85 protein-coding genes (1 of these 85 running past the window's edge) are annotated in these 115,343 nt (G+C 72.4%); 40 read left to right on the forward strand and 45 right to left on the reverse strand.

Features of this window, described 5'->3' with window-relative positions; translation table 11 throughout:
- On the reverse strand, positions 1-1,933 hold a 1,933-nt coding region (locus G6O68_RS15285), incomplete at its 3' end, for a hypothetical protein (RefSeq protein ID WP_165249291.1).
- A gap of 238 nt (positions 1,934-2,171) precedes the next feature.
- Here G6O68_RS15285 and G6O68_RS15290 point away from each other — a divergent pair.
- Positions 2,172-3,158, forward strand: a complete 987-nt coding sequence (locus tag G6O68_RS15290; protein WP_165249293.1) for a GNAT family N-acetyltransferase — start codon at positions 2,172-2,174, stop codon at positions 3,156-3,158.
- Here G6O68_RS15290 and phoU read toward each other — a convergent pair.
- The 3 genes from phoU to guaB form a co-directional block, all read right to left on the reverse strand.
- Entirely contained in the window at positions 3,127-3,846 is a 720-nt protein-coding gene (phoU, locus tag G6O68_RS15295; RefSeq protein WP_165249295.1) for a phosphate signaling complex protein PhoU, read from the reverse strand. The two genes, G6O68_RS15290 and phoU, sit on opposite strands and share 32 nt — an antisense overlap.
- A 336-nt stretch (positions 3,847-4,182) precedes the next feature.
- Positions 4,183-6,504: a hypothetical protein gene (locus tag G6O68_RS15300; protein ID WP_165249297.1), complete on the reverse strand. Its 2,322-nt coding sequence runs from the start codon at positions 6,502-6,504 to the stop codon at positions 4,183-4,185.
- A 371-nt stretch (positions 6,505-6,875) separates the two neighbouring features.
- Positions 6,876-8,384 (reverse strand): IMP dehydrogenase, encoded by a 1,509-nt coding sequence (guaB, locus tag G6O68_RS15305; RefSeq protein WP_165249299.1) that lies wholly within the window; start codon positions 8,382-8,384, stop codon positions 6,876-6,878.
- A gap of 339 nt (positions 8,385-8,723) precedes the next feature.
- On the opposite strand from guaB, the gene G6O68_RS15310 reads away from it, so the two are divergent.
- Complete coding sequence (locus tag G6O68_RS15310) at positions 8,724-10,034, forward strand: DUF3466 family protein (protein ID WP_165249301.1); 1,311 nt, start codon at positions 8,724-8,726, stop codon at positions 10,032-10,034.
- Between the two features lie 117 nt (positions 10,035-10,151).
- The gene (locus tag G6O68_RS15315; RefSeq protein WP_165249303.1) at positions 10,152-11,219 is read left to right on the forward strand and encodes a hypothetical protein; all 1,068 of its coding nucleotides are present in this window, start codon (positions 10,152-10,154) and stop codon (positions 11,217-11,219) included.
- 46 nt (positions 11,220-11,265) lie between these two features.
- On the opposite strand, the gene G6O68_RS15320 is transcribed toward G6O68_RS15315, so the two are convergent.
- The 7 genes from G6O68_RS15320 to G6O68_RS15350 all read right to left on the reverse strand — a co-directional run bounded on the left by G6O68_RS15320 (position 11,266) and on the right by G6O68_RS15350 (position 23,705).
- Complete coding sequence (locus tag G6O68_RS15320; RefSeq protein ID WP_165249305.1) at positions 11,266-11,568, reverse strand: hypothetical protein; 303 nt, start codon at positions 11,566-11,568, stop codon at positions 11,266-11,268.
- 96 nt (positions 11,569-11,664) lie between these two features.
- Positions 11,665-13,551, reverse strand: a complete 1,887-nt coding sequence (locus G6O68_RS15325) for a heavy metal translocating P-type ATPase (RefSeq protein WP_165249307.1) — start codon at positions 13,549-13,551, stop codon at positions 11,665-11,667.
- 223 nt (positions 13,552-13,774) lie between these two features.
- On the reverse strand, positions 13,775-15,253 hold the full coding sequence (locus tag G6O68_RS15330; protein WP_165249309.1) for a serine hydrolase domain-containing protein: 1,479 nt from the start codon (positions 15,251-15,253) through the stop codon (positions 13,775-13,777).
- 86 nt (positions 15,254-15,339) lie between these two features.
- On the reverse strand, positions 15,340-17,016 hold the full coding sequence (locus tag G6O68_RS15335; RefSeq protein ID WP_165249311.1) for a GxGYxYP domain-containing protein: 1,677 nt from the start codon (positions 17,014-17,016) through the stop codon (positions 15,340-15,342).
- A 107-nt stretch (positions 17,017-17,123) separates the two neighbouring features.
- Positions 17,124-18,314, reverse strand: a complete 1,191-nt coding sequence (locus tag G6O68_RS15340) for a pyridoxal phosphate-dependent aminotransferase (protein WP_165249313.1) — start codon at positions 18,312-18,314, stop codon at positions 17,124-17,126.
- A gap of 304 nt (positions 18,315-18,618) precedes the next feature.
- Positions 18,619-21,087, reverse strand: coding sequence for a hypothetical protein (locus G6O68_RS15345; protein ID WP_165249315.1), 2,469 nt, complete (start codon positions 21,085-21,087; stop codon positions 18,619-18,621).
- A gap of 152 nt (positions 21,088-21,239) precedes the next feature.
- Positions 21,240-23,705, reverse strand: a complete 2,466-nt coding sequence (locus G6O68_RS15350; protein WP_165249317.1) for a hypothetical protein — start codon at positions 23,703-23,705, stop codon at positions 21,240-21,242.
- A gap of 147 nt (positions 23,706-23,852) precedes the next feature.
- Here G6O68_RS15350 and G6O68_RS15355 point away from each other — a divergent pair, with 147 nt between their 5' ends.
- The gene (locus G6O68_RS15355) at positions 23,853-25,622 is read left to right on the forward strand and encodes a cytochrome c peroxidase (RefSeq protein ID WP_165249319.1); all 1,770 of its coding nucleotides are present in this window, start codon (positions 23,853-23,855) and stop codon (positions 25,620-25,622) included.
- A 333-nt stretch (positions 25,623-25,955) separates the two neighbouring features.
- Here the strand turns inward: G6O68_RS15355 and G6O68_RS15360 are convergent, their stop codons facing one another.
- Together G6O68_RS15360 and G6O68_RS15365 are read right to left on the reverse strand one after the other, a co-directional pair.
- A complete protein-coding gene (locus G6O68_RS15360) occupies positions 25,956-27,497 on the reverse strand; it encodes an HlyD family efflux transporter periplasmic adaptor subunit (RefSeq protein ID WP_165249322.1) in 1,542 nt (513 codons plus the stop codon).
- A gap of 133 nt (positions 27,498-27,630) precedes the next feature.
- Positions 27,631-28,560 carry an alpha/beta hydrolase family protein gene (locus tag G6O68_RS15365; RefSeq protein ID WP_165249324.1) on the reverse strand — a complete coding sequence of 310 codons (930 nt, stop codon included), beginning with the start codon at positions 28,558-28,560 and terminating at the stop codon, positions 27,631-27,633.
- Between the two features lie 199 nt (positions 28,561-28,759).
- On the opposite strand from G6O68_RS15365, the gene G6O68_RS15370 reads away from it, so the two are divergent.
- The 3 genes from G6O68_RS15370 to G6O68_RS15380 all read left to right on the forward strand — a co-directional run bounded on the left by G6O68_RS15370 (position 28,760) and on the right by G6O68_RS15380 (position 33,207).
- The gene (locus G6O68_RS15370) at positions 28,760-31,147 is read left to right on the forward strand and encodes a glycoside hydrolase family 127 protein (protein WP_165249326.1); all 2,388 of its coding nucleotides are present in this window, start codon (positions 28,760-28,762) and stop codon (positions 31,145-31,147) included.
- A 387-nt stretch (positions 31,148-31,534) separates the two neighbouring features.
- A complete protein-coding gene (locus tag G6O68_RS15375; protein ID WP_165249328.1) occupies positions 31,535-32,650 on the forward strand; it encodes a DUF1559 domain-containing protein in 1,116 nt (371 codons plus the stop codon).
- Positions 32,651-32,727: 77 nt separating this feature from the next.
- Positions 32,728-33,207: a hypothetical protein gene (locus G6O68_RS15380; protein WP_165249330.1), complete on the forward strand. Its 480-nt coding sequence runs from the start codon at positions 32,728-32,730 to the stop codon at positions 33,205-33,207.
- 116 nt (positions 33,208-33,323) lie between these two features.
- Here G6O68_RS15380 and G6O68_RS15385 read toward each other — a convergent pair whose 3' ends face one another.
- Positions 33,324-34,109, reverse strand: a complete 786-nt coding sequence (locus tag G6O68_RS15385) for a CvpA family protein (RefSeq protein WP_165249332.1) — start codon at positions 34,107-34,109, stop codon at positions 33,324-33,326.
- Between the two features lie 156 nt (positions 34,110-34,265).
- Positions 34,266-35,285: a DUF1559 family PulG-like putative transporter gene (locus G6O68_RS15390; RefSeq protein WP_165249592.1), complete on the reverse strand. Its 1,020-nt coding sequence runs from the start codon at positions 35,283-35,285 to the stop codon at positions 34,266-34,268.
- Positions 35,286-35,810: 525 nt separating this feature from the next.
- Between G6O68_RS15390 and G6O68_RS15395 the strand changes: the two genes are divergently transcribed.
- The 3 genes from G6O68_RS15395 (at position 35,811) to G6O68_RS15405 (ending at position 37,524) form a co-directional block, all read left to right on the forward strand.
- Positions 35,811-36,683, forward strand: coding sequence for an alpha/beta hydrolase (locus G6O68_RS15395; protein WP_165249334.1), 873 nt, complete (start codon positions 35,811-35,813; stop codon positions 36,681-36,683).
- A gap of 104 nt (positions 36,684-36,787) precedes the next feature.
- Positions 36,788-37,027, forward strand: a complete 240-nt coding sequence (locus tag G6O68_RS15400; RefSeq protein ID WP_165249336.1) for a hypothetical protein — start codon at positions 36,788-36,790, stop codon at positions 37,025-37,027.
- On the forward strand, positions 37,024-37,524 hold the full coding sequence (locus G6O68_RS15405) for a DUF2243 domain-containing protein (protein WP_165249338.1): 501 nt from the start codon (positions 37,024-37,026) through the stop codon (positions 37,522-37,524). The genes G6O68_RS15400 and G6O68_RS15405 overlap by 4 nt, the downstream gene beginning before the upstream one ends.
- Positions 37,525-37,556: 32 nt before the next feature.
- On the opposite strand, the gene G6O68_RS15410 is transcribed toward G6O68_RS15405, so the two are convergent.
- Positions 37,557-38,546: an oxidoreductase gene (locus G6O68_RS15410; RefSeq protein WP_165249340.1), complete on the reverse strand. Its 990-nt coding sequence runs from the start codon at positions 38,544-38,546 to the stop codon at positions 37,557-37,559.
- A gap of 110 nt (positions 38,547-38,656) precedes the next feature.
- Between G6O68_RS15410 and G6O68_RS15415 the strand changes: the two genes are divergently transcribed.
- The 3 genes from G6O68_RS15415 to G6O68_RS15425 all read left to right on the forward strand — a co-directional run bounded on the left by G6O68_RS15415 (position 38,657) and on the right by G6O68_RS15425 (position 41,591).
- Complete coding sequence (locus tag G6O68_RS15415) at positions 38,657-39,271, forward strand: TetR/AcrR family transcriptional regulator (protein WP_165249342.1); 615 nt, start codon at positions 38,657-38,659, stop codon at positions 39,269-39,271.
- Between the two features lie 686 nt (positions 39,272-39,957).
- Positions 39,958-40,527: a hypothetical protein gene (locus G6O68_RS15420; protein ID WP_165249344.1), complete on the forward strand. Its 570-nt coding sequence runs from the start codon at positions 39,958-39,960 to the stop codon at positions 40,525-40,527.
- A gap of 98 nt (positions 40,528-40,625) precedes the next feature.
- Positions 40,626-41,591, forward strand: coding sequence for a DMT family transporter (locus tag G6O68_RS15425; protein ID WP_165249346.1), 966 nt, complete (start codon positions 40,626-40,628; stop codon positions 41,589-41,591).
- A gap of 42 nt (positions 41,592-41,633) precedes the next feature.
- On the opposite strand, the gene G6O68_RS15430 is transcribed toward G6O68_RS15425, so the two are convergent.
- Positions 41,634-43,115 carry a DUF1501 domain-containing protein gene (locus G6O68_RS15430; protein WP_165249348.1) on the reverse strand — a complete coding sequence of 494 codons (1,482 nt, stop codon included), beginning with the start codon at positions 43,113-43,115 and terminating at the stop codon, positions 41,634-41,636.
- A gap of 242 nt (positions 43,116-43,357) precedes the next feature.
- Positions 43,358-46,456, reverse strand: coding sequence for a DUF1553 domain-containing protein (locus G6O68_RS15435; RefSeq protein ID WP_165249350.1), 3,099 nt, complete (start codon positions 46,454-46,456; stop codon positions 43,358-43,360).
- A 352-nt stretch (positions 46,457-46,808) separates the two neighbouring features.
- Between G6O68_RS15435 and G6O68_RS15440 the strand changes: the two genes are divergently transcribed.
- From G6O68_RS15440 to G6O68_RS32835, 4 genes are all read left to right on the forward strand, one after another.
- The gene (locus G6O68_RS15440; RefSeq protein WP_165249352.1) at positions 46,809-47,921 is read left to right on the forward strand and encodes an alkaline phosphatase family protein; all 1,113 of its coding nucleotides are present in this window, start codon (positions 46,809-46,811) and stop codon (positions 47,919-47,921) included.
- A gap of 42 nt (positions 47,922-47,963) precedes the next feature.
- Positions 47,964-48,617 (forward strand): hypothetical protein, encoded by a 654-nt coding sequence (locus G6O68_RS15445; RefSeq protein ID WP_165249354.1) that lies wholly within the window; start codon positions 47,964-47,966, stop codon positions 48,615-48,617.
- Positions 48,618-48,778: 161 nt separating this feature from the next.
- Entirely contained in the window at positions 48,779-50,050 is a 1,272-nt protein-coding gene (locus G6O68_RS32830; RefSeq protein ID WP_165249356.1) for an RNA polymerase sigma factor, read from the forward strand.
- A gap of 329 nt (positions 50,051-50,379) precedes the next feature.
- Complete coding sequence (locus G6O68_RS32835; protein WP_261345599.1) at positions 50,380-51,087, forward strand: efflux RND transporter periplasmic adaptor subunit; 708 nt, start codon at positions 50,380-50,382, stop codon at positions 51,085-51,087.
- A gap of 215 nt (positions 51,088-51,302) precedes the next feature.
- On the opposite strand, the gene G6O68_RS15460 is transcribed toward G6O68_RS32835, so the two are convergent.
- A complete protein-coding gene (locus tag G6O68_RS15460; RefSeq protein ID WP_165249360.1) occupies positions 51,303-52,328 on the reverse strand; it encodes a DUF1559 domain-containing protein in 1,026 nt (341 codons plus the stop codon).
- Positions 52,329-52,519: 191 nt separating this feature from the next.
- A complete protein-coding gene (locus G6O68_RS15465; RefSeq protein WP_206108103.1) occupies positions 52,520-53,977 on the reverse strand; it encodes a hypothetical protein in 1,458 nt (485 codons plus the stop codon).
- 283 nt (positions 53,978-54,260) lie between these two features.
- Between G6O68_RS15465 and G6O68_RS15470 the strand changes: the two genes are divergently transcribed.
- Positions 54,261-55,610, forward strand: a complete 1,350-nt coding sequence (locus G6O68_RS15470; protein WP_165249362.1) for an alkaline phosphatase family protein — start codon at positions 54,261-54,263, stop codon at positions 55,608-55,610.
- Positions 55,611-55,662: 52 nt separating this feature from the next.
- Here G6O68_RS15470 and G6O68_RS15475 read toward each other — a convergent pair whose 3' ends face one another.
- Complete coding sequence (locus tag G6O68_RS15475) at positions 55,663-57,540, reverse strand: M61 family metallopeptidase (RefSeq protein WP_165249364.1); 1,878 nt, start codon at positions 57,538-57,540, stop codon at positions 55,663-55,665.
- 341 nt (positions 57,541-57,881) lie between these two features.
- Here G6O68_RS15475 and G6O68_RS15480 point away from each other — a divergent pair, with 341 nt between their 5' ends.
- Positions 57,882-58,289, forward strand: a complete 408-nt coding sequence (locus tag G6O68_RS15480) for a hypothetical protein (RefSeq protein WP_165249367.1) — start codon at positions 57,882-57,884, stop codon at positions 58,287-58,289.
- A 41-nt stretch (positions 58,290-58,330) separates the two neighbouring features.
- On the opposite strand, the gene G6O68_RS15485 is transcribed toward G6O68_RS15480, so the two are convergent.
- Both G6O68_RS15485 and G6O68_RS15490 read right to left on the reverse strand, forming a co-directional pair.
- Positions 58,331-59,209 (reverse strand): alpha/beta fold hydrolase, encoded by an 879-nt coding sequence (locus tag G6O68_RS15485; RefSeq protein WP_165249369.1) that lies wholly within the window; start codon positions 59,207-59,209, stop codon positions 58,331-58,333.
- Positions 59,210-59,231: 22 nt separating this feature from the next.
- A complete protein-coding gene (locus G6O68_RS15490; protein WP_165249371.1) occupies positions 59,232-60,881 on the reverse strand; it encodes a hypothetical protein in 1,650 nt (549 codons plus the stop codon).
- Between the two features lie 205 nt (positions 60,882-61,086).
- On the opposite strand from G6O68_RS15490, the gene G6O68_RS15495 reads away from it, so the two are divergent.
- Entirely contained in the window at positions 61,087-61,713 is a 627-nt protein-coding gene (locus G6O68_RS15495) for a DUF1572 family protein (RefSeq protein WP_206108104.1), read from the forward strand.
- A gap of 66 nt (positions 61,714-61,779) precedes the next feature.
- Positions 61,780-62,376 (forward strand): hypothetical protein, encoded by a 597-nt coding sequence (locus tag G6O68_RS15500; RefSeq protein WP_165249373.1) that lies wholly within the window; start codon positions 61,780-61,782, stop codon positions 62,374-62,376.
- A gap of 16 nt (positions 62,377-62,392) precedes the next feature.
- On the opposite strand, the gene G6O68_RS15505 is transcribed toward G6O68_RS15500, so the two are convergent.
- The 5 genes from G6O68_RS15505 to G6O68_RS15525 all read right to left on the reverse strand — a co-directional run bounded on the left by G6O68_RS15505 (position 62,393) and on the right by G6O68_RS15525 (position 65,350).
- The gene (locus tag G6O68_RS15505) at positions 62,393-62,809 is read right to left on the reverse strand and encodes a tetratricopeptide repeat protein (RefSeq protein ID WP_165249375.1); all 417 of its coding nucleotides are present in this window, start codon (positions 62,807-62,809) and stop codon (positions 62,393-62,395) included.
- 49 nt (positions 62,810-62,858) lie between these two features.
- Positions 62,859-63,542, reverse strand: coding sequence for a ribulose-phosphate 3-epimerase (gene rpe, locus G6O68_RS15510; RefSeq protein WP_165249377.1), 684 nt, complete (start codon positions 63,540-63,542; stop codon positions 62,859-62,861).
- Positions 63,543-63,607: 65 nt separating this feature from the next.
- Positions 63,608-64,507 (reverse strand): tetratricopeptide repeat protein, encoded by a 900-nt coding sequence (locus G6O68_RS33435; protein ID WP_165249379.1) that lies wholly within the window; start codon positions 64,505-64,507, stop codon positions 63,608-63,610.
- A gap of 247 nt (positions 64,508-64,754) precedes the next feature.
- On the reverse strand, positions 64,755-65,108 hold the full coding sequence (locus G6O68_RS15520; RefSeq protein ID WP_165249381.1) for a DUF5615 family PIN-like protein: 354 nt from the start codon (positions 65,106-65,108) through the stop codon (positions 64,755-64,757).
- On the reverse strand, positions 65,105-65,350 hold the full coding sequence (locus tag G6O68_RS15525; protein WP_206108105.1) for a DUF433 domain-containing protein: 246 nt from the start codon (positions 65,348-65,350) through the stop codon (positions 65,105-65,107). Before G6O68_RS15525 ends, G6O68_RS15520 begins: the two co-directional genes overlap by 4 nt.
- 240 nt (positions 65,351-65,590) lie before the next feature.
- Between G6O68_RS15525 and G6O68_RS15530 the strand changes: the two genes are divergently transcribed.
- Together G6O68_RS15530 and G6O68_RS15535 are read left to right on the forward strand one after the other, a co-directional pair.
- Positions 65,591-66,934 (forward strand): PP2C family protein-serine/threonine phosphatase, encoded by a 1,344-nt coding sequence (locus G6O68_RS15530; protein WP_165249383.1) that lies wholly within the window; start codon positions 65,591-65,593, stop codon positions 66,932-66,934.
- Positions 66,935-66,997: 63 nt separating this feature from the next.
- On the forward strand, positions 66,998-67,246 hold the full coding sequence (locus G6O68_RS15535) for a type II toxin-antitoxin system ParD family antitoxin (protein WP_165249385.1): 249 nt from the start codon (positions 66,998-67,000) through the stop codon (positions 67,244-67,246).
- 46 nt (positions 67,247-67,292) lie between these two features.
- Here the strand turns inward: G6O68_RS15535 and G6O68_RS15540 are convergent, their stop codons facing one another.
- The 3 genes from G6O68_RS15540 to G6O68_RS15550 form a co-directional block, all read right to left on the reverse strand.
- Complete coding sequence (locus G6O68_RS15540) at positions 67,293-67,562, reverse strand: hypothetical protein (RefSeq protein WP_165249387.1); 270 nt, start codon at positions 67,560-67,562, stop codon at positions 67,293-67,295.
- A 216-nt stretch (positions 67,563-67,778) separates the two neighbouring features.
- Positions 67,779-68,261: a hypothetical protein gene (locus tag G6O68_RS15545; protein WP_165249389.1), complete on the reverse strand. Its 483-nt coding sequence runs from the start codon at positions 68,259-68,261 to the stop codon at positions 67,779-67,781.
- Positions 68,262-68,298: 37 nt separating this feature from the next.
- Positions 68,299-69,891, reverse strand: a complete 1,593-nt coding sequence (locus G6O68_RS15550) for an MATE family efflux transporter (protein ID WP_240911285.1) — start codon at positions 69,889-69,891, stop codon at positions 68,299-68,301.
- Between the two features lie 215 nt (positions 69,892-70,106).
- Between G6O68_RS15550 and G6O68_RS15555 the strand changes: the two genes are divergently transcribed.
- Positions 70,107-70,793, forward strand: coding sequence for a DUF4919 domain-containing protein (locus tag G6O68_RS15555; RefSeq protein WP_165249391.1), 687 nt, complete (start codon positions 70,107-70,109; stop codon positions 70,791-70,793).
- Between the two features lie 24 nt (positions 70,794-70,817).
- Here the strand turns inward: G6O68_RS15555 and G6O68_RS15560 are convergent, their stop codons facing one another.
- The 3 genes from G6O68_RS15560 to G6O68_RS15570 form a co-directional block, all read right to left on the reverse strand.
- Positions 70,818-72,539 (reverse strand): S1C family serine protease, encoded by a 1,722-nt coding sequence (locus tag G6O68_RS15560; protein WP_165249393.1) that lies wholly within the window; start codon positions 72,537-72,539, stop codon positions 70,818-70,820.
- 120 nt (positions 72,540-72,659) lie between these two features.
- Positions 72,660-73,523 (reverse strand): zf-HC2 domain-containing protein, encoded by an 864-nt coding sequence (locus tag G6O68_RS15565; RefSeq protein WP_165249395.1) that lies wholly within the window; start codon positions 73,521-73,523, stop codon positions 72,660-72,662.
- Between the two features lie 9 nt (positions 73,524-73,532).
- On the reverse strand, positions 73,533-74,168 hold the full coding sequence (locus G6O68_RS15570) for an RNA polymerase sigma factor (protein ID WP_165249397.1): 636 nt from the start codon (positions 74,166-74,168) through the stop codon (positions 73,533-73,535).
- Positions 74,169-74,658: 490 nt separating this feature from the next.
- Here G6O68_RS15570 and G6O68_RS15575 point away from each other — a divergent pair, with 490 nt between their 5' ends.
- Positions 74,659-75,471: an alpha/beta hydrolase family protein gene (locus tag G6O68_RS15575; RefSeq protein WP_165249399.1), complete on the forward strand. Its 813-nt coding sequence runs from the start codon at positions 74,659-74,661 to the stop codon at positions 75,469-75,471.
- Positions 75,472-75,702: 231 nt separating this feature from the next.
- Here the strand turns inward: G6O68_RS15575 and G6O68_RS15580 are convergent, their stop codons facing one another.
- Positions 75,703-79,047, reverse strand: a complete 3,345-nt coding sequence (locus G6O68_RS15580; RefSeq protein ID WP_165249401.1) for a DUF5696 domain-containing protein — start codon at positions 79,045-79,047, stop codon at positions 75,703-75,705.
- Between the two features lie 609 nt (positions 79,048-79,656).
- Here G6O68_RS15580 and G6O68_RS15585 point away from each other — a divergent pair.
- The 4 genes from G6O68_RS15585 to G6O68_RS15600 all read left to right on the forward strand — a co-directional run bounded on the left by G6O68_RS15585 (position 79,657) and on the right by G6O68_RS15600 (position 82,838).
- Positions 79,657-79,863, forward strand: coding sequence for a hypothetical protein (locus G6O68_RS15585; RefSeq protein WP_165249403.1), 207 nt, complete (start codon positions 79,657-79,659; stop codon positions 79,861-79,863).
- Between the two features lie 134 nt (positions 79,864-79,997).
- Complete coding sequence (locus G6O68_RS15590; protein ID WP_165249405.1) at positions 79,998-81,137, forward strand: DUF1559 domain-containing protein; 1,140 nt, start codon at positions 79,998-80,000, stop codon at positions 81,135-81,137.
- A gap of 19 nt (positions 81,138-81,156) precedes the next feature.
- The gene (locus tag G6O68_RS15595; RefSeq protein ID WP_165249407.1) at positions 81,157-81,558 is read left to right on the forward strand and encodes a hypothetical protein; all 402 of its coding nucleotides are present in this window, start codon (positions 81,157-81,159) and stop codon (positions 81,556-81,558) included.
- Positions 81,559-81,740: 182 nt separating this feature from the next.
- Positions 81,741-82,838, forward strand: coding sequence for a hypothetical protein (locus G6O68_RS15600; RefSeq protein WP_165249409.1), 1,098 nt, complete (start codon positions 81,741-81,743; stop codon positions 82,836-82,838).
- Between the two features lie 22 nt (positions 82,839-82,860).
- Here G6O68_RS15600 and G6O68_RS15605 read toward each other — a convergent pair whose 3' ends face one another.
- The 4 genes from G6O68_RS15605 to G6O68_RS15620 form a co-directional block, all read right to left on the reverse strand.
- Positions 82,861-84,117 (reverse strand): alpha/beta fold hydrolase, encoded by a 1,257-nt coding sequence (locus G6O68_RS15605; RefSeq protein ID WP_165249411.1) that lies wholly within the window; start codon positions 84,115-84,117, stop codon positions 82,861-82,863.
- Positions 84,118-84,286: 169 nt separating this feature from the next.
- On the reverse strand, positions 84,287-85,684 hold the full coding sequence (locus tag G6O68_RS15610) for an inorganic phosphate transporter (protein WP_165249413.1): 1,398 nt from the start codon (positions 85,682-85,684) through the stop codon (positions 84,287-84,289).
- A 2-nt stretch (positions 85,685-85,686) separates the two neighbouring features.
- Complete coding sequence (locus tag G6O68_RS15615; protein ID WP_240911287.1) at positions 85,687-86,532, reverse strand: leucine-rich repeat domain-containing protein; 846 nt, start codon at positions 86,530-86,532, stop codon at positions 85,687-85,689.
- Between the two features lie 226 nt (positions 86,533-86,758).
- A complete protein-coding gene (locus G6O68_RS15620) occupies positions 86,759-88,099 on the reverse strand; it encodes a hypothetical protein (protein ID WP_165249415.1) in 1,341 nt (446 codons plus the stop codon).
- A 376-nt stretch (positions 88,100-88,475) separates the two neighbouring features.
- Here G6O68_RS15620 and G6O68_RS15625 point away from each other — a divergent pair, with 376 nt between their 5' ends.
- Both G6O68_RS15625 and G6O68_RS15630 read left to right on the forward strand, forming a co-directional pair.
- Entirely contained in the window at positions 88,476-91,616 is a 3,141-nt protein-coding gene (locus G6O68_RS15625; RefSeq protein WP_165249417.1) for a PVC-type heme-binding CxxCH protein, read from the forward strand.
- Between the two features lie 149 nt (positions 91,617-91,765).
- Positions 91,766-93,766, forward strand: a complete 2,001-nt coding sequence (locus G6O68_RS15630) for an FAD-dependent oxidoreductase (RefSeq protein WP_165249419.1) — start codon at positions 91,766-91,768, stop codon at positions 93,764-93,766.
- A gap of 16 nt (positions 93,767-93,782) precedes the next feature.
- Here G6O68_RS15630 and G6O68_RS15635 read toward each other — a convergent pair whose 3' ends face one another.
- Entirely contained in the window at positions 93,783-95,831 is a 2,049-nt protein-coding gene (locus tag G6O68_RS15635; RefSeq protein WP_165249421.1) for a hypothetical protein, read from the reverse strand.
- Between the two features lie 72 nt (positions 95,832-95,903).
- Positions 95,904-96,191 (reverse strand): ferredoxin family protein, encoded by a 288-nt coding sequence (locus tag G6O68_RS15640; RefSeq protein ID WP_165249423.1) that lies wholly within the window; start codon positions 96,189-96,191, stop codon positions 95,904-95,906.
- Positions 96,192-96,346: 155 nt separating this feature from the next.
- Between G6O68_RS15640 and G6O68_RS15645 the strand changes: the two genes are divergently transcribed.
- From G6O68_RS15645 to G6O68_RS15670, 6 genes are all read left to right on the forward strand, one after another.
- A complete protein-coding gene (locus G6O68_RS15645) occupies positions 96,347-96,946 on the forward strand; it encodes a sigma-70 family RNA polymerase sigma factor (protein ID WP_165249425.1) in 600 nt (199 codons plus the stop codon).
- Positions 96,939-98,198, forward strand: coding sequence for a serine/threonine-protein kinase (locus tag G6O68_RS15650; RefSeq protein ID WP_165249427.1), 1,260 nt, complete (start codon positions 96,939-96,941; stop codon positions 98,196-98,198). The genes G6O68_RS15645 and G6O68_RS15650 overlap by 8 nt, the downstream gene beginning before the upstream one ends.
- Positions 98,199-98,387: 189 nt before the next feature.
- Positions 98,388-99,833, forward strand: coding sequence for a hypothetical protein (locus G6O68_RS15655; protein ID WP_165249429.1), 1,446 nt, complete (start codon positions 98,388-98,390; stop codon positions 99,831-99,833).
- Between the two features lie 261 nt (positions 99,834-100,094).
- Positions 100,095-101,045, forward strand: coding sequence for a DUF1559 domain-containing protein (locus G6O68_RS15660; protein ID WP_165249431.1), 951 nt, complete (start codon positions 100,095-100,097; stop codon positions 101,043-101,045).
- Positions 101,032-101,499: a hypothetical protein gene (locus G6O68_RS15665; RefSeq protein WP_165249433.1), complete on the forward strand. Its 468-nt coding sequence runs from the start codon at positions 101,032-101,034 to the stop codon at positions 101,497-101,499. Before G6O68_RS15660 ends, G6O68_RS15665 begins: the two co-directional genes overlap by 14 nt.
- Before the next feature lie 18 nt (positions 101,500-101,517).
- Complete coding sequence (locus G6O68_RS15670) at positions 101,518-102,903, forward strand: arylsulfatase (RefSeq protein WP_165249435.1); 1,386 nt, start codon at positions 101,518-101,520, stop codon at positions 102,901-102,903.
- A 16-nt stretch (positions 102,904-102,919) separates the two neighbouring features.
- Here G6O68_RS15670 and G6O68_RS15675 read toward each other — a convergent pair whose 3' ends face one another.
- From G6O68_RS15675 to G6O68_RS15685, 3 genes are all read right to left on the reverse strand, one after another.
- Positions 102,920-104,413 (reverse strand): sulfatase, encoded by a 1,494-nt coding sequence (locus G6O68_RS15675; protein ID WP_165249437.1) that lies wholly within the window; start codon positions 104,411-104,413, stop codon positions 102,920-102,922.
- Positions 104,414-104,527: 114 nt separating this feature from the next.
- The gene (locus G6O68_RS15680; RefSeq protein WP_165249439.1) at positions 104,528-105,634 is read right to left on the reverse strand and encodes a hypothetical protein; all 1,107 of its coding nucleotides are present in this window, start codon (positions 105,632-105,634) and stop codon (positions 104,528-104,530) included.
- 407 nt (positions 105,635-106,041) lie between these two features.
- Positions 106,042-106,461, reverse strand: a complete 420-nt coding sequence (locus G6O68_RS15685; RefSeq protein WP_165249441.1) for a dual specificity protein phosphatase family protein — start codon at positions 106,459-106,461, stop codon at positions 106,042-106,044.
- Positions 106,462-106,649: 188 nt separating this feature from the next.
- Here G6O68_RS15685 and G6O68_RS15690 point away from each other — a divergent pair, with 188 nt between their 5' ends.
- Positions 106,650-107,060 carry a TIGR02594 family protein gene (locus G6O68_RS15690; RefSeq protein ID WP_206108106.1) on the forward strand — a complete coding sequence of 137 codons (411 nt, stop codon included), beginning with the start codon at positions 106,650-106,652 and terminating at the stop codon, positions 107,058-107,060.
- Positions 107,061-107,084: 24 nt separating this feature from the next.
- Here G6O68_RS15690 and G6O68_RS15695 read toward each other — a convergent pair whose 3' ends face one another.
- Positions 107,085-108,374, reverse strand: a complete 1,290-nt coding sequence (locus G6O68_RS15695; protein ID WP_165249445.1) for a glycosyltransferase family 4 protein — start codon at positions 108,372-108,374, stop codon at positions 107,085-107,087.
- Between the two features lie 374 nt (positions 108,375-108,748).
- Here G6O68_RS15695 and G6O68_RS15700 point away from each other — a divergent pair, with 374 nt between their 5' ends.
- Together G6O68_RS15700 and G6O68_RS15705 are read left to right on the forward strand one after the other, a co-directional pair.
- Entirely contained in the window at positions 108,749-109,780 is a 1,032-nt protein-coding gene (locus G6O68_RS15700; protein WP_165249447.1) for an FkbM family methyltransferase, read from the forward strand.
- A gap of 134 nt (positions 109,781-109,914) precedes the next feature.
- A protein-coding gene (locus G6O68_RS15705) for a GH36-type glycosyl hydrolase domain-containing protein (protein ID WP_206108107.1) crosses the window boundary here: on the forward strand, positions 109,915-115,343 show its 5' portion. Its footprint extends 3,214 nt past the window's final position; the window shows 5,429 of its 8,643 coding nt (coding positions 1-5,429); the start codon lies at positions 109,915-109,917; its stop codon lies beyond the right edge, outside the window.

The raw sequence follows: 115,343 nt of genomic DNA on the forward strand, positions 1-115,343 counted from the left end.
TACGGATACGGGATCGTCGAGCGGCTGCGATCGGGGCGGGGGGCTCCTCGGCCTCGCCGGGCCCGTCGCCCCCCGAGGCGCGGGGCGGGGCGTAGCGGTCGAGGATCCTCTGGACCTCGACGCCGGGGGGCGCGGCGATCACGTCGACCGGGTCGTTGCCGCTCGTGACGATCGTCAGCGAATCCAGGCCGGCGACGGGGGCCTCGCTCGCGTAGTCGACCCGGGAGGCGAGGTCGCCGGCCCCTCGCGTCATGATCACGACGTCCGCCTTGTTCGCGATGGTGGTCGCGACGAAGGTCGGCCGGTCCGCCCGCGAGCCGATGAGCAGCGTCCCTTCGCCGCCTTCGGTCGGCGGTCCGGCGGCGACGAGGAAGCCCGGGTCGGCCGCGCCCTGGTAGTCGAAGGTGTAGTACTGCTCGATCGGGACGAGGTCGACGATCGAGCCGGGGGAGAGGCCCTCGTACGCCACGGCGCCCCAGGGCCTGGGCGAGAACGCGACCCTGGCGCTGAAGGCGATCACGCCCGAGCCGGGGCCGGTGGCGACGTGGTCCTCGCGGGAGAACGGGAGGGGGGGAGGCGGGGCGGGGCCTTCCGTCCGGGGCCGGTCGACGAGGGTCAGTCGGCTGGCCGGGTCGCCGGGGCCGGTCCAGCCGCCGTCGTAAATGAGCTTGCCGTCGGCGCCCAGGGGCAGGGGGCCGTAGACGGCGAGGTCGATCTCCAGCGCGTTGCCGAGGCCCCTCGGGGCCTTGTAGACGATCTCCCCGCCGAAATCCTGGGCCAGGTCGATCCGCAGGCTTGCTCCCTCGCCCGTGACCCCGGCGAGCGTGCTGAGACGGGGGTGAAAGTAATAAGAGAACGGGTTGACCGGGCTGACGAAGAAGCGGGCGTCCCGGGCGACGGTCCCCGCGGAGTCGTCGATCACGATCCGGCCGCGCCAGTATTCGTCCCATCCCACGCCGCCGGCGAGGGGGCTGATCGTCACGTCGTGGCGGATCTCCGCCGTCGAGCCGTCGCGCGTGAGGTTGACGACGCCGTCGCCGTTCAGGTTGCCGATCGAGATCCGGCTGGGGGTCCGCTTGATGTTGTACGTCGTCGCCCCGCCGCCGGAGAGGACCAGGACGTCATCCCACCACGGGCGATTCCCGCCGGACTCCCAGGGGTGGTACGGGGGGCGTTCGTCCGGGGCGACGTCGGCGTCGACGTCGAAGACGACGCGCCAGCTGCTCGGGGCCGAGAGCTGGACGCTGCCGGAGTGGGTCGAGCGCACGTCGAACCGCGTCGTCCCCTCGCTCGCGGCCGGGCCCTCGACGACGAGGTCGTCGATCCGGGCGAACGTGACGCCGCCGAAGCCGCCGGTCGCGGCCACGGCGTCCGAGGTGATCGTGTATTCGGCGGCCTGGCTGGAGCCGGAGTCGTCCAGCACCAGCCTCGCCCGCCTGGAGGGGGACTGGCCGTCGAGCTCCGCCACCTCGAAGACGACCGGGCCGGTGACGTCCTTCAGGCCGTTCGTCCCGTAGCCGCCGCCGAGGATGACCTGGAAGGCGTCGCTCCGCACGTCGAACCGCGTCGGCACGGCCGAGCTGAAGACCAGGATCGTCATGTCCTGGGCCGCGTCGAACGCGAGGCCGGTGATCCCCCGGACGCGGAACGAGCCGGTCCCGTCGCCGACGGTCGCCAGCCCGGCGTCGTTGGCGACGAGGCGGAACTCGTCGTAGCTCCCCGACCCGGTCGTCAGGAGGTAATCGCCGTCCGAGACCGAGACCTCGATGCGGCTCATGCTCGCCGATCCCGGGATCGCCACGGTCAGCAGCCCGGCGGCGTCGATCGAGGCCGAAGCGTCCAGGACGATCCGGCCTTCCAGGAGTTCGAGCCGACTGACCCGGGCGCGGCACCTGCGCGGCCGGCCGGCCGCCCCTCGCCCCGCGTTGCCCATCGAAGCCCCCTCGATGCCGAATCAATTCGTTGCACGACGGATGTCATGATAGGACCGAGGCGACGTCCCGCCAAGGGGCCGGTGCGGAAGATCGACGCGCCCCTTCGGGCGATCGGCCGGGGTCGGGGAATCGCGGCGGCGGGGCCGGGCGCTTAGAATGGGGAGGGCTCCGGACCGGGCGTCGCGACGGTCGCGGCGGGGGGCGGCGGGCCGGCTCTTGCGGCGGCGATGAATGGGCGTGTCCAACCTCCAGGTCCTGAGATGCCCGGACGAGGAGCGCGGTCGGGCGCTGGAGGTGCTGTATCAGGGCCTGGAGGCCCCGGTCCGCGAGGCGCTGGTGGCGCAGGCGCTGGAGGACGACCTGGCGGGGCGGGTCGACCTGTCGGGGCTCTGGATCGCCCGCCGCGGGGGCTGGGCCGGGTCGCGTCGGCCGGTCGGCGTGCTGCTGACGCAGAAGCTGCCCGGCCGGGCGGCGGCGGTCTGGGCACCCCACGCGGCGACGGCCTGGGGCCGCGCCGAGGTCGCCGCCGGGCTCGTCCGGGGGGCGCTGGAGGGGCTTCGCGAGTCCGGCGTGGCGATCGCGCAGGCGGTGCTGGACGAGGGGGCCGACCCGAGGGAGGGGCAGGACCTGGCCCGGGGGGGGATGCCCCGGGTCACCACGCTGACCTACCTGCGTCGCGATGCGACGGCGCTGCTCCCTTCGCCGTCGTCGCCGCGACTGGAGTGGCGGGGGATGGACGAGGCGGGGGAGGGCGCCTTCGTGGACGCGCTGGCGGCCACCTACGCCGGGAGCCTGGACATGCCCGAGCTGGAGGGCTCCCGGTCGCTCGACGAGGTGCTGGCGGGCCACCGGGGGGCCGAGGGCCACGAGCCGTCGCGATGGCGGCTGGGCCGCTCGCCCGACGACCCCGACGCCCGCGCCGTGCTCCTGCTCGCCGCCGCGGCCGATCGCGACGCGTGGGAGGTGGTCTACCTGGGGCTGACGCCCGGGGCGCGGGGGCGGGGCTTCGGCGTGCAGGCGGTGGCGCACGCCCTGGAGCTGGCGCGGCCGCACGCCTCGGCGATCGAGCTGGCGGTGGACGAGCGCAACGAGCCGGCCGCCCGGCTGTATCGCCGGACCGGCTTCGTGCCGCTCGGCCGCCGGGCGGTGCACCTGGCGATCCTCGCGCGGGCGGGCGGGGGCGGGGGCGGCCTCAACGGCGGCTCGGGGCCTCGCCTTCCTTGAGGTAGACGACGACCTCGGCGATCCGGGCGGCGTGGTCGGCGATCCGCTCCAGGTTGCGGGCGGTGCTGACGAACCGGAGCCAGGCGTCGACCCGGCCGGGGTCGTCCACGATGTCGCGCTTCAGGCCGGCGACCACCGAGCGGTAGGAGCGATCGACGGCGAAGTCGGCCTCGATGACCGAGCGGGCGAGGGCGACGTCCGCGCGGGTGAGGGCGTCGAGGCCGCGGCGGACCTGGGCGAGGGCGGCGGTCGCCAGGTTCTCCAGCGGCTGGGGGATCGGGAACGCGCGGGGGTCGTCGGCGAGCTTGCCGACGCGCTTGGCGATGTGGCGGGCGAGGTCGTCCAGGCGCTCGAGGTCGGCGTTGATCTTGAGGACGGCGGCCACGCGGCGGAGGTCGGAGGCGACCGGCTGGTGCAGGGCCAGCACGCGGACGCACTCGCGCTCCAGCGTCACCTCCCACAGGTCGACGTCGGGCTTGCGCAGGCGGATCTCCTCCGCCAGGCCCACCTCGCCGTCGCAGAGCGCCTGGATGCTCCGCTCCAGGTCCTCCTCGACCACGGCGGCCAGCCGGAGCACGTCGGCCCAGAGCGACTCCAGGTCGCGCAGGAAGTGCCGGCCGACCGAGGTCCTGGGCTCGTCCCAGGTCCAGGGCGACGGCGATACGACCGCCTTCGACTCCTCGCGCATCCTCCCACGCCCCCCGCTGGATCCCCCGTCCGCGATCACCCCTTTTCGAAGGGTACGGGATCACGCCCATGGCGACAACGGGCGGGCTGCAATCTGAATGAAGAATTCATAATTGCGATCGAGGGGGCCGAAGGTCGTGGCGTCCGGGCTGCGTGCGGCGGACGGCCGAGTTCTCCGGATGGCCCTCGTGCTCGTCCTCCCCCTCATCCGGCCCTTCGGGCGGGAAGGGCTTGGAGATGTCGGGCGGGGCGTTCGAAACGGCGACGGGCCCCGGGAGTCGTGATTTCCCGGGGCCCGCCGTCCGGAGCGTCGATCGGCCTTGGCGGCCGGTCGGGCTCAGTACTTCATGCCCTTGAGGGGCGGGCCGGTGCCGTGGAGGGGGAGGTAGTACATGTCGGTCGGGATCTTGTCGCCGGGCCGCCAGTAGCCGAGGTCGTACTGGGCCTCCCACGGGGGATCGACGACCATGGCGTACGGCAGGGTCAGGATCTGGAAGGCGAACATGCCCATCGAGGCGAACGGCTGGGCGATCTGGTTCCGCTGGGTGCTCTGCTTGTGGTTGTCGACCGGGTAGGCGAAGAACCGCCCCTTGGGCCCGATGTAGTTCTCGACGCTGTGGCCGTAGCGCTCCAGCATCGGGTCCTGGAAGTAGAGCGGCAGGTGGCAGGTCGCCGCGGCCGACCAGTACTTGCGCTGGGGGCTCCAGGTCCGGGCGCCCAGCGGGACCCAGTCCTCGGGGACGGGGATCGCGGAGATGGCGCGGGCCTCGGCCGGGCTGGGGGCGCGGCTGATGTCGATCTGGGTCTGGGTCCGGACGTCGGAGACCAGGTCGTCGGACCCGGAGCCGGGCTCGGCCTCGCGCTCGACGGGCGCGGCCGGCTGACGCTGCATGGTGCGCGAGGCGATCCGGTCGCGGTCGGCCTCTTCCTGCCGGAGCCGGGCCGCCTCGATCTTCCGCTCCAGCTCGGGCGAGAGGATCGACCGGGGTGCCGCTCGGGTGGGCACGAAGCCCGAGCCCGACGACGCGACCGGCGCCGGCGAGAAGTCGGGGACGGCGACCGGGGCCGGGGCGGGCGCCGGGGCCGGCGTGGGGGTCGGCGTCTCGGCGACGTCGTCCGGCAAGGTCGGCAGGTCCTCGGCCGGCTCGGGGAGGCCCTCCTCGACCGGCGCGGGCGCGGCCTCCTGGGCCGGCTCGGCGGCGGGGACCGGCTCGGCGGCCGGGGCCTGGACCGGGGCCGGCTCGTCCAGCGGCTCGGGCTGGGCGGCCAGGGCGGCGGGGCGGCGGCCCGGGACCGGGGCGGGCCGGTCCTCGACGGCGGGGGCGGGGGCCGCCTCGCCGGGGAGCACGGGCAGCTCCTCCAGGTCCCGATCCTCGGCCGGGGCTGGCTGGGCGGCCGGCGTCTCGGGCTCCATCGGGAGATCGCCGCGGAGGTCGGCCGGCAGCGCCGGGAGGTCCAGGGCCGGGTCGTCGAGGCTCGTCGTCGGGGCCTCGTCGTAGGCCGGGGCCGGGGCCGAAGCCGGGGCCGGGGCGGCGAGGGGCTCGTCGACCAACTCGGGCATGGCCGGGGCGGCTTCGGCCGCCGGGGCCGGGGCGGCACCGAGGTCGGGCAGGGCCGGCACGGCTTCGGCCGCCGGGGCCGGGGCCGGGGCGGCACCCAGGTCGGGCAGGGGGGCGGTCACGTCGCGGGGCGCGGGGGCGGCCGGGACGGGCGCGGCGAGCGGCTCGTCGAGCGGGGCCTCCAGGTCCTCGGGACGCTCCAACTCGATCGGGGCCGGGGCCGGGGCCGGTTCAGCGGCCGGAGCCGGTTCGGCGGCCTTGGGGGCGGCGGAGCGAGTGAGGGCCGGGTCGACGGCCGGCGGCGCGTCGAGCGCCGGCAGGGGCGAGGTCAGGTCGGCCTGGGCCTCCAGGGCGGCGACGGCGGCGTCCGGCGCCGACTCGGGAGCCGGAGCCGGGGCCGGCGCGGGGGCCGGGGCCAGGTCGGCCGATTCCATGCGGGCGACCGGCGGGGCGGTCGGCAGGGGTTCGAGGGGCGCCGCCTGGGCGATCTCCAGCGGGGCGATCTCCCGAGCGGGGGCGGGCGAGGGCGTCGCCGCGGGGCCTTCGGGGATCGCCGGGAGCGTCGCGGGGGCGGAGGCGGTGCGAGAGGGGGCCCGGCCGGAGGGGGCGGGGACCTCGGCGCCGGCGAGCTGGATCGGCTCGGCCCGGTCGTCGCCCTCGCGGGGGGCGGGGGCCTTCCGGGCGGCCGGGGCCGCGGCGAGGGCGGGCTCGGCGGCGGCCGGGGCGAAGCCGCCGGAGCGGAGCGGACGTCGGCTGAGGGCGTAGGGCTTCTCGGAGCCGATCGACTCGCGAGTGCCGCGCTGGGCGCGCTCCAAGGCCTGCTTGAGCTTGACGCGCTCGGGCTCGTTCAGCTCGGCCTGGCGCTTCTCCGCCTCGCGGAGATACTTCAGCGCCCGGTCGTACTCCTGGTATTCGATGTAGTCCAGGCCGTTGCGCAGGAGGTGTCGGGCGCCCCGCGCGGCGGCCATGCCGAAGCCGGCGTCGGACTCCCCGATCGCGCCGGCGCCCGCGGGCGGCGGGGACTGCTGGGCCGAGACCGTCGAGGCCGAGAGGACGGCCCCGAGGATCGTCGTGGTCAATGCCGAGGTTGTGCGACGCAAGCCACGCCTCCTTGCTTTCCTGGAACGCGCGACGCCCCGGGGAGGGGGAGCGAACCCCCGACCCCGACCCGCCGGCTCGTCAACGGACCCCGGCCGACGGCGCGACTTCTGGAGTCCGCGCCGGCCCGGGTCGAAAACCGTCGATGCTGCTTCCCGAAGCCCCCCGGGCGGGGGGCCGGCTCGGCGGGCGGACGACCGTGTCCCTCCCTCCGACGCCCTTTTCTGCTGGATCCGTTCGACTTGAGCTTGGCTTCGATCCGATGCGATGCGGCCGCGAGGGCGACCACTCCCCAACAGACGGCCCGAGGGCCCGACTTCCCGACGCCGCCGGGGCATTCCGCCCCGGCCTCGATCCTGCCGGCGATCGCGGATCAGACCGAGGAGCGGCCGCCGTCGGACTCGCCGCTGTAGCTTGAGTAGTTCGGGGCTTCTTGGGTGATGGCGATGTCGTGCGGGTGGCCTTCCTGCACCGAGGCGGCGGTCACCTGGATGAACCGGGCCTGGGTGCGCAGGTCGTCGATGGTCTTCGTCCCGCAGTAGCCCATGCCGGCCCGGAGGCCCCCCACCAGCTGGAACACGTAGTCGGAGAGCGGGCCCTTGTAGGGGACCCGGCCCTCGACGCCTTCGGGGACGAGCTTCGGGGGGGAGGCGGTCTTGCCGGCGTCGGCCGGCCGGGTCGCCTCCTGGCGGTAGCGTTCGTGCGAGCCCCTGGCCATGGCGCCCAGCGAGCCCATGCCGCGGTAGCTCTTGAAGCTGCGGCCGCGGTAGATGATCGTCTCGCCGGGGCTCTCGGCCAGGCCGGCGAACAGGCCGCCGATCATGACGCAGTGGGCGCCGGCCGCGATCGCCTTGGTGATGTCGCCCGAGTAGCGGATCCCGCCGTCGGCGATGATCGGGGTCGAGCCGCCGACGGCCTTGGAGGCCGCGGCGATCGCCGTCATCTGGGGCACGCCCACGCCCGAGACCACCCGCGTCGTGCAGATCGAGCCCGGCCCGATCCCCACCTTGATCGCATCGGCCCCGGCGTCGGCCAGGGCCTTCGCCCCCTCGGCGGTGGCGACGTTCCCCGCCACGACCTGGATCTCGAACTCGCGCTTGATCCTCCGCACCGTCTCCACCACGTTCTTGCTGTGCCCGTGCGCCGAATCCACGATCAGGACGTCGACGTCCGCCTCCAAAAGCGAGGCGATCCGCTCGTAGTCGTGCACGCCGACCGCCGCCCCGGCCCGCAGGCGCCCCCGGGCGTCCTTGCAGGCGTTGGGATAGCGGTGCAGCTTGTCGATGTCCTTGATCGTGATGAGGCCCTTCAGTCGATATTCATCGTCAACCAGGAGAAGTTTCTCGACCTTATTCTTCGTCAGAATCCGATCGGCCTCTTCCAGGCTGGTGTCGGCCGGGGCGGTGACCAGGTTCTCCTTGGTCATGACCTCCTCGATCCGGAGCTCGTTCGACTCCAGGAACCGGAGGTCGCGGCGGGTGAGGATCCCCCGCAGCCGGCCGCCGACGGTGATCGGCACGCCCGAGATGTTGTGCCCGCCCATGATCTGGCGGGCCTCGCCCACCGTGGCGTCGGGGGGCAGCGTGATCGGGTCGACGATGATCCCGTTCTCGGACCGCTTGACCTTGTCGACCTCGCGGGTCTGCTCCTCGATCGACATGTTCTTGTGGATGACGCCGAGGCCCCCCTCCTGCGCCAGCGCGATCGCCAGCTCGGCCTCCGTCACCGTGTCCATGGGGGACGACAGGATCGGCAGGTTGAGCGCGATCCGGGCGGTCAGGTGGGTCCGGACGTCGACCTCGCGGGGGAGGTAGTCGGAGTATCCCGGCTCGAGCAGGACGTCGTCGAAAGTGATGCCTTGATAGGCGATGCGTTCGTGCATCGGGAAAAGCTCCGCTTCAAGCCCGACCCGCAGGCCGAACGGCGCCGCACGATGCGACGCGATCTACAACGATCGACGATTTCTAGACGGACGAGACGTGGATGTCGGTCGGGCCCGTGGTCGTCGATCGAGGTCGGGAGGATCTGGTGCCTTTCCTTCGACATTAAACCCGCCGCGACCGGAACCGACAAGGCCAACCGTCGCGGTCGCCCCGCCTCGCACGCCCGTTCCTCTTGACCGATCCTGAAACTTCGCTCATTTTCCCGGCCTGCCGAGCGCCTGCATCAATCCGCGAAATCCGCGGCGGGGGCGTCCGGATCGGGCAGGGAGGAGCCTCGGATGATCTTGCGACGGAATCGCGGCGGCCGGACCCGGATCGTCGCGGCCCTGGCGGCTTCGGCCTGGCTCGCGGCCCCGGCCTGGGGGTCTCCGACCTACAGCATCCGGCGGATGGAGAACGTCAACTTCTCCCGGCCGAACGACTCGGGGCAGGTCGTCTCGGACTACGGCTACGGCAGCCAGGAGTTCTTCCTCGCCGACGGCTTCGGTCCCCGGGCGGGCTCGCCGGGGCGGACGATCGCCGAGGGGACGCCGGACGCGCACCTCCTGGGGGGGCCCATCACCGACGACCGCGCCATCTTGCTCAACAACCGGGAGCAGGGGGCCACCATGGTGCTCGTCCCGGCGAGCACCATCCGCCCCGGCGCGACCGGGAGCGCCGGCCAGGCGGCCCTGCTCGATGGCGGGGCCGTCACGCTGCTGGGGACGCTGGGAGGGCTGCACAGCGCCCCCAGGGCCCTCAACGACTCGGGACAGGTCGTCGGCCGGTCGAATCTCGGGGACGGGTCCGTCCACGCCTTCCGCTCCAGCGGCGGGACCATGCAGGACCTGGGAGCCCTCCCCGGCGGGGGCTCCTCGTACGCGACGGCGATCAACAACGCCGGCGACGTCGTCGGCTACTCGGCCGTCGGGCCGTCTGCGAACCTGTCGGCCCCCTCCTACTGGAACGGGGCGCGATTCTGGGAGACCCTCGACCAGCCCGACGGCTCCGCCGTCAGCCGGGAGGCGACCACCCACGCCGTGCTCTTCCGCGACGGCCAGGTCGTCGACCTGGGGACGCTCGGCGGGGGGTCGAGCTACGCCAGCGGGATCAACGACGCCGGCCTGATCGTCGGGACCGCCGAGACGGCCTCGGGACAGAGCCGCGCGTTCGCCTACCAGGACGGCAAGATGACCGACCTGGGCGTCCTGACCGGGACGCCCCCGTCGATCATCGGCCGGGATGGGGAGAGCACGGCGCTCGACGTCGACGACCTGGGGCGGATCGTCGGCTCGGCGAACGGGCGGGCGTTCCTCTACCAGGACGGCAAGATGGCCGACCTGAACGACTTCGTCACGCTCCCGCCCCACACGACCCTGGTGGCGGCTTACTCGATCAACAACCTCGGCCAGATCATGGCCGGGTCGATCCGCTTCAACGAGGACGGTAGCCTGGGCCAGGATGGTTTCGACACCTACCTGCTGACCCCGACCGAGCTGGGCGCCCCGAACTACGCCATCGAGACCCCCGAGCCGACCGCCCTGGCCCTCCCCCTGCTCGCCGCCGCCTGGATGGGCGTGCGGGCCCTCCGCCGCCGCGACCGCCGCTGAAGGATGGCCCCGGCCCCCTTCGCGTCGTCGGTACGCCTTTGAAGTCCGCCCCGCGCCGTCCTAAGCTCTCATGGTGGGTCGCATCGATCGACTGTGGCAAGAACGGGGACGTGACGCATGAATCGTCGAACGGGGATGGCGGGGCTGGCGCTAGCGGCGGGTCTCCTGGCCGGGGCGCCGGCCGGGGCGCAGATGATGTATCCGGGCGGCTACGGCGGCTACGGCATGAGCCGGTGGGGGGCGGACCCTGGCGCGGGCTACATGGCGGGGCTGGGCGCCTACGCCCGCGACAAGGGGGTCTACCAGGTGGAGAAGGCCAAGGCCGACGCCATCAACCTCCAGACCATGATCAAGTGGAACCAGGCCCTCCGCGTCCGCCAGGCCCAGCTCCGCGCGGACAAGGCCAAGGAGGACGCGAGGCGCGACGCCGAGCGCGAGACGCGCGTGGAAGTCCGCGAGGCGCGCGACGGCACCACGCTCAACAACCTCCTGATGCAGATCCTCGACTCCGACCCCGGCGCGGCCCACGCCGGCCGGACGGCCACGCCGCTGAGCGAGGCGGCCATCCGCGAGATCCCGTTCGAATGGGACAGCGAGGCGATCAGCCTTTGCCTGGACCAGATGACCGGCGACGGCCCCGTCCCGTCGCCCCTGGCCGACGACCGCTACGCGGCGGACCGGGCCGCGGTCAAGGAGGCGGTCGACGCGGCCGTGGCCGAGGACCTGAAGGGCGCCGTCGCCCCCGCCACGCTCGACCGCGTCCGCGCCGCGACCTCGAAGCTCCGGGCCGACTTCGCCGCCCACGCCTCCGAGCTGGACCCGGGCTACCTGGACGCGAAGGACTACCTCACCACGCTCGACGGCCTCTCGCGGCTGCTGGGCGACCCCAGCATGAAGGCCCTGCTGGAGCGGCTCGAAGCCGGCCAGGAGCGGACCGTGGGGGACCTGATCGCCTTCATGAACTCGTTCAACCTGCGGTTCGGCCCGGCGACCACCGAGCGCCAGGTCGAGATCTACGAGCGGCTGATCCCGGCGCTCGCCGCGATCCGCGACGCCGCCGTCGCCGCCCGCACGACCCAGCCCGCCCCGGCCGACCCCGACGGCGCGGCCCTCCGCGCGGCGGCCTCGGCCGCGTTCAAGGGGATGGACTGGAAGGAGCTCGACGCCCACGCCAAGAGCCGCTGACCGGCCGTTGATCGACGCGGGGCGGGGCGGCCCGACGCCCCCCGCCTCACGGGATCGCGGCCCAGAAGAAGACGAGCACCGCCGCGATCACGATCAGCCACGCCAGGCCCCGCACGGTCGACAGGCTGGCGAAGCTCCCGGTCGCCGCGGCGAAGGCCGCGCCCAGGCCGAGGAAGGACCCCGCCAGGCCCGCCTTCGCGACGATCCGGACCGTGCCGAACGCGTCCGCGCCGAGCACGTACGCGCACCCCGCGCCCGCCAGCAGGCCGACGCCGAGCCCGAGCATGGGGATGGCCGCAGTCCGCGCCGCCCTCGCGTTGAGCCGCCGCCCGAATTCGAAAGGATCCATGCCGCCCCCCTCTTCCGGTCGATCGACCGACCCCGAGCCTATCACCGGCCCCGTCCTGGGACAAGTGTAGGCTGAGCCGAAGGCCCCGGGCCCGCGTCAGCGCGAGGCGTCGCGGGGCTTCGGGCCGTAGTCGGTGAGGGTGCGGGGGGGGACGGCGGCGCGCAGGGCGTTGAGGACGGCGACGACGTCGATGACCTCCTGCGTGATCGCCCCGGCGGTGGGGGGGAGATGGCCCGCCGCCGCGACGCCCATGCCGATCAGGCTCAGCGCCATGCCGCCGACGGCGCTCTGCAGGGCGATCGTCCGCATCCGGCGGCCGATGTGCAGCAGCTCGTCCACGCGCTCCAGCGAGCTTTCCAGGATCACTGCACCGGCGGCCTCGGCGGTGACGTCGCTGGCCTGGCCGAAGGCGATCCCCACGGTCGCGGCGGTCAGGGCCGGGGCGTCGTTGATTCCGTCGCCCAGGAACACGGTGTCGGCCTTCGCGGTCGCCTCGCGCACCAGGGCCAGCTTCTGCTCCGGGCTCTGGGAGGCGAACACCTCGTCGATGCCGACCTTCTCGGCCAGGTAGCGGACCTCGCTCTCGCGGTCGCCCGAGACCATCAGGATGCGGGTGAACCCGTGCCTGGGCCGCAGGTGCCGGATGAACGGCCGGCCCTCCTCGCGGGGCTCGTCGCGGAACCGCAAGGTCGCCGCGTAGCGGCCGTCGACCAGCGCGACGCACTCCAGCCCCCCCGCCGGCGGCGGCAGCGCCGCGGCCGACTCCGGCGACTGCGCCGCCAGCTTCTTCCTGCTGGTCACCTGGATGGACCGCCCGCCGACCTCGCCGCGCAGGCCCTCGCCGGGACGCTCGCCGACCTCCTCGGCCTCGTGCAAGGCCAGCCCGGCCTCGGCCGCCCCCTCGACGATCGCCGAGGCCAGCGGGTGCCGCGAGTAGCGCTCCAGGCTGGCGACCGCCGCGAGCGCCTCGTCGGCGGTGAAGCCCGGCGCGGGGAGGACCTCGATCAGCTTCGGCTTGCCGTAGGTGAGCGTCCCCGTCTTGTCGAAGATCGCCACCCGGCAGGTCCCGACCCGCTCCAGCACGGCCGGGTCCTTGATGATGATCCCCCGACGCGCCGCCAGCGACACCGCGCCGATGATCGCCGTCGGGATCGCGATCAGGAGGGGGCAGGGGGTGGCCACCACCAGCACGGCCAGGAACCGCACCGGGTCGCCGCTGAACGCCCAGGCCCCGATCGCGATGGCGACGGCCAGCGGCGTGTAGATCGCGCCGATCTGGTCGCCCAGCCTTCGCAGCCGGGGCCGGCGCTGCTCGGACTCGCGCATGACCTCCATGATCTTGGCGTACCGCGAGTCGACGGCGGACTTCTCCGCCCGGATCGTCAGCGCCCCCTCGCCGTTGATCGCGCCGGAGAGCACTTCCGACCCGGCGGCCTTGGGGAGCAGGTAGGGCTCGCCGGTCAGGTACGCCTCGTTCATCGTGCTCCGGCCTTCGAGGACCACGCCGTCGACGGGGCAGGTCTCGTGCGGGAAGACGACGAGGGCGTCGCCGACCGCCACCTCGGCCAGCGGCACGTCGACCAGGCCGCCGTCCGCCTTGCGGTGGGCCGTCGACGGCATCCGCTTCGCCAGCGCCTCCAGCGCGTACGAGGCCCGCCGCACCGCATACGACTCCAGCGCCTGCCCGCCCGAGAGCATCAGCACCACCAGCGTCCCGGCGAGGTATTCCCCCAGGATCACCGACGTGACGATCGAGATCCCCGCCAGCAGGTCCGAGCTGAACTCCAGCCGGACGAGCTTCGCCCCCAACTCCAAAACCAGCGGCGCCCCGCACGCGAGCGCGACCCACAACGGCACGTCCTGAGCCGCCCCGCCGAAGCCGAACCGGAGGATCAGGTGCACGGCGATCGCGACCACGGCGACCGCCGCGATCACGATCTCTTTCGATAAACCCGCGAAGGCATCAAAGCGCGTTTGATTCATGCCGTGAGCCGAGCTGGAATCCCCTTCCCCCCTGGTGGGGGAAGGTGGCCCGGAGGGCCGGATGAGGGGGACCATCAAGGCGGACGAGCAGGGAGGGCGACGGGATTCCGAAGGCGGATGACGCCGACGGCCTCCGTGCTCGCCCCCCCCCTCATCCGGCCTTCGGCCACCTTCTCCCACGGGGGGAGAAGGACGATTCGCGACGCCCGGGGGGCAATTCGGATTACTCCGCCTCGCCGACGAGCGCCGGGGCTTTGGTCGCGCCGAAGCCGACGTTCATCTCGGGGGCGACGGTGGCCTTGTCGCCGTCGAACTGGATGCGGTAGGTGAGTCGGAACGGGGTCTGGACGAGGACGACCTGGGCGGTCAGCACGTCGTCGGCCGTCCAGGCGGCGGAGGCGGCGACGGGCTGCTCGGGGAAGCCGCCGATCGCGGCGCGGGACTTGGCCCACGCGCCCCGGCCGCAGGGGATTCGGTGCTCGGCGCCGCCCGCGCGGAGGACCAGCGTCGTCGCGCCGTCGCCGGACTCGACCCGCAGGGATTCCAGCTTGCGCGGGTTGGGCTCGAACGCGAAGGTCCGGCCGACCGCCTTCACCGACGAGCCGGGCTCGGCGGCGCCCTCGGGGGTTCGCATCTTCAGGCCCTTGAGCGTTTGCGCGAGGGCCTCGCGGGCGGCCGGGTCGGCGGGGAGCGCGTCCTCGTGGAGCGCGGGCAGGAGCTTGTCCCAGGCGAGGTCGAGGACGGCCTGCATGTCCTTCACGGCGCTGGTGATCGCCAGCACGGCGTCCTGATCGGGCATGACGACGCAGTACTGGCCGAACGCGCCGTCGCCCCGATACGCGCCGTGGCGGGCCCGCCAGAACTGGTAGCCGTAGCCCTGCTCCCAGTCGCTCCGGGGATTGCTGCCGTTGGAGGTCTGGAGCGCCGTGGCGGCGTCCACCCAGGCCTCGGGGACGAGCTGCTTGCCGTTCCAGCGGCCCTTCTGGAGGTAGAGCTGCCCGAACTTGGCGATGTCCTCGGTGCGGACGCTGAGGCCGTAGCCCCCCAGCGAGACCCCTTGCGGGCTGGCGGCCCATTCCGGGTCCTCGATCCCCAGCGGCTCGAACAGGCGGGCCTGCAGGTAGTCGAGCACGGTCTGGCCGGTCGCCTTCTGGACGATGGCCGAGGCCATGTAGGTGCCCGACGTGTTGTACAGGAAGTGCGTCCCCGGCTTGTGCGGGACGGGGTGGGCGAGGAAGACCTTGGTCCAGACCTCCCCCTCGGGCCGCTTGGGCTCGTCCTGGTGGCCGGTCGACATCCGCAGCAGGTCGCTGACGCGCATCGCCTTGAGGTTGGCGGAGGGCTCGGCCGGGGCGTCCTCGGGGAAGAACTTCAGGACCGGGTCGTCGACGCTCAGCTTCCCCTCGGCGACGGCCAGGCCGACGGCGGTGGAGGTGAAGCTCTTGCTCAGCGAGTACAGCTCGTGGCGGGTCTCGGCGTCGTAGGGGGACCACCAGCCCTCGGCCACGACCTTGCCGTGGCGGACGAGCATCACGCTGTGGAACGAGTCGACCGCGTCGGCCGCGAGCACGAACTCCCGCAGGGCCTTCGACGACACCCCCTGCGCCTCGGGCTCGCCCCGCGAGAGGGGCTCGGCCGCCGTCGCCGCCGCCCCGAGACACGCCAGCAGGCCCGCCGTCCAGCCGATCCGATTCCGCAACATCGCCGCGCCCTCCCGCCCCGTCTCACCGCCCATCGACGCCGCGCCCATTGGACGCCGCGCCGGGGCGGGGATCAAGGGGCGGCCGCTCAGGGCCGGATTTCGCGGATCAAGCGGCGGGTCGGTTCCGGGGCCCGGCGTTCGCGGAGTCGCCAGAGGAGTTCCTCGGGGGCGACGGCTCGGACGGAGTCGGGCAGGCGTTCGGCGCACCAGGCGGCGGGGGCGTAGCCGCGGCGGGCGCCCCGGGCGCGGGCGTCGTCCTGGGGGGTGTTCTCGGCCTCCTCGTCGGGGCCGGGGGCGCGGAGGAACCAGGACCAGGCGTGCACGACGGCCCAGTCGAGGCGCGGGGCGTCGGTCGGAGGCGCGGCCTCGGCCGTCTCGCGGATCTCGCGGGCGACCTTGGCCGGGGTGCCGGCGCGGGGACGGTCGTTCGCCTCGGCCCAGATCGAATAGCGGGCGGTGACGACGGGGATCTCGACCCCGGCGCGGTCCTTGACCCAGAAGACCTCGCCGGCACCCCCCTCGTAGGGGGCGTACTGGAAGGCCAGGATTCCCAGCAGGCCGTCGACCTCGGCGGCGAAGACCTCGCAGGCCTTGCGGGCGTCGGCCGAGCGCGCGTCGGCGAAGTTGAAGCCGACGATCGGGGTCCCGTTCCGGGCCATCAGCTCGCCGGTGCGGCGGGCGTGGCGGGCCAGCAGAGCCCAGCGGTCGGGGCGGTCGCGGGCGAAGAGGTCGGGATAGTAATAGCCGCCCCCCCACTCCAGGAACGAGTCGGCCGCGCCCTGGGTGGCCGCGGCGTGGTCGACGGCCGCCGGGACGAGCTGCGTCAGGTGGGCGAAGCAGGTCGACCAGCCGAACGGGATCAGGCCGCGTTCGGGGCTGCGCCAGAACTCCGCGTTGCCGAAGAAGTCCCCCTCCAGCCACTGGACGTTGTCGCCGTCGGTGAGGACGAACGCGACGCCGCCCCGGCGGTCGTCCCAGTCGATCGAGCGCGGGTCGAACGGCCGCGTCTTGACCGGCGCGGCCCGGCGCGAGCCGGCCATGAGGACGGGCAGGTTCACGCACCAGTCGGTGGCGGTCTGGAAGTGGCCCTGGACGGTCGACGCCCGGGTCGTCTCGAACTCGTCGCCGCCGTTCCAGCCCAGTATCGGCGAGAGCGGCTCCAGCCACGCCAGGGCCTCGGCCGTGGTCGCGTCGTCCCCGTAGAGGGTGAACGCGCGGCGGGCGATCGCCAGGTCGCGGACGTTCGGCTTCTTCGGGTCCTGGCAGCAGAGCAGGCGGCGGTTGAACCGGTCGCGATAGGTGGCGAAGCACCAGGCCTGCGTCTTGCCGCGGGCGTCGGCCAGCAGGGCCAGCCCGCGCGCCCTGGCCTCGGGCTCCAGCTCCTCGTCGACGAGCACGCCGCCGAGCAGGCCGGCCAGGCTGGTCGCCACGTTCACCGAGAGGTCCGCGCCGGGGCGTCGGCCGTTGATCGGGCCCGGCGAATCGTCGCGGCGGTAGAGGATGTAACCCCGGACGATCCCCCGCGCCCGGAGGCGCTCCACCAGGTCCCACGGTTCGAAGACGCCCCGGAAGGCGACCGAGGGGAGCCGATTCAGGGTCCGCGCGTAGAGGGCTTCGACGTCGTCGTCGCCGGTCGCGACCCAGATCAGCTCGTCCCCCCGGCCCTCGTCCACGGCCGCCGCCGCCAGGCCGGCCGCCGACTGCATCAGCATCTGGTACGCCAGCCGGGGGGCGGGGAACCGCTCGTCCGAGGTCGTCCGCACCAGCGCCGCGGGGGGGGCCTGCTCGGGGAACCACCAGGGGGCGTCGTCGGCCCGGACGGGAGCGATCGCCGCCAGGAGGCCGACGGCCGCGACGAGCGCGAGCCGGGTCAGCGGAGGGCTTCCTTGAGGCCGCGGAGGACGTAGCGGTTCTCTGAGCGGGTGCGGGAGGCGATGCGGATGAACTTGCCGGGCTCGAGGCCCTTCTTGTCGTCGCAGGCGCGGGCGTAGATGCCGCGGCGGACGAGCAGGCGGCAGACCAGGTCCTCGGCGGTCATGTCGTCGCGGCGGAGTTCCAGCAGGGCGAAGTTGGCGTGGGTGGGGTAGGCGTGGACGCCCGGCAGGGTCGTCAGAGCCTTGAAGAAGCGATGCGAGTGGCGGACGTAGTGGACCCGCTTGCGCTCGTAGTCGACCTGGAACTCGGGGCGGGAGTACAGGTCGAAGAAGTATTCGGCCAGGCCCGAGGAGTTCCAGAGGTAGCCGTTGTCGAGCAGGGACCTGACCCGCTCCGGGGCCATCACGGCGTAGCCGGCGCGGATGCCGGCGACGCCGAAGTCCTTCGACATGGACTTCACGACCATCACGTTCGGGAACCGGTCCAGCTCGCGGGTCAGGCTGCGGAAGGCGAAGCCGTCCCCCTCGCAGGCGAAATGGATGAAGCTCTCGTCGACGAGGATGTTGGGCACCTCGCTCAGCTCTTCGAGCATCGCCGTGAGCTTGGCGTGGGGGATGTAGCCGCCGTCCGGGTTGTTGGGGTTGATGAGGACGATGGTGTCGGGCTTCTCCCGGCGCACGGTCTGGATGTACTCGCCGACGTCGAACCGGAAGTCGTCCTCCTTGCGCAGGACGTTGTAGACGACCTCGGTGTCGGGGCGGACGAACTCGTGGTAGGGGGAGAACGTGGGCAGGTTCACCAGGATCTTCCGGCCGGTGAAGCGGTGGAGGATGGCCTGGATGATCTCGATGGCGCCGTTGCCGATGAACAGGCGGTCGGCCGGGAGCCCCAGCACGTTCGCCAGCTTGCCGGCGATCACCCGGTTCTGCGACGGGTAGAACTCCAGCAGCTTGCGGAGCTTGCCCGGCCGGATCACCTCGCGATAGAGGTTGTCCAGGAACAGCTCGGTGGCGTAGGGGTTGGAGAGGAAGCAGGCGTCGACCCGCATCCGCAGCTCGGGGATCATCTTGAGGATGGTCGGCGCGCTGGGGGAGTGCGACCCGGCCTCCTGCTTGAGCCGCTTGAGCCGGTCGGCCAGGGCCGACTCGCGGGGGGAGAGCGGCCCCCGGCGGATGACGGGACGCATGTGGGCCTCGAGCCATCGGGCCGAGACGCCCAGATCGAACGGGCGGGGTTTCCCCGGTTGCAGCCGATTCGGCGTCTGACCGATCACGTCCACCTCGGTTTGGGTCGCTCGCGCGCGTCGCCCGCCGTCTCGCGGGGGTCGGGGCGTCGAGGGGGGATGCGATATCGACCGGGCCCCGCCGCGCGAATCCGCGGTCGCCGCCGCTCCGGCCTCCGAAGACCTACCGGACATCCTAGGATGTCCGGGCCTTCTCAGCAAGCACTTCGATCCTTCGGCGAGGGTTCACGATCGCGGGGGCCCCGACCTACGAACGGGCGTACGAGGTCCGGGCGACGATCCGCTCGGGGTTGAGCGTGTTGAGGCGCTGGTAGCCGGTGCGGGCGGTCCACCGCCAGAGCCCGGAGGCGCCGAAGTCGACGTAGTGCCAACCGTCGAGGGCGACGAGGATCGCGTCGGGATTGGCGGTGTTGATCCGGTTGATGCCGGCGGCCGCCGTCCACGACCAGAGCCCGTGCGGCCCGTAGTCGACGAACAGCTCGCCCGGCCCCCCGGGCGCGAAGCCCTCGGGGTCGGCGGTGTTGATCCGGCGGATGCCGGCGGCCGCCGTCCAGGCCCAGAGCCCGTGCGGCCCGAAGTCGATGAAGAGCGTGCCGTCGGCCGCGACCGCGAACTCCTCGGGGTCGGCCGGGTTGATCCGGTGGATCCCGCCGGCCGACGACCAGATCCAGAGCCCGTGCGGGCCGAAGTCGACGTAGAGCGTCCCCGGGCCCGCCGGCGCGAAGCCTTCGGGGTCGGCGGGGTTGATCCGGTTGATGCCGCCGGCGGCCGTCCAGGCCCAGAGGCCGTGCGGGCCGAAGTCGACGTACAGCGTGCCGTCCGCCCCCGCGGCGAACTGCTCCGGGTCGGCGGGGTTGATCCGGTTGATGCCGCCGGCCGAGGTCCACGACCAGAGCCCGTGCGGGCCGAAGTCGATGTACAGCGTGCCGTCGGGCGCGACCGCGAGGTTCTCGGGGTCGGCGGGGTTGATCCGGTTGAAGCCGGCGGCCTCGGTCCAGGCCCAGAGGCCGGCGGCGCCGTAGTCGACGTAGAGCGGCTCGACCGACCGCACCGACGTCGGCGGCGGCGGGGGCTGCGGCACGGTCACGGCGGCCTCGACGATCCTCAGCTCGTAGTCGGAGCCCGAGACCCGCCCCAGGTCGTCCGAGTACTCGCCGTCGCTCCCGCCGATCCCGATCTGGCCGTCGGGCTCGTCGAGCGGGATCGTCGCCGGGCCGAGGTCGTCGGCCACGCGCACATAATAGGCGCCGGCCGACGGCGCGGTGAAGGCGGCCTGCCCGTACTGGGAGCCGGACATGGCGGCCACGCGACGGCCCGCCGCGTCGTAGACGGCGACGATCGCGGGGCCGGCCAGGCCGCCGACGGACGGCAGCGAGGTCGAGACCGTGTAGACGTGCCCGGCGCGGGCGTCGATCCTGTAGTAGTCCTGGAGCGGGGCCAGGGTGGACCGCCTCGTGAAGACGCCCCCCGAAAACGCCACGGCCGGGCGGCCGGCGGCCTGGATGATGTTCCGGGCCTCGGCGTCCGCCGGGCTGGTCAGGGTCGCCCGCAGCCGGAACGCGGTGGACGGCACGATCGCCGTCGAGGGGCTGGTGAACGTGTAGTCGCGCTGGTCGTACGTCCCCACGCCGACCCAGAAGGTCCCCCCCACGGAGAAGGTCCGCCGGTAGTCCTCCTTGCTCCCGGAGCCCGCCGAGTCGTCGTCGGTGGCGATCAGGCGTCCCTGCGAGTCGAAGATCCTCAGGTAGCTGTCCACCCCGCGCTCGGAGGCGGTCGACCCGTCGCGGGTCACGATCCGCAGCGAGTCCCCCGCGAGGACGTCCAGGCGGAGCAGGTAGACCCCTCGCGAGGGGACCACCTTCATGTCGACGTAGCCGTCGCCCGACCCGCCGGTGAACAGGTCGTACCTGCGGTAGAAGCCCGAAGGGGCCGCCAGGACGCTCCAGCCCAGATCCTTGAGGATCGCCCATTCCAGCGCCCCGATCTCGCGGACGCCCCGGGGGATCTGGGCGTTCATGATCGACGTGACCCCGGTGAGGTGGCCGCTGCTCACCGCGACCGACGCCCCGCCGTTCGCCGCCCGCGCGTTCGGGCCCGTGAACAGGCCGTTCTGCACGAACCGGGCGAACGTCGGCTGGCCCCCCAGGAACCCCAGCGCGTGCAGGAACTCGTGGCGGGCGACGGCCAGGAAGTCGGTCCCCGACGACGAGCCCGGCGGCGCCGACCCGAAGTACCAGCCCGTGCTGCCGTCGTCGTCGAACTTCAGGTAGGCGACGTTCGGCGCGTAGTCGTTCGCCCCCTGGCCGCGCATCGCGTTGTTCGAGCCGGACGTCGACCAGAACCCGCCCCCCTGGCCGGCCGTGCTCCCCGAGAGCGAGTCCCCCCAGACGTAGATCTTGATCGTGTCCGCGGCCACGCTGGTGGTGCGGGTCACGCTCCCCGACGAGGTCGGCAGGGCGTAGCTCCGCGAGCTCACGGCCGCGAGCGCGTCCCCCAGCCGCGCGGCGATGGCGCGCAGGTCGGTCTCCAGGAGCGTCCGACGCGTCGAGGTGAAGAAGCCGTCGTCGAGCGAGTAGTCGAACTGCAGCGAGACGGCCAGCAGCCGCCGGTCCTCCAGCGACTCGATCGAAGGGAGGCGGCGGCGTCGCGCCGGCCGAGGACGGGTCGAGAACAGTCGTTCGAACGCCCGCCGGGTCCGCGTGCTCGTTCCATTCACGGTGTCGCACCTCCACGCGATGGTCGCATCGAGACGGCCTCGGCCCGAGGTCGCCCGGCGCCGGTCGTCGCGTGGATGTACGGGATCACGCTCCGGATGATTACAAAATTAAAAAAAGATATGTTTCGGCCCGTGGCGCGAAGCCCCCGGAGTCAGGCCCTGCCGAACGCCGAGAGGACCGCCAGACGCTGCGGGTCGGCCGGGTTGAGCCGCTGGAAGCCGCCGACGGCGGCGCGGCGCCAGACGCCGAACGGTCCGAAGTCGACGTAGAGCCAGCCGTCGGCCGAGGCGGCGAGGCCCTCGGGGTTGGCCGGGTTGATCAGCTCGAAGGCGCCCCCGCTCCAGGCCCAGAGCCCGCCGGGGCCGAAGTCGATGGAGAGCGTCCCGCCCGGCCCGGCGGCCAGGCCTTCCGGGTTCGCCGCGTTCATCCGGTGGAACCCGCCGGCCTCGGTCCAGAGCCAGAGGCCGCTGGGGCCGAAGTCGATGTAGAGCGTCCCGTAGGCCCCGGGGGCGAATCCCTCGGGGTTGGCCGCGTTGAGGATCCGCAGGCCCGCCGCGGCGGTCCAGCGCCAGAGGCCGTACGGCCCGTAGTCCACGTACAGCTCGCCCGAGGCCCCGGCCGCGAAGTTCTCGGGGTCGGCCGCGTTGATCTGGCGGAGCCCCTCGGCGGCGGTCCAGCGCCAGAGGCCGAACCGGCCGTAGTCGACGTAAAGCTCGCCGTCGGGGCCGGGCGCGATCGCCTGGGGGTCGGCCCCGTTGATCTGGCGCATGCCGGCGGCCTCGGACCAGCTCCAGAGCCCGTACGGGCCGAAGTCGACGAACAGCGAGCCGTCGGCCGCGACGGCGAAATCCTGCGGGTCGGCCGCGTTGATCTGGCGCACGCCCTCGGCCTCGGACCAGCGCCAGAGGCCGTACGGGCCGAAGTCGAGGAACAGCGGGTGGAGGTTCGGCGGCGGCACGGGGGCCGTCTCGACGATCGAGAGCGCGTAGTCGTGGCCCCGGCCCCGCGTCCCCTGGATCGAGTAGCCGACCCCTGGCAGGGCGACGCTGAACCCGGGTTCGGCGATCGACTCGTTCGGGTCGACGGCGGCGGGGCCGACGACGCGGGCCACGCGGAGGTAGTACGGGCCGGTCGCCGAGGCCGTGAAGCTCACCGCGTCGTACGCCGAGCCGCCGGACATCGCCGCCACGCGCCGGCCCGCCGCGTCGTACACCGAGACGACGGTCGCGCCGGCGAGCCCCCCGCCCGCCGGCAGGGCCGTCGCGATCGCGTAGCCCGCCCCGGCGACCGCGTCGATCCGGAAGTAGTCGGCCGCCTCGCCGGCCATCGTCGTGGCGACGGCGAACGTGCCCCCGGAGAAGGCGACGGGCGACGAGGCCCCGGCCAGGTTGTGCGGCTCGTCGCCGACGCGGCCGGTCAGCGTGGCCTCCAGGTGGAACGCCGTCGCCGGCTCGACGACCGTCGAGGGGGCCGTGAAGGTGTAGTTCCTCTGCTCGTAGGTGCTCGCCCCCACCCAGTACCGGCCGCCGGTCGCGAAGGTGTGGGTGAAGTCCTCCTTGCCGGCCTGGGCCGAGGAATCGTCGTCGTCGACGATCACGCCGCCGGCGGCGTCGAAGAGCTTCACGACGCTGTCCACGCCGATCTCGGCGGCCGTCGAGCCGTCGAGGGTGCGGATCCGCAGCGTGTCGCCGGCCAGCACGTCGAGCGCCATCAGGTGCACGCCCCGCGAGGGGTCGACCCGCACCCGCGCCTGGCCGTCCCCCTGGCCGCCGGTGAACAGGGCGAAGTCGCGCACGAAGCTCGCGGCCGGGGGCGGCGGGGGCGGCGTCACGGTCGAGACGCTCCAGCCGAAGTCCTGGAGGAACGCCCAGTCCAGGGCCGTCAGGTCCGATCGCTGGCCCGCCATCGTCACGGCGTTCATGATCGAGGGGACTGACGGCGCGATGTGCGAGCCGTTCATCGGCACCCCCGCGCCGCCGTTGGCCGCCCGGACGGCCGGGCCGTTGAACACGCCGTTCTGGACGAACCGGTCGAACGTGGGCTGGCTCCCCAGGAAGCCCAGGGAGTGCAGGAACTCGTGGCGGGCGACCGTGACGAAATCCACCTGGTCCCACGTCAGCCCGGCCGTCGTGGTTCCGAAGAACCAGTTCGTGCCGCCGTCGTCGTCGAACATCAGATAGGTGACGTCGGGCGCGAAGTCGTTCGCCCCCTGGCCGCGCATGGCGTTGTTCGGCGGGAGCGAATAGAACGCCCCCCCCTGGGCGGCGGTGCTCCCCGAGAGCGAGATCCCGTAGGCGTAGACCTTGAGCGTGTCGGCCGCCACCCCCGTCTGCACGGTCCGGTTGCCGGAGTTCGTCGGCAGGGTGTAGCCGGCCGACGGGACCGCCGCCAGCGAGTCGCCCAGCCGCGCGGCCATCGCGTTCAGCGTGGATTCCAGCAGGGTCCGCCGGCCGGCCGTGAAGAAGCCGCCGTCCAGCGAATAGTCGAACGCCAGCGAGACCGCCAGCAGCCGGCGCCCCTCCAGCGTCTCACAAGCCGGCGCGAGCCGACGACGGCGCGCCCGATCGCCCCCGCCGCGAGCGAAAACCCCCGCGCGTCCCCACCCGATCCTCGCCACGGCGTCCCCCCCGCGTGTCTCGCGCGCTGCGGTCCCTCGGTGCGGTCCCCAGACGATCCTAGCTCACCGACGCCCGCGCCGTCGCCCCGATCGGGTACAATTCGACCGGGCGAGGCGATCCGGGGGCCAGCCGGGAGGAGGTCGGTCGTGGTTTCGAGAGTCGGCGGAACGGTCCGGGCGGCGGTCGCGGCGATCCTCGCGGCCTGGCCCGGCGGGGCGTGGGCCGAGCCGCCGAGGCGGCCCGAGGCGATCCTGCTGGTGGACGGCGGCGCCCGGCTGCTGACGGCCAACCGGGGGACCGGCTCGGTCACGCTGGTGGACGCGGCCGCGCGTCGCGTCGAGGGCGAGTTCCCGATCGGCCGCGCCCTGGTCGACCTGCGGGCCACGGCCGACCCGGACGCCTGGCTCGCCGTCGACCGCGAGGCGGCCGAGGTCGTGCTGCTGGAACGTCGCGACGGCGTCATCCGACGCGCCGGGGCGATCGCCGTCGCGGCCGACCCGGTGCGCGCGGCGGCCTACGGCGACGGCCGCCGCGCCCTGGTCCTCTCGCGAGGTTCGCGCGTGGCGACGTTCGTCGCCTGGGACGCCCCGGCCGGGCCCCGCGTCGAGGCGACGGTCGACCTGCCGTTCAGCCCTCGCGAAGCGATCGAGCTGCCGCCCGCCGGCGACGGCCCGGGGCTGATGCTCGTCACCGACGCCTTCGGCGGCCGGCTCGCGATCCTGGATCGGGATGCGAGGATTTGCCGAAACGTCTGGACGTTGCCCGACCACAACCTGCGCGGCCTGGCGCTCGCCCCCGACGGCCGCTCCCTGGCGATCCTGGCCCAGAACGCCACGCCCTCCGCGCGGACCTCGCGCGACGACGTGGAGTGGGGGCTGCTCGTCCGGAGCTGGATCCGTCTCCTCCGGCTCGACGACCTGCGATCGACCGAGACGACCGACGCGACGCTGCTGGCGAACTCGCGCACGGTCCCCCTCGGCACGGTGGGCAAGGGCTCGGCCGACCCTTCGGCGATGGCGTTCGGCCCCCGGGGCGAGGTCGTCGTCGCGATGGCGGCGACGGGCGAGGTGGCGTCGGCCCTGGCGCTGGACGAGCCCTACGAGCGGCTCAAGGTCGGCCGGGGGGCGGCCGCGATGGCGACCTCGGCGGACGCCGCGACGGCCTACACGGCCGACTCCTTCGACGACGCGGTGACGATCCTCGACCTGGACGCCGGCAAGGTGGCCGGGACGATCGCGCTCTCGGCCGACGCCGGCCCCGACGGCCGCCGCAAGCCGGCGACGCTCCTCGAAGAAGGGGAGGCCCTCTTCCACGACGCCAGGCTCTCCGAGGACGGCTGGATGAGCTGTCAGACCTGTCACACCGACGGCCACACGGCGGGCGTGCTGGTCGACACCCGCGGCGACGACTCCTACGGCGCGGCCAAGCGCACGCCCACGCTCCGGGGCGTGGCCGAAACCGGCCCCTGGGGCTGGCTGGGCCGCTTCCGAAGCCTGGAGGATCAAATCCACCAGTCGATCGAGACCACCATGCGCGGGCCCGAGCCGAGGCCCCGCCAGGTGGAGGCCCTCGCCGAGTTCCTCCGCACGCTCGACCCGCCCGCGCCTGAGCCCCCGGCCGACGCGCCGGCCGTCGCCCGCGGCCGCACGATCTTCGAGGCCGAGCGCTGCGACGCCTGCCACGCGCCGCCGACCTACACCACCCCCCGGACGTACGACGTCGACCTGGCCGACGCGGTCGGCAACCGCAAGTTCAACCCGCCGTCCCTGCGCGGCGTCGGCCGCCGCCCCGCCTTGCTCCACGACGCCTCCATCCCGAGCCTCCCCGACCTCTTCCGCCGCGCCGGCCACCCCACCGGAACCCCCCTTTCCGACCGCGAGGCCGCCGACCTGACCGCCTTCCTCCGATCGCTCTGACGTCGCACGCACTCGTCCTTCCCTTCCCCACTGAGGGAAGGCGGCCGAAGGCCGGATTGGCGGGCTTTACGAATGAGCGACGGCCGGGAACGGCCTTCCCCCCTGGCGGGGGAAGGCAGACCCCGCAGGGGTCGGATGAGGGGGGGACGCTCGCGGGGAGTTGCGGATCGCGCAGCCCCGTTTGCACGGCCGAGGGCCACAGAAGACCTTGCTGGTGCTCCGCCGTTCTCCGCGCTGGCCCCCCCCTCATCCGGCCCTTCGGGCCACCTTCCCCCGCCAGGAGGGAAGGGCTTTGAGATATCAGAATGCTGTGTTGCGAAGGCCCCTCGTCGGTCACGGCCGGTCGTCGCGGACGCCGGAAGCCTCGGCGAATTCCCGCAGGAGCGCCCGCTCCGGGCCGTCGAGGCCGAGGCGGTCGAGGTTCGCGGGGTAGAACCGCCCGCGACGATCGGGGGGCGGGGCCGGCAGCCTGCGCAGGAGCGACGCGGCGAGCGCCGTGCGGCGGCCGCCGGCGGCGGGGGGCGGGGCGATCGCGAACATCCGACGCTGGTCTTCGGAGAGCCGGGATAACGGCTCGACGACGACCGCCTCGCCCGGTGCCAGGCCCGAGGCGATCTTGAGGTTCGTCCCGTCCGTGAGGCCCGGCTCGACCTCGCGCCAGGTCACGTCGCCCTCGGCCGGAACGACCCCCAACCGATAGGCGCCGTCGAACCAGACCATCGCCCTCGCCGGCACGACGGGCCCGGCTTCGGGGGACTCGACGGTCAGCTCGACGTCCACCTTCATCCCCGGGCCGATCGGGGTGGGCGGGAGCGGGTCGGTCAGCGCGATCTCGGCCGTGGCGCCATCCTCGGCGATCTTCGTGATCGCGGCCACGTTCCCGGCGAGCGGCGGCCCGGAGCCGGGGAGCGTCACCCGCGTGGGGAGGCCCCGCGTGATCAGCTCGGCCTGGTGTTCGGGGATCGCGACCGAGACTCCCATCCGGCCGTCGGCCCCCTGGACGTACGCCAGCACCCGGCCGGGGCCGACGACGCTGCCGACGCGCGGGGGATCGTCGGCCTCGACCACGATCCCGTCGGCCGGCGCGACCAGCGTGCAGGCGTCGACTTGACGCTGGAGGATCGCCAGCTTCTCGCGCGCCAGCTCATGATCCTGGGCGGCCGTCAGCTCGACGGTCTTCGCCTTCTCGACGGCGGCTCGAAGCTCCTTCCTCTTCTTAGGATGGGTGTACTTCTCCAGCACCGCCAGTTTCGACTTTGCTTGCTCCACGGCGAACCGGGCCTTCTGCAGCTCCAGATCCGCGAGGGTCAGGCGGTCCTCCAGCCTGGCGACGCCCAGCAGGGCGACGGGCGAACTCCCCGCCGCCGGCATCGCCCGTAGCCGGGCCAGAAGGAGTTCCTCCGCCGCGCGCGGGACGGCCTTCTCGGCGTCAGCCAGGGCGGCCTCCGCCAGCCGGATCGAACCGTTGGCGGACTCCCGATCCTGCGGGTAGATCCCGACCTCGTACTCCGTGACGGCGATCTCGGCGACCTCCCGCGCGAGCTGCGCGTCGAGCCACGCGGACTCGGCCTTCTGCACGACCCGCATCTGCTCGATCAGCGGCTCCGTCGCCGCCGAGGCGTCGAGACGGCACACCGGCTGCCCCCGGCCGACCTTCGTCCCCTCGGGCAGGATCGCCAGGACGGTCGCGGAGCCCTCCGACGGGGCCGTCAGCGCATGCCGATGCGAGGGCCGGAGCACGCCGTTCGCCCGGACCGTCACCCGCACTCGGCCGGCGCGGGCCTCGGCCGTCTCCGCCGGGGCCGGGTCGTCGGTCGCGGAGCGGACGGCGGACGAGGTGACGATGAGGACGACGAGATACAGAGAAGCGCGCATGGCGGGGCGACCTCCCCGCACGTCTCGCTATGGCCGCCCCGCACCGGAGGCCCGGCCCATCGCGATCGTCGCGCGGTCGCCGAAGCTTATGCGAATCCCAGGCGGGCGACCAGGGGCCGCCGGCGGGCTCGCGTCAGGGCTCGCGCCGGATTTCGAGGTCGGCGGGCGTCAGGTCGATGTTCGTCTTCGGGCCGGAGTCGGCGAGGATCTTCCGCGCGAGCTTCGCATTCACGGGCGCGAGGACGTTGAAGTGGTCGGCCCCCTTGACGGTGTGGAAGGTGGCGAGCGGGTTCTTGCACTCCTCCCGCAAGACCTGGAGGGCGATCTCGTTGCCTTCCTCGCCCTCGATCACGAAGGTCCGGCAGCGGATCGAGTCCAGCCATTTGAGGGGCGAACGCATGTCGAATTCGCGGTCGATCTCGCGATCGAACGGGGTGTACTCCTCCGGGTAGCCGGCGGCGTGGGTGGCCGGGCCGAAGGCGAAGACGGCGCGGAAGCGGTCGGTGGACTCGGCGACGAGCAGGGCGAGCGTCCCGCCGGTGCTGTGGCCCCCCAGGTAGATCCGCGCGGGGTCGACGTACGGCTGTTTCGCCAGGAAGTCGGCCGCGGCGAGCACGTCGTCGACCTCGCCGAGGAAGCCCTCGCGCGTCCCCGGCCCGTCGTTGCCCCCCCGGAGCGCGGGGAACATCATCACGATCCCGGCCTTCCGGTAGGCGGCGGCGGTCTGGTCGTCCTCCGGGTCGGCCGGGGACCAGACGTCGCCGATCGAGTTGCAGTCGCCGCCGGTGATCCAGACGATCGCCGGGTGCTTCGCGCCGTCCTTCGGGTCGGGCGTCAGGTAGGCGGCCAGCCCGCCGGGCTTCGCCGGGTACGTCACCTTCAGGAAGGTCCCCGGCGGCGGGCTGGGGGCCGGGTCGCGGTCGAGCCCCCGGTCGACCAGCTTGGACCGGAAGCCCTTTCGAGCTTCCGTGAGCGGCGTGGCCGCCTGGCCCCGCGCCGACGCGCCGCTCGTCAGCATGATTCCCGCGACGATCCAGCAGCAGCCCGCGACCCGTCGATCCATCGTGCAACCCCCCCCTCGTCGCGCGACGCCGGCCGACCGCCGGCGGGTTCGTACGCGACGCGCCGGCGATTATCGAGCCGATCGATGGGCGTCCGCAAGGCCCCGGCGGGCCGGTCGGCCCTGTCGGCGCGGGGCGTCGGGGGATATCGTCGGGGTAGGCCGAGGACGGCCGACGAATCCTTCCGAGAGGAACCCTCCCATGAGATCGCTGAACCCCCGGACGCTCTGCTGGTGCGTGTGGATCGGGCTCGCCGCCTCGGCCCTGGGGGCGGACGCGCCGCCGGAGAAGCGGAAGGCGGTGCCGTTCACCGACGTGGAGATCCGCGGCGGCTTCTGGGGGCCTCGCCGCGAGACCAACCGGACCGTCTCCATCCCGATGAGCCTCGCCCGGCTGGAGGAGTACGGCAACTTCGAAGACCTCGCCCTGGCCGCGAGGCGCGCGAAGGAGGGCTATCGCGGGCCGATCTTCATGGACTCGGACTTATACAAGGCCCTGGAAGCCGCCTCGTACTCGCTGGCGACCCACCCCGACCCGGCGCTCGACAAGAAGCTCGACGACGCGATCGCCCTGATCGCCGCCGCGCAGCTCCCGGACGGCTACCTCAACACCTGGTACATCGTCAACGACCTCGACCGCCGCTGGACCAACCTCCGCGACAACCACGAGCTGTACTGCGCCGGGCACCTGTTCGAGGCGGCCGTCGCCCACCACAAGGCGACGGGCAAGGCGACGTTGCTGGACGTCGCGCGGAAGCTGGCCGACCACATCGACGCCACGTTCGGCCCCGGCAAGCGGATGGGCTACCCGGGGCACCCCGAGATCGAGCTGGCGCTGGTGAAGCTCGGCGACGCGACCGGCGAGGCCCGCTACCACGACCTCGCCCGCTTCTTCGTCGCCAACCGCGGCTCCCGCTTCTTCGCCGTCGAGCACGGCCAGGACCCCGCGAAATACGACGGCGAGTACTGGCAGGACGACGCGCCGATCTGCGACCACACGCGCATCAAGGGCCACGCCGTCCGCGCCTGCTACCTGATGAGCGGCGCGACCGACGTCGCCGCCCGCACCGGCGACGCCGCGCTCCTGAAGATGCTCGGCCGGGTCTGGCGGAACACGACCGAGAAGAACATGTACATCACCGGCGGCATCGGCCCGAGCGCCGCCAACGAGGGGTTCACGGTCGACTACGACCTCCCCAACCGCACCGCGTACCAGGAGACCTGCGCGTCCATCGCCCTGGCGCAGTGGGCGCGCCGGCTGGGGCTCCTGCACGGCGATTCGCGATACGCCGACGTGTTCGAGCGGTCGCTCTACAACGGCGCGCTGGCGGGCGTCTCGCTCGACGGCCGGAAGTTCTTCTACGTGAACCCGCTGGAGAGCGGCGGCGGCCACCACCGCTCCGACTGGTTCGGCTGCGCCTGCTGCCCGCCCAACGTCACCCGCACGCTGGCCTCGCTGGGGGGCTACGCCTACGCGACCGACGCCGCGTCGCTCTGGGTCGACCTGTACATCCAGGGCTCGGTCAAGGCGGCGTTCGGCGGGCGTGACCTGAAGGTCGACGTCGAGACCGACTACCCCTGGGACGGCAAGGTCGCGTTCCGTCCCCAGGTCGACGAGCCGACGACGTTCGCCTTCCGCCTCCGCGTGCCGGGCTGGTGCCGGGGCGCGACCGTCGCCGTCAACGGCGAGCCCGTCTCGTCGCCGACGATCGAACGCGGGTACCTCGTGGTCGGCCGGACGTGGAAGGCCGGCGACGTGCTCACGCTCGACATGCCGATGCCCGTGGAGCGCGTCGCGGCGAACCCGAACGTCCAGGCCGACGCCGGCCTGCTCGCCCTCCAGCGCGGGCCGATCGTCTACTGCCTGGAAGGGGTCGACCACGAGTCCGACCTGGCGTCGCTGTACCTGCCGCGCGACGCCGCGATCGCGGCCGAGAAGGCCCCCGACCTCCTGGGCGGCGTGGTCGTCCTGAAGGGGACCGCGCGGACCGCGCCCGAGATGGACTGGGGCCGCTCGCTCTACCGGGCCGTCCCCGCCTCGGCCGACGCGCCGATGCGGGCGGTGCCGTACTACGCCTGGGACAACCGCCGGCCCAGCCCGATGAAGGTCTGGCTCCCGACCGAGCCGAAGGCGACCCTCGCCGGTCCGGGCGAGAAGGGGGCGCGGGTGTCGATGTCGTTCGTCAGCTCCAACTGTCAACCGGAGGCCGTCCGCGACGGGATCGAGCCCAAAAGCAGCGCCGAGCAGCCCGCGGCGAACTGCCACTGGTGGCCCCACAAGGGGACCGAGGAGTGGGTGCAATACACCTGGCCCGGCCCCCGGACGATCCGAGGCGTGCGAGCCTACTGGTTCGACGACACCGGCCGGGGCGAGTGCCGCGTCCCCGCCTCATGGCGGGTCGAGTACCGCGACGGCGACGCCTGGAGGCCCGTCGCCGCCGAGTCCCCCTACGGCGTCGCCCGCGACGCCTGGAACGCCGTGCCTTTCGCCCCCGTCGCCACCGACGCCCTCCGCCTGGTCGTCCAGCTCCAGCCCGGCTGGGCCGCCGGCGTCCACGAATGGAAGGTCGAGGAAGCCGAGGACGACTGACCCCGCCCTGTCGACGAATGAATTAAGACTTATCGGCCCGTGTGCATCCCTGGATTTTTTTCGCGAGCCGTCTGGATAATCGAGGGCCGGGAGACTATGCTCGACCTCACCTCTCACGTTGCATAGTTCCTTGCAGTCATTGCCGTCCCGCGATCCAATGCCGATCATGCGGGATCGCGGCGCGACGCCCGGCGCCGACAGGGCCGCTCGCGGCGTCGGCGAGCCCTCCGGAAGCCGTCGAATCCCGGCCGCGCGCCGACGCGCGGCCGTCCCCGGGGCCTCGTCGCGATCCCCATCCGGTCGGAGACGGCCCTCGCCCCCGCCCCTGCCTCGGTCCCGCCCTCGCTTCCTCATCCATCTTCCCGCAAGACCTGGAGAGCATCCGCCATGAAATCGAAAACGCGTCGCGGCTTCACGTTAATCGAGCTGCTGGTGGTGATCGCGATCATCGCGGTGTTGATCGCCCTGCTCCTGCCGGCAGTGCAGTCGGCGCGGGAGGCGGCCCGCCGGGCCCAGTGCACGAACAACCTGAAGCAGCTCGGCCTGGCGGTGCACAACTTCGAGAGCACCAACAGCGAGTTCCCGCCGGGCATCGGCCCCGCGCCACTGGCCGCGCCCAGCCTGGGCGGCGGCACGCGGGTGGGCGTGCAGGCCCTGATCCTCCCCTACCTGGAGCAGGCGAACCTCTACGGCACGTTCAACCTGCAGCTGGAGATCAACTCCACGGCCGAGAACGACACGGCCCGCTGCCAGCAGATTTCGGCCATGCTCTGCCCGTCCGACGGCAAGGGCTTCCGCTCGCCGGGGACGCGCACCTACGCCGCCAGCACCGGCAGCTGGGGCCAGAGCAACTACTACGGCAACAACGGCGCGACCGCCGCCCAGGTCTACAACACGACCCACGCCTCGTTCCCCTACAGCGAGACCAACTCGGCCACCCTGGGCGTGTTCAACGTCTCGTTCAACGTCACCGCCCCCGCGCCGACGGCGAGCGTCCCCAGCCCGGACTTCCGCAAGGTGACGAGCAAGACGACGATCGCGTCGATCACCGACGGCACCAGCAACACCGCCCTGTTCTCGGAGATCCGGATCTCGAACATCCCGTTCCCGGTCACCCCCAACAAGCCGGGCGACCTGAACACGGTGTACCTCCCGTCGTCGTGGACCCCGGCGACCGACAACTACGTCCCCTCGGCGGCGTGCAGCGGCGTGCCGTACAACACGCGGATCACCTACAAGGGGCAGCAGTACTACCGCGGGAACATCCCCGAGCTGGCGTACTACAACCACACCCAGACGCCGAACACCCGGAACATGGACTGCGGCGACGTCTCCTCGTTCACGGCCGCCCACATGGCCACGCGGAGCTACCACTCCGGCGGCGTGAACACCGCCTTCTGCGACGGCTCGGTCAAGTTCATCAAGGACTCGATCGACCTGGGCACCTGGCGGGCCCTGGGCTCCCGGGCCGGCGGCGAGATCGTCAGCGCCGACTCCTTCTGATCCCGACCCTCGCGCGGGCCGCCCGGCCCCCAGCCGGCCGGCCGGCCCGCCGTCCCCACACCGATCGAGGCGTCCGCATGGCAGCTTTCCCCCGCATCCCCACCGCGCTCGCGTGCCTGCTCGCCGCGGCGATCGTCCCGACCTTCGTGATCGGCTGCGGCCCGCCGCAGTCCGTCACCAACGCGCCCGAGCACTACGACATGGGCTCGCTGGAGGAGGTCGGCCAGATCTACCTCGCGACGTTCACCGCCAAGAAGAAGCCGCCGGCCTCGATGAAGGACCTCGTCAAGGCGGACCTCTTCGTGGGCGGCTACAACGCCATCAAGAACGGCGAGATCATCGTCTACTGGGGCGTCATCCCCACCCCCGGCGACGCCGCCGGCGAGGGTGCCGGCGAGATCCTCGCCTACAAGTCCGACGTCCCCACCAAGGGGGGCTACGTCCTGCTCAAGGACCTGACCACCCCGATCATGACCGCCGAGGAGTTCCAGGCCGCCCCCAAGCCCGCCGGCCCCACCTCGGCCGACACCAAGCCCGACGCCAAGAAGGGCTCCTGACGCCGTCGGTCGGGCCCCCGAAACGACGAGACGCCGACCTCGCGCCCGCTCAAGGGGCCGACGTCGGCGTCTTCGCATTCGTTCGCTCGATCGTCCGCTTCGGGCCGTCCCGGCCCTCAGCGCCGGCGGGGCGCCCAGCCGCGGTTCGGTGAGCCGATCCGGAGCACGTCCGGCTCGCCGTCGGGGTCGGGGACGGGTTCGGACTCGACGATGACGGCGCGCTCCTCGACGTCGGCGGGCCTCTCGGACCCGGCCTCGGAACCGACCATCGTCCGGAACGCGGACCGGGCCGCCGCGGTCCTGGCCGACAGGGACCTGTCCGGATCGGATTCGGTCGCCGCCGGCTTCGTCGCCACGCTCTCGGCCGGCGGGTCCTCGGCGGGGGTCGCCTCCGCCGGCGCGAGCCGCCAGTGGGGGGCGATCGCCTCGCGCACCTCGTCGGGGACGGCCGGCCCGGCGGCGTCCATGACCCGGGCCACGACGCGGCCGGTGGGGCCCGAGAAGATCGCCTCGCGGCAGTCCGGGGCCAGGTCGGCGACGAACATCGTGGCGATCACCCCCACGAGCGACGCCTCAAGACCGCCCAGCACGCCCCCCAACTGGCGGTCGTACAGCTCGAACTTCATCTTCCGCAAGGTCCCCCGGGCCTTCCACGCGGCGAGCAGGCAGCCGCCGGCGACGAGCCCGAACGTGAGGAGCATCGACACGCCCCGCTGGGTCGCGGGCTCGCACTTGAGGATCCGGGACAGGATGGGGACCATCGACCCCGAGGCCCAGTGGGCGCCCGCGTAGCCCACCAGGATCGCGCCCAGGCTGGCGAGCCCCCAGGAGAACCCCCGGACGGCCCCCCAGATCAGCCCGGTCGACACCAGGACGATCATCACCACGTCGTATACCGTCATCCCTGACCTCCGAAACCACGTCGAGACGAGAATCCCTTCGATCCCAACTGCCCGACATGGTAACCAGTCGACCGCTCCGGGCAACGGCGTTTATCCGGCCCGGCGGATTCCCGCCTTGCGGGGGAGGGTCGCAAGGGGCCGGGCGACCGGGACGGATCAATCGCCCGTCGAGACCGCCTCGCCGCCGGAACGGGTGGCGAGCGCCTGGAGCACGACCGGGGCGGTCGACTCCCTCAGCGCCCGGACCGAGCCGTCGCCCATCGCCGCGTGCGCGCCGACGGGGTGGAACGCGTGGAATCCGATCCGGTTGGTCGAGTTCACCGGCTGCCCGGCCATGGAGAGCAGCCAGGAGAAATGGGTGCTGACCCCCCAGGCCGCCTGGTGCGGGTCGCCGCAGCCGGCGACGGGGTCGGAATACGGGTACGGGTCGACGGCCTTCCCCTTCTCGTAGCAGTCCGGCCGACCGGCCCGCTCGCCGATCAGGGCCGTGTTCGAAAGCCCGTCGGTCACGTCCGCCAGCCGCGCCCGCCGATAGCCCGTCGAGAAGACGGTCGGCTCCCGATACGTCGGCTCGCCCCACGCGCCGAACGCCACGCCGTCCAGGACGAGCTGGAGCGTCACGCCCCCCGGCCCGGGGGCCGTCCCCGGCGGCCGGGTGTGGATGCCGCCCACGACCTCGTAATCCGCGCGCGCCGCCGAGCCGAACCGGACCGTCGGCACCTGGCCGTCGTTCCAGGCGTACAACTCGGGCAGGTTCCGGGTCGGGTTGGCCGACGACGGGCAGACGAACGTCCCGATCGCCGCGTTGAGCCCCGTCTGGTTGGCGGCGACCGTCGCCGGCAATTCCAGGTTCAGGCTCGCGAAGACGTCCGCCCGCTCGATCCCGGGCAGGATCGCCGTCCGCCAGGGGTGGAAGTGGAACTCTTCGATCGCGGATCGCGGCCGGGGCTGGAACCCACCGTTGTACAGCCCCGGCAGGGCCCCCGATCGCGACTCGAACTGCAGGACCCCCAGAATCGCCTGCCGCAGGTTGTTCCGGCAGGCCGCCCCCCGCGCCGCCTCCCGGCTCGACTGCACCGCCGGGATCAAGAGCGCCGCCAGCAGGCCGACGATCGCCAGCACCGCCAGCAGCTCAACCATCGTGAAGCCCGATCGCCCCCCCATGCGGTTTCCCATCGTCGAGCCCTCCCCAACGAGCCCCGGTCGAGTCTTTTACAGTTGTACTCGGTCGATTGTCCGAGGCTGGGCCAGGGGCGTCAAGCGTTTTCGCCCCCGGGCGCGATCTTCCGACCGCTCGCGGAACCGCGGCGCGTGGCGGGGGTTCCATCCTCAGGGGCCGTGGACTCGCCGTGAACGTCCTTCCCCTGGCGGGGGAAGGTGGCCCGGAGGGCCGGATGAGGGGGGGACGAGCGAAACGACCGTCGGAGTTCCGATGAGGCTTGCCGAGGCCCTCGACCGTGCGGACGGGGCGGCGAAATCCGAAGTTCCCCGCGAGCGTCCCCCCCTCATCTGACCGCTCCGCGGTCTGTCTTCCCCCGCCGGGGGGAAGACCGCAAATCAGACCTTCCCCCCGGTGGGGGAAGGTGGCCCGCAGGGCCGGATGAGCACGAGGGCCGTCGGAGGATCAGCCGGGCCGGCCTCGCGTCCCGACGTCCCCTCCGGGTCAGGCTCGGGGGTACATCCAGGCTGAGGGGAGGAGTGATGTTCCGGACGCAGAAGTTGCTGATGCTCGGGTTGGTCGTCGGTTCCTCGCTCGCGGCCGAGGCCGGCGACGGATCCGGCCGGGTCCGGCGCGACGTGCCCTACGCCGAAGGGCCGACGACGCGCCTGAACGTCGACGCGCCGGCCGAGGGGGACAAGCACCCGATCGTCGTCTGGGTCCATGGCGGGGCCTGGCGGTTCGGCTCCAAGGACTTCAGCCAGGGCCAGCCGAAGGCGTTCAACGCGGAGGGCTATGTCTGGGTCGGCGTCGAGTATCGGTTCGTCCCGGAGGTCACGTACAAGGAGCAGGCCGGCGACGTGGCGAGGGCCGTGCGCTGGGCTCGCGACCACGCGCGCGAGTTCGGCGGCGACCCCGACCGGATCTTCCTGATGGGCCACAGCGCCGGGGCGCACCTGGCCGCCCTGACGGCGACCGACCGCCGCTACCTGGAGGCCGCCGGCCTGAAGCGAGACGCGATCGCCGGCGTGATCCTCCTCGACGGCGCGGGCTACGACGTCCCCCGGCAAATCCGCGAGTCGGTCTTGCCGCGCATCCGTTCGCTCTACACGAGCGTCTTCGGCGACGACCCCAAGGTCCAGGAGGACGCCTCGCCGATCGCCCACGTCGCGCGCGATCAGGACATCCCGCCGTTCCTGCTCCTCCACGTCGACCGGGCCGACTCCCGCGCGCAGTCGAACGCCCTCGCCGCCAAGCTCCGCGAGGCGGGCGTGCCGGCGACGGTCCTCGCCTTCCCCGCCAAGACCCACGCGACCATCAACCGCGAACTCGGCCGCCCCGGCGACCCGCCCACCCGCGCCGTCTTCGACTTCCTGAAGGCCCGTTGCGACGCCGCGCCGGGGAGTCGGGAATGAGGCGACGCGGCATGCGATTCGCGGCGATTTGCGATGCGGGTCCTCGCGAGACGGTCCGCGTCGGCACCGCGTGGATCCTGCTGCGCCGATCGAGATGTCACGGCATGAAGCGACTTCGAAGGATCGCGACGGCCGCGGCGCTGCTCGCGGCGACGGCCGCGCCGGCGGGGGCCTGCCCGGTCTGCAGCCGGCCGGCGGGGAAGGCGGTGCGGGCCGGGATCCTCGACGGCCGGTTCGCGGTCAACCTGCTGGCCGCGGCGCTGCCGTTCGGGGTCTGCCTCGGGGTCGCCGCGGCGGTCCACTTCGGGCCGGTCGGAAGCGGCAAGGGGAGGGGGGATTCATGAGCGCGCCCGGATCCGTCGAGCTCGACCGGCGGCCGATCCTCTCGGCGGGGCTGCTGCTGGGGGTGGGGATGGGGGGCTTCCTGGACGGGATCGTCTTCCACCAGATCCTCCAGCTCCACAACATGCTCTCGGCCGTCCGCCCGCCGACCAGCGTGGTGAACATCGAGATCAACATGTTCTGGGACGGCCTGTTCCACGCCTTCACCTGGGCGACCACCGCGCTGGGCCTGGCCGTCCTCTGGCGCGCCGGCGGCCGGGCCGACGTCGCCTGGTCCGGCCGCACGTTCGTCGGCGCGCTGGCGATGGGATGGGGCCTGTTCAACCTCGTCGAAGGGGTGGTCGACCACCACCTGCTGGGCGTCCACCACGTCGTCGAGGGCCCCGGCCACCTGCCCTGGGACCTCGCCTTCCTGGGCTCGGGCGTCGTCCTGCTGATCCTCGGATTCGTCCTGGCCCGATCGGGACGCCGCGACGCGACGCCCCGCGCGTCGGCGTGAACCGCCGCGCGGGGCCGCCGTCGCGACCGGCGTCAGTACGAAACCCCCGTGAGCGATTCGCTGAGCGTCCAGAGCCGCTCGGCGAGGTCGGGGTCGCAGGCCCAGGGGTCGACGCCGGATCGCTCGAGCGCGCCGGAGCCGCCGGGGGAGACCTCGGCGACGTCGCAGTCCTCGCAGTAGACGCCCCCCAGGCCGTCGAGCCGGGGGCTCGTGGCGCACCAGATCGTGGTCGCCGCCCCCTGCGGGACGCTCTTCATCTGCGCCGCGAACTCGGGCCCGAAATCGATCGTGCCGTCGGGGCGGCGCGAGGCGCCGTAGGGCTTCAGGTCCTCGTCGGTCATGTGGCGCGTCAGGTCGGTGGCGATGACCCCGGGATGCAACGAGAAGGCCCGCACCCCGTCCCCCTCGGCGCGGCGGTCCAGCCCCAGGGCGAACAGCGCGTTGGCCGTCTTCGACTGGCCGTACGCCCGCCCCTTGTCATAAGGCCGACGCTCGAAGTTGGGGTCGTCGAAGTCGACCCCGGAGAAGCGGTGGGCGCGCGACGAGACCGCCACCACTCGCGCCCCGCCCGCCCTCGCCAGCGCGGGGCGGAGCCTCGCCGCGAGCTGGAAGTGGCCCAGGTGGTTGGACGAGAACTGCAGCTCGTTCCCCCGGGCGTCGCGCCCCAGGGGGCAGCCCATCACGCCGGGGTTGTGGATCAGCAGGTGGAGCGGCCGGCCGCTCGCCAGGAAGTCGCGGGCGAAGGCGTCGACCGACGCCGGGTCCGTCAACTCCAGCGCCGCGACCTCCACCCCGGGCAGGTGCCCCACGTTGGCGCGGGCCTTGTCCAGCGTCCGCGCCGGGACGACCACCGTCGCGCCGGCCGCGCTCAGCACCCGCGTCGTCTCCAGCCCGATCCCCGAATACCCCCCCGTCACCACCGCGACCTTCCCCGAGAGGTCGCGCCCTTCCAGCGCCTCTTCGGCCGTCGTCGAGGCCCCGAATCCCGAACCGATCGGATGCTGCCGGATGATCGTCGTCATGGTCCGCTCCTCCTGCTTAATGCGCGCGCCGCCCCCGCCGACCCGGTGACGCCCTCGCCGCCGGCCGCTAGACTGTTTGAGGGCCGATTCAACTACGGAGATAATTGAGGGTGGACTCAAATAAGTCAAGTCCGAAGCGCGCGCGTCGCGCCGTGGAGCCGAGCCGACGGCCGGGGAAGGAGCGGGTGGCGGCCCTGCTGGAGGCGGCCTCGGCGGTGATCGCGGAGCGGGGGTACGAGGCGGCGACGATGACCGAGATCGCCGCGCGGGCCGGGGCGCTGGTGGGTTCGCTCTACCACTTCTTCCCGAACAAGGAGGCGGTGGGGGAGGCCCTGATCGGCCGGTTCGACGCGCTGCTGGGCGAGGCGTTCGACGCGATCGACGCCCGCGCCGCGACGGCGACGCGAGGCGACCTGGCCGACGCCCTGCTCGACCTGATGCTGAGCGTCCGGGGCGAGACGCGGGCGATGGCCGCCTTGCTGGAGGCCCGGACGGATTGGACCTCGAAGTGGGGGGACTTCACCGCGACCACGCTCCGGCGCATCGCCGGGACCTTGTCGCTGAGCGCGCCCGGCCTCGCCCCCGAATCGGCCCGGGCGGCGGCGGTCGTCGTGCTCCAGAACATGAAGTCGCTCAAGGCCCTGGCCGACGACCCCGCCGCCGCCGCCGAGGTCCGCGCCATGAACCGCCTGTACCTGGAGAGCCGCCTGCGCGAACCGGCGTGAAAGAGACGAAGCAAGCCGCCAACCCGCCGATCGGATCCCGCATCTTCCGCCGTCCGCCGAGAATCCTCGGAACTCCGCGCCCCCATCCGGCGGATCGGTGCATCGTCCTGGGTAGGGGGCGGTGCGCCCCGAGTCCGCGGCTCCTTGGCAATTCGAGATCGGGGGCAAGGTGAAGGGTGCGACTCAAGGTTGTTAGCTCGCGGCGTTTCGGACACTCCTCAGTCAATACCATCAGATCGTGGCGGAAAGCCTTAGGGAGTAACGGGTTCGGAGAACCCGTGGGCCGGCCGGGGACTTCGGCGACGGCTCGGGAGCGGACCGGTGCTGATTCACGGGTTCTCCGAACCCGTGGCACCCGGCTCAACACCTCTCGACGACCCCGAGGCGGTGGTGTTGAGTGAGGAGCGTCGCGTTTCGCGCCGAACGAAGCCAATTTGCGGGCGTCCGTGCGATGGTTAAGTGGTTTATGGGAAAGTTTTTGCGGCCGATGGGTTCGTTCTCGGTCGGCGCGAACGAACCCAATCTTCGGCCTTACTCGCGTGGAGGCCGGGGGACGGGCCGGCGAGGAGGGCCGCCGGTCCCGCCGTCGCCCCCTGGTGCCATGACCGCGGAGGGGGGATCCTGATGAGCCCGATCGTCGGCGTCCGGAGGCGTCGGCGCGGGGAGATCGGACGCAGGAGGCCGGGATGGTCGAGAAGAAACCCAGGCGCGCGGATCGGCCGTTCCGGCTCGTCGACGCCATGATCCTGACGGCGGCGACGGCCGTGGGGCTCGCTGGGGTCCGGGGGCTCATGGAGGGGCTCGGCCCCATGACGTATCCCACCGGGCTGTCGACGGGCCGGCTCTACCTCGCCATGGCCGAGACGTTTCTGCTCGTCGGGAGCCCGCTGCTCGCGGCGTGGTCGGCGGCCGTCGTCCCGATCCGGCTGATCCCGCCCCGGCCGCCGCGGCGACGGTTGGGAGTCCAGCCCGGCATGGTAGCCGCCTGTGGGACGATCCTCGCACTCGCGGCGGTGGTCGGAGCGGCCGTGGCTTGCAACCTGGCCCCCACCGGTGCGTTCACCAAGGAACTCGCGACCTGGGTCCTGGCGGCCCCCGGGGCCGTCGGCGTGGCGATCCTCGCGTCGTGGATGACGCTGATCCTCGGCCGCCGGTGGCGAGCCGAGCCGACCTGGATCGATCGCCTCGGCCGCGTGCTGGCGACGGCTTGGTTCGCGACCTGGCTCGCGGCCCTCCACATCCTTCATCTCTCCTAAGCGGGCCGCGGCTCCAGGTCGGCCGCGGGATTTGCCGGGTGCCGTACAATCCGGTTTCGGATTCGAGCCGGTTCGGGACGAGGGGCGGGACGCGAGCGATGGAATCGAGCAGGACGTGGGCCGGGGTCGGCTGCGGGGTGGCGGCCGGGGCCATCTGGGGCGTGGTCTTCCTCGCGCCGGAGCTGGTGCGGGGGTTCACGCCGCTGCAGATCGCGGCGGCGCGTTACGTGAGCTACGGCCTGCTCGCGGCGGTGCTGGTCGCCCCTCGCCGGCGTCGGCTGACGGCCATGCTCGACGCCTCGGCCTGGCGGGCGCTGGCGTGGCTGAGCCTGTTCGGCAACGTGCTGTATTACGTCCTGCTGGCGACGGCGGTGCAGCTCGGCGGGGTGGCGATGACCTCTCTGGTGATGGGGTTCGTGCCGGTCGCCATCACCTTGATCGGCAGCCGCGACCACGGCGCGGTGCCGCTCCGGAGGCTGGCGCCGTCGCTGGCGCTGGCCGTGGCGGGGGTCGCCTGCGTGGCCTGGCAGTCGGTGGGCGTCGGCGGGCCGGGGACCGGGACGCCGGCGATGCGGGTCGCGGGGTTCGGCGCGGCGGTCGCCGCCCTGGTCTCGTGGACCGGCTACGCGGTGGGGAACAGCCGTTGGCTGGCGCGGCTGGGGCACGTCTCGGCCCACGACTGGAACCTGCTCACCGGCGTGGTGACGGGGGCCCAGGCGCTCTTGCTGGCCGTCCCCGCGTTCCTGTTCGGGCCGACGGGCCAGGCCGCGGCCGAGTGGACGACCTTCGCGGCCGTGGCGATCGGGCTCAGCATCTTCGCCTCGCTGATCGCCAGCGCCCTGTGGAGCCGGATGAGCCGGCTGCTGCCGCTGACCCTGGTCGGCCAGATGATCCTGTTCGAGACCCTGTTCGCGCTGCTGTACGGGTTCCTCTGGGAGCGTCGGGGGCCGACCCCGGCCGAGGCCGCCGCGATGGTCCTGCTCGTCGCGAGCGTGCTGAGCTGCCTCTCCGCCCACGCCCCGGCGCGAGAGCCGGTGATCGTGGCGGATCCGGTCCATCCCTGAGCGCGGCGCGTCGCGAGAACGCGCCGCGCGGCACTCGGAGGGTCAGGCCAGCAGCTCCTTGATGACCTTCGCGGGCTCGACGCCGGTGAGCTTCTGGTCGAGGCCCTGGTAGCGGTAGGTGAACCGCTCGTGGTCGTAGCCGAGGAGCTGCAGGACGGTGGCGTGGAAGTCCCGGATGTGGACCGGGTCCTTGACGATGTTGTAGCTGAAGTCGTCGGTCTCGCCGTGGATCGCGCCCGGCTTGCAGCCGCCGCCGGCCATCCACATGGTGAAGCAGCGGGGGTGGTGGTCGCGGCCGTAGTTGTCCTTGGACAGGCCCCCCTGGCTGTAGATGGTGCGGCCGAACTCGCCGCCCCAGATGACCAGGGTGTCGTCGAGCATCCCGCGCTGCTTCAGGTCCTGGATGAAGCCCCAGCAGGGCTGGTCGACGTCCTTGCACTGGCTGGGCATGCGGCCGCCGAGGTTGCCGTGGTGGTCCCAGTTGTTGTGGTAGATCTGCACGAACCGGACGCCCCGCTCCAGCATCCGCCGGGTCAGCAGGATCGAGTTCGCGAAGCTGCCGGGCTTGCGGGCGTCCTCGCCGTAGAGCGCGTAGGTGGACTCCGGCTCGCCCGCCGTGTTCGTCAGGTCGGGGACGCTGGACTGCATCCGGAAGGCCAGCTCGTACTGCTCGATCCGGGTGTGGGTCTCCGGGTCGCCCACCTGGCGGAAGTTCATCTCGTTCAGGGCGCGGAGGCCGTCGAGCGTGTTCCGGCGGACCTCGGGAGGGACGCCGGGCGGGTTGTTGATGTACAGGATCGGGTCGCCGGCGCTGCGGAAGGAGACCCCGGCGTGCTCGCCCGGCAGATACCCCGAGGACCAGAGCCGGGCCGAGATCGCCTGGATCTGCTCGGTGTTCGACGGCCGCGCGACCAGGACCACGAACGTCGGCAGGTCCTCGTTCAGCGAGCCGAGCCCGTAGGAGACCCACGAACCCAGGCAGGGGCGGCCGGGGATCTGGTTGCCGGTCTGCAGCATCGAGACGGCCGGCTCGTGGTTGATCGCCTCGGTGTGCATGCTCCGGATGAAGCAGAGGTCGTCCACCATCCTGGCCGTGTAGGGGAGCATCTCGCTCACCCACATGCCGTTCTGTCCGTGCTGGGCGAACTTGTACTTGGACGGGGCGATCGGGAACCGGGCCTGGCCGCTGGTCATCGTAGTCAGGCGCTGGCCCTGGCGGATGGACTCCGGCAGGTCCTTGTCGTACCAGTCGCCCATCGCCGGCTTGTAGTCGAACAGGTCCATCTGCGAGGGGCCGCCGACCATGTGCAGGTACACCACCCGCTTGGCCTTGGGCGCCAGGTGCGTCGGGATCGGCGGGAGGTGCTCCCCGGAGCCGCCGACCGGGCCCCCGGCCATCGCCGGCGGCGTCAGCCCGTCCTTCGCCAGGAGCGACATCAGGCCCGCCCACCCCACGGCGTTGCCGCCGCGTCGGAAGAACCGCCGGCGCGTCTCGGACAGGGCGTATTGCTCGAACGGGTTCATGGATCGGTCCTCGCTGGCGGCTGGATATTTGGATGCGGCCGACGGGCTGATTGTTCTTCCTTCCCCCCTGGTGGGGGAAGGTGGCCCGTCAGGGCCGGATGAGGGGGACCATCAAGGCGGACCTATCAAGAAGGCGACGGCTTTTCGTTCCGCCCCCCTCATCCGGCCTTCGGCCACCTTCCCCCACCAGGGGGGAAGGACGATTCGCGACGGCCGGTTCGCTCGTCACTGGCCTCGTCCGCTTACTTGTTCAGCACTTCATCCAGGTTCAGGATCTGGTTGGCCAGCATGGTCCAGGCCGCGGTTTCGGCCGGGGGCTGGTCGGGGACGCGGGGGGCCTCGCCGACGGCCAGGAGTTTCTCGGCGTCCTCGGGGTGGGCCTGGTAGTAGGCGGCCAGGCGGCCGAGCGACTCGCGGAGGACGGACGCCTCCTCCTCGCGGAGGGGGCGGGCCAGGGCCCGGCGGGCCAGGGCGTCGGCGCGGGCGTCGAAGTCGGGAGCCTCGGCCAGCACGCGCTGGGCGAGCGCCCGGGCGGCCTCGACGAACTGGGGGTCGTTGAGGGTGACGAGCGCCTGCAGCGGGGTGTCGGTCCGCTCGCGGCGGACGGTGCAGACCTCGCGGCTGGGGGCGTTGAGGATCTCCAGCGAGGCCGGCGGCGCGGCCCGCTTCCAGAACGTGTAGAGGCTGCGGCGGTACAGCCCCTCGCCGGTGTCGGGCTTGTAGTTCCGGGTGTTGCTCTCGGGCATGGCCACGGCCTCCCACACGCCCTCGGGCTGATAGGGACGCACGCTCGGCCCGCCGAGCTTGGCGACGAGCAGGCCGGACGACGCCAGGGCGTAGTCGCGGACCATCTCGGCGTCCATGCGGAACCGCGGCCCGCGCGAGATCAGCCGGTTCGACGGGTCCGCCTCCAGCTTCTCGGGCGTCGCGACGGCCGACTGGCGGTAGGCCGACGACGTCACCAGCAGCTTGTAGAACCGCTTGACGTCCCAGCCCGACTCGCGGAACTCGACCGCCATCCAGTCCAGCAGCTCGGGGTGGCTGGGCTGCTCGCCGCTGACCCCCAGGTCGCCCGTGGTGCGGACGAGCCCCTGGCCGAACAGCTCCTGCCAGGACCGGTTGACCGTCACCCGCGCGGTCAGCGGGTGCTCGGGCCGCAGCAGCCACTGGGCGAACCCCAGCCGGTTGCGGGGCAGCTCCTCGGGCATCGGCGGCAAAGCCTCGGGCGTGGCCGCCTTGAGCGGGTCCCGGCGCTGGTCGTACTGGCCCCGGAACAGCAGGAAGGCGGCGGCCTCCTCGGACTTCTCCTGGCTGACGTAGGCGATCGTCCCCCGGGCCTTGATGGCCTCCCGCTCCGATTCCAGGGCCGCGAGCTTCTCGCGAAGCTCGCGCGAGGCCGGGTCGCGCGACGCCGTCCACCAGGCGAAGACGGCGTCCGCCTCGGCGGCGGGACGCTTGTCGGCGGGCTTGGTCAGCAAGGCCCAGGCGCGGCCGAGGCCGGCGAGGTCGGCGACCTCCGCCCCGTCGAGGGCCCGGCCGTGGAGCCGAACGTCGGCGATCCCCACGTCGGGGATGCGGGCCGAGGCGTTCCGGCGGCCGACCTTGAGCGGGACCTCCGTGCGGATCGATCCCTTCAGCCGGTCGGCCGCGGCGGTCGACTCCCGAAGCCGGCCGTCGACGTAGATCTTCACGCCCGCCGCCTTGCCCGAGCCGTCGTAGGTCAACAAGACGTGCGTCCACACGTCGGCGGGCAGGTCGTCCTTGGAGACGGCCTTCAGGGCGTCGCCCGGCCACTCGTGGACGATGTGGGCGGCGATCTTCTTGCCTTCGAGCCAGAGGTCCCAGCCGCGGTGGCCGTGGGCCTCGTCCATCCGGGCGAGGACCGAGCCGGTCGCGCCCGCCTGGGGGACCTTGATCCAGGCCCCGAACGAGAACGCCTGGTCCTTCTCGAAGTCGCCGACCGCGGCCGACTCGAAGGCCACCTGCGGCGCCCCCTCGTCGCGGGTCGGCAGGCCGACGCTCAGCCGGAGGTCGCCGGCGGGGAGCATGGCGGCCAGCGCGTCGGCCGTCTGGGGGGCGAGCCAGGCGTCGAACTCGGGCCGGGCGGCCTTCGCGCGGGCGTCGACCTCGGCCTTCGCCGCGTCCACGAGCGCCGGCAGGGCCTCCCAGCGGGGGAGGTCGTCGGGGCGGGGGACGGGGATGATCGGGGCCGAGTCCTTGACGTTGCCGTCGTAGGCCGGCTGGGTCGAGTTGTTGAAGAAGGCCGAGAGCTCGTAGAACTCCTTCTGCGAGATCGGGTCGAACTTGTGGTCGTGGCAGACCGCGCAGCCGACGGTCAGGCCGAGGAAGACCTGGCCCACGGTCTCGGTCCGGTCGCGGGTGTAGCCGACGAGGTTCTCCTCGGCGATCGTCCCGCCTTCGTTGGTCGACATGGCGCAGCGGTTGAAGCCCGAGGCCACCTGCTGGGCGAGCGTCCGGTTCGGCAGCAGGTCGCCGGCGATCTGCTCGATCGTGAAGCGGTCGAAGGGCATGTTGGCGTTGAAGGCCTCGATGACCCAGTCGCGGTACGACCACATCTCGCGGTAGTTGTCGAAGTGGAAGCCGTGGGTGTCGGCGTAGCGCGCCGCGTCGAGCCAGTAGCGGCCCCGGTGCTCGCCCCAGGCGGGGGAGCGGAGCAGGGCGTCGACGTACTTCTCATAAGCGTCCGGCGAGGCGTCGGCGACGAACGCCTCGACCTCCTCGGGCCTCGGCGGCAGGCCGGTCAGGTCCAGGCTCAGGCGTCGGGCCAGGGTGCGGCGGTCGGCCTCGGGCGCGGGCTTCAGCCCCTTCGCCTCCAGCCCCGCCAGGACGAAGGCGTCGATCGGCGTGCGGCCCCACGAGGCGTCGGCGACCGGCGGCGGCGTCGGCCGCACGGGCGCGATCAGCGACCAGTGGGGCTGGTACTCGGCCCCCTGGGCGATCCAGCGCCTCAGCACGTCCTTCTGCTCGGCCGTGAGGGTCTTGTGCGACGACGGGGGAGGCATGACCTCCTGCTTGTCCGTGCTGTCGATCCGGGCGACGACGCCGCTCTCGTCGGGCTTGCCGGGCTCGACGGCGCCCATCTCGACGGCGGCCTCGCGCTTGTCCAGCCGGAGGTCGGCCTTGCGGGCGGCCGAGTCGGGGCCGTGGCAGGCGAAGCAGTTCTCGGCCAGGATCGGGCGGACGTCGCGATTGTAGATCAGGCCGTCGTCGGCCCTCGCCGGCGCGGGGGCGGCGAACCCCAGGGCCAGGGCCAGCGCCGGGCCGAACGCCCGGGGCGCGGCGAGGCGGGCGGCGACGGAGATCCCCTTCGGTCGGCTCATCTCTGGTCTCCCTCGTTCGTATGCGGACGATCGCGGGCGGCGGGGCTCGGCGGGGGCGGCCCTCGAAGGTTCGGGGCCTGCCGGGCGATCGGGGATGCCGGCGGGTGGAGTCCGGTCTGCACGCACGATGGGGCGTCGGAGGCCTGCGTTCGGTCCGGCCTCCCGGCCCGGGGCCCCGACCCATCGAAGTTCATCCTATCCGAACATGCCTCCCCGTCGCCACCCGAAAACCGCCCGACGGCCCCCGGCCCGCGCGTTGAACCGGGCCCGGCGATCGGCTCCAATGGACCTCCCGCCGCCCCGCCGGCTCCACCCCGATCGACGCCTCCAACCCCCGCCCGGAACCCCGCCCATGAATCGCCCGCTCCTCGCCCTCGCGGCCCTGGCCTTCCTCGGCCTCGCCGCCGACGCCCCGGCCCAGGACCCTTCCAGGGCCGCCGGGACGAAGACGAAGAACGTGATCCTGGTCATCTCGGACGGCCTCCGCTGGCAGGAGGTCTTCTCGGGCGCCGACCCCGCCCTGATGAACAAGCAGGACGGCGGCGTCGCCGACGTCGAGGTCCTCAAGAAAGCCTACGGGCAGGAGACGCCCGAGGCCCGCCGCGAGGCGCTGCTGCCGTTCCTCTCGAAGGTCGTCGCGAGGCAGGGCCGGCTCTACGGCGACGCCGGCAACGAGGGCCGGGTGACCAACGGCAAGAACTTCTCGTACCCCGGCTACAACGAGGCCTTCACCGGCTTCGGCGACCCCCGGATCGACAGCAACGACAAGTTCGCCAACCCCAACGTCACCGTCTTCGAGTGGCTGAACGCGAAGCCCGAGTACGCGGGGAAGGTCGCCGCGTTCGGCACTTGGGACGTCTTCCCCTACATCCTCAACCGCGAGCGAAGCGGGCTCAAGGTCGTCGCCTGCTGGGAGCCGCCGTACGGCGAAGGGCTGACCCCGCAGGAGAAGCTCCTGGGCGAGGCCAACGCCAGCCTCCACCGCCTCTGGCCCGACTGCGGCTACGACGCCGTCAGCTTCCACCTGGCGCTGGAGAACCTCAAGCGCGAGAAGACCCGGGTGATGTTCCTCGGCTTCGGCGAGACCGACGAGTTCGCCCACGCCGGCCGCTACGACCAGTACCTGGAATCGGCCCACAAGTTCGACGGCTACATGGCGACCCTCTGGGAGACGCTCCAGGCCATGCCCGAGTACAAGGACTCCACGACCCTGATCCTCACCACCGATCACGGCCGAGGCGACGCCCCGACCGAGTGGAAGAGCCACGGCGAGAAAATCGCCGGCGCCGAGCGCATCTGGGTCGGCGTCCTCGGCCCCGACACCCCGCCCAGGGGCGACGAGCCCCTCGAACCCGCCGACCAGAACCGGATCGCCGCGACCCTCGCCGCCTTCCTCGGCGAGGACTACAACGCCTACCAGCCCAAGGCCGGCCCGGTGATCTCTTCGGCGATCGCCCGGCCCTGAGCCGGCGGATTGGCGAGCGGGACGATTTCGAGGAGCATGGGGATGTTCACGCGTCGCCGCTTGCTGATCCTGGTCGCCGTCGCCGCCTTCCTCATCGGGGTCGTCGGCCTCGGCCGGCCGAGGCGGTTCCTCCTGCGGATCGCCGACGTGCTAGCGCTCGAGGGTCCGGACGGGGTCGCCGCCTTCATCCAGGTCCGGCGGCCCTCCAGGGTGGCCCTCGTGGACGACCCGTTCCTGGGCCCGACGGCCTACCTGTTCAAGGCCGAAGTCGCCGCCGACGGCTCGGTTCGCGTGGCGCGGTATCGGCCCCGCCGCTATCTCACCCTCCGCCCCGGCTTGACGAAGATCGTCCGGCTGGGCGGCGCGTTCTTCCTCGACGAATCGTCCCGGGATTCGGGGCCCACGCTCCACAGGTTCGGGGCCGGCGACGACCTGGATGCGGCCACCGACGCCGAGCGCGCGGCCTACCGCGAGTCGGGCCCTTCGCCCGAGTGGACGCCCCTGGAAGGAAACTGGCTCGACTTCGAATCCAGTCGCCACGGGATCGCGATCCGCGAGGAGGAGACCGAGGTCGGCCACCGCATGGTCGCCGAGTCCACCGATCCGGCGAGGCCCTGGAGGCGCGTGCTGGTCGACGTGGACTCGCGGCCCTGGTACGCCTACGCGGGGCCGTTCGACGACCTGAGCCCGCCCTGACCTCGGGCCTTGGGTCGAGGGGGCCGCGTGAAATCCCGACGCCATTTCGAGAATCCGGGATAAACCGCCCGCCGTCCGGGCTCTACTGGATGAAAACGCGGGGCCGAGGCCCGTTCGAGGTCCGGGAGGGTCGGGGCGTGGGCGGAGTCGCGAGGGGGGGCGTGGCGGACGCGGTCCGCGGGCTGTTCGAGGGCGGGACGGCCGTCGGGGCGACGGACGGGGAGCTGCTGGAGCGCTTCACCGGGCGTCGCGACGAGGGGGCGTTCGCGGCCCTGGTGGGTCGGCACGGGCCGATGGTCCTGCGCGCCTGCCGGTCGGCCCTGGGGGACGACCACGACGCGCACGACGCCTTCCAGGCGACGTTCCTGGTCCTGGCCCGCAAGGGAACCTCGCTGCGGTCGGGCGACGCCCTCGGGCCCTGGCTGCACCGGGTCGCGCTGCGGGCCTCGGGACGGGCTCGGCGTGCCGAGTCGCGGCGGCGGTCGGCCGAGCGCCGCGCGGCTTCGCGATCGGCCCCGGGCCCGGTCGCCCCTCCCGATCCCGATCGCCGCGAGATCGCGGCCGTGGTGCAGGAGGAGGTCGACAGCCTGCCCGACCCCTACCGGGCGGCGATCGTCCTGTGCGACCTGGAGGGGCTGACGTGCGAGCAGGCGGCGGCCCGGCTGGGCTGTCCGGTGGGGACCGTCGCCAGCCGCCTCGCCCGGGGCCGGGAGCGGCTCCGCGAGCGCCTCCGACGCCGGGGCCTGGACCCCCGCGCCGCGATCCTCGCCCCCCAGGTGACGCTCCCGTCCGGGCTGGCGGAGTCGACCGCGACGGCCGCCGTCCGCTTCCTCACTTCCTCGGCGGCCCCCTCGGGAGCCGCCGTCTCCCTGGCCTTCGGAGTCCTTCGAGCCATGAGCTGGAAATCCCTCGGGAACGCCGCCGCGGTCGCCCTGGCCCTGGCCGCCTCGACCTCCGGCGTCGTCGCCCTGGCCGCTCGCGGCGGCGCGACGGTGCAGGAGCCGGAGCCCCCCGCCGAAGCCTCGGCACCTGCGCCGACCCCGCCCCCGCACCGAGGCCCATCGCCGACGTCCCGACGGTCCCCGCACGCCCCGGGCCGATCAGCGTGCAACTCGCCTCGCCGGGCCGGCTCACACCGCTGGGGCGGGTGGCCCTGGTCTCGACAGTCGAATTGCCGACGGAGGTCGCGTCGATCCTCCTCTCGGGGACGAGGGTGGCGAAGGGAGACGTGGTCGCCCGGCTCGATCCGACGAACCTCAAGCGAATCCTGGAGCAGAAGGAGGCCACCGCCCGCGACGCCGAGCGGGAGGCCGACGCGAGCCGGGCCGCCCTCGAACTCGCCGAGCTGGCCCTGGCCGATTACGAGCAGGGCGCCTCCCTGGTGGAGCGGAACGCGGCGCTCGGGGCGATCCAGCAGGCCGAGGCCGAGCTGACGGCGGCCGTCGCGCGGCAGGAGCGGACGAAGCGGGCCCTGGAACGCTCAGCCCGCCTGGCCGAGGAGCGGGGCAAGTCGGCGACGGCCGCCGACCTCGTCGCCGAGCTGGACCTGGAAGATCGGGCCGCCGCCGCCGACCTGGCCGTGGGCAAGGCCCGGCACGCCCTGGAGCAGGCCCAGACGCGCCGAGACGTCCTGGAGCGGCTCGGCCGCCCCCTGCATCTCCGGCGGCTCCAGGTCGAGCTGACGAAGGCCCGGGCCGGGGCGGAGGCCGGTAAGCGGGCCTTCGATCGGGCCGTCGGCGAGGCGGACGCGATCCGCCGCCAGATGGAGGCCTGCACAATCCGCTCGCCGATCGACGGGGTCGTGGCCGACGCGGGCATCACGGAGATGGGCCGCGCCGCCGACGGGCACTCGGATCGGCTCTCCTTCTCGGCCGCCCCGGGGCAGCCCGTCGCGTTCGTGCAGGCCCCCGACGGCCGGTTGGTCTTCGAGGGGGAGGTGCCCGAGGAGCAGGCCAGCCTGATCCGCGCGGGCCAGCCGGCCCAGGTCACGGTCCGGTCCGGGATGATCAACCGGCCCATACCCGGCGTCGTCGATCGAGTCGTCATCTCCGCGGACCCGGCGTCGGCCGGCGGCCTCGGATCCCGGACGGCCCAGGTCCGGGTCGCCATCTCGGAGATCCCTCCTCCTGGCTCGATGCAGGGACAAGGCGGGCGGGCGACGGCGACCCTGGAGGTCGCCACGCCCGAAGCCACGCTCAACGTCCCCAGGGCGGCCCTGGTCTGGTACGACGGCGCGTACCACGTCGGGGTCCCCGGGGCCGACGGCGCGGTCGCCTGGCGGGAGGTCGAGCCGGGCCTCGCCGACGCCGAGACGGTCGAGATCCGCTCGGGCCTCGCGGCCGGCGAGGCCGTCGTCGCCGACCCCGCGCCGCACCTCTCCGCCGACCAGCTCCGCAGGATCTCCATCGCCCCGCCCCCGGCCGACTCCAAGCTGCCACCGCCCCCCTCCATGGGCCGGGGCTTTCAATGAGGGCGAGGGCCGGCCTCTCTCCTTCCCCCCTCGGTGGGGGAAGGTGGCCCGAAGGGCCGGATGAGGGGGATCATCAAGGCGGACTTGTCGAGAAGGCGACGGCTCTCAAACCCGCCTGTTTCTCCGGGCGGTCTTCGTGCTCGTCTTCCCCCTCATCCGGCCTTCGGCCACCTTCCCCCGCCAGGGGGGAAGGATTATGTTCTGCCGGAGGCGAATCAGTATGAGTCGGCCGACACGACCTCGCCGCCGGCGACGCTGCCGAGGGCGCGCCAGGTCATGCCGTCGATGGAGTCCTTCATGAAGCGGACGGAGCCGTCGGCCAGCAGGGCGTTGACGCCGCCGGAGTGGAAGCTGCGGGCGGTGACGGCGGCGAACGAGGGGCGGCCGAGCTTCTCGCGGCTGCAGTTGATGTCGACGTCGGCGTACATCTTGTTGGGTCCGCCGGGGGTCTTCTTGTTCGGGGTCCAGGCGGTCGTGAAGCCGGTGTGATGCACGCCCGACTCGAACCACTGCGTCCGCGCCTCCTCCACCCGCACCGCGCAGCCGCCGAGGTACTCCGGCACGACCGTGTAGGGGTCGGCGGTCGGCGGCGGGATGTTGTTGGGGTCGTTCACGATGCTGAACGTGGGGCAGTCGCGGTAGTAGGTCAGGAAGCACTTCCCCTCGGACATCATCATCGTATTGCTCGTGCCGTCGGAGAACTCGGCGAGGCTCCGGCTCTGGTTCACGCCGAACGCGGTGCGGTTCTTCATCGGGTTGGTGAAGCCCCCCCAGACGTACCAGTCGCCGCTGAGGTAGGCGTAGTTGGCGGTGCCGTAGGTCAGGCCGTCGGTCGTCTGGCGAGTGGCCGACTTGACCTCGCTCGGGCAGATCAGGAACGGGATGACGACGGCCGTGGCCGTGGTGTTCATGGGCGTTTGCATGTCGACCGCGAAGTTGCAGTTGTCGTACAGGTTCCCCTGCTCGGAGTAGGGCAGGACCCGCGCGTGGGCCCCCCACGAGTTCGTCCACCGGACCGTCGTGCCGGTCCCGGAGATCGTCAGGGTCATCGGCAGCGCGCCCACCGTGCCGAGGTAGTTGTGCAGCGCCAGGCCCATCTGCTTGAGGTTGTTCGTGCACTGGATCCGCCGCGCCGCCTCGCGCGCGGCCTGCACGGCCGGCAGCAGGAGGGCGATGAGCACGGCGATGATCGCGATGACGACGAGCAGTTCGATCAGCGTGAATCCGCGGGGACGTTTCATGAACGGGCCTCGACACGAGAATGCGTGGTTGGGATCTCCGGCCCCCCAGGGCAATCCTCGCGCCGTCTCCGGCCGTTCGTGGAACGGCTGAATGCCATCGGGTTTAGGTCGAATCGCCCCCGGCTCGGGCTCCTCTTCCACGGCGGAGAATCCGACGCTCGCGGCGGAAAATCGGCCGCCGACTCGTCGCGTCAGGGCGAGGCCGGCGCGGCCAGGCCGGCGAACATCTCCAACAGCGCGGCGACGATCTTGGGGGCCGCCTCGGGCTCGACGCGGTTGATCCCCAGCCAGGTCTCGTAGCCGCCCAGGGCGAAGTGCCGGGGGGTGGGGAGGTAGTTGTAGACGCCGTTGGCCAGTTCCATCGTGAAGGTCGGCTTGAACGGGCTCTTCGCCTTGATCTCCAGGCCCGTCTCGGCGAAGACCTCGAACGGGATAGCCGCGATCCCGAGGTCGCCGACGCGGACGGCCTGGAGCCGCACCGAGACCTCGTCGGGCGACGCGGCCATTCGCAGGGTCCACTCGGCGAAGAAGCGCTCCAGGCCGTGGTGTTTGGGGGCGTCGGCGGGCTTCTCCAGGACGCGGCGGGCGTAATCGAGCTGCTCCGGCGTGGGCTTCCGGGTCTTGAGGACCAGCTCGCGAGCCGTCGCGGCCAGCGCGGCCCGGTCGCGGAAGGCGACGCCCCGGTAGGCCTCGGCAACGCGTCCGGCCAGGTCGTCGGCGACGCGCGTCATCTGCTCGTAGGGGGCCGGGGGCTTCGCGGGCGGGGGCGACACGGTGTCGATGTTGTTCACGTCGCCGCTCGTGCCGTTGGACATGATCGCGACGAACGACGGCTGGTGGAGCGGGTCGACGCCGAGCCGTTCGCCCAGCTTGCGCGCGAAGACCGCGAAGTAGTCGGCCGAGACGTGCCCTTCCGGGACGCCGCCGACGTAGTGGAGCGAGTAGTTCGCCAGCACGGCGATCGGCCGGCCGTCCGGGGCGCGGACGGCGAGGAACGCCAGCTGGGGGTCGACCGGCCCGGCGGGCTCCAGCTTCGCCGGGTGCCGGCCCGGGTTCATCAGGGCCCGGTCGACGCCGCCGAACGGGTCGTCGACGGTCTCGCCGGGCTTGAGCAGCCAGCGGCGGTTGAACAGGTGCTCCGGCGCGTCGAGGGTCCCCCAGCCGACCTGCGCGGGGGCGAGGTTCCCGGCCGCCAGCCGGATCGCGTCGGCGATGCGGCGGGCGAGGAACTTCTGGTACTCCGACGGTCCGGAGCCGGGCTCCAGGTCGTCGCCGGACCGGCTGCTGGTGGCCGAGTGGGTGTGCGTGGCCGCCCCCAGGATGTTCGCCTCGGGGATCCCCGCCTTCGCCGAGGCGAGCCGGCGGGCCTCGTCGAAGACCTCGCGCGCGACCCCGACGCTGTCGACCACCACGAACGCCAGCCGGGTCGAGCCGTCGTCCAGCACCAGCGCCCGCGCGTGGAGCGGGTCGTGGACGTACGACGCCGGCGGCGTGGCGAAGTTGCCGATGATCGGCTCGTCCAGGAACGGCGTGACGTCGACGATCGCCGCCCCCGCGCGGAACGTCGGCCCGTCGGCGCGCGCCGGGAGGATCGAGGCGCAGGCGAGGGCCGCGAGGGCGGCGATCCGGGCGGGGGCGGTCGGTTTCATGGTTTCGCCGGGGTTGGAGGGGCGGGCTGGGCGCGTGACGCCTCGATGAGACGCCGAGGGACGGCCGGTGTCAACCGGCGAGCGGGCCCGTCGACGCCGGACCCCGGACGCCGGACGCCGGCAGAGGGCCGCGCCGCGCGTGAAGTTTTCGAGAGACTCGGCCGCGGGGCCGCCGCGGGCTTTAACGGGGGGGCGGCGGGCGGTAGGCTTGCGAGGGGCCGGGCGGCCCAGGTCGCCCGGTTCGGATCGACGCATCGAAGTTTGAAGTGGAGAAAGTCCAATCATGTTGCGATTCCTGGCCCTGGCGGCCCTGGCGGCCCTGGCGCTGGCGACGGCCGGCCGGGCCTCGGCCGACCCCGACCGGCACGTCGTCGTGATCTCGCTCGACGGCTTCCCCGCGTGGTACCTGGACGACCCCGAGGTCTCCCTGCCGGTGATCCGCGGCCTCCGCGACGCCGGCGCCTCGACGGCCGACGGCATGACCGTCTCCAACCCGTCGGTCACCTGGCCGAACCACACGACCCTGATGTCGGGCGTCCGCCCCGCGAAGCACGGCGTCCTGTTCAACGGCCTGCCGAAGCGCGAGCCGGGCGCCCCCACGGTCGTCACGCCGGAGCGCACGCAGGCGGAGCTGGTCCACGTTCCGCTCCTGTTCGACCTGATCAAGCCGAAGGGGCTCACGTCGGCCGCCATCAACTGGCCCTGCACCTCGGGCTCCGAGAGCCTCGGCGACAACTGGCCGGACGTCCCCAAATCGTTCACCCACACCACGCCCCGGCTCAAGGCCGAGATGGAGAAGGCCGGGCAGATCGAGCGGTTCGAGCGCGGCGGCGGCGGGGGCCGCGACGAGGTCTGGGCGGAGGTCGCCGCCGACGTGATCCGCGCCCGCAAGCCCAACCTCCTGGCGCTCCACCTGCTGGAACTCGACTCGACCCACCACCAGCACGGGCCGAACACCCCCCAGGGCCGCGCCGTCGCCGGCAAGCTCGACGCCCTGGTGGGCAAGGTCGTGCAGGCGGTCGACGACGCCGGGATCCGCGACAAGACCACGATCTTCGTCGTGGCCGACCACGGCTTCCTCGCCAACTCCAAGACGCTCCGCCCCAACGCGCTCCTCCGCAAGGAGGGGCTGCTCACGGTGGAAGGAGAGAAGGTGATCCGAGCGCGCGCCTTCGTCGTCCCCGAGGGGGGCATCGGCATGGTCTACCTGACCGACCCGGCCACGAAGGACGAGGACCGCGCGACGGTCCGCCGGCTGTTCGAAGGCGCCGAGGGCGTCGCCGCCGTGATCGAGCCCGAGGACTTCCCCCGCTACGGCCTGCCGAAGCCCGAGGACCACCCGGGGATGGCCGACATGATCCTCGCCGCGAAGGAAGGCTACGGCGTCGGCGGCGCGGTCAACGGCGACGCGTTCATCCAGGAGCACGCCCAGAAGGGGACGCACGGCTACCTGTCGACCGAGCCCGGCATGAAGGCCCTGTTCGTCGCCTCGGGCGCGGGCGTCAAGCCCGGGTCCAGGCTGCCGAGCGTCGAGAACGTCGACGTCGCCCCCACCGCCGCCCGCCTGCTGGGAGTGCCGCTGGAGCAGGCCGACGGCCGGGTGCTGGACGAGATCCTCGTCGGCGCGAAGTGATCGGCCGACCGAGGCCTTCCCGCGCCGGGGGAAGGCCTCGGGGCCCGTCGGGTCACTCGCCCATCCAGGCCTTGCGACGGGCCTTCTGGGCGTCGGTCGGCTCGGGGAGCAGCTCCAGCGTCCAGTCGCGCGGGGGCTCCAGGCCGAACGTCACGTCCAGGCGCTGGAAGCGGTCGCGGCGGGCGATGAGGACCGAGACCTTATCGCCGGGGCGGAAGGCTTCGAGCCTTCGCGACCACTGCGAGGGGGGGATCCGGTCCTCGCCCACGCCGAGGATCTCGTCGCCGACGTTGAACCCGGCCTCGAACCCGGGGGTGTCGCGCTTGACGTGGCCGACCACCAGCCGGCCGTCCTCGTTCTTGGTGGTCAGGCCTAGCCAGGCCTTGGCGGGCTTGTCCTTGTCTTTGTCCTTGTCGGCGTCGGCCTTCTTCTCGGGCTTGTCCTTGGCGAAGCGGAGGCCGAACCAGTCGCAGGCCGCGGCGTAGTCCAGCTCGTCGGTGGTGCGGAGGGCGCGGCGGAAGAAGGCGGCCAGGTCGGTCCCGGCGACCTCGGCGGCGGTCTTCTCGAACTCCTCGGCGGTGAAGCCCCGGTCGCCGGAGTAGCGCGAGTAGGCCAGCCGCATCACGTCGTCGAGGCTCTTGGCGTCGTTGGTGGCGCGGCGGATCTCGGCGTCGAGCAGGAAGGCGACGACGGCGCCCTTGACGTAGTAGCTGACCTGGGTGTTGGGCGTGTTCTCGTCGCGGCGGTAGAACTTGATCCAGGCGTCGTACGACGACTCCTCCAGGGGCTGGACGAGCCGGCCCGGCGTGGTCTGGAGCCGCTCCACGTCGTTGATCGTCCGGTCCTCGCCGGCCGAGGGGGGGTCGCCCGCCAGGTACTCGGCGACGGTGCAGAGCCCGGCCCGGCGGACGATCAGCCGGTCGTAGTAGCTGGTGATCCCCTCGGCGACCCAGAGGCTCGGCGTGTGGACCTCGTTCTCGTAGTCGAACGGGCCCAGCTCGGCCGGCCGCAGCCGCTTGACGTTCCAGGTGTGGAAGAACTCGTGGGCGACGAGGTTCAGCCAGGCGAGGTAGCTCGCGCGGGTGCGGGTGGCCCAGCGGCTCCCCATCAGCACGGTCGAGTTCTTGTGCTCCAGGCCGCCGCCGGCCTCGCCCAGGATGTTGAAGAAGACGTAGCGGTCGTAGGGGAGCGAGCCCCAGAACGCCTTCTCGGCGCGGACGATGGCCTCCACGTCGCGGGCCGACCGGGGGCCGTCCCAGAGGCCCCCCTCGCCCTCGTTCAGGAGGACGTGGGGCACGCCGTCGACGGTGAACTCGTAGAGCGCCGGGTTGCCGGCGTAGATCGGGCTGTCGACCAGCGTGTCGTAGTCGGCGGCGACGTAATGGTGGGGCTTGCCCCCCGGCGCGGGGGGGAGGGCGGTGACGCTCTGCTTCCAGCCCTGGGCGGGGTCGACGACGACCTCGTGGGGCCGGGCGACGCCGTCGGCCGGGGTCAGGAAGGTGGCCGCGCCCTGGAGCATGGCGAAGGCGGAGTCGATCCAGTTCGCCTGCACGGCCATCGTCCGGCCGTAGACGCGGTAGGTGACGACGACCTCGTCGGCGCCGCCGGTCGCCACCTTCCAGCGGTTCTTCCGGCTCTTGGCCGCCGTCAGCTCCGAGCCGTCGGGCTTGCGGGCGGCGAGGTCCTCCACCCCCTTGGCGTACTCGCGGACGAGGTAGGAGCCGGGGGTCCAGACCGGCATCATCAGCTCCACCTCGGGCTTGCCGGCCGTCGGGATGCGGGCCTCGACCTCGACGTAGTGGGTCTGGGGGGCGGGGAACCGCAGCGCGTAGCGGACCGGCTCGGCCGCAAGGGCCGCGGCGGGGATCGTCGTCATGATGCACCAGAGGATCAGGGTCGGCGGGATCGGTCGCCGTCGGGTCGAAGTCATGCCAGCCTCGCAATCGTCGCGGTCGTCTCCCGGGCCCTCGCGATTCTAACGGGCCCCGGGGGCGCCGGGGAACCCGTCCGGGCCGGGCCGGGCCCGCTCGCGAGGCTGCCCGCGCCAACAGGCGTGAAAGGATCGTCCATCAAGGAAATCCGACCCCTTGATGCTTGACGACCCCCGCCGATCGCGCCCGGCCGTCTCCTGGAACCCCCGGAATCCGCCAGGTCCGCCAGTTCCGTTAAAATCGCGAGCCTTGGTTTATCTGGGAAAATACGAGGCCTATACTACATGGGTAATCTGAAGCCGGGATTTCCTCGGTTGAGCACCTGGAGAAGGAAGCACCCATGTTGAAGACATCGCTGATCGCGTTGGGGATGTTGGCGGCCTTGGCGGGGGCGTCGACGCGGGTCTCGGCGCAGGAGCTGATCGGGACGCCGATCGCCGCGCCGGTCGTCGGCGGGGTCGTGGTGGGCGCGCCCCTGCCGATCGCCTCGGGGAGCGAGCTGATCGTCAATCCGGGCGGCGTGGTCCTGGGCGCCCCGGCGGGCTACCCGTACCAGGCGGGGCCGATCCATCCCTACAGCTACTACATCGACTTCCCCAACCCGGCGCGGACGTACGTGCCGTACGGCCCGACCGACACGTTCACCTATCAGGGCCAGGCCTACGGCCACGCCTACGACCGCTGGACCTGGCCGGCGATGTCGAACGCCTCGCCGGGCCTGGGACGCTACTACCAGCTCCTCCACTGACCTCGCCGTCAGGTCCCGCCGCCGGGCCGGGGACGCCTCGCTCAGGCGGGGTCGACCTCCGAGCCGAGGAACTCGATCAGGCGGCGGTTGACGCGATCGGGCTCCTCGTGCTGGATCCAGTGGGTCGCCTCGTCGAAGAATTCGAGGCGGCCCCGGTCGCAGAGGGCCAGGCTCGCCTCGGCGATCCCGCGTTCCAGGAACCTGTCCCGAGCCCCCCAGAGGATCAGCGCGGGGACGACGACCCGCGCCGAGCGGCCCGCCGACGGCCCATACCTCAGCAGGGCGCGATACCAGTGGATCATCGCCGTGATCGCGCCGGGCTGGGACCAGGCCCGGCGGTATTCGTCGAGGTCGGCGTCGGCGAACGTCCCCGGGCGGCTCGTGTTCCGCAGGCTCTCGGCCAGGGGGCGGAAGTCGTCCCGACGCAGCAGGGCCTCGGGGAGCCGGGGGAGCTGGAAGGCGAAGACGTACCAGCTCTTGAGCAGTTGTCGGGGCGAGGTGAGCAGGTAGCGTTTCGAGGCGGCCGGGTGCGGGGCGTTCAGGATCGCCAGCCGCTCCACCCGCTCGGGGTTCCGGGTGGCGACCCACCAGGCGACGATCCCGCCCCAGTCATGCCCCACCAGCGCCGCGCGGGGGCGGCCGGTCGATTCGACGAGCCCCAGGACGTCGTCGGCCAGGGCGTCCAGCGCGTAGGCGGAGACCGGCCCCGGCTTGTCGCTGAGGCCGTACCCGCGCTGGTCGGGGGCCAGCACGCGGAATCCGGCGTCGGCCAGCGGCCCGATCTGCCGCCGCCAGCACGCCCAGGGCTCCGGGAAGCCGTGCAGCAGGATCACCGGCGGGCCGCCCTCCGGGCCCGACTCGACGACGTGGAGCCTCACGCCGTTCGTCGGGATGGTCGAGTGGCGAAGCGGATCGCTCATCGTTCCCCTCGGGGTCGGCGGCTTACTGCGAGGGGGGCGTCGTCCCGGTGAGCTTGTAGATGGCTCGCCACTTGGGGGTGTCGAGCTGATCGACGTCCTCGGAGAGGCCCCAGCAGCCGAAGCGGCTGGCGGGGCCGATGTGGGCGAAGTACATGTAGAGGTCGCCGCCGCGGTCGAACCAGTTGTCGAGCGCGTCGTGGAGGACGAGTTCCTCCATGGCGGGGAGGCGGTTGGCGCGGATCCGGTTGGCGACGTTGGTCGGGTCGCCGCCGCCGACGTCGGGGCCGATCTCGTACTGGTAGTGCTTCAGGCCGTAGCGATCGGCGATCTCGCGGATCTTCGTGCGATGGTCGAGGTTGGCGTCGGAGCTGGCGCGCATGGCGGCGACGAGCTGCTCGGGGCTCGCGTCCTTGGCGGCGCGGCTCACGTTGTAGTACGAGGCGTCGGCCAGCGCGACGAAGTGGTCGCGGGGGGCGCCGTAGGTCGCCTCCACCCAGGCGAGGACGTCCGCGTAGTGCGGCCCCGGCGAGATGGCCCACGAGGCGTAGACCGGACGGACGCGGTCCGCCTGGTCGGCGCCGAACGTCTCGCGGAACGTTCGGCCGATCTCCACGAGCCGCTTGGCGTGGCGGCGGTGCGTCCAGGCCTCCTCGTCCTTCGAGCCGTCGGCGTTCAGGGGCGAGCCGCCGCGCTTCACCTCGTCGATCGCCGCGAGCTTGTTGTAGATGTACTGGGGGAAGCCGAAGTTCCAGACCTCGTTCGAGTGCTCGACGTAGACCTTCAGGCCCGGCTTCAGGCCGGCCTTGAGGAACTTCGCCAGCTCGGCGACGTAGCCGTCGGTCGCGGCGATCGGGACGTTGATCCAGGCGTCGGTGTCGGTCGCGTTGGCCAGCTCGACGACGTGCTCCCAGGCCACGCCGTACTTGCCGCCGGTCTCGCCCGCCTGGGTCGCGTAGTCGGCCGGGCGGCGGTCGGCCCACTCCAGGGCATGACGGCCCTCGTCGCCGTAGTAGCCGGGGTTGTGGTTCGTCTCCAGCCAGTCCATGTACCGGAGCGTCGAGAACGGCTTGAGGCTGGCCAGGTACTCGTTGGTGAAGACCTGCGCCGTATCCGCCGGGTAGCCGGGGCGGATGATGCGGAAGTTCGTGAAGCCGGAGCCCTCGGGGGCGTCGGCGTCGCGTCGGGTCTTCGCGAACGAGACGACGAGGATGCCGCAGCCCTTCGGGACGACGATCCGGCCGCTGGTCGTGTTCGACTTCGCGTCGTACCGAGCGGCCTCGACCTTGCAGCCGGGGCCCTCGGCGATGGCGACCTCGGCGCGGCCCCGGAGGGAGAACGGGTAGGTGCCGCTCCAGTCGGGCTGGTAGGCGTCGGGGTCGTCGATGGGCGGGGCCCAGGCGAAGACCGGGCGGACGTCGAACAGGACGGTCTTGGCGTCGGCCTTCGGCCACCCCTTGTCGTCGATCGGGACGGCGCCTTCGCCCCGGGGCTTCATCCAGCCCCGGAGCGTCTTCGCCAGGTCGACGAACGGCCGGCCGCGATTGCCGTCGCCCAGCCCGTCCAGCTCCACGCCGACCTTCTTCTCGTGCGGTGCGCGCTGCGCCCGCGCGTCCGACGCCCCGACCGCCCACGCCGCCAGCCCCGCCGCGATCCACCGCCACGATCCCTTCATCGCCGCCCCCTCGCTTCGCATCCGACGTCCGGAACAGGCCTCGCTTCGACCTGCGCGAGCGTAACCGCCCGCGCGGCCGGGTTCCAGGGAGTCGCGAACCGACGGGGGCCCGGTGCCGTCTGGTTTCGCGCCTCCCGCTCGGCTCCAATGGGGGCCGCGGCCGGCCGAGGCTCGGATCCCCGGCGACTCGCGAAGGAGGTCTCTCATGATGATGACGCCCGACGGCTCGGACGACGTGGCGAGGGCGCTGATCGACGGCGCCCTGGCCGCCTTCCGGGCCAACAAGGGCTGGGCGGACCGGGCGGTCGCCCAGCTCCCCGACGAGAAGCTGCACGTCGCGCTCGACCCGGAGACCAACTCCATCGCCGTCGTCATGAAGCACGTCGCGGGGAACCTGCTCTCCCGCTGGACCGACTTCCTGACGACCGACGGCGAGAAGCCCTGGCGCGACCGGGACGACGAGTTCGTGGACACCTTCGCCGCGCGGGGGGACCTCCTCGCCTACTGGGAGTCCGGCTGGGGCCGGCTGTTCGACGCGCTGGAGGCCCTGACGCCGGCCGACGTCGCCCGGACGGTCGCCATCCGGGGCGAGCCGCACAGCGTCCCGCTGGCGATCCAGCGCTCGCTGGCCCACTGCGGCTACCACGTCGGCCAGATCGTGCTCATCGCCCGCATCCTGGCGGGCGACTCCTGGGAGACGATCACGATCCCCCGGGGAGGCTCCGCCGGCTTCAACCGCCGCGTCTGGGGCGAGGGCCATTACGGGCCGCGCCGAGCCCCGGCGACCGCCGGAAAGCCGAACTTCGACGACGAGGCCCGATCGACGGCCTAGGGTTGCAAGGCGAGAGGGAGGCCCGACGCGGGCCGGCCGGCGAGCCGACACCCTGAGGATCATGCGATGAAGTCGAGAAGAGCGAGGGAGATCCGCCCTGTCGGGGAATTGATGGAAGGGCGCCTGCTGGCCGCCTCCTGGCCTTCCATGCGCGGGGGCGTGGCCGAGTGGGCCGTCCTGCGCGATCGTCCCGGGGTCCCCGGCTTCCGGACGCCCCCTCGCCCCGGATCCGGCGTGGACGGGCCCGGCGCACCGATCCGAGGGGGCTTCCCCGGGGGTCCGGCGCTCCGCGATCGGGGCCCGTCGGCCTCCCCGACCGCCAACGTTTTCTACGGCCTGGTGACCATCCGGAATACGACGCAGGCGAACGTCGCGTTCAGCATCTCGGCCTCGACCTACCAGGGGGGCCGCTACTTCAATTTCACCCTGGGGCCGGGGCAGAGGCAGGTCTACTTCGCCTCCTATGACGCCAGGACGGGCACCGCCCCGATTTTCAAGGTGAGCTTCGACACGGTCACTCGCCGGAACGTGATCATGCTTCCCGAGGTCAGGACCCAGTACGCCCCTGCGGATTGGGTGCCCACCGACCCGAACCTCGGCAGCCCCTACGCGATCGTCGCCGAGGGCGGCCGGCTGAACGTGATCCCCGTCCGCGGCCGCTGACCGAGGCCCCCGCGAGTCAGGGGCGCTCCGCCAGCAGCGCCCGGTACTTGGGATCCTCGTCGGCGAAGACGGCCTCGTCCTCGATGGCGTGGGCGAAGCCGAGGTGGACGGCGGCGAGGCCGAGCTCGCCGAGTTCGAAGTGGCACTGGCCCAGGCGGAGGTGGAGGAAGGCGTTGTCGACGCCTCCGGGGAAGGTCAGCGCCCGCGCGAGGTCGTCGCGGCCGGCGAGGTAGTGGCCCTGGAGGAACTTCGTGTAGCCGATGTTCCCCAGGATCCAGGCCGCCTCGTCCTGCTCGTGGGGAGGCTCGGGGAGGAGTTCCCAGGCGGCCTCGTAGGCCTCCAGCGCCTTGACGAAGCTCCCCGCGTCGGCGAGGTCCACGCCCAGGTCGCACAGCTCCTCGATCTCGGCGGCGACGTCTCCGGGCTCGTACATGACTCGATCCTCGTCGGGTCGGGGTGAAGTGGCGTCTGCGGCCCTTACGTCAGAGGCCCAGCGAGCGGGCGAGGCGGTCCATGCCGGCCGCCGGGCCGTCGGCCGCGCCGTAGATGGACGAACCGGCGACGAGCACGCGGGCACCGGCCTCGACGACCTGGGGGGCCGTCTCGGCGTCGATCCCGCCGTCGACCTCCAGCTCGCAGTCGGGGCGGACCTCGTCGATCATCCGCCGGATCGCCCGGATCTTCTTCAGGGTCCCCGGCAGGAACGACTGGCCGCCGAAGCCGGGGTTCACGGTCATCGCCAGCACCAGGTCCAGGTCGGGGAGGATCTCCTCCAGCATCACCGCCGGGGTGGCCGGGTTGAGCGCCACGCCCGCCTTCAGGCCCAGCGCCTTGATGCGCTGGATCGTCCGGTTCAGGTGCGTCGCACCCTCGACGTGGACGATCAGGGTGTCCGCCCCGGCCTCGGCGAAGGCGTCGAGGAAGTCGTCGGGTGAGGCGATCATGAGGTGGGCCTCGATCGGCAGGGGCGTGGCCGGCCGCAGCCACTTCGCCAGCACCGGGCCGAACGTGATGTTGGGGACGAACCGGCCGTCCATCACGTCGAAGTGGATCCGGTCGGCGCCGGCCGCCTCGACCTCGCGCACCTGCTCGGCCAGCCGGGAGAGGTCGGCCGAGAGGATCGACGGGGCGATCTTGATCCGGTTGTCGTCGGGTCGGGGATGCATCGGGAGAGGTCTCCGGGCGTTCGGTCGGATCGGATCGGATCGGATCGGATCGGATCGAGGTCGGGTCAGAGGGCGAACGACAGCCGGCGGCGGAATTCGGAGGTCAGCTCGGAATCCGGCGGGAGGAGCTGGAAGACGGCGATCATCAGCTTGCGGGCCTCCTCGCCGGTCCCCTTGCGGTCGGTCTCGACGAGGTCCAGGGCGATCGTCAGGGCTTCCTCGGACTGGCCGGCGGCGGCGAGGGACTCGGCCAGCCGGAGGCGGAGCGTCTTGTCCCCCGGCGCGGCGTCGGCCGCGGCGCGGGCGGTGGCGACGTCAGAGGCGCCCTCGGACTGGGCCTTCAGGACCAGCTCGGCCTTGAGCTTCTCCCCCTCGGGTTCCAGGAACCCCCGGCGCTCCAGCTCCAGGACGACGGCCTGGGCCTCGTCGATCCGGCCGGCGGCGAGCGCCAGCCTCCCCAGGCCGACGCGCGCCGCGCCGAGGTCGGGGTCGAGCGCCAGGGCCTCGGCGAACTTCGCCCCGGCGGCCTCGGGGTCGGAGGATTCCAGCGCGCGGGCCTCGCTCGCCAGGGTCTCGGCCTTCGAGGGGAGCAGGCGGTCGAGCCACTGGCGGAGGAACGACTCGGACTGGACGCCGGCGAACGAGTCGAGGATCTGGCCGTCGCGGATCCCGAACACGGTCGGGATCGACCGAACGCGGAGGTTGGCGGCGATTTCCGGCGAGCGGTCGGAATCGACCTTCACGAGCACGAACCGGCCGTCGTACTCCCGCGCCAGCTTCTCCAGCACGGGGCCGAGCATCTTGCAGGGGCCGCACCAGGTCGCCCAGACGTCGACGACCACGGGCGTGGCCCGCGAGCGTTCGACGACGTCGACGGCGAACGACTCGGTCGTCGCGTCGAGGATGTACGGGGAGTCGCCGGGGGACGACGGGGCGGCCGTTTCGGTCTCGGGGGTGTCGTTCATGGTCGCGGTGCGATGGCTGGGGGTCGGGAGACGGGCCTTCTCCGGGATCGTCGCGGACGATCGTCCGCGATCTCCCCATCATACGCCCGCCGACGGGCCTCGGGAACCGCGCGGGCCTCCGTCCGCGCCGTCGGGCTTGCGGCGGCGGGTTCCCGAAGCCGATCGGCGGCCGGGGGATGCGCCGGCGGGCTTCGATGCGACGGTTCCCGATCCTACCGCTCGACCGCCGACGTCGCCCGCACCGGACCTACCCGCGGACCACGAGCCCGCCCGGCCCGAGTTCGAGGAACGCGTGGATGCCGAACTCGCGGATGATGTCCGGGATCAGCGGCGCCATCAACGCCTCCAGGTCTCGATTGCCGACGTTGCCGGTCGAGATCAGCAGGAGCTTCGCCGGCCGCCCCTTGAGGAGGTGCGAATCCACGAAGTCGGCGTCCTTCGTGACCACCGCCCGACCTTCCCGGTCGGCGACTGCGATGACTTGCTCGTCGGTCGTCCGATTCGCATCCGGCAGGTCGAGCGTGTGGACCGCGTCGCCGCCGGCGGCGGTCAGCCATGCGGCCACGCGTCGTGGCAACTGGGCGTCCACGAGGAACGTCAAGGCCCGGTCGCCTGGAGCCGGCGGGTCCGGGCCAGCCGGGCGGCGTACTCCAGGACGGCCAGCAGGTCGTCCCGCTCGAGATCCTCGTAATCGGCGAGGATCTCATCCGGGGTCATGCCCGAGCCGAGCAGCTCCAGCAACGACTCGACCGGGTAGCGGAGGCCGCGCACGCACGGCTTGCCGTGGCAGACCGCCGGGTCGATCGTGATCCGAGAGAGTCGCGTGTCCATCTTCGACAGCATACGGGAATCGGACGGACCGCGCCTACGTCGCCCGTCTTACGCCCGGCGACGGGCCTCGGGAACCGCGCGGGCCTCCGTCCGCGCCGTCGGGCTTGCGGCGGCGGGTTCCCGAAGCCGATCGGCGGCCGGGGGATGCGCCGGCGGGCTTCGATGCGACGGTTCCCGCGCTCGACGGGCCGGGTAGAATGAAAGGTCGCTCACCGATCGACGCCGCCCGAACGCCCGAAACGAGAGTGCACCATGGCATCCATCGACAGTCCGACCGTCGCGACGGGAACGCTCCCGGCCCAGCCGCCGGAGCCCGCCTGGGGGGCCAGCGATTGGCCCGCCCGGCTGGCCGAGGTCGCCGAGCTGATGCGCGAGATGAGCACCCACGACGACCCGCAAGAGATGGTGCGCGCCTACGGCCGTCGGGTCCGCCAGATCATGCCCTCGGACCGCTGGATCTCGCTCAGCCGCCGCGGCCTGGAATACCCCAAGTACCGCATCACCCGGTCGAGCCTCTGGACCGACGAGATCAACCCCTGGAAGAACCCGGAGAAGCTCCCGGTCTTCGAGGGGGGCCTGCTCGCCGAGTTGATCTACGGCGACCAGCCCCGGCTCCTCGACGACATCGCCAAGCTCGTCGGCCCCGACGAGCCGGCCGCCGAGCACCTGGCCGGCCAGCGCTCGCTCATGGCCATCCCCCACTACGACCGGGGCGTCGGCCTGAACATGGTCGTCGCGCTCCGCGAGAAGCCCGGCGCGTGGGAGCCGGAGCAGTTCCCCGAGCGGTTCTGGATCAGCGGCCTGTTCGGCCGGGCCACCCAGAACCTCGTCCTGACCGACCAGCTCAAGCAGGCGTACGACGTGGTCGACCGCGAGCTTCGCGTCGTGGCCGACATCCAGCGCTCGCTTTTGCCCAAGACGCTGCCGCAGATCCCCGGCGTGGAGCTGGCGACGTACTACCGGACCTCGCAGTGGGCCGGCGGCGACTACTACGACTTCTTCCCGCTCCCCGGCGGCCGCTGGGGCTTCCTGATCGCCGACGTCAGCGGCCACGGCACCCCCGCCGCCGTGATGATGGCGATCCTCCACAGCCTGGCCCACGGCCACCCCGGCGACCCCGACCCGCCGTCGGCCCTGCTGAAGCACGTCAACGACCGCCTGGCGTCCACCTACACCACCACGAACGAGGTGTTCGTCACGGCCTTCTACGGCATCTACGACCCGTCGAACCGGAAGTTCACCTACGCCTGCGCCGGCCACAACCCCCCGCGCATCAAGCGCTGCTCCGAGGGGGCGGTGATCTCGCTGGAGGACGTCGGCGGGCCCCCGCTGGGGCTGTTCCCGGACCTGGAGTTCGCCGAGTCGACCGTGACGCTCGTCCCCGGCGACTTCCTGGTCCTCTACACCGACGGCGTGACCGAGGCCATGAACGCCGCCGGCGGCCAGTTCACCCCCGAGCGGCTCGACGCCATCCTGTCGATGTGCAACCTCTCCGCCAAGCAGATGGTCGACGCCATTCTCGACGGCGTCGACGCCTTCACCGGCCCCCTCGACCCCCACGACGACCAGACGCTGGTGGTGGCGAAGGTCTCGTGACGTGGTAAGACGGAAGGCCCCGAACCCTCGACGACGCCGGAGGCTCCCATCACGACCATCAGCGTGACCCTGTCCGACGAGCTGCGGGCCGTCGTCGAGAAGGAGGTCGCCGAGGGGGGCTACGAGTCCCCCGACGCCTACCTCCAGGCCCTCGTCCGCGAGGCCCAACGCCGACGCGCCCGACGCACCCTGGACGCGAAGCTCCGCGAGGCCCTGGAGAGCGGCCCGGCGACGCCGATGACGCGGGAGGATTGGGAATCCTTGCGTCAGGAAGCGCTCGACGGCCTGAAGGGCGAAGTCATCAGGCCATGAGTCGCGTCGTTCGGCGACCCGCGGCGATTCGCGATCTGGTCGAGGCTTATCGAAGTTCTTCGCGACGTTCGGCGAGGCCGTACTTCTCGCGAAGCTCGTTCAAGGCCGTACGCGCGGGCTTGAGCCGGCCGGCTTCGATGTCGGCGAAGCCTTCCCGGATCGCATCGAGGGCTCCGCGACGGTCCTCGTCGCTCTCGTTCTCGATTCCCCAGCGTGCGAGGGCGTCGTCGAGGCTCAGCTCGTCCGACCCGTCGGAGAGTCGTTCCTCGATGAACCCCTTTAAGCCCTGCAGGTCGTTGACGCGATCGGTCGCCATGGGGGACCTCCTCTCCGACATCGTTTCTACCCGCGGACGGCCCGGAAGTCTCACCGCCGGCGCAGCTTCGCCGAGACCTGGGCGAGGTCGTCGCGGTGGCCCGGGGCTTATCGCTGACCTGGAGTTCGCCGGGTCGAGCGTGACCCTCGTTCCCGGCGATTTCCTGGTGGGTGGCGAAGGCTACGGGATGGCCCAGCCTTCCCCGACGCGGGACGCCTAATCGCTCAGGAGGACAAGGAGGGTCACGATGATGAAAGGAAACGACGCCAGCGCGAGAACCAAGCCGACGCCTGTTGAAACTGCTAAAGACGCGAGGACGCTCGCAACGATTCTCCAGTGGCTGCCGGACCTTTTCTGGATTCTCAACGAGGCCGCCGCGGCCCCCGATCCGGCGAGGATCGCAAGGAGCAGCGCGATGGCGGGGTCGCGGGAGGTTTCTTTCTTGCTCCGAAACTTCTCGGCCTCCCGCCCGGGGTCGAACGGCGTCCCTCGTTCCTTTTCAGAGGGCCCATCTTCCTCCTCCCGGGTCTCCGCTTCCGCGAGCGGCCTTTCCTGTTGCATCCCCCGGTACATCGCTTCGAGCCTGTGATTCTGTCCGTAACCCGCGGCGATGGGGATCAGCACCACGAACAAAGCCCACAGGACGGCCGATAAGGGGATGGCCAGGTAGACGTTTGCAAGTGCGATGATTCGTTGCAACGCATGCTCGGGGGCGTGGAGTCCAGGGTCGAAGATCTCACCGCCCGCGCAGCTTCGCCGAGAGCTGGGACAGGTCGTCGCGGCCGGCGGTGGTGAGGACGTAGCCGACGATGTAGGCGGCGGCGCCGACGGCCAGGTGGAGGAGCAGGGGGGCGACGCGGGTGGCCAGGGAAGTCCCCGGGAAGGTGACGGGGAAGGCCAGGCTCAGCAGGCCGGTGGCGGCGAGGAGCGCGGCGCCGCCGGCGAGGGGCGGGCCCAGGGTGCGCCGGAAGAAGACCCGCATGTCGATCTCCAGGACCCGGGCGACGTAGAGGCCGGGCAGGATCAGGTTGGAGGCGAAGGTCGTCACCACCGTCCCCCAGATCACCCCCGCCACGCCGATCTGCTTCGTCAGGTAGTAGCTCACCGGCAGGTTCACCACCGCGCCGGCGAGGGCGGACAGGGCGATGACCGGGATCTTGTTGAAGCCGATCGCCATCTGGACGGGGACCGACAGGATCAGGGGGATCGCGGCGGTGAGGAAGAGCCGCATCAACGGGGCGACCTCGGCTGCGGGCCGGCCCAGGCGATCGCCCACCCAGAGGGTCAGGAACGGCGAGGCGTACAGGAAGGCGAGCAGGCCGATGGGGAGGACGGCGGCGATGTGCATGCGGGTGCCGTCGTACTTCACGCGCTCCAGGCTGCGCTCGTCGCGGGCGGCGGCCAGGCTGGCGACGGCGGGCATCACCATGTAGGCCAGCATCCAGCCCGTCTGGCGGAGCTGCAGGAACGGCTTGCTCACCACGTCGTACACCGCGTTCGCCTGGCCCGGGTCCGGGACCACGAAGCCGAGGATCGTGGTGTCGATCTTGTCGGCCAGGATCACGCTGACCTGGATCAGAGCCATGTAGAAGCTCACCTGCCCGAGCGACTTGTAGTCCTCCCAGCGCGCCCCCCGGAAGCTCAGCGACTGGCCCAGCTCGCGGGTCATCACCCAGACGGCCGGCCCCAGCCCCAGGCCCACCTGGATCGCGGTCTGCATCACCACGACCCAGAAGAACGGCACGCCGCTCTTGAGCCCGATCAAAAGCGCCAGGAACCGCAGGATCGTGATCGCGAACTCGATCCGGGGGAGGAACTCGTAGCGCCGGGCCGCCTGCAGGACGCTGGAGACCACCACCGAGAAGCCGTAGCAGGGGGCGGTGACGATCTGGACCCAGAGCAGCTTGACGATCAAGGGATACGAAGCGTGGCCGCGGTATTCCGAGTACGGCAGCGCCAGGTAGGCGATCGCCAGGAGCGCGGCGACCTGCACCAGGGCGGTGGCCGTGTAGAAGGTCAGGCCGCAGGCGACGGTCCGCTCGACCCCCTCCCGATCCCCCTTGGTCCAGTACTGCGAGATCTGCCGCTGGAGGGCCGAGCTGACGCCGAACTCGAAGAGCATCTGGAGGAAGCCGAAGCCCCAGGCGAAGCTGTAGGCGCCGAGCTGGTCCTTGCCGGCCGACTCCAGGATGAGCCGGGTCGTCCAGAGCGAGAAGACGATCTGCAGCGGCACGCGGAATGCCAGCCAGAGCGTGCCGCTGAGCAGGCGTCCGAGCACCGGCGGCAGCGCGCGCGGCGGGGGCGCGGGGATGGATGTTGCCGTACTCACGGGGTCCTTCCTCGACGGCGGCGAAGACAATCCGGTGCGCTCCGCTAGATGTTGAGAAGGTCGCATCATATCGACGCACCCGCAAGCCAGGAACCCCAATTCCGCCGGCCCGGCCGCCGGGGACGACGGCGGGAATCTTGTGGTGCGAGGCCGGCCGAGGGCGCAGAATCGAGCCTTCCGAACCGATTCCGCACCTCTTGAGATGGAGCCCGGCCATGATCCTTCGACGGCGTCCCGTCGCGCTCGCGTACGCCTGGCTCTGCGGGGCCCTGATCACGTCATCGGCGCTGGCCCAAGAGGTCCCGGAAAAGGACGCGGAGGGCCGATTCGACGAAATGCTCGCGGCGGCGAAGCGAGAACCCGGGAAGGCGGACTGGGTGGCGCTCCGGCACGCTTTCGCGGACACCGCGCGGTATCACCCCTACAACGGCGAGTGGAAGGAGGAACTCGCCAAGGTCCGGAAGGAACTCCGGGGCGACGACCCCAAGGCGGCCGAGGCGGCCCTCGACGAGCTGCTCCAACGCGAGGGGTACATGCGGCTCGATGCCCATGGCCTGGCGGCCGTCCACTACTCGAGGACCGGTCGGCGCGATAAGGAGGAGTTCCACAACAAATTCTCCGAGGGCATCGTGGATGCCCTCTTCGCCTCGGGGGACGGCAAGAGTTTCGAGAAGCCCATCGAGGTGCTCTTCATCGAGGAGGAGTACGCCTTCCTTCGGGCCCTGAAACTGGAGCCGGAGCGACAGAACCTGGTCGATCACGAGGGCCACAAGTTCGACGTGCTGGAGGTGGCGGCGGCGGCGGGCGGCGAGCCGTTGAAATTCTATTTCGACATCGATCGGCCCTGGAATTCGCTCCGCAAGGCCTTCCAGCGGATCAAGAAGCGGGAGATTGAGGAGTAGCCCCCTCGGGTCGCCGTCCGGGGCTCAGGGCGCGTCGTGGTTCGGCTCGGACGGGACGGGGGCCGGCTCGGTGCGCTCCAGGCGTTCGAGGCGGCGTTCGAGCTGGTCGAGGCGCTCGACGACGGCGCGGGGGAGGGTGATCTGCAGCTCCTCGGCCCGGGGGGGCGGCACGGGCTCGCCCAGCGGCCTGGGCTGAGGCTGCGAGGGCACCGGCTCGGTCACGGCGGGCGCGAGGGGCGGGGCGGCGGGAGGCTGGGCCGGGACGACGGCGGAGGTGGGCACCACGACGGGGGTGGGCGTCGGCGCGGGGGCCGGCGGCGATCCCGAAGGGGGCCCGGAGGCCGCCGGGGCGGGGCGGGGGGCGTCGGGCCGCCGCGTGGTTTGGATCCAGACGCTGCGCTGGTGGCCGCCGGGGCGGTCTTCGTCCTCGTCGTCGTGGACGACTTCGAGGCGGACGTACTTCTCGGCCGGCGTTCGGTCGAGTCCTTCGGTCAGGTCGTGGGCCGAGCGGGTGGGCCGGCCGTCGAACGACACGATGCGGTCGCCGGCCTTGAGCCCTCCCCGGGCCGCGGGGGTGTCGGGCAGGACGTCGCGCAGGGCGGCACCCTCGGGCGAGCCGAGGTCGGCCGCGTCGGCCTCCAGGCGGACGCCCAGGTAGGCGCGGTCGACCCGCCCTTGCTTGCGGAGCTGCGAGGCGATCCAGAGCGCGTCCTCGGCGGGGACCGCGAAGCCCAGGTCGTCGCCCCGGCCCGACGCCGACCCGTCCGCGCGGTCCGACGACGGCGGGGCCAGGCCGCCGCGGATCAGGCCCAGCCACTGCCCCCGGTAGTTGACGACCGCCGCGCCGCTGTCGCCGGGGAAGAGGGGGGTCTGGACCTGGATCAGGCCGTTGAGCTGGAGATTTTGGAGCTTCAGCGACCGGTCCAGGCCGGAGATCTGCCCCCGGCTGACCGAGTGGCCCAGTCCGAACGGGTTGCCCACGACGAAGACCTGGCTCCCCAGGGCGGGGCCCTCGTCGGCGATTCGGATCGAGCGGAGGACGCCGGCGGGGATCTCCAGCAGGGTCAGCCCGGTGTCGGGGTCGTCGGCGATCCAGCGGGCGAGGTGGCGGCGGCCGAAGGCGTCGCGGGCGACGATCGGCGAGGGGCCGCCGCCGGGCTCGCCGGGGGGCGTCGGCGGGCGGTCGATCCGGACCGAGAGCACGTCGCCCCGGGGGCCGTCGATGACCACGCCCACGGCCGCGCGGCGGGCGTCGGCGGGGCCGTCGGCCGCGGTGTACTCCAGCGCCAGCACCGATTCCCGGGCCCGGCCCATGCCGGCGGCCATCCGCCGCTCCAGCCGTTCCATCGCCGCGAACAGGACCTCGTCGTCCTCCTCCTGTTCGCGCCGCTTGCGGGCTCCGGCGAGCGGCACGGCGCGGCCGGCGGAGAGCTCGGCCGAGGAGAGCGAGCGCGTCGACGAGGCGTCGCCCGCGCCTGCGGGGGGCCCTGACGACGCCTCGGCCGGTCCCCCTTCGGGCTTCGCCTCGATCGGCGGGCCGTCTCCCAGGACCCCGGACGATTCCAGCCAACGCGCGAACGCCCGGGACGCGCCCGGCTTCGCGGACGGGTCGGCGTCGGGGGCCGAGGGCCGGCCCAGCTCGGGCGCGGGGTGCGAGGAGACCGCCAGGAGCAGCGCCGCGAAGAACAGCCCGCTGGCGAACCAGAGGATCAGGCGGTTCCTGACCGACGCGTCCCGACGATCCATTGGTTGAGCGGCCTCATGGTGGGGGGCGATGGCTCGGCGGACGAAAGCGGCCCGGCGAAGGCCGACGGTCCGAAGACCCGTCGTCGCCTACGCCGCCGTCGCCTCCCGCGGACCGAGTCCTCAGTACGCCGGCTTGCCGATCCGGGAGTCCGGGGGCATGGGGGTGCCGCGCTCCAGGTCGAAGCGGACGGCGGGGGAGGGCGTCGACGTCGACGCCGGCCCCGACGCCGGGGCGTCGGGCTGGATCGGCGGGTCGGTGTTGCGGGCCAGGCTCCGCTCGTCGACGGCGGCGAGGTCGACCGGCTCGGCGTCCTCGATCAGCACCGGCGAGTCGAGCGGGCCGGCGAACGCGGGGGCGACGACGAGGGGGAGCTCCAGGACGGGGATCGAAACCGGGGCCGTCGCGGCGGCGATCCGGGCCTCGGCCTGGTTGCGGTGGCGGGCGGCCAGGGGGAGGCCGACGGCCAGGGCCAGGATCGCGGCCGCGGCCAGCGCGGCGGCGACGGCGACGCGGTCGGCGTCGAACCAGGCGCGGAGCCGGGCCGGGGATTCCTCGCGGGCCGCGTCGCCGAGCCAGGCGAGCTGCAGCGGCAGTTCGTCGCGGACGCCGTTCAGCCGGGACGCCGCGCGCTCCAGCGGGCCCCTGGCCGAGACGCCGGACCGGCGACGGCCGGGACGGCGGGCGCGGGCCGCGTCCTGGGCCTCGATCCGCGCCTGCAGCGCGGGCCAGAGCGACGGGGCGTGGGGCTCGACCGGGGACTCGGCGGCGGCCGCCGCCAGGACGCCGAGCGCCCGGGTCAGGCCGTCGCGGCGGCCGCGGCAGTCGGCGCAGGCCTCGAGGTGGGCCTCGACGGCGAGCCGTTCGTCGCGGGCCGGGCCCGACTCCGCGCCGGGCGCGGGGGCGTCGTCCGCTTCCGCTTCCGTGAGCAGCGGGAGGCGGTGGCGGACCCAGTCGCAGGCTGTCTCGTCCGGCGTTCTATTCATGTTCGCTCGTCAGCCGTCCGTGGCTGCCTCCTGCGCCGCGTCCTGCCGGCGCTCCCAAATATGGCGGAATTTCTCGCGCGCCTTCGACAGGCGCCAACGAATCGTCGCCTCACGCCTCCCCACGATCGCGGCCACTTCCGACGAGGAGAACCCTTCCAGGTCCCGCAGCACCAGGATCGTCCGGTACGAGACCGGCATCTGGGCCAGGATGAACTGGACCTCCTGGGCCAGCTCGGCCCGGACCCGGGGGTCGGGGTCGGGCAGCTCGAACGGGGCCCCGTCGTCGCCCGCGGCGCGGTCGATGGAGGTCGAGGGCGTCTCGCCTCGGCCGCGACGGAGCTGGTCGAGCCCGAGGTTCACCCCCACCCGGAACAGCCACGGGCCGAACCGCCTCCCGGTGTCGAACCGGTCGAGGCGGCTGTAGACCCGCCAGAACGTCTCCTGCGCCAGGTCGCGGGCGAGTTCGGGGTCGCGCACCAGGCGCGCCAGCACCCGGATCAGCTTCCGCTCGTACCGCCGCACCAGGACGCCGAAGGCCGCGTGATCGCCGCGTCGCGTCCGCTCGACCAGCCAGGCGTCGTTGAGGTTCCCCTCGTCGTCGACCGGGGTCGTCTCGGGCGAAGCGAAGTCTTCCAAGGGTTTCATTGGTTTCGACGGATCCCCCCCCTCGGCCGAGGATTCGCCCCGCCCGGCGTCGGAATCGCCGGTCGCGGAGGTCGTCGACCCCGCCCCGAGATCGGGACCATCGGACGTTGGGGGGACGACGTTCTCGATCCGCTTCCGCATCGCGCCATCTCCCCACAGAGCATGCTACGGGCCGTATGGGGCCCGCGTTGGAAGATTCGCCGGCCGTTTTCCCGGCGGTCCCCGCCGTCCGGCCCTCGCGACCCCTGAATAATCGGCCCACACGGGGGCCTTTGTCAACTCCGGCCGCCGACGCCACGCCCCGTCGCGGCGCTTCGCACGGGTGGATTCAGCCAGATCGGGCGGCTTTCGCCGCCGTTCCCCCCCCCTCCCCGCTCGCGACTCGGCCCTTGATCCGGGGCGCGTCGAGGTCGTATTCTCCGGCTCGCCTCGGCCGGAACTCGGCCGGCCGGGCGACTTTCCAGGAGCCGGGATCCCGGGACGACCTCGAATGACCCTCCATGATTGCGGCGTCGCCCTGATGGTGCTATCGGTTTCCGGCCTGACGGCCGTCGCGGGCGAGCCGCTCGATGTGGCCTTCGTCTCGCGGCATGACGGCGGCGAGCAGCGCTACGTGGTCGTGACGCCCGACGGCTTCCAACCGGGGGCGCGGGCCTCGATCCTGATCGCGCTGCACGGCCACGGGTCGGACCGCTGGCAGTTCGTGCGGGACGCGCGCGACGAATGCCGGGCCGCCCGCGACGCCGCCGCGAGGCGGGGGATGATCTACATCTCGCCGGACTATCGCGCGAAGACCTCGTGGATGGGCCCGGCGGCCGAGGCCGACGTCGTACAGATCGTCGAGGACCTGAAGCGGCGATTCCGGGTCGACAAGGTCGTGGTCTGCGGCGGGTCGATGGGGGGGACGGCGGCCCTGACCTTCGCCGCGCTGCATCCCGACCTCGTCGACGGCGTCGTGGCGATGAACGGCACCGCGAACCTCGTGGAGTTCGCCGGCTTCCCGGACGCGATCGCGGTCTCGTTCGGCGGCTCGAAGCGCGACCGGCTCGACGAGTACCGCAAGCGGTCCGCCGAACTGGCCGCCGATCGCCTGACGATGCCGATCGCGCTGACGACCGGCGGCCGCGACGCGATCGTCCCCGCCGACAGCGTCCTGCGCCTCGCCCGGAAGTTGCGGGAGAGCAACCCCGCGTCGCTATCGATCCACAGGCCCGAAGGGGGCCACGCGACCGACTACGCCGACGCGACCGAGGCGTTCGAGTTCGTCCTGAGCCGGGTGCTCGACGCCGAGTACCGGCCGTAAGGGGCCTCCCGAAGGAGACTCCTCACTCATCTCCACCAGGATGCGAGAGAAGATCTTCGGGTGCCACAGGTTCGGAGAAACCGTGGACCGGCCGGGGATCTCGGCGAAGGCTCGGGAGCGGCCCGACGCCGATCCACGGGTTCGGAGAACCCGTGGCACCCGAGTTCGGCCTTCTCAAACGGTCCCTTTGTCGGTGGTGTTGAGTGAGGAGTATCTCCCGAAGGTCTCGATTCACCCCGCCGGCCAGCGGTAGCGGCTCGCGCCGTTGGGCTTGAGGCGCATCCAGCGGCCGTCGAAGGTGGGGGCGACGCGGGGGGTGGAGCCCCCCTCGGCGCGGAACTCGGCGGGCTTGCCGAAGCGGGCGGTGTCGAGCTGCAGGGAAAACGCCCGGTCGCGCGGGACGACGTGGGCGACCCATTCCGAGCCCACCTTGCGGATCGAGACGCCGCCGTCGGTCCTCACCGGGCCGAAATCGACGATCTTGCCCCCCAGGTTCAGGTTGACACGATGGATCGCGGCGCGGTCGGCGGCGGGGGCCTTCTCGGGGATGAACCGGAGGGCCTTGCCGCCTTCGGAGACGCGGAGGACCCCCAGGAGGTTGCGGCCGGATGAGTCGGTGGGGCCTTCCAGGGCCACCCGACCCGCGCCGGGGACGTGGAAGCCGATCGTCCAGGCGTAGTCGCCGTCGGGGAGGTCGTCGGGGATGCGGATGGCGTGGGGGCCGTCGTCGACGGTCGTGCCGGGCTTCCACTGGGTCGTCGGCCTCGCCAGGCCGTGGTCCTGCTGGAAGAGGATCTCGGAGTCGTCGCCGCCCACCTTGCCGAAGTGGACGAAGGCGTGGTAGTCCTCCTTCAAGGGCTCGCGGACCTTCCAGGTGTACGAGGCGGCGAAGGTCCGGGGCCCGGTCTGGCGGAAGGCGACGCCCGGCTGGACGCGGCGGACGCCCGAGACGTCCCAGTCGGCCGCCGATCGCGCGTTGGCGAAGAACGAGTCCGGCGTCTCCACGCAGTCGGTCACGATCCCGTTGCGGAGCGTCGTCCCGGCCGTCAGCCCCGGGGCGCGGGCGAACCAGCCGAAGCGGGGAAGCTCCACCCCGTCGACCTGGAGCGGCTCGGCCGACTGGTTCGCGAAGACGGTCAGGCCGCCGTCGTACCGCACGCGGACGCGATTCCAGGCGTCGGGCGTGGAGCCCCCCGCGCGAATCACGGCCGAGGCGTCCTCCCATCGACCGTCTTGCTCGTACTGGATCTGGGTGACGGGGGCCGTCGCCGAGCGGCTCGTCACCGGCCGCGTCAGGTTGGATTCGAGCCAGGCCAGGGGGACCGACGCCCAGGCCTCGCCGCTGAGGAAGCCGGCGTGGCCGAAGGCGATCTCCTGCATCCGGTACTGGTCGAGCACGGCGATCGGCGGCAAGGCCCCGCGCGGCGCGCGGGCCCTGTCATACCAGCGATCGTAATAGCCCATGCCGTGGTTGAGCTGGAGCGGGTGGATCTTCAGGAGGTCGAAGTCGACGAACAGGGGGGCGTCGAGGCCCCCTTCGCCGGGCCACCCCGAGCCGAACTGGGCCTCGACGCCGTCGAGCAGGCCGCTCCAGTACCAGTGGTGGTTCCCCTCGCCGAAGACCGGCCCGCCGTGGGTCTCGCGGAGGAAGTTCCAGGTCTCGCGATGGGCCTGCCGCACCCGCCGGAACGTCCCCGCGCCGTCGAGCCCCGCCTGCTGGTCGACGTGGAACCACGGGGGGACCGACGAGTTCACGTCGAGGAAGCCGGCCTCCGTGTCGTACCGGCGGTGGATCTCGGGCGACTGGGTTTTCGCTAGGTCGAGCATCGCCGTGGGCTTGATCGCGAACGACTGGATCTTGTTGCCGGGGTGGAACCAGGCGTTCTGCCGCTTGCCTTCCGAGTCGACCGCGATGTGCGTCTCGTCGAACCCCTCGAAGTTCGGGTAGTAGTCGACGTAGTTCTCGTGCAGCGCGATCAGGTAGCCCAGGCGTCGGCCCGTCGCCCTGAGGGCCCGCATGCCGGCCTCGCCCCCTTTGTCCTCGGCGGCCGGATAGTGGGCCGGCAGGCCGTTGTCGTAGCCGTCGCGCTGCCAGTCGTGGATGATGACCGCCAGGCGTTCCAGGCCGGCGTCGTGCAGGGCCTCCAGCTTCCTGGCGATGTCGGCGTAGCGGCCTCCCCAGACATCGAGCACGACTCGATCGGCCAGGTCCTTGATGTGGGGCGAGGGCGGGTTCGGGATGTTGGGCAGGACCTCGTCGACGTTCCAGGCGGCCGAGTAGAGGAACCGTTCGCTCGGCGCGATCCGGGAGCCGTCGGTGAGCGCCTGGTAGACGGCGCGGGCGGCGTCGTGTCGCGAGGCCGCGGAGGTCGTCCAATCGAGCTGGCTGGAGACGAACAGGTCCTCGGCCGGCAGGTAGGAGACCTTGTTGTCGTAGTACGGCGTCGGCACGTCGCGGCGGGAGGCGACGGGCCCCCAGGAGCCGGCGTCGATCTGCTCGGCGACGGGCCGGTCGAGGCTCACGTCGAGCGCCAGGCTCCGGCCGGCGAGGGAGGCCTTCACGCGGAGCGTGGCGGGCTCGCCGTCGACCTCGAACGTGCGGACGAGGGCGGGGCCGTCGGCCGACTCGTCCCACCGGGCGTCGAGCGGCCGCGCGGGGCCGGTCCAGACGATTCGCGCGGTGGTCGCGAGCGGGACGCGGGCGGCGGGCGAGCCCTTGCGGTCGGCCTCCAGGACGAGCCCCCCCAGGACGTCCGGATCGCTCGCGTTCGAGGCTTCGGCGCCGGCCTCGCGGGCGGTCGCCGGGAGCGTCCAGCGGTAGGCGAACGAGCCGTAGTCGTCGACGGAGCGGAGGACGAAGGCGTCGCCGTCGCGGCGGATCTCGACCTTCGCGGGCGAGGCGGCCGGCGGGGCCAGCCCCTTATCCGGCCTCGAAGCCAGGCTCCGGAAGGAGACCGGAGGCGGGGCGGGGTGCGAGGCCGGGGCCGGCCGGAAGCCGTCCAGGACGATCCGGCGGCAGCCCCAGAGGCCGAAGTCGAAGCTGGAATCCCCCTTGGGGCCGCAGTCGACCTCGAACCGGAGGACGACGACCCGTCCCGCCTCGGCCGTCAGGTCGAACGCGAAGGGCTTCCAGGCGGCGTCGGCGCGCAACTCGTCGAGCAGCGGCTCGCCGTCGGCGAGGACGCGGAACCGGACGCCGTCGGACTTGCCGACGCCGTCCTCGCGGAGGGCCGTGGCCCCTTCCAGCGCGATCCGCTTCGCCGCCGGCAGCGAGACGTGGAACTCCTGGAAGGCGGACCCGGTCCCGCCGCGCCAGGGGCAATGGTGGAGGATCGCCGGGCGACCGTTGCGGAGGCCGTCGGCCGTCAGGGCCACGCCCGTCCGGTCGTCGAACGCGCCGGTCCAGCCGACGGGGAATTCCTCCTCGGGCCGGCCTCGATAGGCGAAGCCGACCCGGTACAGGCCCACCTCGTCCAGGTTCCACGCCGGTGCGTCGGGCCGGACCACCAGGGGGTCGCCGGACGGCCCCCCCGCGCCGAAAACCGCCAGTCCCAGGATGAGAATCGAACCGCGCATCGCGTGCCTCCCCGGCGGGCTTTCGGCTCCGCGAGGAATCCCCCATCGCGGACGTGCGGCCTCGCACCCTCGCGCGGAAGTCGACCCGCCTCCGAGCCCTTTTATAGGACATCCCGGGGGCCCGCGGAACCATCCTCCGTCGGCGACGGGCCAACGCCCTGGATGGGGCGGCCGGGGGCCCCCGCCTCGCGAAAATTCGGGCTCCGGCCCGGTTTGGACCGGCGTTTGCAATTAAGGTTATCTTGAAAGCCCTCCGAGCCGTCGCGACGACGATCGGGAGGAGCCCTCCCGTCGTGCCGAGGGCGGTTCGCTGGTTTTCCCCCGTCGCGACGCGATGCCGGGGGGAGGTCGAGCCGTGCCGCGCACCGATCGCGGGGGCGTCCGACCGCCGCGATGCGGCTTGCCGGGCGTTCGGAATCCGGGTACATCACCGAAGAAAGGCCGGGAAGCCGCATCGTCGCGACACTTTCATGAAGGAACGGTGTTGAGAACGTATCGGCCGCGAGAGGCGAAGATGCCCGGCGGCCGGGCCGGTCTCGGGAGAATTCCGGCCCTGATCCGATCCGATCCGATCTGGGGCGAGGCGAACCGAACAGGAGGAAAGCCAACATGCGTCAGCTCACCGACCTCGCCGTCTGGGCGGGCCTGATCCTTCTCACGATGGGCGTCGTCTACTACACGCCGAAGGTGGCCGAGTACATGGCGTCCGAACCCAAGCCGCCCATCGTCACGTCCCCCCGCTCGGGCGCGCCGGGGGCGCGGCACTTGATGCACCACCAGGCCCGGCACTTCGGCGAGGCCCGCCCGGTCCACTGATCGATCGGGGGGCGAAGGATCCGGAGAAGATTCTCCGGATCTTCATTCAGTTCTCGCCGATTCGCCACGGCTTCCTGGTGAGATGATGCTCGTGTCGCGGGATTTCGCCATCCACCCGTCCGAGCATCATTCCCATGAGCGTCCGTCGAGCCCGAGTCCACCGTCCCGCGTTCACCCTGATCGAGCTGCTGGTGGTGATCGCGATCATCGCCGTCCTCATCGCCCTGCTGCTGCCGGCCGTCCAGAGCGCCCGCGAGGCCGCCCGCCGGATCCAGTGCACGAACAACATGAAGCAGCTAGGGCTGGCGTTCCACAACTATGAGAGCAGCGTGGGGGCCTTCCCGCCGACCACGATCCTGACCCCAGCGCCCACCGGCGGGCCCGGTTCCTGGCAGTTCGAGTCGTCCTGGAGCGCGTTCGCCCGCTCGACGTCGTACCTGGAGCAGGGCGCCTTCGCCAACTCGATCAACTTCAGCCTGACCTACAGCCACAAGGCGAACACGACCGTCTCCAACCTGCCGCTGGCGACGCTCTACTGCCCCAGCGACCCGGGCTCGCACATCGACGACGGCTCGCTCGGCGGCACCTTCTACGCGACGACCAGCTACGGCGTCTGCTCCGGCGACTGGTACGTCTTCTCGGTGAACTGGGGCTCCACCAACACCCTCGGCCCCAAGAACGGGTCGCTGTTCGGCCCCAACACGGCCCGCAAGATCGCCGAGGTCACCGACGGCCTGAGCAACACCATGATGGCCTCCGAGGGGCTCATCGGCCACGGCCAGATGCGCAGCTGCATCCCCTCGCCGACCGCCCCCTCGACCTCGGGGATCGGGGCCTGGACCCCCACCAACATCCCCGCCCCCGGCCCGGCCTCGGTGCAGGCGCTGACCGAGCTGGTCGCGTCGTGCGGCGCGGCGACGGGCAAGGTGAAGGCGGGGGGCCCGATCGGCCACACCCGCTGGTGCAACGGCGGCGTCTACTACTCGGGCTTCACCACGGCGATGACCCCGAATCCAGGCTTCCGGGCGGTCAGCCGCGCCGACGGCTTCTCGAACGCGGGCAAGAACGTCTCGATGGACTGGGACTCGACCGACGAGAACGACGGCGGGCCGACCTACATGTCGCTGGCCGCCACCAGCCGCCACTCCGGCGGGGTCAACGCCCTGATGGCCGACGGCTCGGTCCGGTTCGTCAAGGACTCGGTCGCGGCGACCGCCTGGCGGGCCCTCGGCACCGTCGCCGCCGGCGAAGTCGTCTCGTCCGACTCCTACTGACCCGAGCGAGGCCCCTGCCATGAGTCTTCGCTCTCGCTCCGCCGCGGCCGCACTCCTCGCCCTCGGGTTGGCGGCGGCCCTCCTCGCCCCGGGCTGCGGCTCCTCGTCGGCCCAGCCGCCGGCGGGGTCGATCGTCCCGGTCAAGGGCGTCGTCACCTACAAGGGGAAGCCGCTCGCCCGGGGGACCATCGTCTTCGAGCCCGACTCCGGGCGTGAGGCCCAGGGCGAGATCAAGGCCGACGGCTCCTTCGTCCTGACCACGTTCCTCCCTGACGACGGCGCCACGCCCGGCGTGCACCGGGTCGCCGTCGCCGGCCTGCCCAAGAACGTCCTCCCCCTGAAGTTCCAGAACGTGGGCTCGTCCGGCGTCGAGGTGGAAGTCGCCGCCGGCAAGAGCGAATACGCGATCGTACTTAAGTGACCCGAAGTTCGGCCGGTCGTCGCCCCCCGCGACGGCCGGCCCCTCGCTTTCCCCCGCCGTCACGGACTTTGGGGGTCCCTCCTGACGGCTTTCCCCCCGGCGGGGAATGCTCGTCTCCGTCCACGCCCCTACGATCCGCGACGGTCGGTCCTGTTTTCGAACCTCGCCAGGGAAGCCCCCCGATGACCCGCCCCCGTTCCACGCGCCGCCTGATTCTGACCCTGGCCCTCGCGATGCCGGCCGTCGCCTTCGCCGACGATTTCACGGCCACGCCGGTCGTCGCGCCGGCGGAGTTCCTGGAGCCCGCCGAGGGGTCCTCGGGCTCGCTCCAGGTCGACCGGACGATCGAGGCCTCGGCCCTGGAGCCGATCGGCGACGGCCGGTACGTCCTGGTCGCGCACGACAAGAAGGTCCCCTTGCGCCTCGTCGAGGCGGCGACCGGCCGCCAGGCGGGCGCGCTGACGAGCCCCCGGTTCCCGGCCGAGACCCCCAAGTCGTCCAAGTGGGAGGCGATGGCCGCGGACTCCGACGGCGCCTTCTACGTCGTCGGCTCGCATTCGGGCAAGACCGAGGACGAGCGGCTCCAGCACCGCAGCCTGATCCGCTTCCGCCTGGAAACCGGGGTCGACGCCGCCGCGTCCACGGTGGACGACGCCTCCTTCGCCTCCTGGCGGCTCGACGACGGGATCGTCGCCGCGCTCCGGGGCCTGGGCCTCCCGGAGGCGGCCGTGCAGAAGCGCAAGGTGGAGGGGCTGACGATCCGCGAGGGGGCCTCGGCGACCCCCGGCCGCCGCGAGCTGGTGGTCGGCCTCCGCGAGCCGGACGACCTCGTCCGCGCCTTCGTCGTGGACGTGACCGACGCCCCGGCCGACGGCTCGTCGCTGACGCTTGCGCCTCTGTTCGCCTTCGAGCCGGGCGAACGCGAGGGGGTCCGCCGCCAGCTCACGTCGCTGGAGTATGTGCCGGCGTGGCGGGGCTTCGCGATCGTCACGGCGACCGAGGACGACGCGAACGGCTTCCACGGCAACACGCTCTGGTTCGCCTCCGACGAGCGGATCGCCCGCGCCGGGGGCTCGACGATCGAGCCGGAGCTGGCCTGGGAGTTCGAGCCTGCGATGAAGGCCGAGGGGCTCTGCATCCTCCCCGGCCCCGCCTCGGCCGCGCCCGGCTCGGTGCGGTTCGCGATCGCGTTCGACAACGACGCCCACGTCACCGCCGCGCCCGGCCGCCTGGGGATCTTCGACCTCGTCCGCCGCGCGTCGGATTCGTCGGCGGAGTGAGGCCGAGCCGGGCTTCGGCCGATCAGGTCGGCGAGCCCGAACGCGCGTCGGCCGTGGCGGCGACGAACCGGGCCACGGCCTGGGCGAACGCGGCGTGGTGCTCGAAGTGCCCGGCGTGCTTCGCCGGCGCGAGCTGGAGCAGGGTTCCCCGGGGGATGCCCTCGGCCATCACGACGCTCGCCGAGGGCGGGGTCGTCGAGTCGAGGTCGCCGTCGACCACCAGGGCCGGCACGGGGATCCTGGGGAGGGTCGCCGTCGCGTCGTAGCGGAGCATCCCGAACATCCCCCGCGCCAGCACGGAGGGGGTCGCCTTCAGGATGTAGCGGGCCATGAAGTCGAGCTGCCCGCGCGTCTCCCCGCCCGAGAACGAGTCCTTGTCGGTCGAACGGTGCGCCGATCCGTTCAGGTAGCTCATGACGTTCAGCGCCCGGACCAGCGGCGACAGGGCGATCGTCAGGTGCAGGAGCGGCTCGATGAGCGGCTTCTGGACGGCCGCGTAGAAGGCGGCGCCGGAGGTCGTCTCCACCGGGTTCTTGTAGGTCGTGTGGGCCAGCACCAGGCCCGAGACCCGGGTGCCGAGCGCCTCGGGGAAGAGGCGGCAGTAGGTGAGCATGATCATGCCGCCGATGCTGTGGCCGACCAGCGTCACGGGGCCGGCCCCGAGGTCGACGACCGCGTCGAGGTCGCGGGCCATCTTCTCCAGGCTGTAGTCGCGGTCGGCCGGCTGCGACGAGCGGCCGAGGCCCGGGAGGTCCCAGAGGATCAGCCGGTGGCGGTCGCCCAGGTGCTTCTTCACGTAGAGCCACTCGTCCGAATCGACGCCCCAGCCGTGGGTCAGCACGAGCGTCGGCCCGTCCTCGGGGCCGTACCGCTCGACGTGCAGGTCGGTCCCGTCGGGCCGTCGCAGGCGCTCCGTCCGCCCCCTGAGGTCGTCCGCCAGGCCGGCGTCCCCCGCCTTGCGCACGAGCGGGAAGCCGAACGACCCGCCCAGCGACAGGACGACGAGCGCCAGGCCCCCCAGCAAGGCCGCCGTCACCCGGTCGGCGCCGAGCGGCCGCCACTCGCGACGGACGACGACCGGGGGCTCGGCCTCGGCCTTCCCGTCGCGATCGCGATCACGATCGCGAGCCGGATCGGCGTCGGCGGCCACCGTCGTCCGGACCTCGATCTCGCGGTGGTCGTACCAGTACTTGAGCAGGTAAAGGCCGCCGCCCAGGAGGGCGAGGGCGAGCAGGCCCCGGAGCCAGAGGCCCAGGATCTGGAACGGCATGAACGGCATGGCGCGAGTCCTCCCCGGCGCGTCGGGCGCCGATCCGCGAGGCGCGAGGCCGCCCGCTCGGATTGCGTCGGGACACGGCGTCGGCCCCGGCGGCCCTTGGAGGGGCCGCCGGCACCGGAACCTACGTCGCAACTGTCGAGCCAATCCCGAAGGAGGGGCCCGCCTCGGCTCAGCGGAGGGCGAGCCGGCCGCAGATGAAGATGCCGGCGGAGGCCAGCATGGAGCAGGGGAAGGTGAGCAGCCAGGCCAGGGCGATGTTGCGGGCGGTGGCGAGCTGGACGCCCGAGTCGTTGGCCCACATGGTCCCGGCCACGCCCGAGGAGAGGACCTGCGTGGTGCTGACCGGCAGCCCGACGACGTCGGCCACGCCGATCGTCGCCATCGCCACGACTTCGGCGCTCGCCCCCTGGGCGTAGGTCAGGTGGGTCTTGCCGATTTTCTCGGCGACGGTGTGGACGATCCGCTTGTAGCCGAAAGTCGTCCCCACCCCCAGGCAGAGGGCCACGCCCACGATCACCCAGCCGGGGACGTACTCGATCGCCGTGCGGAGCCGCCGCCGGGGGGCGTCGATCGCCGCCAGCCGGGCCTCGGCGATCACGTCCCGGTCGCGCTCGAGCGCCCGGTCGACCTGGTAGATGGCGTTGCGCAGGGCGATGCGCTCCTCGTGGGGGACCTCGCGGAGCGACGCGCGCCCGTCCAGGCGGCCGAGGATCTCGTCGATCCGCTCGATCTCGACGCGGTGGAGCGGCGAGGGGTCGGCGGAGAGGGCCGCGCGCAGGTCGGTCGCGGCCGCGCGGGCCCGCGTCGCGCCGTCGTCGCCGTCGAGGTTGAGCGCGAACCCGGTGGGGAGCAGGCCGATGAGGACGAGCATGATCAGCCCCATCCCCTTCTGGCCGTCGTTCGACCCGTGGGCCATGCTCACGCCCCCGCAGGTCGCCAGCAGCGTCGCGCGCACCCAGCGCGGCGGGCGTGCGGACGGGTCTTCCGGCGGCGGGACGTACAGCTCCGGGTCGGGGATGTGCCGCTTGGCCGCCAGCAGGAGCGCGGCCGCCGCCAGGAAGCCGATCGCCGGCGAGATCAAGAGCGCCAGGCCGACCTCGCCGGCCTTGCCCCAGTTGACCCCCGCGCCCAGCCCTCGGCCGCTCATCAGGCCGTTTGCCAGGCCCACGCCCAGGATGGCGCCGATGAGCGTGTGCGAGCTGGAGACCGGGATCCCGAACCACCAGGTCAGGAGGTTCCAGGAGATCCCGGCGATCAGGAGCGCCAGGACCATGACCACGGCCGACCGGCTGGCGGCGTCGATCAGCAGGTCGACCGGCAGGAGGTGGACGATGCTGAACGCGATCGTCGTCCCCCCCAGCAGCACGCCGAGGAAGTTGCAGAACCCCGAGAACAGCACGGCGGGAGTCGCCTTCAGGGTCCTCGTGTAGATGACGGTGGTCACGGCGTTCGCCGTGTCGTGGAAGCCGTTGACCACCTCGAAGCCGAAGGCGATCGCCAGGGCGAAGCCGAGGACCGCGGCGGACTGGGCGTCAAGGCGTCCGAAAGCGTCGAGAAAGTCGGTCATCGTCACCCTTCAACGCGGACTCCGGCCGCCTTGAGGGCCTCCAGTTGGGGGGCGCGGGCCTCGTCCGGCAGCGGGTTGCCGTCGACGTAGAGCCGCAGGTAGGGGGCGAACAGCTTGGCGCCGGCGGCGTCGGCCTTCGCCGCGTCGATCAGGGGCGTCAGGTCCTTGATCTGGTTGCGCTCGATCATCAGGAGCTTTAAATCCGGCTGCTTCGCCAGCGGGGCGACGTTCTCGATCTGGTTGTCCCGCAGGTCCAGCGTCGACAGCTTCGTCAACTTCTCCAGCGCGCCCACGTCTTTCAGCTTGTTCCCGCCCAGCGACAGCGAGGCCAGCTTGGTCAGGGTCGCCAGCGGGTTCACGTCCTCGATCCGGTTCCCGCCCAGATAGAGGGCGCTCAGCTCGGTCAGGCCGGCCAGGGGGGCCGCGTCGACCACCTGGTTCTTCGACAATTCAAGATACTGCAAACCCTTGAGTTCGGCCAGCGGGGCGACGTCGGCCACCTGGTTCTCGGCCAGGTCCAGCGACTGCAGGTTCTTCAGGTCCTTCAAAGGCTTGAGGTCGACGACCTGGTTCTTCGACAGCCGGATGAGCGCCAGGTTCTTGCACTTCTCCAGCCCGGTCAGGTCCTTGATCCCCTTGCCGACCGCCTCCAGGATGTAGACGTTCTGGAGCTTCTCATCGGTCAATTCGACGTTCGGCTCGTGCTTCAGCACCGCCCGCACGGCCGTTTCCAGGTTCGGGTCCGGGAAAGGCCCGTCGGCCCTCGCCCCCCGCGCCGTCGCCGTCGCCAGCGCCGCCAGCCCGATCGCGATCATCACGCCGCGTCGCACGTTCTTCCTCGTCGCCATCGTCGCTCTTCCTCCGCCGGATCGGTTTCCCGGAAGAATCGTCCGGAACCTCCACGTCTCGCACGAACAACCGCGAGGATACGCCAACGACGCGGCCCGCGACAGATGGTGGTCGACATCGCCCGCCCGAGCCCGGGAAGGGCCGCGCCCCGATGGACGGCCCCGTCCGGCGGTCGGGATCGCCGACCGCCCCGCGAGCCGACCGGGTGGGGGCGTCCGCGAGAAGCTACATCGCCCCCCCGCGACAGACGCCCCTCAGCGCGTCGACGAAGCAGCCGGCGAACCGACCGGCCGCCTCGTCCGAGAAGAGGGCCCGACGGTAGCGGAGGACCAGGTGGAGGTGGTTCCGCCAGCCGGCCGCACCCAGGGAGAGCCCCATCGCCATCGGGGCCGGGGGGGAGAACCAGACGGCCTCCACCTCGCCCGCCTCGCGCCCGAAGTCCGGCGGCCCGTCGATCCGCCCCAGGTTCGACAGGGTGGCCGCCATCGAGGTCCCCCTGACGCCCCGGACGCCCAGCAGGGCGAGGCTCAACAGCTGCAACCACGGGGGCGGATTGAGCGCCGAGGCGAATGCGGCCCTCGACTTGACCCACCGCGTCTGGCGGACCATCGCGGGGAGCAGCAACCCCACGGCCGAGCGTTGAACCGGCGTGCTCTCGATCAGCGCGGTCGTGATGAGATTCGCCGCCACCTCGTGACGCCAGTCGGGGGGGCGAAGGTTCACGGGCATCATCACCGCGAGTTTGCGGCAGGGATTCCCGTGCTCGGCGTTCCAGGAGTCGATCGTCAAATGGAGGCTGGCGAGCAGCCTGTCGTTGAGGGTCGAGGGAGGCCCGACATGCGGCGCGTCGCGCGGGCGGAGGAAATCGGAGGGCAGGGCGAGGTGCACGAACCCATATCCGGGATCTTCGCGTTCCCGGTCGGGGGCGATGAGCGAACGCTTGCCGGTCGGGAGGTCGACGATCAGCGAGGGCGCCCCGGTCGGGACGTCGACTCGTCCCGCCCCGGGCGGCCCGGACGGTCGCGGCCCCCCGAAATGCGCCCCGAGGTCCCGCATCGCCAGGGGATCGACGGCGGGGACCGGATCGGGCCGACCCCGGTAGGCGCGGGCGACCGAGTGCAGGAAGCGCAGGGAGCCCACGCCGTCCATGATGGCGTGATGGACGTTCAGCAGGAGCGAGTCGCCGTCCCGGCGTCGGGCGAGGAGCAGGCGAAGGCCCGGGGCGGTCTGCAAGCCGATCGGCCGGCTGTAAAACTCCGCCCTGGCGGCCGAAAGCTCGGCGTCCGATCCGAGGTCCTGCGAACGGACGACTTCGGCGGCGCGGCGGCCCTCGATCCGCCATCGAGGAGGGCGCAGGAGCACGCGCCCGGCCGCCCGGCTGGCCTGGGCCATCGGGTGGACGGCGACCGCGGTCGCGACCGCCGATCGCAGCTTCCCCTCGTCGATCGTCCCCGACAGCCGGAGTTCGACCTGGATGGAGGCTGGCTCGTCGGGCCGGTCGATGAGATGGAGCAACTCCTCGGTCAGCACATAGGGGATGAGGTCGCCGGCCGATCCTTGCCGCAAGGGGGTCTCCTCCCGAGGCCGTATCGCGGGCCCTGGATCGGACGTCCTTGAACCGTCGTCACGACCGCCTCGCCCACTCTCGCACGAACAACCGCGAGGATACGCGACCGCACGCGCCTGCAACAGACGTTGCGCATCCGGCGAAGCCGGAAACCCGCCGCCGATCCCGCAAGCGGGAGCCTGGTCGGGTGGGCCTTGCCTACCACGTCCGGATCGAAGAAAGGAGCGGTGTCCACGCTATCTAGACTGCAGCATGACTGCGAGGATTCATCGTCGGCTCGGGCCCCCGAAGGCTCGCGGCGGTTGACGCACGGGGGCCGGGGGGGCTAGAACAGATAAGCTGACTCTTGAACAATCCCCCGGGAAGCTCCTCCTCATGATGCGCATGCGATGGCTGCACGGCGTGGTCGGTCTGGTCGGTTGGGGGTTGCTCGCGGCCTCGATCGGGGCGAATGCGGGCGAGGGGGAGGGGGGCGGGCCCTCGGCGGGGAGGAAGCTCGTCGTGCCCGAAGGGTTCACGATCGAGAGGGTGGCCGGGGCCCCGATGGTGGACCGGCCGATCACGGCGGCCTTCGACGAGCAAGGGCGGCTCTACGTCGCCGACTCGTCGGGCTCGAACGAGAAGGTCGAGATCCAGCTCGAGAAGAAACCCCACCGGATCGTCCGGCTGGAGGACAAGGACGGCGACGGCGTGTACGACGCCCAGACCGTCTTCGCCGAGGGGATGATGTTCCCCGAGGGGACCATGTGGCTGGACGGCTCGCTCTACGTCGCGGCCCCGCCCAGCATCTGGAAGCTCACCGACACGGACGGCGACGGCGTGGCCGACGAGCGCGTGGAGTGGTTCCAGGGCAAGACCCTCACCGGCTGCGCCAACGACCTGCACGGCCCCTATCCCGGGCTCGACGGCCGGGTCTACTGGACCAAGGGGGCGTTCGCCGAGCAGACCTACGGCCGCCCCGGCAAGGAGCCGTTCGTCACCAGCGCCTCGCACATCTTCCGGTCGCGGCCCGACGGCTCGGAGATCGAGCCGGTCTTGACCGGCGGCATGGACAACCCGGTCGACGTGGCGTTCCTCGCCTCGGGCGAGCGGATCCTGACCTCGACGTTCATCCAGCAGCCCGGCGGGGGCCTCCGCGACGGCCTCATCCACGCCGTCTACGGCGGGATCTGGGGCAAGGTCAACCGCGTCCTCGACGCCCCGGCGCACCAGTGGACCGGCCCCGGCGTGATGCCGGCGCTCCTGCACATGGGCCCCGCCGCCCCCTCGGGCCTGACCTGCGTCGAATCCGCCGCGATCGAGGACGGCCGCCGAGACGTGCTGTTCGCCTGCTACTTCAACCTGCACAAGGTCGGCCGGCACGTCCTGGAGCCCTCGGGGGCGTCCTTCGCGACGAAGGACGAGGATTTCGTCACCAGCCCCGACCTGGACTTCCACCCCACCGACGTGATCGAGGACGCCGACGGCAGCCTGCTCGTGATCGACACCGGCGGCTGGTACAAGCTCTGCTGCCCCACGTCGCAGCTCTCCAAGCCCGACGAGCTGGGGGGGGTCTATCGGGTCCGCCGCAAGGACGCCGCCAGGGTCGCCGACCCCTACGGCCTCCTGGTCGAGTGGGCGAAGCTGAGCCCGCACGACCATACCGCGCTCCTGGCCGACCCGCGCCCGGCCGTGCGGCGTCGGGCCGTCGCCGCGCTGGGCAAGCTCGGGGCCGAAGCCGCGCCGGCGCTGGTCGACGCCGTGCGGCACGACCGCTCGGCCGTCGGCCGCCGCAACGCGGTCTGGGCCTCGGCCCGGATCGACGCCCCCGAGGCCCGCGCCGTGGCCCGCGCCGCGCTGGCGGACGGCGACGAGACGGTGCGCCAGGCCGCGCTCAACGTCGTCAGCCTGACCCGCGACCCCGAGGCGACGCCGCTGCTGGTCGCGCTGCTGGAAGGCCCGTCGACGCTCAACCGCCGCGTCGCCGCCGAGGCCCTGGGCCGGATCGGCGACCGGTCCGCGATCGCCCCGATCGTCCGGGCGCTCGACGACGCCGCGGCCGACGACCGCTTCCTCCACCACTCGCTAACCTACGCCCTGATCCAGATCGACGACCCGAAGGCCACGTCCGGGGCCCTCGACTCCGCCAACCCTCGTGTCCGCCGCGCCGCCTTGATGGCGCTCGACCAGATGGAGGGGGGCGGGCTGGACCCTCGTCGGACCGCCGCGCTCCTGGCCGACGCCGACCCCGGCGTGAAGGAGGCTGCCGCCTGGATCATCGGCCGGCGTCCCGAGTGGGGCCAGGCCCTCGCCGGGTTCTTCGGCGAACGGTTGAAGCGGGACGACCTGGGCCCCGACGACCGCAAGGCGCTGGAGGGCCAGCTCGCGAGCAACGCGGCCTCGCCCGCCGTGCGCGACCTGCTGGCCGCGACGCTGGCCGGGCCCGCCCCCGAGGCGGCCCGCCGCAGCGCGCTCAAGGCCCTGGCCCAGGTGCGGCTCAAGGAGATCCCCGACGCCTGGATCGCCGGCCTGGCCGCGACGCTGGTCGGCCCCGACGCCGACCTGGCCCGCCAGGCCGTCTCGACGGCCCGCGCCCTGGCCCCGGCCCCCGAGAAGGGGAAGCCCCTGACCGCGCCCCTGCTGGCCCTCGCCGGCCTGGAGGACTTCCCGGCCGACGGCCGCCTCGAAGCCCTGGCGGCCGTCCCCGGCGGCCTGGTCCGGGTCGCCCCCGAGACCTTCGCCTTCCTGCTCGAACAGCTCGACCCCGACGGCTCGGTCGCCGCGCGCGGCCTGGCCGCCGACGTCCTGGCCCGCGCCGGTCTCTCGGCCGACCAGCTCGCCGCCCTGATCGAGGCCCTGGGCACCGCCGGCCCGCTGGAGGTCGACCGGCTGCTGACCGCGTTCGACGCCCAGGCCGACGACGCGCTCGGCGTCCGGCTGGTCGCGGCGTTGGCCGGCTCGTCGGCCCTGTCGAGCCTGCGGATCGACGCGCTGAAGGCCCACCTGGCGAAGTTCGGGCCCGAGACCCATAAGGCCGCCGAGGCCCTGTACGCCCGGCTCAACGCCGACGCCGCCGCGCAGCAGGCGCGGCTCGACGACCTGCTCGGCAAGATGGCCGGCGGCGACGTCCGTCGCGGCCAGCTCGTCTTCCAGGGCGACAAGGCCGCCTGCACCACCTGCCACGCCATCGGCTACCGCGGCGGCGACGTCGGCCCCGACCTCACGAAGATCGGCGGCGTCCGCACCGAGCGCGACCTCCTGGAGGCCATCCTCTACCCCAGCGCCAGCCTCGTCCGCAGCTACGAGCCGATCGTCCTGGCCACCGCCGACGGCCGCGTCCTCAGCGGCCTCCTCAAGGGCGAGACCGCCGACGAATACCTCCTCGTCACCGGCGCCAACCAGGCCGAGCGTATCCCCCGCTCCGACGTCGAGGAGATCCGCCCCGGCACCGTCTCCATCATGCCCGCCGGCCTCGACCAGCAACTCTCCCCCCAGGACCTCGCCGACCTCGTCGCGTTCCTGAAGGCGTGCAAGTGAGGCGAGCAGGCGTTCGCGGAGCGAGACGGCGGAATGTGAATTGATCTTCATGCGGCGGCCGGGGCCCGCACTTGATCTCCGGGCCCTGGCGGCTAGTCTGAGGGGGAGGCGTCGGCGGGATCGGTCGCGAGCGGAAGGGGGGCGGAGCGATGGAAGATCGGCGGGGCGGTCGGTTGGGGCGTCGGGAGTTCCTGGCGTCGGCGGCGGGCGCCTCGGCGTATTCGCTGTTCGTCTTCGCGGACGGGGGCGAGGCCCGGGGCGGGGCCGTCGATCGGACGCCGGACGCGATCCGGGGGTCGTTCGAGACGATCGCGCCGGTCGACCCGGAGGCCGCCAGGAGGCGGTTCGAGGGCGAGCCGAACATGACGCTCGTCGACCTGTCGTGCGACCTGCTGGTCGCGGGCGGCGGGCCGGCCGGGGTCTGCGCGGCGCTCGCGGCGGCGCGGAACGGGGCGAAGGTCGTGCTGGTGCAGGACCGCTCGCGGCTCGGCGGCAACTCGTCGAGCGAGGTCAAGATGCACGTCGTCGGCGCCAACATGCACCGGGGCCGCCCCGGCTGGCGCGAGGGCGGGATCATCGAGGAACTCCGCCTCGACGACGCCGCCAACAACCCCCAGCGCTCCTGGGAGCTGTGGGACCTGCTCCTCTACGACAAGCTGATCTCCGAGCCCAACGTCACCCTGATCCTCGACACCTCCGTCTGCGCCGCCGACGTGAAGGACGGCCGCATCGAGCGCGTGCTGGCCCGCTGCGACAAGTCGGAGCATCTTTATCGCATCACCTGCCGATACGCGGCCGACTGCACGGGCGACTCCCGCCTGGCGCTGGAGGCCGGCGCGACGATCCGCTGGGGCCACGAGGGCCGCGACGAGTTCAAGGAGTCGCTCGCCCCGCCCGAGCCGACCCGCGAGACCCTCGGCTCCAGCGTCCTGTTCACCGCCCGCGACTACGGCAAGCCGATGCCGTACAAGGCGCCCGCCTGGGCCCGGAAGATCGGCCCGGAGCAGCTCAAGCACCGTGGGATCGGCAAGAAGGCGTGGGAGTACGGCTACTGGTGGATCGAGTGGGGCGGCGGCCGCGACACCGTGCGCGACAACGAACGCATCCGCTTCGAACTCCTCTCGATCGTCACCGGCGTCTGGGACCACATCAAGAACTCCGGCGCGTACCCCGAGTCGGCGAGCTGGGCGATGGACTGGGTCGGCATGATGCCCGGCAAGCGCGAGAGCCGCCGCATCGAGGGCGAATACATGCTCAGCCAGAACGACCTGATGGGCTTCAACCCGGAGTTCGACGACGGCGTGGCGATGGGGGGCTGGGGCCTGGACGAGCACCCCGCGAGCGGCTTCGACGACCCCGAGGTCCCGCCGTTCCTGAGCATCAAGCTGGCCGAGGTCTATAACATCCCGCTGCGCTCGCTCACCAGCAAGGACCTCAAAAACCTGTTCATGGCCGGCCGCAACGCCGGCTGCAGCCACGTCGCGTTCACCTCCACCCGCGTCATGGCCACCTGCGCCGTGATGGGCCAGGCCGCCGGCGCGGCCGCCGCCGTCTGCTCGCGATACGACCTGACCCCGCGCGAACTCTACCGCGACAAACCGCGCCTCCGCGAGCTTCAGCAGACCCTCCTCCGCGACGATCAGTCCATCAAGAATCTCAAGAACGTCGACCCGAACGATCTGGCGAGGGAGGCGAAGGTCGCGGCCTCGGCGTGCGTCGAGGGGGCGAAGCCCGAGAGCGTGATCGACGGCTTCGTCCGCGACATGGAAGGCCAGGCCGAGCACCGCTGGATGGCCCCGATGTCCCCCGACGGCGCCTGGCTGGAGCTGGCCTGGGACGGGCCGAGGACGATCCGGCACGTCCAGCTCACCTTCGATTCGGGCTTCCACCGCGAGCTGACCCTGACCTCGTCCGACACGCACAACGCCCGCATCATCCGCGCCCCCCAGCCCGAGACGGTCCGCGACTACCGCGTCGTCGTCGAGACGCCGAAGGGCGAGCGCGTGGAGATCGCCCGCGTCGAGGGCAACCACCAGCGCCTCCGCCGCCACGACTTCCCCCCCGTCGAGGCCGCCCGGCTCCGCATCGAGGTCCTCGCCACCAACGGCTCCGACACCGCCCGCCTCTACGAGGTCCGCGCCTACGCCTGAGCCCGGCCGCGCCGCGTCAGCCCCCGGCCGGCCTGCGGGCCGGGGGCTCGATGTGGCTGCTGATCAAGTAGCAGAGCGCCGCGACCGAGTTCAACCGCTCTTCGGCCGCCTCGATCCGGATCGCCCGATCGAAGGCCCCCCGGGCGTCGCCACGGTGGAACTGCCACGTCAGCGCGTCGGGGAGCACGTCGGAGCGGAATGGTCGCCGCCACCCCGCCTCCGGGATCTGCTCCACCGCCCGGAAGGCGCCCGCGACGTCGCCCAACTTCGAGCGGAGCCGGACGACCGCGATGGCGGCGGCGGCGTGGCGGCCGGTCTCCAGGGCGCGGCGCGATGGGGGCCTCGAGTCCCAGGGGGACTCCCTCCGGTTCGGTAGATAAGGCCGGATCGAAAGGTCCTGGGGGCGGTGCTCCAGGACGTCTTCGGCCTCGCGCAAGGCGATCCTCAGGGCCTCCTCGGACCCGGCGGCGGCGCCGGCCCGCCGGCGGGAATCGGCGATCCGCTCAAGCGCCTCGATGGAGGGGGAACCGTGGTCCGGCGCCAGCGCGAGCCGGGTCGCGTCGTCGGGGTCGCCGGCCGCCAGCCTGACCTTCGCGGCCTCGGCCAGGACCCGGGATCTCGCGGACGGTTCGTCGATCCGCCTGAGGTCCGCGAGCATCCCGTCCACATCCCCCATCCTGGCCCGGGCGGACGCGACGAGGCCGATGGCATCGTCCCTCGGATGATCGGGCCACTGGATGGCCAATCCGACGCGCCGCACTTCTCGCGGGAGCGACTCGGCGAAGGCCAGCGCGGCGGCGAGTTCGGCGTCGGCCGCCGCGCGGTCTCCCGCCCTCCGCGCCGCCTGGGCCCGCTCGGTCAAGATGGTCAGGCGAGCGTGCGCTTCTCGGCCGTCGCCGTCCCGCGCAGGGAACGCGTCGTAGGACGCCCGCGAGCCCTCCAGGTCGCCGAGCCGCGCCTGGGCCTCGGCGACGGCCGCCAGCCCCCCGAACTTCGACCTCTCGTCGGGGAATGCCTTCGCGATCTCGGACGCGAGCCGGAGGGCGGATAGGGCGTCCTCGCGCCGCAGGGGCGGATAGTTCCACGGCTCCGAGATGAAAGGGTATCCCCCGGCACGCAGGCTGATCAACAGGACCAGGTCGTGGAACAAGGAATGCCGACGGATCGCCTCGACATCCGTGACGAGGAGGCGGAACGCCGTCGCGAAGTCGTCGACGGTCGCGAACATCTTCGGGAGGCGGTTCATCCCGTCCGACCGGGCGTTCCCCTCCTCGGGGAGCGCGCGGATGACTCCCTCCGTCTCGCGGAGAAGGACGCGGGCGGCCTCCTCGTCGCCCAGCGTCCTCAGGGCGGAAATCATGTCGGCGCGGCCTTCGAGCCGACGGTTCACGTCCGCCTGCTCCTCGATGCGCCGACGGGCGATGTCGAGCGTGGCGCGGGCGGCCGCCGCGTCGCCGAACCGGACCTGCTGGGAGGCGACGAGGAGGGCGGTCCGGTAACCGGCGTCGAGCACGACGGCCTCCTTCGCCCGGGCCAGCACGCGGAGGGCCGCCTCGGGGTCGCCGGCCTCGCCGAGCCGTTGGGCGAGCAAGACGCCGATGTCGACCACCTCGGACGGCTTGCAGGGCTTCGGCGTCGCGTCGGGGGACTTTCCGTCGGTCGCCATCGGGACGATCTGCCCGAAGTCCCGCTCAGCCTCGCCGGGATCTTGCCGGGGTGCGAGGCCGGACGCCCAAGCGCGGACGCGTCTGATCCGGATTCGCGAGGGCGACATCCCGGCCGCCTCGCGCGAGGAACGGGCTCCCTCGACGTCTCCCACGCGTTCCTGCGCATCGCCCAGCGACGCGAGGGCCTCGGCTCGCGAGGCGGCGAGCGACTCGTCCTCGACGGCGAGGACCGCCTCGGCGGCCTCGCGCAGCAGGGGCCGGAGGGCCTCGTCGTCCGGCCAGGCGGCCCGCGGCGGCTCGGGGCCGTACGCCGCGACCAATCTCCCGGTCGCCAGGCTCCCTCCCGCCGTCAGGGCGAGGCACAGCACGAGTCCGCGAAAGGTCGGGGGACGCATCATGGCTTCCTCTCCATCGTCCGATCGACATTCGGGTTTCGACCGGCCCCGTTGTACCACGACGGCCCCGATCGGTCAGGGTCGAGTCGGGCCGGCGAGGGGCGGCTTGCGGTCGACGATCGACGGACAGAGCGGGGCCATCTCGCGGTTGAGGGCGATGAACTCGCGCCAGGGCTCCGGGACGTCATCCTCGTAAAAGATCGCGTCGACCGGGCATTCGGGGCGGCAGGCGTCGCAGTCGAGGCATTCATCGGGGTGGATGAACAGCATCCGCTCCCCTTCGTAGAAGCAATCGGCGGGGCAGACGACGACGCAGTCGGTGTACTTGCAGTCGAAGCACGGCTCGGTCACGACGTAGGCCACGGCTCGCTCCCGGGGAAAAGGTGAGGCGGGAGGAGACGTCCCTCCCGAGGGTGATTCCCTTCGCGAGCCCGGGGCGGCCACGGGTCGTCGGAATTTTGCTAGGATGGTCGGGCCGCGACGGGTGACGCCGCGATCCGAGTGGGAGGGCCGACCTCATGGAGACGGACGGGGCCGCGAGGGGCTGGACGTCGCTCGACATGCTGGAGCGGTTCCGCGTCGGCGACGAGCGGGCCGCCGACGCGCTCTTCGCCCGCTACTTCGAGCGGCTCGCGGCGCTGGCGCGGTCGCGGCTGTCGGCCCGGCTGGCGCGGCGGACCGATCCCGAGGACGTCGCCCTCTCGGCCTATCGCAGCTTCTTCGAAGGGGCGCGCGAGGGCCGGTTCGTGCTGGGCCGGGGCGGCGACCTCTGGCGACTGCTCGCGACCATCGCCCGCCGCAAGATTCTCAAGCAGGCTCGGCGTGATCGCGCAGCCCGGCGCTCGATCGACCTGGAGACGCCGCTCGACCCCCACGCCGAGGCCGCGATCGCCGACGGGCGTGGCGACCCCACGCCCGAGGAAGCCGCGGCGCTGGCCGACGAGCTGGAAAGGGTCTTCGCGCTCCTGGACCCGTTCGGCCGTCGCGTGCTGGAGCTTCGCCTGCAGGGGTTGACGATCGAGGAGATCGCCGAGGCGGCGGGCCGCTCGGAACGGACCGTGCGGCGGTCGCTGGCCCAGGTCCGCGAGCTGCTTGCGGGACGGCTCGGCGATGACTGACGCGGATTTCGAGTCGCGAGTGCTCCGCTTCGAACAGGACGCACGGGGACTCGGCCCGCGACGGATCGAGGATTACCTCGGCCCCCCGTTCACGCCGGGAGCCCCCGGGCGGGGCCGCCTGCTCGTCGAGCTGATCTGCATCGACCTGGAGTTCCGCTGGCGCGACGCCGACGCCTCCGGGCGGCCGACCTGGGATGCATACCTGGAAAGGTTCCCGGAGCTGGCCGGGCTCGATGGAGCGGCGCTCGAACTCATCGCCGAGGAGTACCGCGCGCGGCGGCGTTGGGGCGATCGGCCGTCGCCCGAGGCGTTCGCGGCGCGCTTCGGCGAGCGGTCCGGGGCGGTCCGGGCGGCGCTGGTTCGGGTCGATGCCGAGCTGGAGGTGGAATCGACCGGGCCCGTCCGCCCATCCCCCCAGCCGGACGAGCCCGTCGATTTCCGGCCGACGCTCTCGCATCGCGACCTCCGCCTGCTGCGGCTGATCGGCGCGGGGAGGATGGGGAAGGTCTACGAGGCCCGCCGGCTCGCCGGGGACGGCCGCGTCGCCGTGAAGTTCCTGCGGAAGTCGCTGCTCCGACGTCCCGAGGTGGTCCGGCGGTTCCTCGGCGAGGCCCGCACGGTGGCGGGGCTCGCGCATCCGAACATCGTCGGCATGAAAGGGCTCGGCAGGACCGAGGGGGGCTCCTGGTTCTTCGTCATGGACCTCGTCGCCGGGCTCGACCTGGCTCGGCGGGCCGGCGGGCGGGGCGTGACGGAAGCCGAGGCGATCCGCTGGGGGATCGACGTGTGCGACGCCCTCGGACACGCGCACGGGCGCGGGATCGTCCACTGCGACCTCAAACCGGCCAACGTCCTGGTCGACCCGAGCGGGAGGGCCCTGGTGACGGACTTCGGCCTCGCGCGGTCGCTCGCAGGCGAGACCCCGGGGGCGGCGCGCGTCGAGGGGACGGCCGGCTTCATGGCCCCCGAGCAGGCGTGCGCCTCCTGGGGCCGCATCGACCCGCGGACGGACGTCTACGGCCTCGGCGCGGTCCTCTTCGCGCTCCTGGCCGGACGGCCGCCGTTCGTCGGGGCGAGCGTCGCCGAGGTGCTGGACCAGGTCGTCGCGCCGACGCCCGTCGCTCCCCTCGATCGGTTCCGCCCCGGCCTCTCCGCGCCCCTCGCCGAGATCTGCCTGCTGTGCCTGGCCAAGCCCCCGGCGGCCCGCTATGCATCGGCCCGCGACGTTCGCGAGGCCCTGGCGGCCCTGTAGCTGGGTCGATGCAAGGGGGCGCCCCCGACACCCTCCTCCGAATGGCCGGTCGCCTCGAATCCGCCGCCGCGCCCGATCGGGGCCTCCTGGTTGTATCATGGACCGTCGCGGGCCAGGTCAATGGGCCCGCGACGCGTCGCCGGCGATCGGCGAAGTCGCCGGCCGGTCGGGTCGGCTAGAGGATGGCTCATGCTCGCGACACGCTCCCTCGCAGCCGCCCTATTGTTGATGACGACCGCGGCCTCGCTCCGCGCGGCCGACGGCCCGTTCGCCGTGCGGGGGGCGTACCTCACGTTCATGCGGATGCCGACGTACGACCTGGCCGACTGGCGGCGGATCGTGGACGGCGTGCGCGACGACGGCGGGAATACGATCTTGCTCTGGGTCGGGGGCGGGTTCCGGTCGCAGAAACACCCGATCACCTGGCGATACAACCAGGAGCACGAGAACGTCCGCGAGGATTTCGTCCGCGACCTGATCGCCCACGCGCACGAGAGGGGCGTGCGGGTCCTGCTGGGGTTCACGCCGTTCGGGTACGACGGGGTGAATCAGTACGCGATCGAGCACCCGGAGCTGAAGGCGGTGGGCGCGGACGGCAAGCCGGTGGCGGCGTTCGGGATCGGCTGCTGGGGGTGGAACCTCTGCCCGTCGAAGCCCGAGTCGCAACGCTTCATGCTGGACTACGCCCGCGAGATGGCCTTCGACTTCTACCCGGAGGCCGACGGCCTGCTGATCGAGTCGTCCGACTACGCCGCGTGCCATTGCGCGGATTGCGGCGACCGCTACTTCGATCACGAGTTCGCGTTCGTGAAGGCGATCTCCGAGGAGGTCTGGGCGCGCAAGCCGAAGGCCGACGTGATCGTCTATCCCCACTACTTCTCCGGGGCCGAGGTGCCCGGCCTGGGCGTCAAGGGGGCGACCTTCCCGTTCGACCCGCGCTGGTCCTTGATGTTCACGCCGCACAGCGCGCCTCCCGAGCCTTCGCTCATCGAGAAGGCGCGGACGAGCCTCTGGTGGGACGACTCCCCCGCGCTGCGGGGCCCGCGCGAGGTCCGGGCCGGCGCCCGACGCGCCCGCGACCTCGGCATGGACGGCTACGTCCCCTCGCGCGAGGCGTTCACGTTCGTCGCCGACGCGGCCGAGGAGGGGCAGGAGTGGCTCCGGGGCAAACGCCAGGTCCCCCTCGGCTTCGGCTGGCTCGCTCCCGGCGATCCCCCTTACGACGAACTCCCGGCGCGGGTGAACCGCGTCGCCTACCGCGAGTTCGCCCGCGACCCCGACCTGGATTTCGAGGCCTACCGGACGATCCTCGGCCGCGAGGCGTTCGGCCCGGAATCCACGCCGCAGGACGTCGACGACCTGCTGGAACTCCAGGCTTTCCTCAACGCCGAGCGGACCTGGTGCCAGCCCGCGCCGCTCGCCTGCCCGGACCGCGTCCGCGCCACGGCCGGTCGCGGGGAACTCACGCCGGCCAGGCGCGCCGAGTATCGGGCCGCCCTGGACCGAGTCGCCGCATTGGAGTCGCGGCATCGTGGGGAGCGGGTCGACGGCCGTCGCGAAATCGCCCGGATCGCCCGATGGATCCTCGACCGCTGGGGCGAAGGTGAGCGGAAGCTGCTGGAATCGGCGCGCTGAACCGGCCTCACGCGGATTGGCGGCGTATCCTCAAATAAACGGCGTCCTCGCGCGTTGTTGACAAGGGGTTAAACCTTTGTCAGACTTCGGAGGTTCATCAATCCCCTTAAGGTTGTTTGATACCCTGCGAGCATACGCCCGCTCCCCGGTCGCCCCGGTCGGGCGGCTCGTTTCCCACCCCATCCCAAGACGGTTCGACTGGGCGGCTCGGCCGGATGAAGGCCGGGGCGGGCCCGGTCGAATCGTAGGAGTCGACTCGCAATGGCGCGCAAGCCTCGCACCGCGTTCACCCTGATCGAGCTGCTGGTGGTGATCGCGATCATCGCCGTGCTCATCGCGCTTTTGCTCCCGGCCGTGCAGGCCGCGCGGGAGGCGGCCCGCCGGATGCAGTGCACGAACAACCTGAAGCAGCTCGGCCTGGCGCTGCACAATTACCACGACACCCACAACCAGTTCCCGATGGGCGCGCAGGGGCGGAACCCGGTGACGGGGCTCTACGACCTGGTGCCGACGAACCGCCAGCCGTTCGTGGTGGCGCTCCTGCCGTTCCTGGAGCAGGGGAACTTGTACGCCGCTTATAACGCGTCGCTCCCCTTCAACCATGACGCGAACATGACGACCCGGCTGGTGCCGATCGCGTCCTACCAGTGCCCGTCCGACCAGACGCAGATCTTCTACCAGACGATCGCCGGCGTGCTGACCCGGTTCGAGGCGAAGGGGAACTACGGGCTCAACTGGGGGACCAGCACCTACTGGGACCAGGGGGGCGGCAACGGTCGGCAGATGGCGCCGTTCTACATCCGCTACGGGGCGCCGATCGCGGCGGTGACCGACGGGACTTCGAACACGCTGGCGATGGTGGAGATGCTCCAGGCGCCCTCGCCCGCCGGGCCGTCGCAGGTCATCGACCGCCGCGCCCGGCTCTGGAACGACGACAGCGCGGGCTACACGATCATGACCCGGTTCGGCCCGAACAGCCGCCTGCCGGACTACAGCACCTGCTACAACGACCCCGCCAAGGGGCTGCCCTGCATCAACGACACGGCCTCGAACTCGTTCTACATGGGCGCGCGGAGCCGCCACCCCGGCGGCGTGGTGGGGCTGCTCTGCGACGGCTCGGTGCGGTTCTTCAAGGACTCGATCAGCATCCCCACCTGGATGGCCCTGAGCACCAGCAACAACGGCGAGGTGATCTCCAGTGACTCCTACTGAGCGGCCGTCGCGCCGGGTGGCGATCCTCGCCGTCCTGGCCGCTGCCTGCTGGGGCTGCGGCGGCGGGGGCGACGGCTTCGAACACTACGCGGTGAACGGGACGATCCGTCACGACGGCGACCCCCTGAAGTCGGGGACGATCACGTTCGTCCCCGGCGGCCCCGGCGCGGCGGGCACGGCCGAGATCGTCGACGGCGCGTTCGCGATCGACGCCGCCGACGGCCTGAGCCCCGGCGAGTACCGGGTGGAAATCTACAGCATCCAGCCGACCGGCCGGAAGATCGAGAACGCCGACGACCCGGGCGCCAAGGTCGACGAGACCGTCAACCGCGTCGACCGGAGCTTCAACGTCGACTCGACGCTGAAGGTCACGGTGCCGCCGGGCGGCTTCCCGGGGCCGCTGGCGTTCGACGTCACCTCGCCCAATCCCGCCGCGAAGAAGAAGCGGCGCTGAGGTCCCGGAGTCGTCATCGTGCGCCATTCGCGATCGCTCGTCCGCACCGCCGTCACCTGGCTGGCCGCCCTCGCCGCGATCGTCGTCGGCCCCTCCCGAGGCGTCGCGGACGAGCCCCGTCCCAACGTGGTGCTCATCATGGCCGACGACCTCGGCTACGGGGCGCTGGGGTGCTACGGCCAGGAGAAGGTCAAGACGCCCCGGCTCGACCGGATGGCCGCCGAGGGCCTGCGGTTCACCCAGGCCTACGCCGGCAGCAGCCAGTGCGCGCCGTCGCGGGCCTCGCTGCTGCTCGGCGTGCATACCGGGCGGACCCCCGTGCGGAGCAACGCCGACCCCGGCCTGCGGGCCGTCGATCAGGGGCGGACGATCGCCTCGGTCCTGCAAAAGGCCGGGTACGCCACCGGCGGGTTCGGCAAGTGGGGGCTGGGCGACGTCGGGTCGCCGGGGGCGCCCTGGCTCCAGGGGTTCGACCTCTTCTTCGGGTTCCTGGACCAGACGCACGCCCACTTCCACTACACCGATCACCTGTTCCGCAACGATCGCCGGGTCGAGCTGCCGGAGAACCGCGACGGCCGCCGGGTCCGGTACGCCCCCGACCGGGTCGTCGACGAGGCGCTCGGGTTCATCCGGGCCAACCGCGACCGCCCGTTCTTCGCGTACCTCGCCGTGACGCCGCCCCACGCCGAGATCGACGCCCCCGAGGATTCCATCGCCCCCTATCGCGGCGCGTTCCCCGAGACCCCTTTCCCGGGCGGCCATTACGCCGCCCAGCCGACCCCGCGCGCGGCGTACGCCGGCATGGTCGGCCGGCTCGACGGCGACGTCGGCCGCGTGCTCGACCTGCTCCAAGAGCTGGGGCTGGACGAACGGACCCTGGTGATCTTCACCAGCGACAACGGCCCGATCACGGCCGGCGGTGCCGACCCCGCGTTCTTCCGCAACGCCGGCCCGCTGCGGGGGCTGAAGTTCACCTTCTACGAGGGCGGCGTCCGCGTCCCCCTGATCGTCCGCCAGCCCGGCCGCGTCCCGGCGGGCCGGACCACCGACGTCGTCTGGTCGCTCGCCGACTTCTACCCCACGGCCGTCCAACTCGCCGGCGCGGCGACCCCCGAAGGGGTGGAGTTGCAAGGCCGGTCGGCCCTGCCGACGTTCCGCGGCGAGGCCCAGCCGCCCCGCGAGGAGCCCCTCTACTGGGAGGCGCCCGTCCGCACCCCTCGCCCGGGGCTCACGCAGGCGGGGCGGATCGGCCGCTACAAGGGGATCATCCCCGCCCCGGGCGAGACGCTGGAGATCTACGACCTGGAGGCCGACGTCGCCGAGTCCCGCGACCTGGCCGCCGACCGCCCCGACCTGGCCGCCTCGTTCCGCGAGCTGTTCGCGAGCGAGCACCGCGAGCCCTGACGCCCGCGGCCCGGCGTCAGTCGCGGGCCCTGCGGTTCCCGCCGGCGACGGCCGCGTTCATGTGCTGCCGCCAGGCCTGGAACAGCGGGATCATGGCGGCGGCGGTCGGGCGGGGCGGGACGTTCGTGGAGTCGAAGTGCGAGTAGATCGGCGCGGCGAGTGCCGGGTCGTAGTCGGGGTTGGGCGTGTTGGGCTGGGCGTCGATCGAGGATCGCCAGGCGGCGAGCCGGTCCCGCATGGCGGCCGCGCGGTCGGGCTGGGCCGGGGCGAGGTCGGTCCGTTCGCCGGGGTCGGCGGCCAGGTCGAAGAGTTCGAGGCGGCCGTCCTCGTAGTGCTCGATCAGCTTCCAGTCCCCCTCGCGGAGCGAGCCCGCCGGGCGGCTCCCCTGGTTCGTGTAGTGGGGGAAGTGGAACGGGAAGGCGCGCGGAGGGAGGGGGGGGCCGCCGCGCAGCCTGGGGGCGAGGCTCGCGCCGTCGAGGCCCGGCTCGGCCGGCGCGGGGGCGCCGCAGAGTTCCAGCAGGGTCGGCGTGAAGTCCATGTTCACGGTCGGCTCGTCGATCACCGCCGCCGGGATCCGGTCGGGCCAGGCGACGATCAGGGGGACGCGCAGGCCCCCTTCATAGAGGTAGCCCTTGCCGGCGCGGAACGGGCTGTTGTGGGTGGGGACGTCCCCCCCCTCCAAAACGTGCAGGCCGCCGTTGTCGGACGTGAAGACGACGATCGTCTTCCGCGCCAGGCCCTCGCGCTCGATCGCGTCGAGGAGCAGGCCGACGGTGTCGTCCAGGGTCTCGATCATCGCCGCGTAGGTCGGGTTGAAAGCGTCTTCGTGCTTGGCGATCAGTTCGGGCTTGGCGGCCAGGCGGATGTGCGGTGTGTGGTGGGCGACGTACAGGAAGAACGGGGCATCCTTCTTCCGTTGCAGGAAATCGATCGCCTTCCGGGTGATCGCGTACTCGTTCTTGCCCCCCTCGGTCGCCGAGGGCTCGGAGTCGGTCGGCGGCAGGAACGCCTCGTCGAAGCCCTGGTCGGTCGGCGCGGATTGGGTTCCCGGGCCCCCCGCCAGGTGCCACTTGCCGAAGATCCCGGTGGCGTAGCCGAGGGCCTTGAACCGCTCGGCCAGGGTGGTCTCGGACTCGGGCAGGAACCTGTCGATCTTCGGGTGCAGGAGCTTCTGCGAGGGGGCGTCGGCGCGGCCGGGGAGATACGTCGTCAGGTGCAGCCGGGCCGCCGACTTGCCCGTCATCAGGGCCGCGCGCGAGGCCGAGCAGATCGAGAGCCCGCAGTACGCCGACGTGAACCGGGCCCCCCGCGCCGCCAGCCGATCCAGGTTGGGCGTCGCGTGGTCCGCCCGGCCGTAGCAGTGCAGGTCGTCGATGCCCAGGTCGTCGGCCAGGATGAAGACGACGTTGGGAAGGTCGTCGGCGGCCTCGACTCGCGACGGGGCCGGGCCGAACAGGGCGACGACGGCGAGGGCGACGAACGGGCGGAGCGAGCTTCGCGGCGGCGTCATGGGCGTCCTCCGGGGCGTTGCGGGCGACCAGGGAGAGGGCGAGGGCCGCGACATTCTACCAGACCCCGCCGTCGAAGCACCGTCGCCCTCCCGCCCCGGTCGGTCGCGGCGGGTTCACGGCCGAGGCGCGGCTTTTCGCAGGTCGTCGTAGCTCATGCCCGAGAAAAAGCTCTGGACCCAGGCGCTCGCCGCGGCGGGGGCGTTGGTGACGGCCGCCACGAATCCCCCCGGCGGATTGACCTCGTCGCGGAGCTGCACGAGCTGGCGATAGAGCACGCCATAGACGTCCCGCTGGCGGGGCGTCGAGGCCACGCCGAAGCGCAGGTTGAATGCGTTCATGAACCGCAGCAGGTCGCCGAGGGTGGCGTCCGGACGCTTGCCGACGCCTTCCACGAAGGACTGGATGTCGGGGGCCTTGAGCATCACGACCAGGCCGTGCAAGGCCTTCAGGTAGCGGTCCGCCTGCTTGAGTTCGATGCTGTTCGGGGGCAAGGTCGCCACGGCCGTGTCCTCGGCGTGGTAGATGGCCCGCAGCAACTCGCGGACGGTCGCGGCGTCGGGCGCGTCGTCCTTCTCGATCTGGGCGAGGAGCTTCTCGTCGAGGGCCCGGATGGCCTCGAAGTCGGCGGCGAATTCGGGCTTGAGCAGGGGGGCGGGGCGGGCGCCCGTGGCGAACTGGTGGAGGCCCAGCGTGATCGCGGCCGCGTTGTATCGGAACGGGATGTCGCGGATCACGTCGGCGCCGATCCGGACCTGCGCCGCCTTCAGGCTCCGGGCGTAGACCCGGGGGTCGTTGATCTCGTCGAGCGCGACGTTCAGGGCGTCCCCCTGGGTGACGTCGCGCGGCTCGGGGTTGTTCCGCAGCCGGTCGCGGATCTGGTCGAGCTGCAGGTTGGTGTTCTCGCGCTGCTGCGTCATGCGTTGCATGCGGGCCTGGTTCGCGGCCCTCTGCGACTGGAAGACGTATTCGTTCCAGCGCATGACCGTGTCGGGGTTGATCGAATCCGCGATGGCGGTCTGCTTGTTGTAGAAGCCCGCCCCCTGGGCGAAGGCCCCCAGGCCCATCGCCTGATCGCCCGCCACGGTGGAGCCGCCCCCCCAGCCGCCCCAGCCCCAGTCGCCGAACCCGCCGGGGAAGCCCCACTGCGCGCGGGCCGAGTCGCCTTGCATCGCCCACAGGGCGCAGCACAGGCCGATCGTCAATCCGGGTCGCTTTCGCATCGTCGTCTCCGGGCGTCACGGTGATCGAAACGGGCTTGGTCGTGGTCCACGTCGGTCGTGCGGGGCCGATCCCGTCGCGCCGACGGGATCGAGGCGTGCGGGTGGCTTCGATCGGTCGCGCATCGGGTCGACCATTGAAGGCGGCTGCGCCGGGCATCGCCGCTCGGGCGCGCGGGTGTTCCCGAGACTCGGGCTGGATCGGCGGCCGCGCCGAAGGATCGGGCTCGGCCGCCGCCGGCTTCTTCGCCGGCGAGCAGGACGAGGGGGAGCGTGATCGGGGCCGAGATCGGTCCCGGATGGTCGAGACGAAGGCGGCTCATGCCGGACGTGACGCATCGTAGGCCGCGCGCCCGGACGAAGCAAGTCGCACGCGTCGCCCCGTCGCGGATTCGCCGGGGCGGGCCGGTTCAGCCCCGGGCGACGGCGATCTCGATGTCGCGCCAGAGGACGGTGGAGACGTCGACGGGGCCGGTCGCGACGACGATCGCAAGGCCTTCGCCGAGGGGTAGGCCGTGGGCGAGGGCGATCGCCGCGCCGGCGACGGCCGGCGACCGGCTCATGCCGGCCCCGCAGCAGACGAGGGTCGGGACGCCTGCCCGCAGCAGTGCGGCGACGGTCTCGACGGCCGCGCGCAGCAGCCACGGCGGATTGCCCTCGCCGTCGACGAGAGGGAAACGGCAGGAGACCAGGCGCCTCGCGACCGGCGACGGCGGCTCGTCCAGGGCCAGGTCGACGACCGCCTCGACGCCGGCCTCGGCCAACCCGCGCGGGTCGCGCAGGACCGCGACCTGGCCCAGCCAGAGGGGATGTCCGGCGATGCGCCTCATGGCGACGGCTCCCGGGCGGCGATTTTCCACCGCCCCAGGATAAGGCCTTGCCGGCCGCCGCGACATGGTGTCTCGTGGCGGGGACGGCGCCCGCGACGGCTCTCCCCCGCCGGGTATTCCTGGACCGCCGCTACCGGACCCGGCGGCATCAATTGGAGAGGTCGATCGAGATGGACGATGCGCCCTGGATGAAGATCGCGAAGGCGGAGATCGGGCAGGCGGAGTTGAAGGGGGAGGCGGAGAACAACCCGAGGATCCTGGAGTACCTCGCCACGACGGGGAAGTTCAAGGCCGACGAGACCCCCTGGTGCTCGGCCTTCGCCAATTGGGCCATGGTCAAGGCGGGGAAGAAGGGGACGAACTCCGCCCTGGCGCGGTCGTGGCTCAAGTGGGGCGAGGCGATCGAGGAGCCCCGGTACGGCTGCCTCGTCGTCTTCAAGCGCGGCAACAGCGCGTGGCAGGGGCACGTCGGGTTCTTCGTGAGAATGGAGGGGGACAAGGTCGTGGTGCTGGGGGGGAACCAGGCGAACACGGTCTCGATCGCGCCGAGGTCGAAGGCCGACCTGCTGGGCTACCGCTGGCCGGGCCCGAAGGACTGACGGCGACTCCGCGCGGCCGGCCGACTAGCGGCGGGCGGCCGCGTGGCGGGCGATGACCTCGCCGTAGAAGTCCAGGGTCTCGGCGACGATCCGGTCGGGGTCGTAGCGGCTCGCGCAGTCTTCGGCGGCGCGGGCGCCGAGGGCGGCGGCGGCCTCGGGGTCGTCGAGCAGCCGGAGGATGGCCCGGGCGAGCGCGTCGGCGTCGCCGGGCGGGACGGCCAGGGCGTTCCGTCCGTCGTCGAGGATCTCTCCCAGGCCGCCGGCGTCCGACGAGACGACCGGGCAGCCGAGGATCATCGCCTCGCGCAGCGTGTTGCCGAAGGTCTCGTAGCGCGAAGGGACGATGGTGGTCAGGGCGCGCCGCCGCTGGGCGTCGAGCACGGCGGGCGGGACGCGGCCGAGCCACTCGATGCGGCCGTCGTCGAGCGCGCCGGGGAGGCGTTCGTCGACGAACGGGCGGAGCCTCCGGACCCCGCCGGCCGTCTCGACCCCCCGGTCGGCCCCGGCGAAGGTCAGCCGCGCCTGGGGTCGCCGATCGAGGACGCGGCGGAAGGCCTCGACGACCAGGTCGCCCCCCTTGTGGAGGTCGAACCGGCCGACGAAGAGGATGCGGTCGCGGTCGCAGCCCGCCAGGCTCCATCGGTCGGACTCCGGCGGGGCCTCCATCGGGATCGGGATCGCGCGGGCGTCGGCCAGGGCGAGGCCGTAGCGGTCGCGCGTGCGGTCGAGCACGTCGCGGCTGGGGGAGGAGACGCCGGCCGCCGCCGCGATCGCCCGCCCCTCGCGACGGATCCGACGGACGTCGTCGGGGCTCGCGGAGGGGCCGAACGTGCCGTTGAGGAACCAGGGGCCGTGGAGCCGGACGACGACCGGGACGTCGCAGCGGCCGATCACCTCGGACGCCCAGCCGAACGACTCCTCCATCTGGAAGAGCTGGAGCCCATGCTCGCGGCGGAGCCGGTCGACGATCCGGGCCAGGCCCCGGCCGATCTGGCGCCGGCGGGCGGCGTCGTCCCAGGCGCGCACCCGCCTCTGCGCCCACCGCAGGCCGCGGCGGGCGAGGGACGCGGAGGGCCCGTCCATCGGCGGGAGCCGATGGACCCCTTCCACGTCGGCGACCGGGCCTTCCGCATACCATCCCGCGGCGACGAGGTGGACGTCGACCCCACGCTCGCGGAGCGAGCGCCGGAGGTTGCGGGTGTAGCTGACGATGCCGTTCGAGATCCCCTCGGGAGGCCAGCCCGGCACGAGGAAGCCGACGGCCCGGACGTCGGTCTGGTGGTGGGGGGATTCGGGGCTGGGGCGGCTCGCCATGGACGTCTCCCGAGGCCCGCCGGCGCGATCCGGGTGGGGACGGGACGGGCCGTCGCCTCGACTCCGAAGTCCGGCCCGTCCGCTCGACGAGCCCTCCAGCGGGCGGGATCCCCATGCTATCGCCCGGGGTCGGGGCCGACAATCGCGGACGCCGGAAAAGCCGACGGCTCGCGCCGGCCGCCCCGACGGGATGCTCCGCCGCGCCGCTTCCCGCGTTGCACGCGGCCGGTCCGGCCCGGTAGACTTGCGGGGCTCGCCGGGAGTCGGGCCCGAGCCCGCTCGATCCGCGGTTCGGGGGAGGCGCCTCCCTGACGATCGATCGCAGCGGCGAATCCGCCGCGCCCCCCCCACCGAAGACCTCTGGAGCACGAGACATGGCCGACGCTGCGAAGACACCGCCGGGGATCAAGGCGCTGGCGTTCGCGATGCGACGCTTCCCGCTGGACGTCCGGAAGACCTGGTGGTGGTGGGAGCAGCTCTATCGCAAGATCGGCGGCGGCGGATTCGACGACGACCCGGCGCTCGACGCCAGGTGGCCGGCGGGGCTCCAGGCCCCGATCACCACGCGGCCGTTCGGCTACAAGGTCAGGCTCGACCTGACGTGCTGGCCCGAACGCCGCACGTTCTTCAGCGGGTCGTACTATCAGACGATCCTCGAACGCCTGTACCGCCAGGTCCTGCGCCCCGGTGACCAGTACCTCGACATCGGCGCGAACATCGGGATGACGGCCCTGATGGCCGCCTCGCTGATCGGCGAGAAGGGCAAGGGGTTCGCGTTCGAGCCCAACCCGGAGACGCACGAACGGCTCCGGATCAACTTCGAGCTCAACCCGTACCGGTGCCTGGAGCTGGTCCCCTTCGCGGTCGCCGACCGCGAGTCGGAGGCCGTGCTGCGGCTGCCGGCCGTCGGGAACACCGGGATCGGCTCGCTCGCGGGGCCCCAGGAGGAGGGGGGGCGGTCGTTCGTGGTCCGCACGGTCCCGGGCCAGCGCTACCTGGACCGCCTGGACCCGGCGAAGCCGACGTTCATCAAGATCGACGTGGAGGGCTTCGAGGTCAAGGTCCTGGGCGGGATCGAGTCCGCGCTGGACTGGCCGGAGGTCGCCCTGGTGGTCGAGGTGAACGACGAGATGCTCGAGCGCGCCGGGGACTCCATCGCCGCCATGGAGCGGATCGTGAAGGCCCACGGCTTCCAGGTCTACGGAATGGAGCTGGATCGGGGGCGTTTCTCCAGGACCCTGAGGCTCGTCGGCCCGGTCGAGCTGCCCGTGGCGGTCGAGCGCAACTGGCGCGACGTCCTCCTGGTGAAGCCGGGCTCCACCTTCCTCCGCGACCGAGCGGCGCCCCTGATCCAACCGGCGGCCGGCCGGGCGGACGCGGGCGCGCACGCGGGCCGGACGGCCTGAACCCGACCTCGCCGCCGCGGGCTCGCGCCCCCTCGGCCGTCGATTCTGGTAAGATCGGGAGGGCGGCCGCTAGCGGCCGGGGCCGGCGCGAGGCCGGCCCGGCGGGCGCCTCCTCTCGGGATGAGATCGACGGCATGAGCGCATCGTACATGGGGGCGCCCGCGTCCGCGACGGACGACGGGGAGGGGGCGTGGATCGCGGCGCTGGACCCCCGCCGGCTGGGGCCCATCCGCGGCGAGCTGCTGGGCGGCGAACGCCTGGACCGGCTCGCCCGGGCGCTCGCCCAGGCCGCCCCGCCGACCCGGCGACGCGCCGGCAGCCCGCTCCTGCGGCGGTTCGCCGACAACGGCAAGGTCCTGGAGAAGGTCCACGCCCGGATCGTCTCCGGCGACGAGCACGCGCGCGGGATCGACGTGGAGTGGCTGCTGGACAACTTCCACATCGTCGACGAGGTGCTGAAGGAAGTCCGCCGCGACATGCCCCACGGCTACGACGCCGTCCTCCCCAAGCTGGCCGACACCCCCCTGAAGGGCTACCCCCGCGCCTACGCGATCGCCGTCGCCCTGGCGGCTCACACCGACAGCGAGTTCGACGAGGCGCGGATCGACCGGTTCCTGGTCGCCTTCCAGGCGAAGGCCGGGCTGACGATCGGCGAGATCTGGGCGCTGCCGACGATGTTCCGCCTGGTCCTGCTGGAGAACCTCCGGCGGCTGGCCGAGGAGATGGTCTGGTCGTGGGAGGAGCGGCGGCGGGCCGACGCCTGGCTCGCCGCGCCCGAGGACGCCCGGCCCGACCTGGGGGAGCCGTCGTGGCCGTTCGTCGCCCGGCTCATGCAGGCGTCCCGGCCCTCGACGTCGTCGGCCCCCTCGCCGAAGGCCGTGCGCGAACGGCTGGAGGCGCGCGGGGTGGACGTGGACGCGGTCGTCGAGCGGGAGAACCACCGCCAGGCGTCCAGCCAGATCACGGTCGGCAACTGCGTGGTCGGCCTGCGGCTGCTCGCGGCCGTCGACTGGAACGCCTTCTTCGAGCAGCACAGCCAGGTCCAGGCGATCCTCCTGCAGGACCCCTCGGGCGCCTACGGCCAGCAGGACTTCCCCAGCTGCGACCGCTGCCGGAAGGTGGTCGAGCAGGTGGCGCGGGGGGCGAAGGCCGACGAACTGGCCGTCGCCCGCCGGGCCGTCGAGCTGGCCGCCGCCGCCGACCCGGCCGACGCCCGCCGCCGGCACGTCGGCTACTGGCTCCTCGACGACGGCCTGCCGACCCTCCGCGCCGGCTTCCCCTACCGCGGGCCCGTGGGCGAGCGGGTGGTGGAGGCGATGCGCGCCCGCCCGAGCGTCGCGTACTTCGGCCTGATCGTCGCCGTCTGGTTCGTCGTGGCGTCCGCGTGCGTCTGGGGCCTCGGCTTCGGCGTCGGCTCGCTCCTCGACGCCCGGCTGCTCGGCGTGCTGGCGCTCCTGGCGCTCCCCGTCGGCGAGGTCGCCGTCGGCTTCATCAACCACGCCTTGACGATCTTCCTGCCCCCCAAGGTGCTCTCCAAGCTGGAGTTCAAGAAGGGGATCCCGGACGAGCACCGCACGTTCGTCGTCATCCCGACGATGCTCGTCCGCGCGCACCACGCCGAGGGCCTGCTGGAGCGGCTGGAGATCCATTACCTCTCCAATCCCGACCCGAACCTCCGGTTCGCGCTCTTGACCGACTTCGCCGACGCCCCGAGCGAGCGCATGCCCGACGACCAGGCGCTGATCGACGACGCCCTGGCCCGCGTCCGGGCCCTCAACGCGCGGTACGCCTCGGCGACGGGGGGCGAGGACCTGTTCTTCCTGTTCCACCGGCGCCGGCTCTGGAACCCGTCGCAGGGCGCCTGGATGGGCTGGGAGCGCAAGCGCGGGAAGCTCTCGGAGTTCAACCGGATGCTGTCCGGCGGCCCGAAGGGGAGCTACGAGGTCTTCAGCGCGGACCCGGCCTCGCTCCCCCGCTTCCGGTTCGTGATCACGCTGGACTCCGACACCCAGATGCCCCGCGACACGGCCGGGAGGCTCGTGGGGGCGATCGCGCACCCGCTGAACCGGCCCCGGTTCGATCCCGAGACGGGCCGCGTGCTGGAGGGCTACGGCGTGCTCCAGCCCCGGGTGAACTTCCACCTGACGGCGGCCACGCACTCGTACTTCGCCCGGCTGCTGGCGTCGGGGGGCGGGATCGACCCGTACTCCACGGCCGCGTCGGACTCGTACATGGACCTGTACGGCATCGGCAGCTTCACGGGCAAGGGGGTGTACGAGCTCGACGTCTTCGAGCGCGCCACCGGCGACGTCTTCCCCGAGAACCGGATCCTCAGCCACGACCTGATCGAGGGCAACTTCGCCCGCTGCGGCCTGCTGAGCGACACCGAGGTCTTCGACGACTTCCCGGCGCGATACCACGCCTACGCCCGCCGCGAGCACCGCTGGATCCGCGGCGACTGGCAGCTCCTGCCGTGGCTGGGCCCGAAGGTCCCGCTCCCCCACGGCGGGGCCCGGCCCAACCCGCTGCCGATCCTCGAGCGCTGGAAGCTGCTGGACAACCTGCGGCGCAGCCTGACGGCCCCGGCGCTCGTGCTGATGCTGGCGCTGGGCTGGACGGTCATGCCGGGCTCGCCCTGGGTCTGGTCGGCCGTGGCGCTCCTGGTGCTGGCGCAGCCGGTGCTCAAGTGGCTGACGGCGTCGACGGTCGGCGTGCTGCGGTCGTGGTCGATCGGGCCGTTCCGGGGCTGGAAGGAGAACCTGACGTCGATGGGGGGCCAGGCGCTGCTGTCGCTGGCGTTCCTGCCCGACCAGGCGCGGTCGGCGATCGACGCGATCGTGCGGACGCTGTACCGCCAGTTCGTCAGCCGCGAGCGGATGCTGGAGTGGGAGACCGCCGCGTCGACCGAGCAGCGGCTGGGAGGGGGCCTGCGCGACTTCGCTCGCTCGATGTGGCAGGCTTCGGCGGTCGCGCTCTTGATCCTGGCCGCGGTCGCCTGGCTGCGGCCTTCGTCGCTCTGGGTCGCTTCGCCGTTCCTGCTGGCATGGCTGCTCTCGCCGCTGGTCGCCTACCTGATCAGCCGCCCGCTGCCGTCGACCGAGATCCCGCTGGGCGCGGCCGAGCGTCGGGCGCTGCGGCGGCTGGCGCGGAAGACCTGGCGGTATTTCGAGACGTTCGTCGGCGACGAGGACCACTGGCTGCCGCCGGACAACTTCCAGGAGGTCCCGGACGGCCGGATCGCGCACCGGACGTCGCCCACGAACAAGGGGCTGCTGCTGCTGTCCACCCTCTCGGCGCACGACCTGGGCTTCCTGTCGCTGGGGACGATGGTCGACCGCCTGGAGCGGACCTTCGACACACTCGACCGCCTGGAGCGGCACTGGGGGCACTTCTACAACTGGTACCACACGCGCACGCTGGAGCCGCTGCCGCCGCTGTACATCTCGACCGTCGACAGCGGCAACTTCCTGGGCGCCCTGGTGGCGCTCCGGCAAGGCCTGATCGAGAAGGCGGGCGAGGTCGTCGTCGGCCCGGCCGCGGCCGAGGGGCTGGACGACGCCCTGAACCTGGCGCTGGAGTCGAGCGGGGCGGACGGCTCGACGCTGAAGGCGCTGCTCGCCGCGCCGCCGGCCGACCTGGCGGGCTGGGCGTCGTGGCTGGCGCGCGTCGAGGAGGAGGCGGAGCGGCTGGAGGCGGCGATCGCCGCCGGGCCCGGCCGCCGCGACGGCGACCCCGCCGCCGCGAGGGCGTGGGCCGGCAAGCTGGTGGAGCAGGCCCGCGACCACCGCCGCAACCTGGAGGCCCTGACGGCCGGGATCGGCGTCGAGGCCGTCGAATCGGTCCCGACGCTCCGCGCCCTGGCGGCGACCAGCCCGGCCGCCGCCGCGCTGGCGGGCCGGCTCGCGGCCCTGGCCGACCGCGCCGACGCCCTCGGCCGGGAGATGGACTTCCGCCCGCTCTACAAGAAGGAGAAGCACCTCTACGCGATCGGCTGCGACCTCTCGCAGGGGCGGCTCGACGGCGCCTGCTACGACCTGCTGGCCTCCGAATCGTGCCTGACGAGCTACCTGGCGATCGCCCGGGGGGAGGCCCCGCGCAAGCACTGGTTCCAGCTCGGCCGCCTGTTCGTCCGCGCCGCCGGCCGGATCGGCCTGATCTCGTGGGGCGGGACGATGTTCGAGTACCTCATGCCCCGACTCCTGCTCAAGAGCCTGGCCGGCACCGTGCTGGCCGAGGCCGGCCGGACCGCCGTGGCGCGGCACATGGAATACGGCCGCCAGCTCGGCCTGCCGTGGGGGATCTCGGAATCGGCCTTCTCGGCCCAGTACGCCGACGGCGACTACCGCTACCAGGCGTTCGGCGCCCCCGGCCTCGGGCTCAAGCAGGGGCTCGACCAGGACCTCGTCGTCGCCCCCTACGCCACCGCCATGGCGACCATGGTCGCGCCCGTCGAGGCCGTCGCCAACCTGGAGCGGCTGACCGCCGAGGGCGCCGAGGGCGCCTACGGCTACTACGAGGCCGTCGACTACACGCCGAGCCGGCTCGCCCCCGGCCAGCGCTCGAACGTCGTCCGGTCGTACATGAGCCACCACCAGGGGATGAGCCTGGTCGCCGCGACCAACGTCCTCCTGGGCGACCCGATGCCCCGGCGGTTCCACGCCGAGCCCATGGTCCGCGCCGCCGAGCTGCTCCTGCAGGAGCGCGTGCCCCGCGACACCCCGCTGGTCGACCTGGACGCCGAGGCCGAGGAGGCCGCCCAGGCCGAGGCGAAGGCCCCGGGATCGTCCGAGCCGCCGGCCGAACGCCCCGCCGCGCCGAGCTTCCTCAGCCGTCGGCTCACCACCCCCGCCACGGTCGCCCCGCGCACGCACCTGCTCTCCAACGCCCAGTACCACGTCATGATCACCAACGCCGGCGCCGGGGCCAGCTCCTGCCGCGGCGTGGCCGTGACCCGATGGCGGGAGGACCCGGCGCGGGAGGCCTACGGCCAGTTCCTCTACATCCGCGACGTCGCCAGCGGCGTCGTCTGGTCGGCCGGGTTCCAGCCGGTCTGCCGGCCGGCCGACGAGGACGAGATCGTCTTCGCGGCCGACAAGGCGAGCTTCCGACGCCGCGACGGCGCGATCGAGAGCCTGCTGGAAGTCACCGTGTCCCCCGAGCAGTTCGCCGAGGTCCGCCGCCTCACCCTGTTCAACCACGGGCCGAAGCCCCGCGAGCTGGACGTCACCAGCTACGCCGAGGTCGTCCTGGCCCCGCACGACGCCGACCTGGCCCACCCGGCCTTCCACAAGCTGTTCCTGGAGACCGAGTGGCTCCCCGGCTCGTCGGCCCTGCTGGCCCGCCGCCGGCCCAGGTCCCCCCAGGAGAAGCCCCCCTGGGCCGTCCACGTCCTGGCGGTCGACGGCTCGTCGGCGGGCTGCACGCTCGTCGGCGAGGCCGCGTTCGAGACCGACCGGGCGCGGTTCCTGGGCCGGGGGCGGACCGTCGCCGACCCGGCGGCCCTCGACCCCGGCGAGACCCTCTCGGGGACGGCCGGTCCGGTCCTCGACCCGATCTTCAGCCT

Origin of the sequence: Paludisphaera soli (genome assembly GCF_011064595.1) — a bacterium.
Lineage (GTDB): Bacteria > Planctomycetota > Planctomycetia > Isosphaerales > Isosphaeraceae > Paludisphaera > Paludisphaera soli.

Coding starts and splice junctions, on each gene's coding strand:
- G6O68_RS15420 (WP_165249344.1), top strand. CDS start 39,958: ATGGTCGAGAAGAAACCCAGGCGCGCGGATCGGCCGTTCCGGCTCGTC.
- G6O68_RS15380 (WP_165249330.1), top strand. CDS start 32,728: ATGGCAGCTTTCCCCCGCATCCCCACCGCGCTCGCGTGCCTGCTCGCC.
- guaB (WP_165249299.1), bottom strand. CDS start 8,384: ATGCACGAACGCATCGCCTATCAAGGCATCACTTTCGACGACGTCCTG.
- G6O68_RS15680 (WP_165249439.1), bottom strand. CDS start 105,634: ATGCGAAAGCGACCCGGATTGACGATCGGCCTGTGCTGCGCCCTGTGG.
- G6O68_RS15490 (WP_165249371.1), bottom strand. CDS start 60,881: ATGAAGGGATCGTGGCGGTGGATCGCGGCGGGGCTGGCGGCGTGGGCG.
- G6O68_RS15560 (WP_165249393.1), bottom strand. CDS start 72,539: ATGGATCGTCGGGACGCGTCGGTCAGGAACCGCCTGATCCTCTGGTTC.
- G6O68_RS15460 (WP_165249360.1), bottom strand. CDS start 52,328: ATGAAACGTCCCCGCGGATTCACGCTGATCGAACTGCTCGTCGTCATC.
- G6O68_RS15600 (WP_165249409.1), top strand. CDS start 81,741: ATGACCCGCCCCCGTTCCACGCGCCGCCTGATTCTGACCCTGGCCCTC.
- G6O68_RS32835 (WP_261345599.1), top strand. CDS start 50,380: ATGGAGGCCTGCACAATCCGCTCGCCGATCGACGGGGTCGTGGCCGAC.
- G6O68_RS15495 (WP_206108104.1), top strand. CDS start 61,087: ATGATGATGACGCCCGACGGCTCGGACGACGTGGCGAGGGCGCTGATC.
- G6O68_RS15465 (WP_206108103.1), bottom strand. CDS start 53,977: ATGAAACCGACCGCCCCCGCCCGGATCGCCGCCCTCGCGGCCCTCGCC.
- G6O68_RS15590 (WP_165249405.1), top strand. CDS start 79,998: ATGAGCGTCCGTCGAGCCCGAGTCCACCGTCCCGCGTTCACCCTGATC.
- G6O68_RS15320 (WP_165249305.1), bottom strand. CDS start 11,568: ATGGATCCTTTCGAATTCGGGCGGCGGCTCAACGCGAGGGCGGCGCGG.
- G6O68_RS15700 (WP_165249447.1), top strand. CDS start 108,749: ATGGCCGACGCTGCGAAGACACCGCCGGGGATCAAGGCGCTGGCGTTC.
- G6O68_RS15585 (WP_165249403.1), top strand. CDS start 79,657: ATGCGTCAGCTCACCGACCTCGCCGTCTGGGCGGGCCTGATCCTTCTC.
- G6O68_RS15400 (WP_165249336.1), top strand. CDS start 36,788: ATGAAGCGACTTCGAAGGATCGCGACGGCCGCGGCGCTGCTCGCGGCG.
- G6O68_RS15690 (WP_206108106.1), top strand. CDS start 106,650: ATGAAGATCGCGAAGGCGGAGATCGGGCAGGCGGAGTTGAAGGGGGAG.
- phoU (WP_165249295.1), bottom strand. CDS start 3,846: ATGCGCGAGGAGTCGAAGGCGGTCGTATCGCCGTCGCCCTGGACCTGG.
- G6O68_RS15555 (WP_165249391.1), top strand. CDS start 70,107: ATGATCCTTCGACGGCGTCCCGTCGCGCTCGCGTACGCCTGGCTCTGC.
- G6O68_RS15575 (WP_165249399.1), top strand. CDS start 74,659: ATGACCCTCCATGATTGCGGCGTCGCCCTGATGGTGCTATCGGTTTCC.
- G6O68_RS15500 (WP_165249373.1), top strand. CDS start 61,780: ATGAAGTCGAGAAGAGCGAGGGAGATCCGCCCTGTCGGGGAATTGATG.
- G6O68_RS15580 (WP_165249401.1), bottom strand. CDS start 79,047: ATGCGCGGTTCGATTCTCATCCTGGGACTGGCGGTTTTCGGCGCGGGG.
- G6O68_RS15630 (WP_165249419.1), top strand. CDS start 91,766: ATGGAAGATCGGCGGGGCGGTCGGTTGGGGCGTCGGGAGTTCCTGGCG.
- G6O68_RS15610 (WP_165249413.1), bottom strand. CDS start 85,684: ATGACCGACTTTCTCGACGCTTTCGGACGCCTTGACGCCCAGTCCGCC.
- G6O68_RS15435 (WP_165249350.1), bottom strand. CDS start 46,456: ATGAGCCGACCGAAGGGGATCTCCGTCGCCGCCCGCCTCGCCGCGCCC.
- G6O68_RS15660 (WP_165249431.1), top strand. CDS start 100,095: ATGGCGCGCAAGCCTCGCACCGCGTTCACCCTGATCGAGCTGCTGGTG.
- G6O68_RS15360 (WP_165249322.1), bottom strand. CDS start 27,497: ATGCGCGCTTCTCTGTATCTCGTCGTCCTCATCGTCACCTCGTCCGCC.
- G6O68_RS15310 (WP_165249301.1), top strand. CDS start 8,724: ATGATCTTGCGACGGAATCGCGGCGGCCGGACCCGGATCGTCGCGGCC.
- G6O68_RS15440 (WP_165249352.1), top strand. CDS start 46,809: ATGAATCGCCCGCTCCTCGCCCTCGCGGCCCTGGCCTTCCTCGGCCTC.
- G6O68_RS15390 (WP_165249592.1), bottom strand. CDS start 35,285: ATGGGAAACCGCATGGGGGGGCGATCGGGCTTCACGATGGTTGAGCTG.
- G6O68_RS15315 (WP_165249303.1), top strand. CDS start 10,152: ATGAATCGTCGAACGGGGATGGCGGGGCTGGCGCTAGCGGCGGGTCTC.
- G6O68_RS33435 (WP_165249379.1), bottom strand. CDS start 64,507: ATGAACGACACCCCCGAGACCGAAACGGCCGCCCCGTCGTCCCCCGGC.
- G6O68_RS15595 (WP_165249407.1), top strand. CDS start 81,157: ATGAGTCTTCGCTCTCGCTCCGCCGCGGCCGCACTCCTCGCCCTCGGG.
- G6O68_RS15625 (WP_165249417.1), top strand. CDS start 88,476: ATGATGCGCATGCGATGGCTGCACGGCGTGGTCGGTCTGGTCGGTTGG.
- G6O68_RS15445 (WP_165249354.1), top strand. CDS start 47,964: ATGTTCACGCGTCGCCGCTTGCTGATCCTGGTCGCCGTCGCCGCCTTC.
- G6O68_RS15675 (WP_165249437.1), bottom strand. CDS start 104,413: ATGACGCCGCCGCGAAGCTCGCTCCGCCCGTTCGTCGCCCTCGCCGTC.
- G6O68_RS15370 (WP_165249326.1), top strand. CDS start 28,760: ATGAGATCGCTGAACCCCCGGACGCTCTGCTGGTGCGTGTGGATCGGG.
- G6O68_RS15570 (WP_165249397.1), bottom strand. CDS start 74,168: ATGAAACCCTTGGAAGACTTCGCTTCGCCCGAGACGACCCCGGTCGAC.
- G6O68_RS15635 (WP_165249421.1), bottom strand. CDS start 95,831: ATGATGCGTCCCCCGACCTTTCGCGGACTCGTGCTGTGCCTCGCCCTG.
- G6O68_RS15365 (WP_165249324.1), bottom strand. CDS start 28,560: ATGGATCGACGGGTCGCGGGCTGCTGCTGGATCGTCGCGGGAATCATG.
- G6O68_RS15540 (WP_165249387.1), bottom strand. CDS start 67,562: ATGGCGACCGATCGCGTCAACGACCTGCAGGGCTTAAAGGGGTTCATC.
- G6O68_RS15330 (WP_165249309.1), bottom strand. CDS start 15,253: ATGTTGCGGAATCGGATCGGCTGGACGGCGGGCCTGCTGGCGTGTCTC.
- G6O68_RS15530 (WP_165249383.1), top strand. CDS start 65,591: ATGGCATCCATCGACAGTCCGACCGTCGCGACGGGAACGCTCCCGGCC.
- G6O68_RS15430 (WP_165249348.1), bottom strand. CDS start 43,115: ATGAACCCGTTCGAGCAATACGCCCTGTCCGAGACGCGCCGGCGGTTC.
- G6O68_RS15375 (WP_165249328.1), top strand. CDS start 31,535: ATGAAATCGAAAACGCGTCGCGGCTTCACGTTAATCGAGCTGCTGGTG.
- G6O68_RS15645 (WP_165249425.1), top strand. CDS start 96,347: ATGGAGACGGACGGGGCCGCGAGGGGCTGGACGTCGCTCGACATGCTG.
- G6O68_RS15615 (WP_240911287.1), bottom strand. CDS start 86,532: ATGGCGACGAGGAAGAACGTGCGACGCGGCGTGATGATCGCGATCGGG.
- G6O68_RS15385 (WP_165249332.1), bottom strand. CDS start 34,109: ATGACGGTATACGACGTGGTGATGATCGTCCTGGTGTCGACCGGGCTG.
- G6O68_RS15480 (WP_165249367.1), top strand. CDS start 57,882: ATGTTGAAGACATCGCTGATCGCGTTGGGGATGTTGGCGGCCTTGGCG.
- G6O68_RS15340 (WP_165249313.1), bottom strand. CDS start 18,314: ATGCGTCCCGTCATCCGCCGGGGGCCGCTCTCCCCCCGCGAGTCGGCC.
- G6O68_RS15650 (WP_165249427.1), top strand. CDS start 96,939: ATGACTGACGCGGATTTCGAGTCGCGAGTGCTCCGCTTCGAACAGGAC.
- G6O68_RS15410 (WP_165249340.1), bottom strand. CDS start 38,546: ATGACGACGATCATCCGGCAGCATCCGATCGGTTCGGGATTCGGGGCC.
- G6O68_RS15395 (WP_165249334.1), top strand. CDS start 35,811: ATGTTCCGGACGCAGAAGTTGCTGATGCTCGGGTTGGTCGTCGGTTCC.
- G6O68_RS15565 (WP_165249395.1), bottom strand. CDS start 73,523: ATGAATAGAACGCCGGACGAGACAGCCTGCGACTGGGTCCGCCACCGC.
- G6O68_RS15485 (WP_165249369.1), bottom strand. CDS start 59,209: ATGAGCGATCCGCTTCGCCACTCGACCATCCCGACGAACGGCGTGAGG.
- G6O68_RS15505 (WP_165249375.1), bottom strand. CDS start 62,809: ATGTACGAGCCCGGAGACGTCGCCGCCGAGATCGAGGAGCTGTGCGAC.
- G6O68_RS15605 (WP_165249411.1), bottom strand. CDS start 84,117: ATGCCGTTCATGCCGTTCCAGATCCTGGGCCTCTGGCTCCGGGGCCTG.
- G6O68_RS15525 (WP_206108105.1), bottom strand. CDS start 65,350: ATGCTGTCGAAGATGGACACGCGACTCTCTCGGATCACGATCGACCCG.
- rpe (WP_165249377.1), bottom strand. CDS start 63,542: ATGCATCCCCGACCCGACGACAACCGGATCAAGATCGCCCCGTCGATC.
- G6O68_RS15685 (WP_165249441.1), bottom strand. CDS start 106,461: ATGAGGCGCATCGCCGGACATCCCCTCTGGCTGGGCCAGGTCGCGGTC.
- G6O68_RS15695 (WP_165249445.1), bottom strand. CDS start 108,374: ATGGCGAGCCGCCCCAGCCCCGAATCCCCCCACCACCAGACCGACGTC.
- G6O68_RS15470 (WP_165249362.1), top strand. CDS start 54,261: ATGTTGCGATTCCTGGCCCTGGCGGCCCTGGCGGCCCTGGCGCTGGCG.
- G6O68_RS15655 (WP_165249429.1), top strand. CDS start 98,388: ATGCTCGCGACACGCTCCCTCGCAGCCGCCCTATTGTTGATGACGACC.
- G6O68_RS15325 (WP_165249307.1), bottom strand. CDS start 13,551: ATGAATCAAACGCGCTTTGATGCCTTCGCGGGTTTATCGAAAGAGATC.
- G6O68_RS15475 (WP_165249364.1), bottom strand. CDS start 57,540: ATGACTTCGACCCGACGGCGACCGATCCCGCCGACCCTGATCCTCTGG.
- G6O68_RS15405 (WP_165249338.1), top strand. CDS start 37,024: ATGAGCGCGCCCGGATCCGTCGAGCTCGACCGGCGGCCGATCCTCTCG.
- G6O68_RS15425 (WP_165249346.1), top strand. CDS start 40,626: ATGGAATCGAGCAGGACGTGGGCCGGGGTCGGCTGCGGGGTGGCGGCC.